The 111,286-nt window shown below is 66.1% G+C and carries 106 protein-coding genes, 1 tRNA gene and 1 pseudogene (1 of these 108 running past the window's edge); 57 read left to right on the plus strand and 51 right to left on the minus strand.

Annotated elements, in window-relative coordinates; all coding sequences use genetic code 11:
• The first annotated feature begins 102 nt into the window (after positions 1 to 102).
• From thrC to GVL61_RS03015, 8 genes are all read left to right on the plus strand, one after another.
• Entirely contained in the window at positions 103 to 1,506 is a 1,404-nt protein-coding gene (gene thrC / locus GVL61_RS02980) for a threonine synthase (RefSeq protein WP_159976854.1), read from the plus strand.
• Positions 1,506 to 2,399, plus strand: coding sequence for a class I SAM-dependent methyltransferase (locus tag GVL61_RS02985; protein WP_159976856.1), 894 nt, complete (start codon positions 1,506 to 1,508; stop codon positions 2,397 to 2,399). Before thrC ends, GVL61_RS02985 begins: the two co-directional genes overlap by 1 nt.
• Before the next feature lie 7 nt (positions 2,400 to 2,406).
• On the plus strand, positions 2,407 to 2,778 hold the full coding sequence (locus GVL61_RS02990) for a dihydroneopterin aldolase (protein ID WP_159976858.1): 372 nt from the start codon (positions 2,407 to 2,409) through the stop codon (positions 2,776 to 2,778).
• Between the two features lie 10 nt (positions 2,779 to 2,788).
• Positions 2,789 to 3,136, plus strand: coding sequence for a Rossmann fold domain-containing protein (locus GVL61_RS02995; RefSeq protein ID WP_159976860.1), 348 nt, complete (start codon positions 2,789 to 2,791; stop codon positions 3,134 to 3,136).
• Positions 3,133 to 4,152 carry a GTP 3',8-cyclase MoaA gene (moaA, locus tag GVL61_RS03000; protein WP_159976862.1) on the plus strand — a complete coding sequence of 340 codons (1,020 nt, stop codon included), beginning with the start codon at positions 3,133 to 3,135 and terminating at the stop codon, positions 4,150 to 4,152. Before GVL61_RS02995 ends, moaA begins: the two co-directional genes overlap by 4 nt.
• 1 nt (position 4,153) lies before the next feature.
• A complete protein-coding gene (locus GVL61_RS03005; protein ID WP_159976864.1) occupies positions 4,154 to 4,402 on the plus strand; it encodes a MoaD/ThiS family protein in 249 nt (82 codons plus the stop codon).
• A gap of 1 nt (position 4,403) precedes the next feature.
• Complete coding sequence (locus GVL61_RS03010) at positions 4,404 to 4,847, plus strand: molybdenum cofactor biosynthesis protein MoaE (RefSeq protein ID WP_159976866.1); 444 nt, start codon at positions 4,404 to 4,406, stop codon at positions 4,845 to 4,847.
• 101 nt (positions 4,848 to 4,948) lie between these two features.
• Complete coding sequence (locus tag GVL61_RS03015; protein ID WP_159976868.1) at positions 4,949 to 5,368, plus strand: hypothetical protein; 420 nt, start codon at positions 4,949 to 4,951, stop codon at positions 5,366 to 5,368.
• Positions 5,369 to 5,462: 94 nt separating this feature from the next.
• On the opposite strand, the gene GVL61_RS03020 is transcribed toward GVL61_RS03015, so the two are convergent.
• Positions 5,463 to 5,990, minus strand: a complete 528-nt coding sequence (locus GVL61_RS03020) for a hypothetical protein (protein WP_159976870.1) — start codon at positions 5,988 to 5,990, stop codon at positions 5,463 to 5,465.
• A 264-nt stretch (positions 5,991 to 6,254) separates the two neighbouring features.
• Between GVL61_RS03020 and rplU the strand changes: the two genes are divergently transcribed.
• The 4 genes from rplU to GVL61_RS03040 all read left to right on the plus strand — a co-directional run bounded on the left by rplU (position 6,255) and on the right by GVL61_RS03040 (position 8,399).
• Positions 6,255 to 6,551, plus strand: a complete 297-nt coding sequence (rplU, locus tag GVL61_RS03025; protein ID WP_007685436.1) for a 50S ribosomal protein L21 — start codon at positions 6,255 to 6,257, stop codon at positions 6,549 to 6,551.
• A gap of 24 nt (positions 6,552 to 6,575) precedes the next feature.
• A complete protein-coding gene (rpmA, locus tag GVL61_RS03030; RefSeq protein WP_159976872.1) occupies positions 6,576 to 6,848 on the plus strand; it encodes a 50S ribosomal protein L27 in 273 nt (90 codons plus the stop codon).
• Between the two features lie 236 nt (positions 6,849 to 7,084).
• On the plus strand, positions 7,085 to 7,648 hold the full coding sequence (locus GVL61_RS03035; RefSeq protein WP_159976874.1) for a GNAT family N-acetyltransferase: 564 nt from the start codon (positions 7,085 to 7,087) through the stop codon (positions 7,646 to 7,648).
• A gap of 181 nt (positions 7,649 to 7,829) precedes the next feature.
• On the plus strand, positions 7,830 to 8,399 hold the full coding sequence (locus GVL61_RS03040) for a GNAT family N-acetyltransferase (protein WP_159976876.1): 570 nt from the start codon (positions 7,830 to 7,832) through the stop codon (positions 8,397 to 8,399).
• A gap of 22 nt (positions 8,400 to 8,421) precedes the next feature.
• On the opposite strand, the gene GVL61_RS03045 is transcribed toward GVL61_RS03040, so the two are convergent.
• Both GVL61_RS03045 and GVL61_RS03050 read right to left on the minus strand, forming a co-directional pair.
• Positions 8,422 to 9,171, minus strand: coding sequence for a folate-binding protein YgfZ (locus GVL61_RS03045; RefSeq protein ID WP_159976878.1), 750 nt, complete (start codon positions 9,169 to 9,171; stop codon positions 8,422 to 8,424).
• A gap of 31 nt (positions 9,172 to 9,202) precedes the next feature.
• The gene (locus GVL61_RS03050; protein WP_159976880.1) at positions 9,203 to 10,117 is read right to left on the minus strand and encodes a LysR family transcriptional regulator; all 915 of its coding nucleotides are present in this window, start codon (positions 10,115 to 10,117) and stop codon (positions 9,203 to 9,205) included.
• A gap of 121 nt (positions 10,118 to 10,238) precedes the next feature.
• Between GVL61_RS03050 and GVL61_RS03055 the strand changes: the two genes are divergently transcribed.
• The 5 genes and pseudogenes from GVL61_RS03055 to GVL61_RS03070 all read left to right on the plus strand — a co-directional run.
• Positions 10,239 to 10,937 (plus strand): pirin family protein, encoded by a 699-nt coding sequence (locus GVL61_RS03055; protein ID WP_159976882.1) that lies wholly within the window; start codon positions 10,239 to 10,241, stop codon positions 10,935 to 10,937.
• Positions 10,938 to 11,033: 96 nt separating this feature from the next.
• Positions 11,034 to 11,612: a nitroreductase family protein gene (locus tag GVL61_RS03060; RefSeq protein WP_159976884.1), complete on the plus strand. Its 579-nt coding sequence runs from the start codon at positions 11,034 to 11,036 to the stop codon at positions 11,610 to 11,612.
• Between the two features lie 267 nt (positions 11,613 to 11,879).
• Positions 11,880 to 12,221 carry a hypothetical protein gene (locus GVL61_RS03065; RefSeq protein WP_159976886.1) on the plus strand — a complete coding sequence of 114 codons (342 nt, stop codon included), beginning with the start codon at positions 11,880 to 11,882 and terminating at the stop codon, positions 12,219 to 12,221.
• Positions 12,222 to 12,312: 91 nt separating this feature from the next.
• Complete coding sequence (locus GVL61_RS24905; protein WP_235037511.1) at positions 12,313 to 13,008, plus strand: HPP family protein; 696 nt, start codon at positions 12,313 to 12,315, stop codon at positions 13,006 to 13,008.
• Between the two features lie 53 nt (positions 13,009 to 13,061).
• Positions 13,062 to 13,831 (plus strand): annotated as a pseudogene (locus tag GVL61_RS03070) (amidohydrolase family protein); the annotation flags it as partial.
• 48 nt (positions 13,832 to 13,879) lie between these two features.
• On the opposite strand, the gene rarD reads toward GVL61_RS03070, so the two are convergent.
• Complete coding sequence (gene rarD / locus GVL61_RS03075) at positions 13,880 to 14,776, minus strand: EamA family transporter RarD (RefSeq protein WP_159976888.1); 897 nt, start codon at positions 14,774 to 14,776, stop codon at positions 13,880 to 13,882.
• 232 nt (positions 14,777 to 15,008) lie between these two features.
• On the opposite strand from rarD, the gene GVL61_RS03080 reads away from it, so the two are divergent.
• On the plus strand, positions 15,009 to 15,434 hold the full coding sequence (locus GVL61_RS03080; protein WP_159976890.1) for a glycine zipper 2TM domain-containing protein: 426 nt from the start codon (positions 15,009 to 15,011) through the stop codon (positions 15,432 to 15,434).
• A gap of 250 nt (positions 15,435 to 15,684) precedes the next feature.
• Positions 15,685 to 16,398, plus strand: a complete 714-nt coding sequence (locus tag GVL61_RS03085; protein ID WP_159976892.1) for a hypothetical protein — start codon at positions 15,685 to 15,687, stop codon at positions 16,396 to 16,398.
• Positions 16,399 to 16,463: 65 nt separating this feature from the next.
• Here GVL61_RS03085 and GVL61_RS03090 read toward each other — a convergent pair whose 3' ends face one another.
• Both GVL61_RS03090 and GVL61_RS03095 read right to left on the minus strand, forming a co-directional pair.
• Positions 16,464 to 17,873 carry a succinylglutamate-semialdehyde dehydrogenase gene (locus tag GVL61_RS03090; protein WP_200844709.1) on the minus strand — a complete coding sequence of 470 codons (1,410 nt, stop codon included), beginning with the start codon at positions 17,871 to 17,873 and terminating at the stop codon, positions 16,464 to 16,466.
• A 150-nt stretch (positions 17,874 to 18,023) separates the two neighbouring features.
• On the minus strand, positions 18,024 to 19,454 hold the full coding sequence (locus GVL61_RS03095; protein ID WP_159976896.1) for a protein adenylyltransferase SelO family protein: 1,431 nt from the start codon (positions 19,452 to 19,454) through the stop codon (positions 18,024 to 18,026).
• A gap of 85 nt (positions 19,455 to 19,539) precedes the next feature.
• On the opposite strand from GVL61_RS03095, the gene GVL61_RS03100 reads away from it, so the two are divergent.
• The 5 genes from GVL61_RS03100 to GVL61_RS03120 all read left to right on the plus strand — a co-directional run bounded on the left by GVL61_RS03100 (position 19,540) and on the right by GVL61_RS03120 (position 25,297).
• A complete protein-coding gene (locus GVL61_RS03100; protein ID WP_159976898.1) occupies positions 19,540 to 20,406 on the plus strand; it encodes an alpha/beta fold hydrolase in 867 nt (288 codons plus the stop codon).
• A gap of 2 nt (positions 20,407 to 20,408) precedes the next feature.
• Entirely contained in the window at positions 20,409 to 21,560 is a 1,152-nt protein-coding gene (locus GVL61_RS03105; protein WP_159976900.1) for a glycosyltransferase, read from the plus strand.
• Positions 21,561 to 21,682: 122 nt separating this feature from the next.
• Positions 21,683 to 22,474, plus strand: coding sequence for a tetratricopeptide repeat protein (locus GVL61_RS03110; protein ID WP_159976902.1), 792 nt, complete (start codon positions 21,683 to 21,685; stop codon positions 22,472 to 22,474).
• A gap of 23 nt (positions 22,475 to 22,497) precedes the next feature.
• Positions 22,498 to 23,871 carry a PQQ-binding-like beta-propeller repeat protein gene (locus tag GVL61_RS03115; protein ID WP_159976904.1) on the plus strand — a complete coding sequence of 458 codons (1,374 nt, stop codon included), beginning with the start codon at positions 22,498 to 22,500 and terminating at the stop codon, positions 23,869 to 23,871.
• A gap of 91 nt (positions 23,872 to 23,962) precedes the next feature.
• Positions 23,963 to 25,297, plus strand: a complete 1,335-nt coding sequence (locus GVL61_RS03120) for an isoprenylcysteine carboxylmethyltransferase family protein (RefSeq protein WP_159976906.1) — start codon at positions 23,963 to 23,965, stop codon at positions 25,295 to 25,297.
• A 186-nt stretch (positions 25,298 to 25,483) separates the two neighbouring features.
• Here GVL61_RS03120 and GVL61_RS03125 read toward each other — a convergent pair whose 3' ends face one another.
• Together GVL61_RS03125 and GVL61_RS03130 are read right to left on the minus strand one after the other, a co-directional pair.
• Positions 25,484 to 26,857 (minus strand): glutamate--cysteine ligase, encoded by a 1,374-nt coding sequence (locus GVL61_RS03125; protein WP_159976908.1) that lies wholly within the window; start codon positions 26,855 to 26,857, stop codon positions 25,484 to 25,486.
• A gap of 57 nt (positions 26,858 to 26,914) precedes the next feature.
• Positions 26,915 to 27,673: a 16S rRNA (uracil(1498)-N(3))-methyltransferase gene (locus GVL61_RS03130; protein WP_159976910.1), complete on the minus strand. Its 759-nt coding sequence runs from the start codon at positions 27,671 to 27,673 to the stop codon at positions 26,915 to 26,917.
• Between the two features lie 132 nt (positions 27,674 to 27,805).
• Here GVL61_RS03130 and ubiA point away from each other — a divergent pair, with 132 nt between their 5' ends.
• Positions 27,806 to 28,720 (plus strand): 4-hydroxybenzoate octaprenyltransferase, encoded by a 915-nt coding sequence (ubiA, locus tag GVL61_RS03135; protein ID WP_159976912.1) that lies wholly within the window; start codon positions 27,806 to 27,808, stop codon positions 28,718 to 28,720.
• A gap of 33 nt (positions 28,721 to 28,753) precedes the next feature.
• Here ubiA and GVL61_RS03140 read toward each other — a convergent pair whose 3' ends face one another.
• Positions 28,754 to 29,125, minus strand: a complete 372-nt coding sequence (locus GVL61_RS03140) for a VOC family protein (protein ID WP_159976914.1) — start codon at positions 29,123 to 29,125, stop codon at positions 28,754 to 28,756.
• A gap of 98 nt (positions 29,126 to 29,223) precedes the next feature.
• On the opposite strand from GVL61_RS03140, the gene soxR reads away from it, so the two are divergent.
• A complete protein-coding gene (gene soxR, locus GVL61_RS03145) occupies positions 29,224 to 29,664 on the plus strand; it encodes a redox-sensitive transcriptional activator SoxR (RefSeq protein ID WP_159976916.1) in 441 nt (146 codons plus the stop codon).
• 4 nt (positions 29,665 to 29,668) lie between these two features.
• Here soxR and GVL61_RS03150 read toward each other — a convergent pair whose 3' ends face one another.
• The 4 genes from GVL61_RS03150 to GVL61_RS03165 all read right to left on the minus strand — a co-directional run bounded on the left by GVL61_RS03150 (position 29,669) and on the right by GVL61_RS03165 (position 35,325).
• Positions 29,669 to 33,106 (minus strand): chromosome segregation SMC family protein, encoded by a 3,438-nt coding sequence (locus GVL61_RS03150; RefSeq protein WP_159976918.1) that lies wholly within the window; start codon positions 33,104 to 33,106, stop codon positions 29,669 to 29,671.
• A gap of 26 nt (positions 33,107 to 33,132) precedes the next feature.
• On the minus strand, positions 33,133 to 33,891 hold the full coding sequence (locus tag GVL61_RS03155; protein WP_159976920.1) for a thioredoxin domain-containing protein: 759 nt from the start codon (positions 33,889 to 33,891) through the stop codon (positions 33,133 to 33,135).
• A 115-nt stretch (positions 33,892 to 34,006) separates the two neighbouring features.
• A complete protein-coding gene (locus tag GVL61_RS03160; RefSeq protein ID WP_159976922.1) occupies positions 34,007 to 34,747 on the minus strand; it encodes a thioredoxin domain-containing protein in 741 nt (246 codons plus the stop codon).
• A 23-nt stretch (positions 34,748 to 34,770) separates the two neighbouring features.
• Positions 34,771 to 35,325: a DUF721 domain-containing protein gene (locus GVL61_RS03165; RefSeq protein ID WP_159976924.1), complete on the minus strand. Its 555-nt coding sequence runs from the start codon at positions 35,323 to 35,325 to the stop codon at positions 34,771 to 34,773.
• A 29-nt stretch (positions 35,326 to 35,354) separates the two neighbouring features.
• Here GVL61_RS03165 and GVL61_RS03170 point away from each other — a divergent pair, with 29 nt between their 5' ends.
• Genes GVL61_RS03170 through nudC form a run of 3 tightly spaced genes read left to right on the plus strand, consistent with a single transcriptional unit; the run spans position 35,355 to position 38,636 of the window.
• Positions 35,355 to 36,431, plus strand: coding sequence for an A/G-specific adenine glycosylase (locus GVL61_RS03170; RefSeq protein ID WP_159976926.1), 1,077 nt, complete (start codon positions 35,355 to 35,357; stop codon positions 36,429 to 36,431).
• Positions 36,428 to 37,729 (plus strand): serine hydrolase, encoded by a 1,302-nt coding sequence (locus GVL61_RS03175; RefSeq protein WP_235037512.1) that lies wholly within the window; start codon positions 36,428 to 36,430, stop codon positions 37,727 to 37,729. The genes GVL61_RS03170 and GVL61_RS03175 overlap by 4 nt, the downstream gene beginning before the upstream one ends.
• A gap of 1 nt (position 37,730) precedes the next feature.
• The gene (nudC, locus tag GVL61_RS03180) at positions 37,731 to 38,636 is read left to right on the plus strand and encodes an NAD(+) diphosphatase (RefSeq protein WP_159976928.1); all 906 of its coding nucleotides are present in this window, start codon (positions 37,731 to 37,733) and stop codon (positions 38,634 to 38,636) included.
• Positions 38,637 to 38,774: 138 nt separating this feature from the next.
• Here nudC and GVL61_RS03185 read toward each other — a convergent pair whose 3' ends face one another.
• Together GVL61_RS03185 and GVL61_RS03190 are read right to left on the minus strand one after the other, a co-directional pair.
• Entirely contained in the window at positions 38,775 to 39,176 is a 402-nt protein-coding gene (locus GVL61_RS03185) for a DUF1489 family protein (protein WP_159977307.1), read from the minus strand.
• A gap of 172 nt (positions 39,177 to 39,348) precedes the next feature.
• Positions 39,349 to 39,657: a hypothetical protein gene (locus tag GVL61_RS03190; protein WP_159976930.1), complete on the minus strand. Its 309-nt coding sequence runs from the start codon at positions 39,655 to 39,657 to the stop codon at positions 39,349 to 39,351.
• Between the two features lie 387 nt (positions 39,658 to 40,044).
• Here GVL61_RS03190 and GVL61_RS03195 point away from each other — a divergent pair, with 387 nt between their 5' ends.
• Positions 40,045 to 40,377, plus strand: coding sequence for a hypothetical protein (locus tag GVL61_RS03195; protein WP_159976932.1), 333 nt, complete (start codon positions 40,045 to 40,047; stop codon positions 40,375 to 40,377).
• A gap of 89 nt (positions 40,378 to 40,466) precedes the next feature.
• Here the strand turns inward: GVL61_RS03195 and mgtE are convergent, their stop codons facing one another.
• On the minus strand, positions 40,467 to 41,900 hold the full coding sequence (mgtE, locus tag GVL61_RS03200) for a magnesium transporter (RefSeq protein ID WP_159976934.1): 1,434 nt from the start codon (positions 41,898 to 41,900) through the stop codon (positions 40,467 to 40,469).
• Positions 41,901 to 42,138: 238 nt separating this feature from the next.
• Here mgtE and GVL61_RS03205 point away from each other — a divergent pair, with 238 nt between their 5' ends.
• From GVL61_RS03205 to GVL61_RS03215, 3 genes are all read left to right on the plus strand, one after another.
• On the plus strand, positions 42,139 to 42,609 hold the full coding sequence (locus GVL61_RS03205; RefSeq protein ID WP_159976936.1) for a peptidylprolyl isomerase: 471 nt from the start codon (positions 42,139 to 42,141) through the stop codon (positions 42,607 to 42,609).
• 189 nt (positions 42,610 to 42,798) lie between these two features.
• Positions 42,799 to 43,863 carry a L,D-transpeptidase family protein gene (locus tag GVL61_RS03210; RefSeq protein WP_235037513.1) on the plus strand — a complete coding sequence of 355 codons (1,065 nt, stop codon included), beginning with the start codon at positions 42,799 to 42,801 and terminating at the stop codon, positions 43,861 to 43,863.
• 138 nt (positions 43,864 to 44,001) lie between these two features.
• Positions 44,002 to 44,496, plus strand: a complete 495-nt coding sequence (locus GVL61_RS03215) for a hypothetical protein (protein WP_235037514.1) — start codon at positions 44,002 to 44,004, stop codon at positions 44,494 to 44,496.
• A 145-nt stretch (positions 44,497 to 44,641) separates the two neighbouring features.
• Here the strand turns inward: GVL61_RS03215 and GVL61_RS03220 are convergent, their stop codons facing one another.
• The 4 genes from GVL61_RS03220 to GVL61_RS03235 form a co-directional block, all read right to left on the minus strand.
• On the minus strand, positions 44,642 to 44,845 hold the full coding sequence (locus GVL61_RS03220; protein ID WP_159976938.1) for a hypothetical protein: 204 nt from the start codon (positions 44,843 to 44,845) through the stop codon (positions 44,642 to 44,644).
• Entirely contained in the window at positions 44,845 to 45,045 is a 201-nt protein-coding gene (locus GVL61_RS03225; protein ID WP_159976940.1) for a DUF4169 family protein, read from the minus strand. The genes GVL61_RS03220 and GVL61_RS03225 overlap by 1 nt, the downstream gene beginning before the upstream one ends.
• Before the next feature lie 80 nt (positions 45,046 to 45,125).
• The gene (locus tag GVL61_RS03230; protein ID WP_159976942.1) at positions 45,126 to 46,229 is read right to left on the minus strand and encodes an acyltransferase family protein; all 1,104 of its coding nucleotides are present in this window, start codon (positions 46,227 to 46,229) and stop codon (positions 45,126 to 45,128) included.
• A 130-nt stretch (positions 46,230 to 46,359) separates the two neighbouring features.
• Positions 46,360 to 47,847 carry an ATP-binding protein gene (locus GVL61_RS03235; RefSeq protein WP_159976944.1) on the minus strand — a complete coding sequence of 496 codons (1,488 nt, stop codon included), beginning with the start codon at positions 47,845 to 47,847 and terminating at the stop codon, positions 46,360 to 46,362.
• Between the two features lie 175 nt (positions 47,848 to 48,022).
• Between GVL61_RS03235 and adh the strand changes: the two genes are divergently transcribed.
• The 4 genes from adh to GVL61_RS03255 all read left to right on the plus strand — a co-directional run bounded on the left by adh (position 48,023) and on the right by GVL61_RS03255 (position 53,646).
• Entirely contained in the window at positions 48,023 to 49,543 is a 1,521-nt protein-coding gene (adh, locus tag GVL61_RS03240) for an aldehyde dehydrogenase (RefSeq protein WP_159976946.1), read from the plus strand.
• Positions 49,544 to 49,661: 118 nt separating this feature from the next.
• On the plus strand, positions 49,662 to 50,132 hold the full coding sequence (locus GVL61_RS03245; RefSeq protein ID WP_159976948.1) for a DUF779 domain-containing protein: 471 nt from the start codon (positions 49,662 to 49,664) through the stop codon (positions 50,130 to 50,132).
• Positions 50,133 to 50,195: 63 nt separating this feature from the next.
• Positions 50,196 to 51,386 carry an FIST N-terminal domain-containing protein gene (locus GVL61_RS03250; protein WP_159976950.1) on the plus strand — a complete coding sequence of 397 codons (1,191 nt, stop codon included), beginning with the start codon at positions 50,196 to 50,198 and terminating at the stop codon, positions 51,384 to 51,386.
• 10 nt (positions 51,387 to 51,396) lie between these two features.
• A complete protein-coding gene (locus GVL61_RS03255; RefSeq protein WP_159976952.1) occupies positions 51,397 to 53,646 on the plus strand; it encodes a PAS-domain containing protein in 2,250 nt (749 codons plus the stop codon).
• A gap of 23 nt (positions 53,647 to 53,669) precedes the next feature.
• On the opposite strand, the gene GVL61_RS03260 is transcribed toward GVL61_RS03255, so the two are convergent.
• Positions 53,670 to 54,101: a thioesterase family protein gene (locus GVL61_RS03260; protein WP_159976954.1), complete on the minus strand. Its 432-nt coding sequence runs from the start codon at positions 54,099 to 54,101 to the stop codon at positions 53,670 to 53,672.
• Positions 54,102 to 54,141: 40 nt separating this feature from the next.
• Entirely contained in the window at positions 54,142 to 54,792 is a 651-nt protein-coding gene (locus GVL61_RS03265) for a response regulator transcription factor (protein ID WP_159976956.1), read from the minus strand.
• A 233-nt stretch (positions 54,793 to 55,025) separates the two neighbouring features.
• Here GVL61_RS03265 and GVL61_RS03270 point away from each other — a divergent pair, with 233 nt between their 5' ends.
• From GVL61_RS03270 to GVL61_RS03280, 3 genes are all read left to right on the plus strand, one after another.
• Positions 55,026 to 55,544 carry a cytochrome b gene (locus GVL61_RS03270; protein WP_159976958.1) on the plus strand — a complete coding sequence of 173 codons (519 nt, stop codon included), beginning with the start codon at positions 55,026 to 55,028 and terminating at the stop codon, positions 55,542 to 55,544.
• Between the two features lie 256 nt (positions 55,545 to 55,800).
• Positions 55,801 to 55,887 (plus strand) — tRNA-Leu (locus GVL61_RS03275).
• Positions 55,888 to 56,214: 327 nt separating this feature from the next.
• A complete protein-coding gene (locus tag GVL61_RS03280; RefSeq protein WP_200844710.1) occupies positions 56,215 to 57,519 on the plus strand; it encodes an MFS transporter in 1,305 nt (434 codons plus the stop codon).
• Positions 57,520 to 57,599: 80 nt separating this feature from the next.
• On the opposite strand, the gene GVL61_RS03285 is transcribed toward GVL61_RS03280, so the two are convergent.
• The 3 genes from GVL61_RS03285 to GVL61_RS03295 all read right to left on the minus strand — a co-directional run bounded on the left by GVL61_RS03285 (position 57,600) and on the right by GVL61_RS03295 (position 61,945).
• The gene (locus GVL61_RS03285; protein WP_159976960.1) at positions 57,600 to 59,738 is read right to left on the minus strand and encodes a TonB-dependent siderophore receptor; all 2,139 of its coding nucleotides are present in this window, start codon (positions 59,736 to 59,738) and stop codon (positions 57,600 to 57,602) included.
• Between the two features lie 174 nt (positions 59,739 to 59,912).
• Positions 59,913 to 61,271, minus strand: coding sequence for a HAMP domain-containing sensor histidine kinase (locus GVL61_RS03290; protein ID WP_159976961.1), 1,359 nt, complete (start codon positions 61,269 to 61,271; stop codon positions 59,913 to 59,915).
• Positions 61,268 to 61,945: a response regulator transcription factor gene (locus GVL61_RS03295; RefSeq protein WP_159976962.1), complete on the minus strand. Its 678-nt coding sequence runs from the start codon at positions 61,943 to 61,945 to the stop codon at positions 61,268 to 61,270. The genes GVL61_RS03290 and GVL61_RS03295 overlap by 4 nt, the downstream gene beginning before the upstream one ends.
• A 122-nt stretch (positions 61,946 to 62,067) precedes the next feature.
• Here GVL61_RS03295 and GVL61_RS03300 point away from each other — a divergent pair, with 122 nt between their 5' ends.
• The 4 genes from GVL61_RS03300 to GVL61_RS03315 all read left to right on the plus strand — a co-directional run bounded on the left by GVL61_RS03300 (position 62,068) and on the right by GVL61_RS03315 (position 68,818).
• Positions 62,068 to 63,276 carry a glycosyl transferase gene (locus GVL61_RS03300; protein WP_159976963.1) on the plus strand — a complete coding sequence of 403 codons (1,209 nt, stop codon included), beginning with the start codon at positions 62,068 to 62,070 and terminating at the stop codon, positions 63,274 to 63,276.
• A 121-nt stretch (positions 63,277 to 63,397) separates the two neighbouring features.
• Positions 63,398 to 64,168 (plus strand): ImuA family protein, encoded by a 771-nt coding sequence (locus GVL61_RS24910; RefSeq protein ID WP_159976964.1) that lies wholly within the window; start codon positions 63,398 to 63,400, stop codon positions 64,166 to 64,168.
• Positions 64,083 to 65,606: a DNA polymerase Y family protein gene (locus GVL61_RS03310; RefSeq protein ID WP_255456489.1), complete on the plus strand. Its 1,524-nt coding sequence runs from the start codon at positions 64,083 to 64,085 to the stop codon at positions 65,604 to 65,606. Before GVL61_RS24910 ends, GVL61_RS03310 begins: the two co-directional genes overlap by 86 nt.
• Entirely contained in the window at positions 65,603 to 68,818 is a 3,216-nt protein-coding gene (locus tag GVL61_RS03315; RefSeq protein ID WP_159976965.1) for an error-prone DNA polymerase, read from the plus strand. Before GVL61_RS03310 ends, GVL61_RS03315 begins: the two co-directional genes overlap by 4 nt.
• 22 nt (positions 68,819 to 68,840) lie before the next feature.
• On the opposite strand, the gene GVL61_RS03320 is transcribed toward GVL61_RS03315, so the two are convergent.
• From GVL61_RS03320 to GVL61_RS03360, 9 genes are all read right to left on the minus strand, one after another.
• Positions 68,841 to 69,290 (minus strand): hypothetical protein, encoded by a 450-nt coding sequence (locus tag GVL61_RS03320; RefSeq protein WP_159976966.1) that lies wholly within the window; start codon positions 69,288 to 69,290, stop codon positions 68,841 to 68,843.
• A 78-nt stretch (positions 69,291 to 69,368) separates the two neighbouring features.
• A complete protein-coding gene (locus GVL61_RS03325; protein ID WP_159976967.1) occupies positions 69,369 to 70,550 on the minus strand; it encodes a nucleotidyltransferase family protein in 1,182 nt (393 codons plus the stop codon).
• Positions 70,547 to 71,041, minus strand: a complete 495-nt coding sequence (locus GVL61_RS03330) for a lasso peptide biosynthesis B2 protein (RefSeq protein ID WP_159976969.1) — start codon at positions 71,039 to 71,041, stop codon at positions 70,547 to 70,549. The genes GVL61_RS03325 and GVL61_RS03330 overlap by 4 nt, the downstream gene beginning before the upstream one ends.
• On the minus strand, positions 71,038 to 72,105 hold the full coding sequence (locus GVL61_RS03335) for a 50S ribosomal protein L11 methyltransferase (protein WP_159976971.1): 1,068 nt from the start codon (positions 72,103 to 72,105) through the stop codon (positions 71,038 to 71,040). Before GVL61_RS03335 ends, GVL61_RS03330 begins: the two co-directional genes overlap by 4 nt.
• A complete protein-coding gene (locus tag GVL61_RS03340) occupies positions 72,102 to 74,057 on the minus strand; it encodes an asparagine synthase-related protein (RefSeq protein WP_159976973.1) in 1,956 nt (651 codons plus the stop codon). Before GVL61_RS03340 ends, GVL61_RS03335 begins: the two co-directional genes overlap by 4 nt.
• Before the next feature lie 56 nt (positions 74,058 to 74,113).
• Positions 74,114 to 74,398 carry a PqqD family protein gene (locus GVL61_RS03345; RefSeq protein WP_159976975.1) on the minus strand — a complete coding sequence of 95 codons (285 nt, stop codon included), beginning with the start codon at positions 74,396 to 74,398 and terminating at the stop codon, positions 74,114 to 74,116.
• A gap of 191 nt (positions 74,399 to 74,589) precedes the next feature.
• The gene (locus tag GVL61_RS03350) at positions 74,590 to 74,742 is read right to left on the minus strand and encodes a hypothetical protein (RefSeq protein WP_159976977.1); all 153 of its coding nucleotides are present in this window, start codon (positions 74,740 to 74,742) and stop codon (positions 74,590 to 74,592) included.
• A gap of 153 nt (positions 74,743 to 74,895) precedes the next feature.
• Positions 74,896 to 75,831 (minus strand): hypothetical protein, encoded by a 936-nt coding sequence (locus tag GVL61_RS03355; RefSeq protein WP_159976979.1) that lies wholly within the window; start codon positions 75,829 to 75,831, stop codon positions 74,896 to 74,898.
• Positions 75,831 to 76,688 (minus strand): hypothetical protein, encoded by an 858-nt coding sequence (locus GVL61_RS03360; RefSeq protein WP_159976981.1) that lies wholly within the window; start codon positions 76,686 to 76,688, stop codon positions 75,831 to 75,833. Before GVL61_RS03360 ends, GVL61_RS03355 begins: the two co-directional genes overlap by 1 nt.
• Before the next feature lie 109 nt (positions 76,689 to 76,797).
• Here GVL61_RS03360 and GVL61_RS03365 point away from each other — a divergent pair, with 109 nt between their 5' ends.
• Complete coding sequence (locus tag GVL61_RS03365; protein ID WP_159976983.1) at positions 76,798 to 77,049, plus strand: hypothetical protein; 252 nt, start codon at positions 76,798 to 76,800, stop codon at positions 77,047 to 77,049.
• A 9-nt stretch (positions 77,050 to 77,058) separates the two neighbouring features.
• On the opposite strand, the gene GVL61_RS03370 is transcribed toward GVL61_RS03365, so the two are convergent.
• The 3 genes from GVL61_RS03370 to GVL61_RS03380 all read right to left on the minus strand — a co-directional run bounded on the left by GVL61_RS03370 (position 77,059) and on the right by GVL61_RS03380 (position 80,638).
• Positions 77,059 to 77,682: a sugar transferase gene (locus GVL61_RS03370; protein WP_200844712.1), complete on the minus strand. Its 624-nt coding sequence runs from the start codon at positions 77,680 to 77,682 to the stop codon at positions 77,059 to 77,061.
• A 431-nt stretch (positions 77,683 to 78,113) separates the two neighbouring features.
• Positions 78,114 to 79,382: a glycosyltransferase family 4 protein gene (locus tag GVL61_RS03375; RefSeq protein WP_159976987.1), complete on the minus strand. Its 1,269-nt coding sequence runs from the start codon at positions 79,380 to 79,382 to the stop codon at positions 78,114 to 78,116.
• Positions 79,379 to 80,638, minus strand: a complete 1,260-nt coding sequence (locus tag GVL61_RS03380) for a polysaccharide pyruvyl transferase family protein (RefSeq protein WP_159976989.1) — start codon at positions 80,636 to 80,638, stop codon at positions 79,379 to 79,381. The genes GVL61_RS03375 and GVL61_RS03380 overlap by 4 nt, the downstream gene beginning before the upstream one ends.
• A 221-nt stretch (positions 80,639 to 80,859) precedes the next feature.
• Between GVL61_RS03380 and GVL61_RS03385 the strand changes: the two genes are divergently transcribed.
• From GVL61_RS03385 to GVL61_RS03400, 4 genes are all read left to right on the plus strand, one after another.
• Positions 80,860 to 81,726, plus strand: a complete 867-nt coding sequence (locus GVL61_RS03385; RefSeq protein WP_200844713.1) for a glycosyltransferase family 2 protein — start codon at positions 80,860 to 80,862, stop codon at positions 81,724 to 81,726.
• A gap of 80 nt (positions 81,727 to 81,806) precedes the next feature.
• Positions 81,807 to 82,862 (plus strand): polysaccharide pyruvyl transferase family protein, encoded by a 1,056-nt coding sequence (locus GVL61_RS03390; protein WP_159976993.1) that lies wholly within the window; start codon positions 81,807 to 81,809, stop codon positions 82,860 to 82,862.
• Positions 82,863 to 82,984: 122 nt separating this feature from the next.
• The gene (locus GVL61_RS03395) at positions 82,985 to 83,251 is read left to right on the plus strand and encodes a hypothetical protein (protein ID WP_159976995.1); all 267 of its coding nucleotides are present in this window, start codon (positions 82,985 to 82,987) and stop codon (positions 83,249 to 83,251) included.
• 2 nt (positions 83,252 to 83,253) lie between these two features.
• A complete protein-coding gene (locus GVL61_RS03400) occupies positions 83,254 to 85,899 on the plus strand; it encodes a putative Ig domain-containing protein (protein WP_159976997.1) in 2,646 nt (881 codons plus the stop codon).
• Between the two features lie 73 nt (positions 85,900 to 85,972).
• On the opposite strand, the gene GVL61_RS03405 is transcribed toward GVL61_RS03400, so the two are convergent.
• Together GVL61_RS03405 and GVL61_RS03410 are read right to left on the minus strand one after the other, a co-directional pair.
• Complete coding sequence (locus tag GVL61_RS03405) at positions 85,973 to 86,899, minus strand: glycosyltransferase (RefSeq protein ID WP_159976999.1); 927 nt, start codon at positions 86,897 to 86,899, stop codon at positions 85,973 to 85,975.
• A complete protein-coding gene (locus GVL61_RS03410) occupies positions 86,896 to 88,011 on the minus strand; it encodes a glycosyltransferase family 1 protein (RefSeq protein ID WP_159977001.1) in 1,116 nt (371 codons plus the stop codon). Before GVL61_RS03410 ends, GVL61_RS03405 begins: the two co-directional genes overlap by 4 nt.
• A 229-nt stretch (positions 88,012 to 88,240) precedes the next feature.
• On the opposite strand from GVL61_RS03410, the gene GVL61_RS03415 reads away from it, so the two are divergent.
• On the plus strand, positions 88,241 to 89,305 hold the full coding sequence (locus tag GVL61_RS03415; protein WP_159977003.1) for a glycosyltransferase family 1 protein: 1,065 nt from the start codon (positions 88,241 to 88,243) through the stop codon (positions 89,303 to 89,305).
• 38 nt (positions 89,306 to 89,343) lie between these two features.
• Positions 89,344 to 90,489 (plus strand): acyltransferase, encoded by a 1,146-nt coding sequence (locus tag GVL61_RS03420; RefSeq protein ID WP_159977005.1) that lies wholly within the window; start codon positions 89,344 to 89,346, stop codon positions 90,487 to 90,489.
• A gap of 19 nt (positions 90,490 to 90,508) precedes the next feature.
• On the opposite strand, the gene GVL61_RS03425 is transcribed toward GVL61_RS03420, so the two are convergent.
• Entirely contained in the window at positions 90,509 to 91,384 is an 876-nt protein-coding gene (locus tag GVL61_RS03425; RefSeq protein ID WP_235037515.1) for a polysaccharide pyruvyl transferase family protein, read from the minus strand.
• A gap of 212 nt (positions 91,385 to 91,596) precedes the next feature.
• On the opposite strand from GVL61_RS03425, the gene GVL61_RS03430 reads away from it, so the two are divergent.
• The gene (locus GVL61_RS03430; protein WP_159977009.1) at positions 91,597 to 93,087 is read left to right on the plus strand and encodes a lipopolysaccharide biosynthesis protein; all 1,491 of its coding nucleotides are present in this window, start codon (positions 91,597 to 91,599) and stop codon (positions 93,085 to 93,087) included.
• A gap of 18 nt (positions 93,088 to 93,105) precedes the next feature.
• Here GVL61_RS03430 and GVL61_RS03435 read toward each other — a convergent pair whose 3' ends face one another.
• From GVL61_RS03435 to GVL61_RS03450, 4 genes are read right to left on the minus strand one after another with little or no spacing between them, the layout of a single operon-like run.
• Entirely contained in the window at positions 93,106 to 94,629 is a 1,524-nt protein-coding gene (locus GVL61_RS03435; RefSeq protein WP_159977011.1) for a hypothetical protein, read from the minus strand.
• 9 nt (positions 94,630 to 94,638) lie between these two features.
• Positions 94,639 to 96,327 carry a hypothetical protein gene (locus tag GVL61_RS03440; RefSeq protein ID WP_159977013.1) on the minus strand — a complete coding sequence of 563 codons (1,689 nt, stop codon included), beginning with the start codon at positions 96,325 to 96,327 and terminating at the stop codon, positions 94,639 to 94,641.
• Positions 96,328 to 96,371: 44 nt separating this feature from the next.
• Positions 96,372 to 97,517 carry a glycosyltransferase gene (locus GVL61_RS03445; RefSeq protein ID WP_159977015.1) on the minus strand — a complete coding sequence of 382 codons (1,146 nt, stop codon included), beginning with the start codon at positions 97,515 to 97,517 and terminating at the stop codon, positions 96,372 to 96,374.
• Positions 97,510 to 99,681 (minus strand): polysaccharide biosynthesis tyrosine autokinase, encoded by a 2,172-nt coding sequence (locus GVL61_RS03450; protein WP_159977017.1) that lies wholly within the window; start codon positions 99,679 to 99,681, stop codon positions 97,510 to 97,512. The genes GVL61_RS03445 and GVL61_RS03450 overlap by 8 nt, the downstream gene beginning before the upstream one ends.
• Before the next feature lie 275 nt (positions 99,682 to 99,956).
• Between GVL61_RS03450 and GVL61_RS03455 the strand changes: the two genes are divergently transcribed.
• Positions 99,957 to 100,553, plus strand: a complete 597-nt coding sequence (locus GVL61_RS03455; RefSeq protein ID WP_235037516.1) for a polysaccharide biosynthesis/export family protein — start codon at positions 99,957 to 99,959, stop codon at positions 100,551 to 100,553.
• 237 nt (positions 100,554 to 100,790) lie between these two features.
• Here the strand turns inward: GVL61_RS03455 and GVL61_RS03460 are convergent, their stop codons facing one another.
• From GVL61_RS03460 to GVL61_RS03475, 4 genes are all read right to left on the minus strand, one after another.
• Positions 100,791 to 102,467 carry an ABC transporter ATP-binding protein gene (locus tag GVL61_RS03460; protein ID WP_159977021.1) on the minus strand — a complete coding sequence of 559 codons (1,677 nt, stop codon included), beginning with the start codon at positions 102,465 to 102,467 and terminating at the stop codon, positions 100,791 to 100,793.
• A 14-nt stretch (positions 102,468 to 102,481) separates the two neighbouring features.
• Entirely contained in the window at positions 102,482 to 103,645 is a 1,164-nt protein-coding gene (locus GVL61_RS03465) for a cell wall hydrolase (RefSeq protein ID WP_235037517.1), read from the minus strand.
• Positions 103,642 to 104,859, minus strand: coding sequence for an outer membrane beta-barrel protein (locus GVL61_RS03470; RefSeq protein ID WP_159977023.1), 1,218 nt, complete (start codon positions 104,857 to 104,859; stop codon positions 103,642 to 103,644). Before GVL61_RS03470 ends, GVL61_RS03465 begins: the two co-directional genes overlap by 4 nt.
• A 224-nt stretch (positions 104,860 to 105,083) precedes the next feature.
• Positions 105,084 to 105,968, minus strand: a complete 885-nt coding sequence (locus GVL61_RS03475; RefSeq protein WP_159977025.1) for an MJ0042-type zinc finger domain-containing protein — start codon at positions 105,966 to 105,968, stop codon at positions 105,084 to 105,086.
• Positions 105,969 to 106,116: 148 nt separating this feature from the next.
• On the opposite strand from GVL61_RS03475, the gene ftsE reads away from it, so the two are divergent.
• From ftsE to GVL61_RS03495, 4 genes are read left to right on the plus strand one after another with little or no spacing between them, the layout of a single operon-like run.
• The gene (ftsE, locus tag GVL61_RS03480) at positions 106,117 to 106,830 is read left to right on the plus strand and encodes a cell division ATP-binding protein FtsE (protein ID WP_159977027.1); all 714 of its coding nucleotides are present in this window, start codon (positions 106,117 to 106,119) and stop codon (positions 106,828 to 106,830) included.
• Positions 106,831 to 106,889: 59 nt separating this feature from the next.
• A complete protein-coding gene (locus GVL61_RS03485) occupies positions 106,890 to 107,780 on the plus strand; it encodes an ABC transporter permease (protein ID WP_159977317.1) in 891 nt (296 codons plus the stop codon).
• A gap of 41 nt (positions 107,781 to 107,821) precedes the next feature.
• Positions 107,822 to 108,358: a YdcF family protein gene (locus GVL61_RS03490; RefSeq protein WP_159977029.1), complete on the plus strand. Its 537-nt coding sequence runs from the start codon at positions 107,822 to 107,824 to the stop codon at positions 108,356 to 108,358.
• Positions 108,355 to 109,065 (plus strand): 1-acyl-sn-glycerol-3-phosphate acyltransferase, encoded by a 711-nt coding sequence (locus tag GVL61_RS03495; protein ID WP_235037518.1) that lies wholly within the window; start codon positions 108,355 to 108,357, stop codon positions 109,063 to 109,065. Before GVL61_RS03490 ends, GVL61_RS03495 begins: the two co-directional genes overlap by 4 nt.
• Before the next feature lie 10 nt (positions 109,066 to 109,075).
• Here GVL61_RS03495 and GVL61_RS03500 read toward each other — a convergent pair whose 3' ends face one another.
• The 3 genes from GVL61_RS03500 to GVL61_RS03510 form a co-directional block, all read right to left on the minus strand.
• Positions 109,076 to 109,861 (minus strand): transglutaminase family protein, encoded by a 786-nt coding sequence (locus GVL61_RS03500; RefSeq protein WP_159977031.1) that lies wholly within the window; start codon positions 109,859 to 109,861, stop codon positions 109,076 to 109,078.
• 104 nt (positions 109,862 to 109,965) lie between these two features.
• Complete coding sequence (locus GVL61_RS03505; protein ID WP_159977033.1) at positions 109,966 to 110,895, minus strand: prephenate/arogenate dehydrogenase family protein; 930 nt, start codon at positions 110,893 to 110,895, stop codon at positions 109,966 to 109,968.
• On the minus strand, positions 110,892 to 111,286 hold the final stretch of the coding sequence (locus GVL61_RS03510; protein ID WP_159977035.1) for a histidinol-phosphate transaminase. It continues 730 nt past the right edge of the window; 395 of the gene's 1,125 nt are visible here — the last part of the coding sequence; its start codon lies off the right edge, out of view — the gene reads right to left on this strand; it ends in the stop codon at positions 110,892 to 110,894. The genes GVL61_RS03505 and GVL61_RS03510 overlap by 4 nt, the downstream gene beginning before the upstream one ends.

Genomic DNA, 111,286 nt, shown 5'->3' on the forward strand with positions numbered 1-111,286 from the left:
ACGATACTAAAGGGGTCTGGGGCAATGGCCCCAAGTCTACTTCTTCACTTTCACTACGCCTTGATTGCATTCTTCCCCGGCCATCGCTAACCGCGCTTTCCCATGGACTACATCAGCACCCGCGGCAGCGCACCGGCGCTCGACTTCGAAGGCGCGACGCTCGCCGGCCTCGCATCGGACGGCGGCCTTTACGTGCCGCGCGAATGGCCTCGCTTCTCGGCGGACGAGATCGCGGCCATGGCGGGCCTGCCTTATGCCGAGTTGGCCGCAAAGGTCATGGCGCCTTTCGTCGCCGGCAGCCTCAGCGAGGAGCGCCTGCTGGAGCTGACCACGCAGGCTTACGGTCGCTTTGCGCACAAGGCCGTCACCCCGCTCCGGCAGCTGGACGAGCAGCAGTGGGTGCTGGAGCTGTTCCACGGCCCGACGCTGGCGTTCAAGGACGTGGCGCTGCAGCTGCTTGGCCTGCTGTTCGAGGAATTCCTTGGCCGTTCAGAGCGCAACCTGACGATCGTCGGTGCGACTTCGGGCGACACCGGTTCTGCGGCGATCGATGCCGTGGCGGGCCGCGCTAAGGTCGACATCTTCATGCTGCATCCCAAGGGCCGCGTGTCCGACGTGCAGCGCCGCCAGATGACCACGGTGCTGGCGCCCAACGTTCACAACATCGCACTTGAGAATGCGAACTTCGACGATGCGCAGGCGATCGTGAAGCGCGTGTTCAACGACAAGGCCATGACCGACCGCTTCGCCATCGGCGCGGTGAACTCGATCAACTGGGCGCGTCTGATGGCGCAGGTGGTTTACTACTTTGCCGCCGGCCTTCAGCTGGGTGCGCCGCATCGCAAGGTCGCGTTCTCGGTGCCGACCGGCAACTTCGGCGACGTTTTCGCCGGCTATGTCGCCGCGCAGATGGGCTTGCCGATCGAGAAGCTGATCGTTGCGACCAACGTCAATGACATTCTCCACCGCGCACTCTCGGACGGCGATTACTCGCAGGGGACGGTCACGCCCACGGCTGCGCCTTCGATGGACATCCAGGTTTCGTCCAACTTCGAGCGCCTGCTGTTCGATCTCGGCGGCCGTGACGGTCTCGCCCTGGCAGAGCAGATGGCGGGTTTCGAATCGACCAGGTCGATGCAGCTCACCAACGCGCAGCGCGAGGGAGCATCGGCGCTGTTCCAGTCCGCCCGCGCCGATGCCGACGAAATGGCATCGACCATCGCCTGGGCCTGGGAAAGCTGCGGTGAACTGATTGATCCGCACACTGCCTGCGGCCTGTTCGCCGCACGCACGGCAGGGATCGACGCCAGCATCCCGGTCGTTACTCTGGCGACCGCGCATCCGGCCAAGTTCCCCGAGGCGGTCGAGCGCGCCACCGGCCATCGTCCGAGCCTGCCCGCCCGCGTCGGCGACCTGTTCGAGCGCGAAGAAAAGTGCAGCACCCTTCCCGGGACGTTCGAGGCGGTGGCGGAGTTCGTTGCCGAACTTGCCAGCCCGAAGGTCTGATGGCGGAGCTTATTTCCCAGCCGCAGATCCTCCTGGGCGAGGGTTGGGCGGACTATGGCCTCGTCGATTCGGGCCACGGCCGCAAACTTGAGCGCTACGGCCCTTATCGCTTCGTGCGGCCCGAGCCGCAGGCGATGTGGACCCCGCGTCTTGCCGAGACGGAGTGGGACGCGCACGGCGAGTTCGTGCCCGGTTCCGACGAGGACGGCGGCGGTCGCTGGCAGTTCGACAAGGCCGTGCCGCGCGATGGCTGGCCGCTGGCGTGGAACGAGGTTTCCTTCACCGCGCAGTGCACGCCGTTCCGCCACCTCGGCTTCTTCCCGGACATGGCTCCGGTGTGGGACTGGATGCGGTCCATGCTGGCCGGCAAGGACGATGCCAGTACGCTGAACCTGTTCGGCTACACCGGCGTTGGCAGCCTTGCGCTTTCGGCGCACGGCCCGGTGACGCATGTGGACGCCTCGAAGAAGTCGGTGGCGCAGGCGCGTGAGAACGCCATGCTGGCGGGGCTGGACGATCGCCCGGTGCGCTGGCTGATCGACGATGCCGCCAAGTTCACCGCGCGCGAGGTTCGCCGCGAGAAGCGCTACGACGGCATTATCCTCGATCCCCCGAAGTTCGGGCGCGGCCCCACCGGCGAGACGTGGCGTCTGGAGGAAAACCTCCCGGACCTGCTGGCCGACTGCCGCCGCCTGCTCGACGGTGACAGCCGCTTCCTGTTCCTCACCGTCTATGCGGTGCGCATGTCGTCGCTGGCGCTGGCCGGGCTGATGGCCGAGCTTTTCGCAGACCTGCCCGGCACCATCGAACATGGCGACCTTGCCGTGCGCGAGGACGAGAGCGGCAGACTGCTTCCCACCGCGATCTTCGCGCGCTGGTCGAACCCCGAGTAACCGCGCCATGGCCGATTCGCTGATCCTTGAAATTGCCGACTTCGAGCAGGATGTCCTCACCGGCATCTATTCGGAGGAAACCGGCAAGCCGCAGCCGCTGCGCTTCACCATTTCGGTGCGGCTCAAGCCTGCGGACCACTACGCCCCCGACACGCCGCTGACGGCCAGCAAGAATTACATGGACCTCAAGTTCGCGGCTTCGGAAGGGCTGCCGGCCGGGGTTCATTTCAAGCTGATCGAGGCCGTGGCCGATCACGTCTGCGAAACCCTGTTCGTGCAGGACGAGCGGATCGAGTCCATCACCGTGAAGATCGTCAAGCTGGCGCTTAGCGAAAACGGCGAGCTGATCGGCATGACCCTGACGCGGGATCGCAAGTGAGGCACTGGCGGTGAGCGAACTGCTGCATCTCGGGCCGCTTGCCGAGGATGCGCTGGAGGCTGCCGCCGATTTCCACGCGCGGCTGCTGCCCTCTATCGAGATGACGCTGCTGGGCGGGGCCGATCCGCTGACGCTGGTGTTCCTGCCCGCCGGCAGCGATCACCGGGCCTGGCGCCTTGCCGCAGTCCAGGGATTGGCGCGGCGCTTCGCTCCCTCGCGTCTCAACGCGGTGGAAAGCGACGAGGCCGAGGCCATTGCCGCCACACAGCGCTGGCTTGCCGGTGCAGGCGGCGTCACCGGACAGATACTTTCCCTTGATGGCAACGGCGCGGGCGGAGTGCTATATCCGGCGCAATGAGCACGCTGGCGCCTCTCGTCGATCAATTCCAGCGCAGGATCACTTACCTGCGCCTGTCGGTTACCGACCGCTGCGATTTGCGCTGTGCCTATTGCATGCCCGAGCGCATGACCTTCCTGCCCCGGAAGGACGTGCTGACCCTTGACGAGATGCACGACCTTGCACTCGGCTTCATCGCGCGCGGGATCACGAAGATCCGGCTGACCGGCGGCGAACCGCTGGTGCGGCGCGACATGATCGATCTGGTCCGGGCTATCGGCCGCAGGATCGGCGCGGATGGCGGGCAGGGCTATCTTGAGGAACTGACCCTCACCACCAACGGTACCCGCCTCTCCGAATTCGCCGACGATCTCTACGGCGCAGGTGTACGGCGGATCAACGTCTCGCTCGATACGCTGGACCGGGACTCCTTCGCCCGCCTTACCCGGCGCGATTCGCTGCCGCAGGTGCTCGAAGGTCTGGCGGCGGCCAAGGCAGCGGGCATCAAAGTGAAGCTTAACACCGTCGCGCTGAAGGGCGTGAACGAATACGAGATCGGCGATATCGTTGCCTGGGCGCATGGCCAGGGTTTCGAGGCGACACTGATCGAGGTCATGCCGCTCGGCGAAGTCGAGGAAGACCGCTTCGACCACTATCTGCCGCTCGTGGCGGTGCAGGATGATCTCGCCCGGCGCTGGACGCTCACCCCCAGCGGCCACCGTACCGGCGGCCCGGCGCGCTATTGGGACGTGGCGGAAACCGGCGGGCGCCTCGGCCTGATCACGCCGCTCACCAACAACTTCTGCGACGGCTGCAACCGCATCCGGGTGACCGCTACCGGGCGGCTCTACGTCTGCCTCGGCGGTGACGAGCAGGTCGACTTGCGGGCGGCGCTGCGTTCGGCTGAGCCCGGGCCTGCCCTTACCGACGCGCTGGACCTTGCCATGAAGATCAAGCCCGCGCGCCACAGCTTCGCCATCGATGCGCCGGGCAGCGCTCCGGCATTGGCGCGCCACATGTCGATGACCGGGGGCTGACATGAAGGCAAAGCTGGTGTTTCTGGGCCGGCTCGAGGAGCAGGCAGGGCGCAGTTTCGAGGATATTGCCGCCAGCGCGCCGCTGGATTGGTCGGCGCTGTTGGAGCGTCTCGGCACTGAACTCGCCGAAGCTGTAGGCGCCGAGAAGGTCAAGGTCGCGCTGAACGGCGCGCTGGTGGCCGACAAGCACGGCATCATCCTGAATGACGGCGACGAGATCGCCTTCCTCCCCCCGGTTTCGGGCGGCTGAGATGTCCGATGTTCGCCTGCTGACTTCCGCCTTCGATCCGGCGGAGGAACTGTGCGCATTCACCGCCGCGCTGCCTATGGCGGGCGGGGTCGTCAGCTTCCTCGGCCAGGTGCGGGAAGGCGGCGGTGTCGAGGCGCTGGAACTCAGGCACTACGATCCGCTGACCCTGCCGGCGATGCGGGACCTTGCCGGGCGGGTGCGCCTGCGCTGGGAACTGGACGGGCTGCTGGTGATCCACCGCAGCGGCGTGCTGGTTCCGGGCGAGCCGATCGTCCTCGTCGCTGCTGCTGCGAGGCACCGCCGCGATGCCTTTGCCGCTGCCGATTTCGCTATGGACCACCTCAAGAGCGAATCGTGGTTCTGGAAGCGCGAACAAGTGGGCGGCGAATGGCGCTGGATCGAGCCGCGCGCGCAGGATATCGAGGATATCGGCCGCTGGGGCTGAATTAGGCCCACTCCCCTTGGAAATTGCGCCTCGGTTGACCCGAATCAACGAATTGCGCGGCACACGGGCGCAAAAGCTGATCACCCAAGGAGATCAGCACCATGTCTCAGCGTCTTACCCAGCAGGAACTTCTAGGCCTTGCCGTCGTCACCGCCCATCCGGTGCGCACCAGGGTCGATCGAGGCTTCGGGCTGCCGACCGGGCTCTACGTGGCCACGGTCGCGCTATATCTCGCATTCATCGGCGTGATGGCCACGGTGTTCATGAATCCGGAGCTGGCCATTCCGGTCGTCATCTTCGTCGGCTTTGTGCTGATGGCCTTTGGGCTGGCTGGTCTGTGGACGAAGATGAAGCCCCACAACGATACCGTCCCGCCGAGCTGGAGCGAATTCGCCGCGCGCGGTATCGATACTCTGAGCGGAAGGCTGACGGCCAACGGAGCGGCCGTTCAGGTGCTCATGCTGCCCGTGCTGATCCTGGGCTGGGGTCTGGCGGTCGCGGTCATCGTTGCCTTTACCTGACCTGCGGCGTCTGGGCCGGGGGGCTTTCAGGCGGTGCATTCAAAACGTTCGGAGAGTCCCACCCTCGCAAGGGGGTGGGACTTTTCGTATCCGCTCAGCCCTTCAGGCGGGCCGAAAGGTCGGCGATGACCTTGTCCTGCGCATCGAGCAAGGCAGCCGTTTCGGAGCGGGCCGAGCCGATCGCCAGAGTGCTGGGCGATTCGTCGAGCGGGGCGGCATCGCGCGCATCCGCATAGAGCGTATCGAGATCGGCCAGCGCGCCCATGCCGCTGGAACGACTCGATTCGAGTTTGGCGAGCGCAACGCTTGCCGCGCTCCACGAATCGGTGCCGATGCCGCCGGACGCTGCGACCGCGCGTGTCGCCGCAGGGCGGTTCGACTGAAATTGCCGGTCCGCCGCCTGCGCAACCTTCACCAGGCCTGCGAGCCTCGTGACGAGGTCGGCGCTGGCCGGCGGCAGGGCCGGGACAGGCGCGGCGTCTTCAGTCGCGGCCGGCGAGCCGGAGCCGCTGACCCGCTCGACATCGCGCTGGGCGAGCGAGGGATAGGTAGCGGAGGTGGAACAGGCTGCCATGCCGAAAGGAAGCAGGATGGCGAGGAAGCGGGCTTTCGCGCGGGTCATGATGCTGTCATAGCATGGCCGCGCCATAGCGGGAGTGTCTTTCGTGGAGACCTTGTTCGGCTGCGGGTCTGTCCCGTCAGTTGCTGCAATCAGGTTGACACGAATCGGTGCATCCCCTAACGGCAGCGCTCTTTCCGGCACCCTGCATCATGTGGGAGGGCCGGCACGTCGCCCGAAAGGCTGGAAGTTCCCTCGGGAACCAGAGCGCCGGGGCAAGTTCTGTTTCGGCTCGTTTCGGGCACATTGATATTAGGTAAGGGCACCATGTTCGCAGTTGTGCGCACGGGCGGCAAGCAATACCGGGTTGCCGCCGGAGACAAGATCGCGGTTGAGAAGCTGGCTGGAGAAGCTGGCGACAAGATCACCCTGGGTGACATTCTTCTTGCCGGCAAGGACGGCGAGGTCGCGGACATTGCGAACCTTACGGTCGCTGCCGAGATCATCGCGCAGGCCAAGAGCGAGAAGGTCGTGGTGTTCAAGAAGCGCCGCCGTCACAACTACCGTCGCAAGAACGGCCACCGCCAGCAGCTCACGCTGCTGCGCATCGTGTCCGTCGGCTGACCCAGATTTTCGGAGTAACCAGAAATGGCACATAAGAAAGCAGGCGGTTCGTCGCGTAACGGTCGCGACTCTGCTGGCCGCCGTCTCGGCGTAAAGAAGTTCGGCGGTCAGGAAGTGATCGGCGGCAACATCATCATTCGCCAGCGCGGTACTCGCGTATATCCGGGCGTGAACGTCGGCATCGGCAAGGATCACACCTTGTTCGCGACTGCCGAGGGTCGTGTACGCTTCCATGGCGGCAAACAGGGACGTAAGTACGTCTCTGTCGACGTCGTGATGGCGGAAGCCGCCGAATAATCGGATGGTCGATATACGGGCCATCCTGACGGGATGGCCCCGCCACGCTTCCTGAGCGTGGCATTAGAGGGAGAGGGCCATAAAGCCCGTCTCCCTTTTTTCGTTTCTCCCTCCCGCAACTTGTGTTTCGCCCGGTTTCAGCTGGTGCGGAGCGCATCCCCTGTTACGCGATATTCGCGTAATCGCATTGTCACGCCCGGTTGCTAGGCGGCCGGCGGGGCGGATGGAGAGACGATATGTTCATTCGCAGCGAACGGCTGTTCCTGCGTCCCGGCTGGGCTGAGGACTGGGAAGAGTTGCTGGGCTTGCTCGCCGACGAAGCCGTCGTGCGCAACCTCGCCAACGTGCCCTGGCCCTATACGGCAGAGGATGCGCGCAGTTTCATCGCCATGCCGCAGGACCACCTGCTGCCACGCTTCCTCATCACCGTACCGTCGACAGATGGCGCACGCCTGGTCGGCGGCTGCGGACTCTCGCTCCTCGATGGCGAGGTAAACCTCGGCTACTGGATCGCGCGCGGCGAATGGGGACAGGGCTATGCCAGCGAGGCTGCACGCAGCGTCCTGGGTTTGGCACACACGCTGGGTCACCGCCGGGTGGTTGCCAGCCACTACGTCGACAATGCGGCATCGGGCCGGGTGCTCGAAAAGGTGGGCTTTCGGCGCACTGGCCGTGTGATCGAGCGATTCGGCAAGGGTCGAGGCTTCGCCAGCCCCACGCGCGAATACGAGGTGCGCTTCGATTCGCCGGGCTATTGCGACGACGATGACGATGCCATGGCAGGCCTGCAGGCCGCCTGACGAGAAGATTTGCCCATGATAACGGCGTTCAGGGATTTCCCGGAATGCCGTTATCATGCGGCGTTAATGCGTCACTGGCAAAAATTTGGTCGCTTCCCCAATTCGACCTGCAGAAAACGTAGTGCATTCGCTGAAACATGCATGCATTATCGATCTACGCAAAATGACGGAGAACCACCGAATGTTCGTCCGCACGGAGAGACTGTTTCTGAGGCCTGCCTGGCCCGAAGACCTGGAAGATCTCGTTGAGGCTTTTCAGGAGGAGGATATCCAGCGCAACGTGGGGGTGGCACCGCTGCCCTCGACGATAGAGGAACTGCGCGCCTTCATCGAAAGGCCGCGCGACCCGCGCTTGCCGCACTTTTTCATGTACTTGCGCGCGCCTGGTGGGCCGCAACTGGTCGGCGGGATCGGACTCGGCCGCCACGAAGGCGAAGTAGAGGTGGGCTACTGGATCGTCCCAGCCCAGCGAGGGCGCGGCTTTGCCGGTGAGGCTCTGCGTGCGGTGATCGCGCAGGCTCGCGCCTTGGGCTACGACCGAGTCGTCGCCAGCCACTTTGCCGACAGCCAGGGGACGCGCAGCGTGCTCGAAAGCGCGGGCTTCCGCGATACCGGGCAAGTGCGTTCGCGCTACAGCGCGGGGCGGGCGATGGAGTACGCCGTACACATCTACGCGGCGGATCTGCAGCAGCGAGCCAGCCCTGGCATGGACATGTCCGACCCGGCAATGAGCGCGCGGACTGCGGCCTAGCGCTGTACGACGGCGGCGCGGGTTACGCCTGCGCCGTCATCCAGTTCGGGGTCACGTCCGCCGCGAGGTCTTCGACTCGCAGGTGATCGACCGCCAGCCCAAGGTCGGGATAGGCGGCGCGCCGGCGCTTTTCGTCCGAGCGGTCCAGCGGCACCACCACGAGGCGGCGGTTCACTTTCGCGCGCCAGTTCATGCGGGCAGTGTTCTCCTGCCCGACGTAGCACCCCTTGGTGAAGCTGACGCCGTTCAGCTCGCCCGCGTTGCATTCCAGCCAGAGCGTCTCGCCGTCGCCCAGTTCGGCGCGGCCCTCCATCACTCCCAGTGACAGTCGATGCGCGCGCCATGCCGCGTCGGCGCCGGTTTCCACGTCCTCGGGATCGGCCGGATCGATGGGGGCAATCCAGCGTTCGCCCAGCGCGTGTAGGCGCGGATCGGGTGCGGCGCCGTCGCCCGTGTGGGGGCGCCAGTGGACGGCGAGGTGGGCATCGCGCGCGATGTCGATGGCCTTGCGCAGGCGGTACATCGACAGGCGTTTCACCAGCGCATCGGCGACTTGCGCCTCGCAGTCGAGCAGCAGGCCGTGCCCGGCGGGCCAGACGATGAAGTCGAACAGCGCCTTGCCTTGCGGGCTCAACAGGCCGGCCCAGACCGGCAGCGTCTTGGCGACGTCGGAGGTCACCAGACCCTGAAGGAAATCGACGACGCTCTCGTCAGATTCGGGGCGGGGGGAGAGCCGGATCAGGGCGCGATCGAACAAGCGGGTTGCGGTCATGGCCTCTAAGTGGGACGAATCGGCAGCAGGCTCAAGAGCTGGACGGACACTTCATCAGGCGTTCGCGCAATTCGTCGAGCACCCAGAGCGCTGCGGGGCCGGGCGGGCTGTCCTTGCGCCAGAGGGCGACGAGGGCATAATCGATCACCGGGCGCTCTGGCAGGTGCAGTTCGACCAGTGCGCCCGATGCGAGATCTCCCTTTACGACATGGCGCGGCATCGAGCCCCAGCCGATCCCTTCCTTGAGCAGCGCATGCTTGGCGCCAAGGTCCGCCAGCCGCCAAGAACGCGCGCTGAACACGGAGAAATCCCTGCCCTCGGTCAGCGGCGAGCGATCGGTGAGGACGAGCTGGAGGTGCTTGCGCGCCTCGCCCGATGCGATCCGCCCGGCCCTGGCGAGGGGGTGGTCGGGTGCGGCAACCGCAACCAGTTCCACCGAACCGATGGTTTCACGCTCGATTTCCGGCAGGTCGAGGATGTCCGGCCCGGCAATGGCCAGCGTGGCGCGGCCTTCCAGCGCCAGCGCCGCCACCGCGCCGAGCGCCTCGACGTGGAGGCGCAGGGGCACCGAGGGGAAACGGTCCTGAAAGTCGCGCAGCAGGCGGGCCAGCACGTTGCCCGGCAGCATCACGTCGACCGCCAGCGACAGTTCCGCCTCCAGCCCCTGACGCAGGCTGCGGACCTTGGCGAGCAGGGCATCGACATCGTCCGAGATCGCATGGGCCTCGGACAGCAGGGCGCGGCCTTCCTCGGTCAGAGTGGGGCGGCGCGAGCCTTCGCGGTCGAAAAGGCGGACGTCGAGCTGCGCCTCAAGCTGGGCGATGGCGTAGCTGACCACCGAAATCGCCCGGCCCAGTTTGCGCGCAGCGGCATTGAAGCTGCCTTCCTCCACCACGGCGAGGAAGCAGCGCAAGTGATCGAGGCTGGGAGGGACGAGATCGACCATTCAACTTTTCCGAATAATTCAGTCGATTTTATCGCAATTATGCGATTGCCTGACAAGGCCTAGATAGGGGGCAACCCAGGCCCTCAGCGGCCATAACCCCTTCGTATGAAAGGCGTACCCCATGATCGAACTGCGCCCCTTTGACACTCTCGGCGCCGCCAACCACGGCTGGCTCGACGCGCATCACCACTTCTCCTTCGCCGACTACCATGACCCCGCCCGCACCAACTGGGGCCGCCTGCGCGTTTGGAACGACGACACCATCGCCGCGAAGTCCGGCTTTCCGCCGCACCCGCACCGCGACATGGAGATCATCACTTACGTGCGCACCGGAGCCATCACCCACCGCGATTCCATGGGAAACACCGGCCGTACCGAGGCCGGCGACGTTCAGGTGATGAGCGCGGGCACCGGCGTCCAGCACTCGGAATTCAATCTGGAGGACGAGGACACCACGCTGTTCCAGATCTGGATCATGCCCGACCGCCGCGGTGAAAAGCCCGGCTGGGGCGCGCGTCCCTTTCCCAAGGGCGACCGCACCGGCCGCTTCGTGACCCTCGCCAGCGGCATTGCCGGTGATGAGGATGCGCTGCCGATCAATGCCGACGCCCGCGTTCTGGCTGCCACGGTCAAGGCCGGCGAAACGGTGACGTACGAAACCGAGGCTGGCCGCCATTCCTACCTCGTTCCAGCCACCGGGCGGATAAAGGTGGGCGACGTGGAAGCCAACGCCCGCGACGGTGTGGCAATCACGGGCCTCGATGCCATTTCGGTGACCGCACTTGAGGATGCCGAACTGGTACTCGTGGACGCAGCCTGACATAGCGCGGGAAGGTGATTCGAAGCCCGGTCGGGCAGGGTCACCTTCCTGCTTGCGCAAGCCTACTCTCCCATTTGCAAACAAGGACAGTTTTCGATGACCGGACGCATTGCCAACCCCAAGATCGAGAAACTCATCGTCGATCGCTGGAGCCCCCGCGCCTTCGACGGCAGCGAGATGCCCCAGGAAGACCTCGACGCGATCTTCGAAGCGGCCGGCTGGGCGCCCTCGGCGTACAATGTGCAGCCCTGGACTTTCCTCTACGCGCGCAAGGGCGATGCGAACTGGGAGCTGCTGCTCGACCAGCTGATCGACTTCAACAAGGGCTGGGCCAAGGAAGCCTCGGCGATCGTGTACGTCGTCTCGGACAAGTACATGCGCTCGGAGAAGGGCAACTCGGAGAACCACAGCCACAGCTTCGATGCCGGCGCGGCCTGGGTTCTGGCAGCACTTCAGGCGCAGGCGCTCGGCTATCACACCCATGGCATGACCGGCCTGAAGTTCGGCGAGGCGGAAGCCGCGCTGGGCATCCCCGCCGACCACCGCCTGGAAGCGGCTTTCGTGATCGGCAAGCAGGGCGACAAGTCCTCGCTGCCCGAGTTCCTGCAGGAGCGCGAAGTCGTCAGCAGCCGCAAGCCGATCGCCGAGATCGCCAAGGCCGGCAAGTTCGCCTGATGCGCTAAGGTTTGGGCGCCCGACGCATCCCCCCTCAAGCTGCGGGCGCTCTCGGCCCGGTCTGCTCGGACGAGCGGGCCGGGCCGTTTTATTTTGTGGTGCGGCGGCCCTACCGCGCGGCGACCGGCTTCGCCTCACGGTTCGGCAAGTTCGCCCCCCTTTCCGCGGAGGGGAAGAACTGGCACCGGCCTACCTTCTTCAAAAAGGTCACGAAATCGCCTCGATTGCATGGCCTGATGCGGCTCCGATGCCACTCGTGGAGGCCGCATGCCTTTCGCCGACCTGCCGCCCGTCCCGCCGCCTGCCGTGGAGCAGGTGCAGCTTTTCGACTTGGGGCAGCTTCCGACCGATGATGGCAATGTCGACCTGAGGGCGGTCAAACCTCGCTGTCCGGAAGGCCGCCCGGGTGAGATCGTCGTCTGCGCCCCGGACCCTGAGAAAGATCGCATACGTCCGCTGCCAGATACTTATGTGGTGGAGGAAGGATTGCCGCGTGCCGCACTCGACCTTGGCGGCGGCGTAAGCGTCGATGTCCATGCCGAGGCGGTCGCGATGCCGGGCGGCGCGGTGAGCAATCGCCTCATGATTGGCGGCAAGGTGAAGTTCTGAAAGCCGGGCTTTCGGCGAGCAAGGCAAGCCTTGGGTCGCCACGGCGCGCACTATCGGCCATAGGGCGGCTCCCAGGAAGGAGGCTCCGGCCATGTCGCAAATCTTCGTATCGTCGTTTCGGCGGAACTGGCGCGTGCATGCCCTTGGCCACCTCGGCTGGGCGCGCGGCGCGGTGGGCGCGGGCGCCGGGATCGCCCTGGCCGGGATCGTTACGTGGCTGGTCCTGGGCCTCATGCCGGGCGGGCGCAGCGATGCGCTGCCCTTCCTCATCGCGCCGCTGGGAGCATCGGCGGTGCTGGTGTTCTGCGTACCGGCGAGCCCGCTGGCGCAGCCGTGGTCGGTGATCGGGGGCGACCTGCTCTCCGCCGCTATCGGGCTGATCGCAGGCCATCTGCTGGGCGACCCGTGGATCGCGGGCAGCATCGCTGTCGCCGCTGCGATCGCGGTGATGTCGCTGACGCGCTGCCTTCATCCGCCGGGCGGGGCCTGCGCCCTGCTCTGCGCGCTGGGGGCGAGCGGCAAAATGCCATGGGACTCGACGTGGATGGCGCCTATAGCGGCGAATGTGCTGCTGCTCTGCGCGTTCGGCTGGCTCTATAACAACCTCACCGGACACCCCTGGCCGCACCGCCCGCCGCGCGTGCCCCATGTACCGCCGCCCGCGCCGCACTATACCCGGGAAGACATCGTGGCCGTGCTGGAGGACTGGAACGAGGTACTCGACGTCGATGTCGACGATCTCGATGCTTTCGTTCAGGCGTTGCTGCGGCGGGGCAGGGTTTCCTGACGCCTCCGGTATTCGTGAAAACCTGCCTCGAAATCCCTGCCGGACGGGCTTAGGTCGGCGGCATCACCGCCGTGTTCGAGATGCCTGACACCAACCCGAACACCGACACTTACGACCGCGTCAACGACAAGCTGACCCGCGCCCGTCACCGCATGTTCTGCGACCACGCCTTCTACGTTGGCGCGACTGCCGACAACGCCGTGGAACTGGCCGAGCTGGAGCTGATTGCCAGTACCGCGACATCGCGACGTGCGAAGTTGCCCCGAAGCACCTGACGCTCGCCGCTGAGGAAGCCTATCCCCGGATCGGTACATTCGCGCAGATGAACCCGCCGATCCGTTCCGGCGCGCACCGCGACGGGCTGTTCCACTGGGTGCGTCAGGGCGTGCCCGACGTACTCGGGTCTGACCACGCGCCGCACACGCTGGAGGAGAAGGCCAAGACCTATCCCGCCAGCCCCTCGGGCATGCCGGGGGTGCAGACGCTGCTGCCGCTGATGCTCGACCATGTTGCCAAGGGACGCCTGACGCTGGAGCGCCTGATCGACATGACCTCTGCAGGCGTGCAGCGCGTGTTCGGCCTTGTCGGCAAGGGGCGCATCGCCACCGGTTACGACGCCGACTTCACCGTTATCGACCGCAAGGGCCGCTTCACCGTTACCGAGGACTGGCTGGAAAGCCGCTGCGGCTGGTCGCCGTTTACCGGCATGGAGCTGGAAGGGCGGGTCATCGGCACCATCGTGCGCGGTCGTACCGCGATGTGGGAAGCCCAGCTTGCGAACGAGGCCGTGGGCGAACCGTTGCGCTTTGCTGGATCACTCTGAGGAATACGTCGTCCCGGAACTGATCCAGAACGACGACTATTTTCGGCTTTAGCCCCGCTTCCTGCGAGACACGATGTCCCAGCAGAACACGGCGATTGCGGTCCAGATGAACGCGAAGCAGACCAGCTGGATAGGCCGCAGCGGCTCGCCGAAATAAAAGATGCCGAGCAGGAACAGCCCGGTCGGCGTCACGAACTGGATGAAGCCGAGCACCGAAAAGTCCAGTTGCCGCGCCGCGCTGGCAAAGAGCATCAAGGGAATCGCAGTTAGCGGCCCCGCGCAGGCGAGCAGCAGGTCCAGGCGCAGCGAGGTGCCCATCATCAGGCCCTGCGGCGTGGAAAGCTGCCATGCCAGCAGGCCGAGGCCGGGCAACAGCAGCAGCATCGTCTCCACCGTCAGGCCGGTCAGCGCATCGACCGGGACCAACTTGCGGATAAGGCCGTAGGCGGAGAAGCTGAACGCCATCAGCAAGCTGATCCCGAGCGTCTCCAGTGCTCCCTGCGCCAGCAGCGCCACGCCGATGGCGGCGAGGGACACCGCGATCCACTGCCGCCGGGTCAGCTTCTCGTGCAGGAAGATGGTGCCGGCCAGCACGTTGACCAGCGGGTTGATGTAATAGCCCAGGCTGGCGGCCAGCACGTGGCCGTCCACTACCGCGATCACGTACGTCAGCCAGTTGGTGCCGATGAAGAGTCCGCTCAGCGCCAGCGCGCCCACGATTCGGGGGGTGGTCAACGCCGTGCGCAACAGCGCGCCCTGACGCATCACGATAATCACGGCAAGGCAGAACGGCAGCGTGAACAGCAGTCGCCAGACGACCACCTCGAACGGCGCGACATCGTGCAGCAGCGCAAAATAGAGCGGGAACAGGCACCATACCGCATAGGCGCCCAGCGCCTGTGGCAGGCCGGCGTAACTCTGGGGAAGGGCAGGGTTCTGAGGCATCGGCTCTTTCTATGCAGGCCGGTAGAAGTCTCTGCCTGCTTGGAATGGGGCCTTAGGAGCGCGCGGGGCCGGGGGCAACTGCTCGGCCTATCGCTGCTGGGCTTTCGGTTCGTCGCAAATTTGAATCCTGACAGCGGCGTTGCGGCTCGTTCAGAATAAATCCCTTAAAGATGAATGCATACAGCGGATCGGGTCTGATGGCCGGTTCGGCTCACCAGCAAGGAGAGTTGAGATGAACGCATTTTTCAAGGCTTCGGCCATCATCGCCGCCACTGCCAGCCTGGCGTCCGCGCTGCCGGCAACCGCTGCGGTGGCCACCCACAGCACCTCGGGCTTCATTGCCCCGGGCGAGCAGGTTTCGGACTACGGCCGCCAGCGCTACTCGCGCGAGGACTATCGCCGTGGCTACGGCAACCACGACCGTTACGGGCGCAACGATCGGTATGATCGCCGCGACTATCGCAACAACGACCGCCGCGATTATTGCCGCAAGTCGGGCGGGACCACCGGTCTCCTGGTTGGCGGTGCAGCCGGTGCCCTGTTGGGCCGGGGGATCGATACCCGCGGCGACCGTGCCACCGGTACGGTCCTTGGCGCCGCAGCCGGTGCCCTGCTGGGCCGTGAAGTCGAACGCGGCGGTTCGTCGCGCTGCCGCTGACACCATACCTCTGAATAGGGTTTCCCCGCGCGAACGGCGACGTGCGGGGGAGCCGCCCGGCTTCTCTAAGTGTCCGGGTGGGAAGGCGTCCGCGTTCGCGCGGGCGCCTTCATCCTTGCGTAATGCGGGCCGTCCCGACCTTCCCGAAATGGGACGAGGGATTCAGGAGACTGGCACTGCTTTCGTTTTCGCGTTTTCCTAAGACATTCAGAATAAAGCCATGTGCATGGCCGGACGAAGGAACGCGACGATGAACACCCAGGCCCGCCTCGCCGTGCTCGGTATTGCCGGAACCCTGCTGCTGGCCGGCTGCGGTTCGGGTAGCAAGAAGCCCACGGCAGGCGAGACCGATCCCGCGCTGAGCGCCGCGCTTGGCGATCAGATCATGGTCGATCCTGAAATGGCGGGCGAACAGGGTGCGGCGGTGGCGCCCCGCAGCGGCCAGATCACCATCCCGCCGCAGGACCGCTCGGCAGACGCGATCACTGCGGCGAAGAAGCAGGCGGTGCAGATGGCGGGCGGCGCGCTCCAGCCCGCGCCTGCTCCTGCAAAGGGCGGCGCCAATGCGCTGGCTCAAAGCGCGGCGACGGCAGCACAGGTCGCCGCCGAATCGGATACTGCCAGCGCCGATTGCTCGGCCAAGGTACAGTATTCCAACACCTGGGCGGCCAAGCTGCCGGCCGAATTCCCGGTCTATCCGCGCGGCGCGGTACAGGAAGCGGCGGGCATCGACGGTAATGGCTGCGCCCTGCGCGTCGTCAATTTCGCCACTCCGGTGAGCGTGGCCGATGTCATCAGCTTCTATTACACCACGGCCGCGAAGGCGGGCTACGGTGCGGAATACAAGTTGGACGGCAGCGACCATGTGCTGGGCGGCCGTAAAGGCGGCAAGGCTTACGTGGTCTATGCGCGCAAGCAGGACAACGGGCTGACCGAAGTCGATCTGGTCGCAAGCGGGAAGTAAGGCGCAAGGTCCAACCCAATCCCCTCCCGCCGGCGGGAGGGGGCAGGCCAAGGTGCCCGCGCCGGCTACTTCAGCCCCACCCCGATCACCGCACGCGGCTGTTCCATCTCGCCCGAAGCGACCGGATAGGCGCAGTAATCTGCCGCATAATACCCCGTTGGACGGTGGTTCCCCGAAAGCCCGATGCCGCCCATCGGCGCGGCATGACTCGGTCCGATCGTCGGGCGGTTCCAGTTCACGATCCCGGCCCGCACATTGGCCCAGAAACGGTTGTACTCCTGCGGCGTACCGCCGATCAGGGATGCGGCCAGGCCGAAGCGGGTGGCGTTGGCCTGCGCGATCGCCTCGTCGAAATCGGAGACGCGGATCACCTGCAGGATCGGCCCGAACAGTTCCACGTCGGGCCGATCCTTCATGGCCGTAACATCGATGATCGCCGGGCTGAGGAACGGCAGCGTCTCGTGCGGGCGGACGAGGTGCTTGATCGCCCTGCCTCCGTGGCTGAGCAGGTAGAGGAAGCTTTCGGTCAGCCCGTCGGCGGCGGCGTTGTCGATCACCGGGCCCATGAAAGGCGCGGGTTCGTCGAAGGGTGCGCCGAAGATCACGCGGTCGGCCAGGGCCTTCACTTCGGACATCACCGCATCGTACATCGTATCGCGCACGATCAGGCGGCGCGCGGCGGTGCAGCGCTGGCCGGTGGTGGCGAACGCGGACTGGACGATCAGCGCGGCGGCGTCGGTCAGCTTGGGGGTGTCCCAGACGACCATAGGGTTGTTGCCGCCCATCTCCAGCGCCACCAGCTTGTCGGGGCGCGCGGCGAGGCGGCGGTTGATCGAGATGCCGGTATTGGCGGAGCCGGTGAACAGCACCCCGTCGACCCCTTCATGCGCGACGAAGGCGGCGCCCTGCGCCGGGCCTCCGGGGGCGAACTGCATGACCGCCGCTGAGATCCCGGCCCGGTGGAAGCACCGTGCAAGGATTTCTCCCGATGCGGGCGCGCGCTCGCTCGGCTTGAAGATCACCGCGTTGCCGGCGATCAGCGCGGGCACGATATGCGCGTTGGCGAGGTGGGCGGGGTAGTTGAACGGCCCCAGCACTACCAGCACGCCATGCGGCTTGTGGCGTACCGCCATTGTCCCCTGCAGCGCCGAATCGAGCTTTCGCTGCGCCGTACGTTCGGCATAGGCGCGGATCGATACTTCGACCTTGCCGATTACACTGTCGACTTCGGAGCGCGCTTCCCACAGCGGCTTGCCGACTTCGCGGGCGATCATCGCGGCGAGTTTCTCGGCGTCCTTGCGCACTTCGTTGGCGAAGCGGCGCATCAGTTCCATGCGGGTCGAAAGCGGCTGCGCGGCCCACGCGGGCCAGGCGCGGCGCGCGCGCGCGACCGTTTCGTCGATGTCGGCCACCGGCCCACGCCATACTTCCGCGCCGGTCGCCGGTTCGTAGGAGACGAGTTCTGTTCTGGTCACGGTTGCGTTCAGTTCTCGGATACTGGTTGCCGGCGGCGGGCTGGTGGTTGCACCGTTCATCGTGGCTGATGATCCGTTAACTGTGAAACGTCGAGATTTTTCCTGTATCGCACAGGTATTCCTATCGTGACGCTAACGACGGGCGCTCGGTCATGCAACGGCAACGGCTTGCCCCGCCGGTTCGGGGGCGGGGCCCAACTGGCGGCCGAGTTCTCGAATCGCCTCGACCTTGGCGGCGAGTTCGCTCCAGTCGTCGTTCGTGTCGATTGCCGCCCAGATGCGCTCCACCTCGTCGATCAGCACGCCGGGAGGGGCGTCCTGCTGCCAGAATGCATCGCCGACGGCGGCGGCAGGCTCGTAGCCGCGCAGAAGGGCGCCAAAGTCATTATCGCCGGGATTGCGGCCGGCGCGGTGGTTGAAGAAGAATTGTTCGGGCGCCTCGCCGCTTTCGACCATGGCCTTTTCGGATGCCTGGATCAGTGCGGTGTCGGCTTCGATTCCGCGTGACCGGACGCCAAGGCGCCAGACGAAGCGGCGGCACATCGCAGCCTGGTAGAGCGGCCCGAATCGGTCGAGCGCGGCGACCAGCGGCGCGGTTTCGGCCAGAACCCGGAGCGACGCCGCCAGCTGGCTGCAATTCCACAGCACTGCCTCGGGCTGGCGGCCGAAGGCGTAAAGGCCGGAATGGTCGAAGTAAGCGGCGGTGAAACGCGGGTCCCAATTGGGCAGCCAGCGCCATGGACCATAGTCGAAGCTCTCGCCCGAAATATTCATGTTGTCGGTGTTGAGCACGCCGTGGACAAAGCCCGCGACCATCCACGAGGCGGCAAGGTCGGCCATCCGTTCCACCACCTGATGGAGGAGGATCACCGCCGGTTCGTCCCGGCCGGGTGCATCCTCGAACGGCATCGCGCCCGGGTAGTTTTCCAGGCAATAGGCGACGAGCGCCGCCATATGCCCGGTCTCCTCCAGTGCGTAGAGGCGCTGGAAAGTACCGATGCGGATGTGCCCGTGTGACAGGCGCACCATCACGGCAGACCTTGTGGGCGAGGGTTCGTCGCCGCGCTGCAGGTCCTCGCCGGTCTCGATCACCGAGAAGGTCTTGCTGGTGTAAACGCCCAGCGCCTCGAGCATTTCGGTAGCGAGGATTTCGCGCACCGCCCCCTTCAGCGTCAGCCGCCCGTCGCCGGCCCGGCTCCAAGGGGTCTGGCCCGATCCTTTGGTGCCCAAGTCCAGCAGACGGCCGCCTTCGATGCCGGGCGCCGAATCGCGCAGCTGCGCGAAAAGGAAGCCGCGCCCGTCGCCCAGGTCCGGGTTATAGTGGCGGAACTGGTGGCCGTGATACCGCAGCGCCAGCGGCTGGGGCAGATTGCCGGGCAGCGGTTCGAAGCGGCCGAAGTGGGCGATCCATTCAGCGTCGTCCAGCGCGGCCAGCCCGACCGGCGCCGCCCAGCGGTCGTTTCGCCAGCGCAGTTCGTGGCGGGGGAACCGGGCGGCGTGGACCGGGTCGCCTATCCACTCGGCAATAGTCTCGATGCGCGGGTCGGGATGATAGGCATCGGCTTGCGGTTCGCTGTTCATCAGGCGATAGTGGGGCCCACGCGTCCGCCGATCAAGGCGGGGGTTTCCTTTGTTTTTTCGACTTTTGAGAGGTCGCCGCCCCGGCATGAAGGTTTTTGAAGATCGCTTCTGGTCGAGCCGCGACGGTCTCAAGCTGCATTTCCGAGATTATCCGGCCCCGGAAGGCGCAGAGGGCCTGCTGCCGGTACTCTGCCTGCATGGACTGACCCGCAATGCGCGCGATTTCGACGTGCTGGCGCCGCGTCTCGCGGCAAGCCGCCGGGTGATCTGCCCTGACCTGCGCGGCCGGGGAGACAGTGAATATGCACGCGATTCGGCCACCTATACGCCGATGCAGTACTGCGAGGACGTCCTTGCCCTGCTCGATCAGGAGGGTATCGACCGCTTCGTGGCGATCGGCACGTCGCTGGGCGGCTTGATGACGATGGGCCTTGCCACCGTGATCCCGGAGCGCATCGCGGGCGCCGTGCTCAACGATGTGGGGCCTTGGCTGGAACCGGTCGGCCTTGCGCGGATCAAGGAGTACGTGGGGCAGGGGCGTTCGTTCGCCACCTGGGTTCACGCTGCGCGCGGGCTGGAGGACGCGCAGGGCGGCGCCTATCCGGGGCACAGCCTCGATTTCTGGATCGGCCGGGCCAAGCGGCTGATGACGATCACCGGCAACGGGCGCGTGGCTTTCGACTACGACATGAAAATCGCCGAGCCTTTCCTCGAACTCGACGTGGATGAGCAGCCTGACCTGTGGCCGGCATGGGAGGCCTTGTCCGGCACTCCGGTGCTGATCCTGCGCGGCGCGCTGTCCGACCTGCTGTCCGACGCGACCCTGACCGAGATGCTGAGGCGCATACCCAAGACCGAGGCGGTGACGCTGCCCGATGTCGGCCATGCCCCCACGCTCGACGAACCCGAATCAATCGCCGCGATCGACCGGCTGCTGGCACGCGTGTCCTGACCTTGCGTCTGCTGCATCTCCATTCGAGCTTTTCCGCAGGAGGCAAGGAACTGCGGGCGGCGCGGCTGATGAATGTCTTTGGCGCGCGGGCCAGGGCGGACGGCGAAGTGGCCATAGAGCATACTGTCGTCTCCGCGCAGCCCGGCGCATACGGCGCTAAAGTGGCGCTGGACCCGGCGCTCGACGTGCGATTTCCGGACGATTTTCCCAACCTTCAGGGACGGCCAACCCCCGCCCGGCTGCTACGCATCGCAATGGCCATGAGAGGTTTCGACCTCGTCCTCACCTACAACTGGGGCGCGATGGACGCGGTTCTCGCGCATAGGCTGTATGGCCGTGTGCTGAGGCTGCCGCCGCTGGTCCACCACGAAGACGGCTTCAACGAAGACGAAGCGGCCGGGCTGAAACCGGCGCGCAACCTGTTTCGCCGCGTGGCTCTGGCCGGAGCTTCGGCGCTGGTGGTGCCGTCGCGTAGGCTTGAAGGCATCGCGCTGGATGCGTGGAAGCAGCCGCGCCGCAGGGTGCGGCTTATCATCAACGGCATCCCGGTCGCCGCCTACCGCGATTCGCCGCCGCCGGGTGCGATTCCGGGATTGTCGAAGGCGCCTGGCGACAAGTGGCTGGGTACGCTGGCGGGCCTGCGCGCGGTGAAGAACCTGCCCCGGCTGGTGCGCGCCTTTGCCGGCCTGCCGACCGAATGGCATCTGGTGATCCTGGGCGAAGGCCCCGAACGCACCGTCATCGAAGCGCAGGCCAAGGCCAGCGGCGTGGCCAATCGCCTGCACCTGCCCGGCTTCGTGCCCGATCCTTCGCGTGCGGTGGGATTGTTCGATCTTTTCGCGCTTTCTTCCGACAGCGAGCAGTTTCCGATCTCGGTGGTCGAGGCCATGGCGGCGGGCCTCGCCGTCGCTTCTCCCGCGGTTGGTGACGTGGCCGAGATGGTATCGGTGGAAAATCGCAGCTACGTCACGCCGCCCGGCGATGAGGCGGCTCTGGCCTGGGCAATGGCCGAACTGGCCGCTAACCCGGCGCTGCGCGAAACCGTCGGTACTGCCAATCGCGCCCGCGCCGAAGCGCACTATGATGAAAACACGATGATTCGCGCCTATGCCGAAGTCTACGGCAAGGCTATGGGAACAGCCCGTTTCCCCTGAGCGAATCCCCGTTCAGCGGCGCTTCACGCCGGGACATGCAGCGACATCCCCGTTGAAAAGCCCCGTCCATTCGCTAAACACCGCCGCAACCATCCCGATTTTCCGCAGAAAGCGCCCGAATCTTGGCTCTGCCTCCCGACAATACCACCCCTTCGACCGTGCGTGACGCCGCCCAGCGGGACGTTTTCCTGCGCGAAGTCGACGAAGCCGTGCGCCAGGACCAACTCGAAGGCTTCATGGCCCGCTACGGCAAACTGCTGTTCGCGGTCATCGTGATTGCCCTGCTGGCCTTCGCCGGCTGGATCTATTGGGACCACCGCCAGACCAAGGAGCGTGAAGAGCGCGCCGAGGCCTATGTGCAGGCGCTCGACAGCCTCCAGTCGGAGAATCTCGACGCCGCAAAGGCGAAGCTGGCGCCGATCGCGGCTGCCGGCGCTTCGGACGCGACGGTCACGTCTGCACGTCTGACGCTGGCCGGCATTGCGCTGCGCCAGGACAAGAAGGCCGACGCGCTCAAGCTCTATGCCCAGGTCGCGGCCGACGCGAAGGCCCCGCAGGCCCTGCGCGATCTTGCCAACGTGCGCGAAATCGGGGCGAACTTCGACGCGATGAAGCCGCAGGACGTTGTCGATCGCCTCAAGCCGCTGGCCGCACCGGGCAATGCCTGGTTCGGCGTCGCAGGCGAGCTGGTGGGCATGGCCTACCTCAAGCAGGGCAAGCAGGACCAGGCCGGTCCGCTGTTCGCGGCCATCGCCAAGGACGAGAACGTCGAGGCGGGCCTGCGCAGCCGCGCGCGCCAGCTGGCAGCCGTACTGGGTGTCGATGCGGTCGACGATGTGGTCGACGACAAGGGCGAGTCCCTGAGCAAGCCGGCCGGCAAGACGGCCGCCGATGCAACGGACGCCGGAGAATGAGCATGCCTTCTGAGGATATTCGCATGAACGCAGCCGTCCGCAACAACCGGTCGACCGGCACCCTGCGCGCGCGCAAGGTCGTGCCGCTGATCGCCCTGGCTCTTGTCATGGGTCTGTCGGGTTGCAAGGTCTTTGGCGGCGGAAAGGGCCCGGCCAAGACCCCGACCGTGGGCAACCGCGTTCCCATCCTCTCGCGCATCGAAAGCGGCGCCAAGGTAGACACCACGCTTGGCGCGGTCTCGGTGATCCTGCCGCCTGCCGAAGTGAACGCCGACTGGGCGCAGGGCGGCGGCACCGCAAACAAGGCTTACGGCCACCTGGCGCTGGCCGAGACTCCGACCCGTGTGTGGACCGCGCAGATTGCCGGTTCTTCGCCGCGTCGCCGTCTTGCGGCTGCTCCGGTGATCGCCGGCGGCAAGCTGTTCGTCATGGACACCGGCGGCGTCGTCCATGCCTTCGACGCACAGAGCGGCGCGAGCCTGTGGACCAAGAGCTTCTCGGTCAGCGGCAGCAACGGAAATTCCGTATTCGGCGGCGGCGTCAGCGTCGATGCTGGGCGTCTCTACGTGACCACGGGCCTTGGCGAAGTCGCCGCGCTCAACGTCGCGGACGGCAGCCAGGTCTGGACCAAGAAGCCCGCCGGCCCGCTGCGCGGTTCGCCGACGATCGGCTTCAACTCCGTGTTCGTGATGACCCAGGACAACCAGATCGTCGCGCTCAACGCCTCGGACGGTACTTCGGTCTGGAGCGAATCGGCTTCGGTGACGCAGTCGGGCGTGTTCGGCGTCGGCGCTCCCGCCGCTGGGCAGGGCACCGTGATCGCCGGCTTCTCGTCGGGTGAACTGGTTGCCTACCGTTATGAGAATGGCCGCCAGCTGTGGTCGGACGCGCTTGCGCGCACCTCGATCTCGACCGAAGTGGGCAGCCTCACCGATGTCGACGCCGACCCGATCATCGATCGCGGCCGCGTCTACGCGCTGGGTCAGGGTGGCCGTATGGCTGCTTACGAACTGATCACCGGCCAGCGTATCTGGGAACTGAACCTTGCAGGCATTTCCACTCCTGCGGTGGCGGGTGACTGGGTCTTCACTCTCGACGACCACGCCGAAATCCTGGCAATCGCCCGTTCGACCGGCAAGGTTCGCTGGCTGACCGAACTGGCCCGCTACAAGAACGCCAAGAAGCGCAAGAACCCGATCTTCTGGGTCGGTCCTGTGCTCGCCGGTAACAAGCTTTGGATCGGCAACTCGCGCGGCGAGCTTTCGACTGTCGATCCGACGAGCGGCACGATGACGCCGTTCACCGAACTGGGCAGCGCGATTTCGCTCGCCCCGGTCGTGGCGAACCAGACGCTTTACATCCTCGACGATTCGGGCCGTATCAGCGCGTTTCGTTGATGCCTTTGCGTCGCCCCGGACCCTGGGTTCGGGGCGACGAATGCTTTCAAGGTTTGCCGCCCCTTAACCAATTGCGGCTAGGCGATAACGCATGAGCAATGCCGCGTTTCCCGCCTCCAGCAGACCCGCCAGTGACGTTTCCGCCGGCGTGGGCCTGTCGGGCCTCGTCGCCCTTATTGTCTGGCTGCTGGTCTGTCGCAATTGGGCGGGCCTCGCCGATGCCTTCGCGCTTCCCGGACCCCGCGCGCCGCTGAGCGGGCCTTATGCCGCCGTTGCCACGGTGCTCGTCACCGGCACTGCGATGACGCTCTGGTCGCTCCTCGTCGATAAGGTCCACCGCCGCCCCTCCACCGGCATAGACTGGTCGCTGCGGCGTCCCTGGTCCGAATCGCTCGACATCTCGATTACCAAGCTCACCGGCCTGTGGTGCACGTGGGGCGCGATCACGGTGTTCTACTGCATCGGCCGCTGGTATTGGGACGGCCAGTACCTCTTCGCGATGGAAGTACTTGGCGCGGCGGTAGTGCCGCTGTTCCTGCTTTCGATCCCTTACGTCCTGTGGATCGACCGCCGGATGCTGAACCCGCGCGACCACTCCTGGCACTTCGGCGCAATGCTCGTCGCGCGCGAAAGCTGGGATGCGAACGAGGTGAAGAAGCACTGGCGCGCCTGGGCGATCAAGGGCTTCTTCGGCGCTTTCATGATCTCGATCCTCCCGAGCGGCTTTGCCCGCGTGGTAGAGGCGGACTTCGGCGCCATCGCTGATAATCCTGTTGCTCTCGGCTCTCTGGTGATCGAGGCGCTGTTCCTCATCGACGTGCAGATCGGCACCGTCGGCTACCTGTTCACCTTCCGCCCGCTCGACGCGCACATCCGTAGCGGCAACCCGCTGCTCGCCGGCTGGGTCGCGGCGCTGATGTGCTACCCGCCCTTCGTATGGGGCACTATGGGCCGCGCCGACGTGCTGGGCTACGAGGTAAACACCGGCGGCTGGGCCTACTGGCTGGCGGGCCACGATACGCTGTTGTGGATATGGGCGGCCGTTATGGTGATCCTAACCGCGATCTACGCGTGGGCGACCTTTGCCTTCGGCCTGCGCTTTTCCAACCTCACCTATCGCGGCGTGCTGACGAACGGCCCCTACCGCTTCACCCGCCACCCGGCCTACCTGTCGAAGAACCTGTTCTGGTGGATTTCGACGCTGCCGTTCCTCGTCACCAACGGCTCGTTGACCGATGCCGTGCGCAATACGGTGCTGCTGGGGGTGGTGAGCGGCATCTACTACTGGCGCGCTCGGACCGAGGAAGCGCACCTGCTGGGCGAGGATGCGAAGTACCGTGAGTATCACGCGTGGATGGCGCAGAACGCGTTGATTACGCGGACATTCGAGCGTTTGCTGGCCATGCTGCCCAAAGGGGCGAAGTAAGGGGAAGACCTGGGGCCATTGCCCCAGACCCCGTTACTGTCGTCGCTGCGCGCGCAGCAGCCCCGCGCACTCCTTGCCGCCGCAGGCTGTCATGTCTCCCGGCTCACCATGGGCGCACTGGTAAAGCTGCACGCGTGACCTTGACGATAAAGGGGTCTGGGGCAATGGCCCCAGGTCTCCCCCTATTTAAAAGCTCTTCACCGCGTAGATCTTAGAAAGATCCCCGCCCCACTCACCGTTATACAGGTCGAGCAGCTTCTGCGCCGGCACCTTGCCCGAAGACACGATCTCGGCCAGCGGTTCTAGATAGCCCGTCTCGTTGTCTCCGCTGGAATTGAGACGCCCACGTGCAGCAAGTCCGGAGCGCGAAATCTCGACCACCTGCGCCGCGATATCGCGAAGGGTCCCTCCGCCGGGGATCGGCGAATCGAGGCCCATCTTCGGCGCGGCGGAGCGCAGGGCTTCGCGGCCTTCCATGTCCCAGTCCTTGACCAGATCCCATGCCGCGTCGAGCGCGCCCTGATCGTAGAGCAGGCCCACCCACAGCGCGGGCAGCGCGCAGATGCGGCCCCAGGGTCCTCCGTCGGCGCCGCGCATTTCGAGGAACGACTTGAGCCGCACTTCGGGAAAGGCGGTGGAGAGGTGGTCCTGCCAGTCGGAGAGGCGCGGCAGTTCGCCGGGGAGGACGGACAGTTCGCCCTTGAGGAAGTCGCGGAATGAGAGGCCGGCGGCGTCGATATATTTGCCGTCGCGGAAGACGAAATACATCGGCACGTCGAGCATGTACTCGACATAGCGTTCGTAGCCGAAGCCGTCTTCGAACACGAAGGGCAGCATGCCGGTGCGGGCGGGATCGGTGTCCGACCAGATGTGGCTGCGATAGGAAAGGTAGCCGTTGGGCTTGCCCTCGGTGAAGGGCGAGTTGGCGAACAGCGCGGTCGCCAGCGGCTGCAGGGCGAGGCTGGTGCGGAACTTCTTCACCATGTCGGCCTCGCTCGCATAGTCGAGGTTGACCTGGATGGTGCAGGTTCGCAGCATCATGTCGAGGCCCATGGTGCCCACGCGGGGCATGTGCTTCAGCATGATGCCGTAGCGGCCCTTGGGCATGATCGGCAGTTCTTCGCGGGTCTTGTCCGGCCACATGCCGAGGCCGAGGTAGGCCTTGCCGGTGCGGTCGCCGATGGTCTTGACCTGGGTGAGGTGGCGCCCGGTTTCGGCGCAGGTTTCGTGCAGGGTTTCGAGCGGGGCGCCGGAAAGTTCCAGCTGGCCGGCGGGTTCAAGGCTGACGTTGCCGTCCGCGCCCTTGAGCGCGATGACGTTCCCGCCTTCAACGATCGGCTCCCACCCGAACTCGGTCAGGTCCATGAGCAGGTCGCGGATGCCGCCTTTCTCGTCGTAGGACGGGGCATGGTGGTCCGCGGTGTCGTAGACGAACTTTTCGTGTTCGGTTCCGATCCGCCACGCCTCGCGCGGCTTTTCGCCCGCTGCCATCGGCGCGGCCAGTTGATCCATGCTTTCGACCACCGGATCTTCGCGATCCGAAACCTCACGGGTGCTCATGGGCGCGGAATTAGTGATCCCTGAGCGCGGACGCTAGAACTTTTTGTACCGCTCGGTCTAAGAATTCACCGGCGACCAGTCGCCAGCTATCGCCATCCACAGCGCAATGGCGGAAATGCTGGCGGTTTCGGCCCTGAGGATGCGCGGGCCAAGGGTGATCGCGCGGGCCTTGGGGTGGGCGCGGACCATTGCCCGCTCCTCCTCGTCGAAGCCGCCTTCGGGGCCGACCAGCAGCGCCGCCGGACCGGGATTCTCCGCAAAGGTCCGTGCGGCCGGTTCGCCGCCCTGTTCGTCGGCGAAGAACAGGGTGCGGTCGGCAGGCCAGTCCCGCAGCAGGGCTTCGAGTTTCAGCGCCTGCTCGATTCGCGGCAGGGCGGTGCGGGCGCATTGCTCGGCCGCCTCGGTGACGATGGAGATCGCGCGCTCGGGGTTGAGCTTGTCGGCAACGCAGCGGCGGGTGACCAGCGGCTGCACCGCGCCGACGCCCAGTTCGGTCGCCTTTTCCAGCACGAGGTCGAAATTGGGTTTCTTGAGCAGCGCCGCGCATAGCACGAAGTCCGGCACGTCTTCGCGCGCCCGCAGCAGGTGCCGCGCACGCAGCACGACATCCCGCTTGCCGGCAGCGACGACGTCGCAGGCCCATTCGCCGGTTTCGTCGTCGCAGGCGATCACCGCGTCGCCCACCGCCACCCGCATGACTTTGCCGAGATAGTGGGCCTGCGAGCCTTCCAAAGCGATCTCGCTATCCTGGGCAAGCGGGTCGGAAACGAACAGGCGCGGGGCCGAGCGCGGCGGCCAGGCGGGGGTTGCGGGCATCTGGGGAGGTCTTTCCTGCGGTCTGGCGGCCCTTGTCGCCCGATCCCGGCGGCGATGCAACGCTTCGGCTTCCTGTGTTCACCAGTCACGTTCGGGATGACACAATCGGCTTAATCGACTAGTCGGTTGCGTGTGACTCAACCTTCGCTCGTCCCCGACAGCCAGCATCGCGGTCTGGTATCCCTGCTACCGCCACGCTTGCGCGACTTTGCTATGCTGGCCCGTCTCGACCGGCCGATCGGTTGGTGGCTGCTGTTCTGGCCCTGTGTCTGGGGGGTGATGCTGGCGGGCGGAGAAAAGCGCTGGGACCTTGTGCTATGGATGCTGGCCGGCTCGATCGCGATGCGCGGCGCGGGCTGCGTCTACAACGACATCGTCGACGCGGACCTTGACCGCCGTGTCGCCCGTACCGCGCTGCGCCCCGTCGCCAGCGGCCGGGTGAGCAAGGGCGCGGCCTGGGCCTGGCTGCTTATCCTGTGCGCCATCGGCCTTGTCGTCCTGCTGCAACTGCGCTGGGAGGCGCAGCTCGTGGCGCTGGGCAGCGTCGCTCTGGTGGCGGGCTATCCCTTCATGAAGCGCATCACGTGGTGGCCGCAGGCATGGCTGGGCATGGTCTTCACATGGGGCGCACTGGTCGGCTGGGTTGAGATCCGCAGCGACCATCTGGAGGCGATCGCAGCGCTTTATTTCGGCGCGATCTTCTGGTGCATCGGCTACGACACCATCTACGCCGTGCAGGACCGCGAGGATGACGCGCTGGTGGGTATCCGCTCGTCCGCGCTGCGGTTGGGATCGCATGTGCGCGCCGGTGTCGGCGGGTTCTACGCGCTGGCACTGACGCTCTGGGCGCTGGCGTTCTGGGCTATGCGCCCGGACTGGGTGGCGCTTGTCGCGCTGGTGCCGATGGCGCTGCATCTGGGCTTTCAGGTCGTGACGCTGGATCCCGAGGACGGTGAAAACCCGCTGGCCCGCTTCCGCTCGAACCGCGACGCCGGGCTGGTCATGGCGCTGGCCTGCTGGGTGGTGGGCAACGCCGGTATCGTCTGAGCGGGAGGCGGCGCCCGGGCGCCGCCGGAACTCTCAGTCGTAATTGACCAGTTCGAACTCGATCCCGTCCCAATCGAAGAAATAAAATCTCCGCCCTGGATCGTAGTCGGCATGGGCGAAAGGCTCGAGTCCCGCTGCCACCACGGTCCGTTCGGCGGCGTCGAGATCTTCCACCACTAGCCCGACGTGGTTGAGCGGAGCGCCCTTGGCGAAGCGTTCGCGCTCCTTGCGGTCGGTGTAGACGGCGATGTAGCTGAAATCCCCGCCGACGTGGATCGTCTCGCCCCCGCCTAGCGCCGGGCCCCTCCAGCGCTCGTGCCAGCCCAGCAGGTCCTGCAGCAGGGCGGCGGAACGCTCGATGTCGCTGACGGTAATATTGGCATGTTCGAGGCGGCCCTGGGCCATGTGTCTGTCTCCTTGGTGTAGCCGGCGAATCGGCCGGCTTGGCAAAGATGCAATCTCAAGCTAACTTGAGATCAAGCGCTTTCGGAGTAGGCTGCGTAATGGTCCAGGACCGCTTCATCAGCATCGGCGACCTTTCCCGGCGTACCGGCGTCGCGGTTTCGGCGATCCGGTTTTACGAAGAGAAGGGCCTGCTCACGAGCCTGCGATCCAGCGGCAACCAGCGGCGGTTCCTGCGCTCCGACATCCGGCGCGTCAGTTTCATCCTGATCGCCCAGAAGTTGGGGCTCGCGCTCGCCCAGATCGAGCGAGAGCTTGCGGAGTTGCCACAGGGCCGGACCCCGACATTGGCGGATTGGGAGCGGATCAGCCGGTCGATGCGCGAATCGATCGATGCCCGGATCGCGCTGCTCGAACTGACCCGCCGCAAGCTCGACGAATGCATCGGCTGCGGCTGCCTCAGTCTGACGAAATGCCGCCTCTACAACGCCGAGGACACGGCGGGCGCACAAGGCCCGGGGCCGCGCTTCGTGCTGGGCTGACGGCCTACTGCGCCGCCAGCAGTTCCTCGGCGGCGCCAAGGTCCACGCTGACGAGGCGGGAGATACCTTTTTCCACCATGGTCACGCCGAACAGGCGGTGCATGCGGCTCATCGTCACGGCATTGTGGGTGACGACGAGGTAGCGCGTTTCGGTTTCGCGGGTCATCGCTTCGAGGAGGTCGCAGAAGCGTTCGATGTTGGCGTCGTCGAGCGGGGCGTCGACTTCGTCCAGCACGCAGATCGGCGCGGGGTTGGTGAGGAACAGGCCGAAGATCAGCGCCACCGCCGTCAGGGCCTGTTCGCCGCCCGAAAGAAGGGTGAGTGATTGCAGCCGCTTGCCGGGAGGCTGCGCGTAGATTTCCAGTCCGGCCTCCAGCGGATCGTCCGAATCGACGAGCGCGAGGTGCGCTTGGCCGCCCTGGAACAGCTGCTGGAACAGGCGGCGGAAATGGCCGTCCACCGCCTCGAACGCAGCCCGCAGGCGCTCGCGGCCCTCGCGGTTGAGGTTGCCGATCGAGCCGCGCAGGCGGTTGACTGCCTCGGTCAGCTCGGCCTTTTCGGTGGCGCTGGTGCCTAGCTGGCCTTCCGCTTCGGCGAGTTCGTCGGCGGCGACGAGGTTGACCGGACCGATCCGCTCGCGCTCGGCGACGAGGCGGTCCATCGTCATGTTTTCACCGTCGGCGCTGCCCACTTCCCCATACGCGAAGCCGAAGCGTTCGGGCAAAACCGGGGGCGGGCACTGGAAACGCTCGCCCGAGACGCGGGTCATTTCGACGCGGCGCGAATCCTCGTGCTCGGCGCGGGCGACCGCGCCGGCGCGGCCTTCGCGCGCAGCGGCGAGGGTTTCCTGCGCGGCTGAAAGCGCGGTGTCGGCCTTGCGCGCGGCATCAGTGGCAGCGGCGACGGCGGCTTCCGCCTTCGCCAGTTCTTCTGCAACGCGAGTGCGCACGGCCTCGCCCTGCTCGATCTGCTGCATCAGCGAGGCGGGCTTGGCGGCGATAACGGCGCGTTCTGTCTCGATTTCCTCCAGCCGTCCCGCCATCTGCGCGAGGCGATTGGCGGCATCGCCGGAACGCGCCTGCCAACCGCGGATATCGCTGCGCTGGGCAGTGGTCCGTTCCTGCGCGACGGCAAGTGCCTGATCGTGCGCTGCCAGTGCGGCCATGGCGGCCTGCAGGGCGCTGCGGGCCTGAACGTTGCAGGTGCGCGCGGTTTCCAGTTCGGCGCGGCCAACTGCCGGGTCGGGCAGGGTAGCTAGTCTGGAACTGGCGGAGGCGAGTTCGGCGGCGGCGGCCTGCTGCTGCTGAGCAAGGTCTGCAACAGCAGCGTCGAGTTCGGCGCGGCGCGCGCGCTGGCGATTACGGGCATCCTCGGCCTGATCGACGGCGCGCAGGGCGCTGCGTTCGGCGTCGGCAGCGGTGGCGATAGCCCGTTCTGCGGCGATCAGTTGGGATGACAGCGCCGCCAGTTCCTGCCCCGCTGCGGTTTGCCGCGTCTCAGCGGCGGCGACGGCTTCGCGCAAGGGCGGAAGCTGGGTGTCGAGCTGGGCAAAGCGGTTTTCCGCCTCAAGCCGCGCGGCTTCGGCAGCGCCTTCGCCGCGCGCGACAAAGCCGTCCCAGCGCCGTAGCACGCCTGCTCGGGTGACCAGCCATTCGCCCGGCTTCAGGGCGCGCCCGTCATCCTCATCGGCGACGTGGACCAGTGCGAGGCGCGCGGCGAGTTCGTCCGGGCACTTGCCGACGTGGACGGCGAGGCTGTCCGCAACGGGGGCGGGCGGCGCGGCGCCGGTCCAGAAACGGCCGTCGGCACCTTTTACCAGACCCAGCGGTGCCTTGGCATCGCGGCCCAGCACGGCGGCAAGGGCGCGTTCGTAGCCCGGTGCGGCGCGCAGGGCGTCGATGGCCATGGGCAATCCATGCGCCGCCTTGGCGCCCTTGGCGCGGGCCTCGCGGTCGCGCAGCAGGGCGGTGTGTTCGCGCTCAATGCCGGTGAGGTCGGCGCGCGCTCCCGCCAGAGCCGAAGCGGCGGTGTCGCGCTCTGCCTGGAGGGCGGTTTTGCGCGCCTGCATGTCGTCCAGCCCTTCGCGGGCCTTGCCGAGGGCGGCGTTCGCTTCGTCTGCCCGGGCCTTAGCGGCGGCGATCGCGGCGTCGAGATCAGCGGCGTCGGCTTGTGCGGCGATCTGCCCTTCGATGCGGGCGACATCCTGCTGGGCGCGGGCGCTGCGGCTGCGGGCCTGCGCGACTTCGGCCTCGGCGATGCGCCATTCGGCGTCGACGCCGGCCTGCCGGGCGGTGGCCTGCGCAAGGTCGAGTTCGGCGGCGCGCGAAGCCTGCTCGGCGCCGTCGAGGGTGTTGGCGAAGCGCGGGCGCATGGCATCGTCCGCCGCCAGTTGCTTTTCGCCCTCGGCCAGTTCGCGTTCGAGCCGGGCGAGGGCCTCGGCGGCGTCGCGGGTCAGGCGGTCGGCGTCGTGCCTGTCTTCTTCGAGCCGGGTGCGCTGGCGGTCGAGATCGGCGAGGCGCTGCTCGGCGGCTTCCAGTTGGCTGGTCAGCGTGGCCATGCGGTGGCCCTGTGCGCTGGCATCGTCGCGGCGGTCGGCAAGCTCGTCTCGGGTTTCCGCGAGGGTCAGGGCGGCCTTGGCCTGTTGGTTCTGTGCTTTCACGGCGAGGGCCTGTGCCATGCCGACGCGCGCTTCGGCGGCCTGCGCTTCCTTGCGGGCGGCTTCGGCGGCTTCGGCTGCATCGCGCCAGCGGGAGAAGACGAGGCGCGCTTCGGAGAGGCGGATCTGGTCGGTCAGCGCCTTGTAGCGTTCGGCGGCCTTGGCCTGCCGCCGCAAAGTCCCGACCTGCTTGTCGAGGCTGGCCATGATGTCGTCGAGCCGGGCAAGGTTCGTCTCGGTGGCGCGCAGGCGCTGTTCGGCGTCCTTGCGGCGCACATGCAGGCCGGCGATCCCCGCAGCCTCTTCCAGCATCGCGCGGCGTTCTGCTGGCTTGGCGGCGATGACGGCGGCGATACGGCCCTGGCTGACGAGCGCGGGGCTGTGTGCGCCGGTGGCGGCATCGGCGAAGGTCAGCGCCACGTCCTTGGCGCGCACATCGCGGCCATTGATGCGATAGGCGCTGCCGGCGCCGCGTTCGATCCGGCGTACGACTTCCAGTTCCTCACGCGTGCCGTCGGCGCGCGCGGCGGTCTCGGCGCGCAGGACCACTTCGGCGAATGAGCGCGGCGGGCGCTTGTCGGTGCCGGCGAAGATCACGTCTTCCATGCCGCCGCCGCGCATCGACTTGGGCGAGCTTTCGCCCATGACCCAGCGGATCGCTTCGAGGAGGTTGGACTTGCCGCAGCCGTTGGGGCCGACGACGCCCGTCAGCCCCGGCTCGATGCGTAGTTCGGCCGGCTCGACGAAGCTCTTGAATCCGCTGAGCTTGAGCCGGTGGATGCGCATCGAGTTATTACCGTTGGGACATCAGATCAGCGAGCGCCGGCCTGCTGCAGCTTGGGTTCGATTTCAGCCCAGGACCCCGAGCCGACCGAATTGCCGTTGATGATGAAGCTGGGCGTGCCGGTGATGTTGAACTGCTCCGAGGCCTTCTGCGTCTGGTCGGCGAGTGCCTTTGCCTTGGCGGTATCGCTGACGCAGGCATTGCCCTGATCGCGGGCGATACCGCGTGAGGCGAAGAACTCGTTCATACCCGAGATTTCGGCGACGGCGGCGATCTGCTGTTCCTTGGGCAGGGCATCGAGCGCGGCCAGCTTGGCCTTGTCGGCGTTCTGCATGTTCTCGAACATCTTGGGCTGCCAGGCCCAGAACTGCTCGCTCAGCGGGATCACCGCTTCGGTCGTGCCGCAGGTCGCCAGCAACGATGCGGGAATGTCGAAGACGTTGAGCATGAAGTAACGCATCTCGTAGCTCACGCGGCCGCTGGCGACGTAGTCGTCGCGCAGCTTGTCGAAGCTTTCCTTCGCGAATTCGGCGCAGTGCGAGCAGCTGAGCGCGCCATATTCGATCAGCTTGATCGGAGCCTCGGGGTTGCCCATGCGGTAGCCGCCCTCGGGGGTCTTTTCGATCATGTCGGCCCAGGCCTTGCCGGCGGGCGGGGCGACCCTGGCGATCGGTTCGCCCGAGGGGCCGGCTGCGGGATCTTCCTTCTTGCCGCAGGCCGCAAGGCCGAGCGCGAGCGGAGCGACAAGCAGACCGAGGGCGATCTGGCGGAAACGGTTGCGGATCATCGGGGCGAATCCTTAAGTATGCACTTGGGACGGAGCTAGCCCATGGAGAGGGCGAAAACAAAGCTCGGGGCGCGGCTGCGGCGGAATGTCTCCACAGCTGCGGCGCCCGAAGGGATCAGATGTTGCCGGCGCGCTGCTCGGCCAGCTTCGCGGTGAGCGCCTTGGAGACGCCAGCCCAGTCGTGGGCTTCCAGCATCTCGCCGTTGATCGAGAAGCTGGGCGTTCCCTGAAGACCGAGCGCCTCGACTTCGGATTGCTGCTTGCGCAGCTTGTCGAGCATGGGCTTGTCGGCCAGGCAGGCGTCGGTCTGGGCGCGGCCGATGCCCCAACTTTCCATCTTGGCGTAGAAGCCCAGGTCGCTGGCGATGGCGCGCATCCGGGGCGTCAGCTCGCCCTGATACCAGCGGGCCTGCTGCTCGCGGTTCATGGACTCAACCTTGGCGAGCCAGGTTTCCTGAGTGGCGAAAAAGGCGTTGTTGCGCACGAAAAAACGCTTGGGATCGCCGCAGTTGGTGAGCATCGCCACTGTCAGGTCGATCGGGTTGCGCAGGAAGTTGGTGACGGTCACCGAGACCTGGCCCTTGGGCACCAGCGTCAGGCGCAGGACCGGGTCCGATTCCTTGTGATAGTGCGCGCAGTGCGGGCAAGTGTAGCTGACATATTCGATCAGCCTCACCGGCGCGTCGGGGTTGCCGAAACGGTGGCTGCCGTCGTCCGTCGCAACGACCTGACCGGCCCAGTTGGCGCCGGAGGAACCTGTGGCCGCGGGCTTCCTGGGAGCGGCGGCGACGCTCAGCGCGGCGCAGGCCGCAAGAGCGGTGAAACGAAGGGCGGTCTTCATTCTGGGGGAGCGCATCACTGGTCTTCCTGCCGTCACTGTTAGTTCTGGTCGCTCTTGGCTTCGATGCTGCGTGCCAGCGATTCGAGTACCGCGCGAAGTTCGGGATCGCCGATGTCTCGCAGCGATTCGCCCAGTTCGAACGGCACCGGTTTCAGCGAAGGCGCGGCGGCGATGCGTGGCTGGGTGGAGACCGGCGGCTTAACCTCGCCTTGCCGGATTTTCACGCGGGCTACGGCGTTGTAGCCGAAGAAGCGGTTCACCCGCTCGACGATCTCGGGAATGACGTGCTGGATCATCGGCGCATGGGCGGCCACGACGACCAGCTGGAGGATGCCGTCGCTCTTCTCGCCGGGGGGGAAACGGATCGATTCCGGCGAGCAGACGCGGGCATGGCGGGCGCCGACGATCTCGGGCCAGCGCGATACCACGCTGGATTGCACGAAGCCGAAGCGGCGAAAGGCGGTGCGCCCCACTTCCGGCATCAGGTCGGAGATCGCGCGGGCCTGGCCGCCGCGCGGGCGCTCATAAAGCTTCAGGCCCGGCTTCGATGCCTTGCCCTTTTTGTCTGATTGTTTGCCGGGATTGCTTTCCATTACCGCCGCTCCAATGCCATAGCGGGCGCATGGACGCCAGTTCGGATACCACAGGTACGACGAGGATCGCGCAGGACCTGCTGGGTTGGTACGACACCCATGGCCGCGACCTGCCCTGGCGCGCGCGTCCGGGGAGCCCGGCGCCCGATCCTTATCGCGTATGGCTTTCCGAGGTGATGCTCCAGCAGACCACGGTGGGCGCGGTGAAGGCCTACTTTGCCGCTTTCACGGCGCGTTGGCCGACCGTCATGGCGCTGGCCGCAGCGCCGGACGAGGATGTCATGGCGGCATGGGCGGGCCTTGGCTACTACGCCCGCGCCCGCAACCTGCTGGCCTGCGCCCGCGAAGTGGCGGCGCGGGGCGGGCAGTTTCCCGATACCGAGGATGGCCTTCGCGCGCTGCCGGGGCTGGGCGCCTATACTGCCGCTGCCGTCGCCGCGATCGCTTTCGAGCGGCGCGCGGTGGTGGTGGACGCCAATGTCGAGCGGGTCGTCTCGCGGCTGTTCGCGATCGACACGCCGCTGCCCGGATCACGGCCGCTGATCCGTGAATATGCCGATGTCATCACGCCCGACCTGCGTTCCGGCGACTTTGCGCAGGCGATGATGGACCTTGGCAGCGGCGTCTGCACATCGCGCAGCCCGCGTTGCCTGCTCTGCCCGTTGTCGGCCGGATGTGCCGGCCGGGCGAGCGGCGAGCCGGAACGTCTGCCGGTCAAGGCGGCGAAGAAGGCCAAGCCGACGCGCAAGGGCCGCGCCTTCTGGATCGAGCGTGATGCCGGGGGCGAGGCGCAGGTCTGGCTGGTGCGCCGCGCCGACACGGGAATGCTCGGCGGAATGCGTGCGCTCCCCGACGATGGCTGGGCCGCCCGCGCTGATGGCTGCGGCGAGGGGCCGGCGCCCGGACCGTGGGAAAACGCGGGTAAGGTCGATCACGTTTTTACGCATTTCTCCCTGGAATTGAGCCTCGCGGTCTATCTCGGCAACCGCTTCGAGGGCACCGATGGCGAGTGGTGGCCGCTGGATCGGCTGGCCGAGGCGGGGTTGCCGACGCTTTTTGCCAAGGCGGCGCGTCTCGCCCTTGCTGCCGAAAGGCAGGACGCTTGATTCGCGCTCTCGACGCGGCGATGGACCGGCGCGCGCTGCTGGGCATGGCGGCCGCCGCCGGGCTGGGCGCGGCGCTGATGCCGAAGCTGGCCTGGGCCGCCGCGCAGCCGGAACTGCTCCCGAAAGTCCGCGCCTTGGTCGAACGCTGGACGGGGCCGGGCAAGTTTCCCGGGATGGTGGCCTCGCTGGGCCTGCCGGGACGGGAGCCGGAATTCGTGGCTCGCGGGTCGGAGGGGTTTAACGACCCCGACCCGGTGACGCCCGACAGCCTGTTCCGCATCTATTCGATGACCAAGCCGGTCACCGCGATGGCGGCGATGCAGCTGATCGTGCAGGGCCGCCTCGGCCTGGACCAGCCGCTGCATGAAATTCTGCCGAAGTTCCGCACGATGCAGGTGCAAGACACGTATGACGGTTCGCTCACCGCGCTTCACCCTGCGGCCCGGCCCATCACGATGCGGCACCTGATGACTCACACTTCGGGGCTGGGCTATACCATCGTCCAGCAAGGGCCGATCCGGGCGCTGATGACGGCCAAGGGCCTCGTGCCCGGCCAGATCAGCCGGCTGACTGCGCCGGGGCTGGACTGGGGTACGCCGGTCAAGGGGCTGGAGCACTTTGCCGACCGTCTTGCCGAAGTGCCGCTGGTAGCCGATCCCGGCACGCGGTGGAGCTACTCGGTGGGCCTCGACCTGATGGGCCGGGTGATCGAGGTGGTGACCGGTCGCCCCTTCGACGCCTATCTCCACGAAACGATCTTCGCGCCCGCCGGAATGACCAGCACCTGGTTTCAGGTGCCCGCCAGCGAGGCGCACCGGCTGACCACCAATTACGTCGCGATCGGCGAAGTGCTGGCCCCGATCGATGAGGGTGCCACTTCGATCTTCCTCGACAAGCCGGCGTTTCCCTTCGGCGGCGCCGGACTAGTCAGCAGCCCGCGCGATTACGATCGCTTCCTGCGCCTGCTCGCCCAGTTCGGTACGATCGAGGGGGAGCGCGTGCTGGGCGAAAGCGCGATACGTATCGGCACCTCGGACCTGCTGCCGCCCGGCCTCAGCGTACCCGCAGCCTTTGGTGGTCCTTCCGGCTTCGGCGCAGGCGGCCGCGTCGGCAAGGGCGCGGAGGCCGGGATATATGGCTGGTCGGGCGCAGCGGGGACTGTCGGCATGGTCGATATGGTGCACGGCCTGCGCTCACAGATTTTTGTCCAGTTCATGCCCCCCGACGCGCTCGACCTGCTGCCGGAGTTTCAGGCCGCGCTGAAGGCCGACGTTCTTGCGATCCTGGAGACCCGCTGACGTGCTTCGCACCGCTTCTGACCCGATAGCCTTCGCCGGCTCGAACATCGACCGCGCCGATCACATCCGCGGCGATCCCGATGCCATAGCCGGTCTGATGAACGCCCGTGGCCGCCTCCTGAAGCTGGACGGGCTTGACCCGGTGCTGACCCCGGAAGGCAGCCTCGTCTGGGGCAGTCTCGCCGACGCGGGGCCAGAGAGTGAACTGGTTTTCCTCGGCCTGGACGATGCCCAGCGCGGCTGCTTCGCCGAGGTCGTGCCCGTCGATCCGGGTGCCAGCCCTCACGCCGGTCCTGCCAGCTGGAACGCGATGAACGTGCTCGAAGCCGCCGAACTGGCGGCTTACGGCGGCGCCCGCGCTCTGGTCGGCTGGCATGTACGGCACCGGTTCTGCGCGGTCTGCGGCCAGCCCACGGTCATCGCCAAGGGCGGCTGGCAGCGCAACTGCACCAGTTGCACGGCAGAGCATTTTCCCCGCGTCGATCCGGTGACGATCATGTCGGTGGAGCATGACGGCAAGCTGTTGCTGGGCCGTCAGCCGCGCTTCCCGGCGGGGCGCTACTCCGCACTGGCCGGTTTCGTCGAACCCGGCGAGACGATCGAGGAAGCCGTAGCGCGGGAAACGTTCGAGGAAGCCGGGGTGCGGGTCCGCGATGTCACCTATGTCGCCAGCCAGCCCTGGCCGTTCCCGTCTTCGCTGATGATCGGCTGCCATGCCTTTGCGGACGATCCGGCGATCACCATCGACGTCACCGAACTGGAGGACGCCCGCTGGTTCACCCGCGCCGAAGTGGTCGACGCGCTGGAGGCCACCGCAGTCGGTGAAAGCGGCCGGGCATTCTGGGCGCCGCCGAAATATGCGGTCGCCCATGTGCTGCTGCAATGGTGGGTAGACCGGGCGGTTTAGGTGACGATGCCGGTTTGTTGATGAAGTACATGCGCGCGGGGCCTTTCATGCTGTGGAGGTATCAACGATGGAAAGAGCCGGCGGGAGGATGACAGGCGGCGGCGATGTAGGAAAGCCTTCGGGCCCGCGGGCCGCCTTTTACATCAGTCCCAGCTTCATCAGTTCGCGCGCCAGTTTGGGCGGCATCGTGTCGCCCGCGCTTTCGCCCTCGGCGAGGTCGCGCGGGGCGTCCTCGTCCTTGAGGTAGCGCCAGCCCTGATGGGCGCGCTTGGGCTTGGTCACTACCGGGATGAGCCTGGGTTCGAGCCGGATGTGCCAGCGCCCGTCGCTTTCCCGCTGTTCGAAGCCCAAGATTGGCGAACGGCCGATCAGCGCATGCTCGAAGATCCAGTAGAGCGAGCCGCCGATCATCTCCGCATGGCGCGTGGGCAGGTAGCGCGTGGTCATCAGCGCCTCGCCCCCGGCATGGCTTTCCAGCCAGGCGCGGAGGGAGGCGGGGCTCTCTGCGGAATAGGCGATCTTGGTCATGTGCAGCGGCATACCCGCCAAGATAGGGAGGCGCTGCATGGGGCGAAAGGAGAATTGCCCAAACGACCTGACAAATTCAAGCTGATGATTGTCCGCTATCAGGCAGCGTTTCTGCGAGGCGAAGTGACCGAAAGGGGTGGAAGGGGACAGGCAGCTTTTGCTCCGCGATCGAGGGAAGCCGACCTTAGCTCATATCAAACTGGAGACCACTAATCCTCGAAAAGGCCCAACCCATTGCGAGGTAATCGAGCAGGAAGAGCGGCGTAATCGCGGACGTCGGTTTAGGTATCCATGCTTCGTTTGAGAACGACAACACGCCAAGGTGCAACAGGCAGTAGAGCATTAGCGCGGACCAGTATCGAGGCTCCTGCTTTGCCGCGCCAAAGGCTTGTGCAGTTATCACTATGACCGCAAATGACATCGCCACCAGCCAGCCGGTTGCTGCTCGATCAATATATATCGCTGAACCAAAAACCAAGAACAACACGGTCATTGGCAGCCATAGGGTGCTTGGATGTAAAGTCCGAAACTCGTAAATTTTCTGCACAAGTGCGTTTTAGCGGCGTCTCGCTCAGTCGCAAGGGCGCTTTCAGATAGCTGTTTCGAGGCGCTTGACGTCCGCAATGGGGCGCGTGCCGACTAGCAGCTTGCGTCTAAAAATGGTGGAAAGCGGACGCTAAGTTCACACGAGCACGGCCTAGCGCCCGGCAGCTTTCTGCGCCCTTCGTCCGACGGCCTGCCTCATGGCTTTATAGCGCATGGCCCAATGAAAACCTGAGAACGGGCTCACTGCATAGGTCGGATCACGCCAGAAGAGCAGCCTACGGCCAAGTCGCTCCCACACTGTATCCGGTGTGACCTCATTAAGCAGAATGCGAACATGCTGACCTGCATCGAATTGATCATCACAGATGCTCGCCATCACGACCCGGTACTCAGGCTGCTTGTGACCGAACCAAATGTGCGTAGGTCGTATGATCGCTATCGTGCCAACATAAGGCGGAGCATGGCCTTCGACTACATAACCGTCGATGGCTACAGTAGCTTGATCGGCCGCCGCCAGAGCAGCCGTCAGCTTCTCGCGGTCATCCTTATACGCCGTTGGACTGCACGCCAAGACGCTGGGACAAACAAGCGCGGTGGCCAAAAGCAGGGCGCCAACGGCTATTGCGCGAGCCCGTGGTTCAATTGGTTGAGGCAGGAACATATCTAACGGTGGACCGACGCAGGAATGTCCGCAAGGGGGCGATAGCCGCCATATGCGTGGCATCGGATTTGTCCGCGCCGGGGCGGCTGCCTGGCTTAAGCCAGTCCCGTCAGCACCGCGAGTCCGAGGAAGGTGAAGAAGCCCATCGTATCGGTCGCGGTGGTCACGAAAACCGCTGAGGAAACCGCCGGGTCGACGTTGAAGCGGTCCAAGGTTACCGGGACGAGGATACCGGCAAGGCCCGCGACAAGGTTGTTTATCAACATGGCGGAGGCGATCACCACGCCCAGAAGCGGGTTGCCGAAGACCAGTGCCGTGCCGGTGCCGATCAGGACGCCCAGCGCCAGCCCGTTGGTCAGGGCGATGCGGAATTCGCGCCAGATCATGCGCACGGTGTTCGAATCGGTCAGCTGGTTGGTGGCGATGGCGCGCACCACCACGGCCAGCGTCTGGGTGCCGGCATTGCCGCCCATGCCCGAGACGATCGGCATCAGCACTGCCAGCAGTGCGAACCGGGTGATCGCGCCCTGGAACAGGCCGACCACCGAGGAGGCCAGCATTGCCGTCGCCAGGTTCACGACCAGCCAGGTCAGGCGGGCGCGCACGGTCAGCAGGATCGGCTCGTTGATGTCGCCGTCGCCCGCACCCGAGAGCAACAGGGCATCCTCGCCCGCTTCCTCGGAGATGATGTGGACGATGTCATCGACGGTGATCTGGCCGATCAGCCGCCCCGAGGTGTCGACCACCGCAGCCGAAATCAGCGCGTATTTCTGGAAGCGCAGCGCGACTTCTTCCTGGTCCATGTCGGCCGGGATCAGGGTCTGGTCTCGCGCCATCACGTCGTAGAGCGGGATATTGCGCGGGCAGCGCAGGATCCATGACAGCGAGCAGGTCCCTACCGGACGGTGCATCGGATCGACGCAGAACACTTCCCAGAACTCGGTCGGCAACTCGCGGTGTTCGCGCAGGTAATCGATGAGATCGCCCACGGTCATCGTCTCTGGCACCGCGACATGGTCGCGGCTCATCATGCGGCCGGCGGATTCTTCGGGGTAGGACAGCGCCGATTCGATCGCGGCGCGGTCTTCCGGCTCCATCTCGGCGAGGACGGCCTGCTGGTCCGCCTCGTCGAGATCTTCCAGCATCGCGACGGCGTCGTCGGTATCGAGTTCGCCGGCGATCTCGGCGACGACGTCGGCCGGAAGCGCTTCCATCAGCGCTTCGCGAACCCAGTCGTTCATCTCGGCGATGACTTCCACGCCCATCAGGTCGCGGATCGAGCGGGCGAGGGTCAGGCGTTCACGTTCGTCGACCAGCTCGAACAAGTCGGCGATGTCGGCGGGGTGGAGCGGTTCGACGAGGTCGTAGACGCGGTCGGAGTCCTCGTCGTCGAGGGCCTCCTTAACGTTGCGGACGAATTCGGGTTTGAGGCGGTTGTCTTCGTCGAGGGTCTCGGATTCGGGCATGCCTTCGGGCGCGGTATCTTCCGCGTTTCCGGGCAGTTCTTCCTTGAGGTCCACTTCGCTCATAAGGGCCGGTCTACGCAGCTATTTCGCAATTGCAACAGCCGGAAGGAGGCGCGCCGGAGGTTTCCCTCAGGTCCTGCGGGCAGGTGAACGGGGCGACGGTTCGGGGCCGAATGGTTCGGGCCGAAGGTTCGGGCCGAAAGTCAGGGGAGGCGTGACATTGGCGCGCCGCGCCTTATATCGGGCGCCAAGCCGACCGGCGCGCGTCAAGAATTTGCGCGCCGACAATAGGAGACATGCGATGGCTGACGAATTTCTGACCCTCACGCTCGACACCGGCAATGGCGAAGGCGGCGACGTCAAGATCAAGCTGCGTTCGGACCTGGCCCCCGGCCACGTCGCTCGCATCAAGGAACTGACCGGCGAGGGTTTCTACGACGGCGTGAAGTTCCACCGCGTCATCCCCGGCTTCATGGCGCAGGGCGGCTGCCCCAACGGCACCGGCATGGGCGGTTCGGACAAGCCTGACCTCCAGGCCGAATTCAACGCTGAAAAGCACGTGCGCGGCGTGTGCTCGATGGCGCGCACCAGCTACCCGCACTCGGCCAACAGCCAGTTCTTCATCGTGTTCGACGACGCGACCTTCCTCGACAAGCAGTACACTGTCTGGGGCCAGGTGGTCGAAGGCATGGAACTCGTCGACGCGCTGCCCAAGGGCGAGCCGCCGCGCGAGCCGGGCAAGATCGTCAAGGCGACCATCAGCGAAGGCTGATCGGTCCTGCCGATGATTCGAGAAGGGCGGCCTGCAAGGGCCGCCCTTTTTCGTGGGCCTTGCGCAGGCCAGGGAGCAGCCGGAAGCCGCATGCCATTTTCAGGCAGATCCGGTCCGTCGAGGATGGACGGAGCCAAAATCGCGGCCGGGCGTTGATACAGGCACCAGAACACGAAAAACGGGTGCCACTTGAAACGCTTACTTCCCTTGTGCCTTCCCGCCCTCGTAATGGTCTCCGCGTGCGGGTCGCGCAGCGAGCCCGCTGTCGCTCCTTCAAAGGCGGCGACGAGCGCCACGCTTGCCTTCGCCAATGCCCCCGGCGGGGGAGAGACGGAAGCGGCAGACAGCCTGATCATGCGCGCGCAAGTGGCGCTTGACCGGCTGGCCTTCTCGCCCGGAGTGATCGACGGCAGGGAAGGGCAGTCCTATAAGCTGGCGCTGGCCGCCTTCCAGGAAGCGCGGGGCCTGCCATCGACCGGACAACTCGATCCGGCGACGCAGGCGGCCCTGTTCCACGGGCAGGGCACGGCGGCGACGTTGCTCGTGGTGATCCCGGAAGCTTTCGCGCGCGGACCCTTTGTGCGGGACCTGCCGCACAAGACCGCTGATCTGGCCGGCTATGACCACCTCGGCTACCGTTCGATGACCGAGGCTCTGGCGGAACGTTTCCACACCACCCCGGACACGCTTGTCGCGCTAAACGGCCCCAATACCGCGCTGGGGACGGGGCGCACGATCCGCGTACCTGCGATCGCCAACGTCGCGCCGGCGAAGATCGAGGGGGATGAACGCGGCTGGGCGGACACCCTGCAGCGCCTTGGCGTGGCGGGCGATCAGCCTGAGGCCGAGCGTATCGTCGTCGACAAGTCGCAAGGCACGCTGCGCGTCTACGACAAGGCGGACAAGCTGATCGCCCAGTTCCCGGTGACCACAGGGAGCGCCCACGATCCGCTGCCGATCGGCACCTGGAAGATCAGGGGGACGTCGCGAAACCCCGACTATCAGTACGACCCCGACCTGTTCTGGGACGCGAACAAGAACGACAAGGCCAAGCGCCTTGCGCCCGGCCCCAACGGCCCGGTCGGCGTGGTGTGGATCGACCTGTCGAAAGATCACTATGGCATTCACGGCACGCCCGAGCCGCAGACCATCGGTCGCAGCGAAAGCCACGGCTGCGTGCGTCTGACCAATTGGGATGCCGCCCGTCTGGCGCAGATGGTCCACACCGGGACGAACGTGGTGTTCCAGCCCTGACAGCGGCGTAGCGGTCTGATCTCGCTTAAAAGGGATAGGCCGAGTCCTTGCCGCGATGGACGGAACTCCCGCTCCTTGCCCGCTTCCCCTGCCGGACCTAGCCCGAGGCTAACCAACCGGTTTCAAGGAGCAGGGACCATGATGAAATTCCGTATTGCCGCCCCGCTGGGCATTTGTGCCGGCCTGTGCGCGCTCGCCGCTGCATCGCCCGCGGCTGCGAAAGTCACAGCCGAAGCCAACGTGGCACGCTCGGAAGGATCATGGGGCGGCGAGCTTGCGGTCGGCGTGCCGGTGATCGAGGACGGCGGCTTTGCGATCACCCCGGCAGTCGGCGCGTTCTTCCACAAGCGCGACCATGACGGTTTCTACAAGGACGATTCGCAGTGCTTCCGCAGCAGCAATGACGAGCAGGTCTCTGACGGCAAGTGCGACAATTCCGGCACCAAGATCTTCGGCAAGGTGGAGGCCACCTATCGCCTGCCGATGTCCTTCTCGGTGGGCGTGGGCGCGCGCCTGATCGGTAATGACCTGCGCGCCTATGGCACCGTGGCGATGCCGCTGCTGCCGATGGTCGACCTGAAGGGCAACATCGGCGATCACTATCTCGCGGCAGGCGTCCAGGCGCGCTTCTGACGGCTTTCGGCAGGTTGGGCGGGGTGAAGGACTATTCCCTCGCCCCGCGCACGCTCGCCAGCAGGGCCGAACAAGCCTCCCGACCCCGCTCAGGCCGAGCCGGCTCAGGCCGAGCCGGTCGACGTCCCGTCAGCCCGGCGGGCGACTACCCCTCCAGCAGATCCACGTAAGCCACTACGTCGTTATCGGTGGCCAGGAACAGGCCGTCCTGTACGTCCTCGCTCTGCTGCGCAGCGATCGCCATGGCTTCGGACAGGGGGCCATAGAACAGGGTGTTCGCAGCCCCGCCCTCCGCCCCGCCGTCGAGGTGATAGAGGCGCACCGTGGCTGCTTCGTAAGTCGTGCGCATCAGTCGTCTTCCTGCTTGTCCCGGATACCTTCGATCCGCGCGCCGTCCACGATCCGGTCGATCCGGGCGATTTCGGCCTTGGCGGCGATCCGCTCACCCTTGGTCCGGCCGTGTTTTGCACGGTTGGCCTGGGCCTGCGTCTTGTCTTCGGCCCGGTCGCGCGCCTTGCGGGCCATCCGAAGATTGATAATCTCTGCCATGTCCGGCGCTTTACCGCGAGACTCGGCGAGGGGAAAGATGTTCCTCCTCACGCCCCGAAGCAGACAGGCCAAGCTCTGCTTCAGGCGAAGGAAGGCTTGGCCTGTCTGCTTCGGGGCAGCTTGCCGTTGAAGAGAAGCCGGAGCATCGGCACCATGGATATGATCTGATGCGTTGCGAGCGAACATGCGGTTGCCAGCATCACGGTGCCGATAAACAGCAGGTAATGATCGTGAAGGATCGTCGACAGCACCTGGAACGCGACGGCGACATAGAAGATATGGACCAGATATACCGTGTAGGCCGCTTTCGATAAATACGCGGTGTTTTTCGATATTCTGGCGATCGAGCGGGCATGGATGAACACGGCCAGCGAAAAGAACGTCCCAATCACCGAATACAGAAAGTAAGTGGCGATCTTTGTTACCGGGTTCGGAATGCCGGTGATCTGCCGCACCGTGTAGGTCTCCGAGTTGTAGAGCATCAGGTAGAGCGCCATGGCGATGGCGGCGACGGCAAAAAGCGGAGCGGCACGGACCCGGTCCAGCAGGTCGGCTTTGTAAAGGACGTGGCCGACGACATAGAACACGATCATCACGCAGGCCCGCGAAAGCAGATAGAGGCTTTCGTAGTTCCCTTCCTTCATCCCGATCGCTGGGAAAGCGGCGTAGATGTACTGGTTCAGCAGCGTGCCCGCAAATACGGTGGCCACCATGCCGGCGATGACGGATGCGAGCGGCACCCCGCGCAGTTCCCGCGCTGCCCGTGAAAGGAGTTTGCCGGCGGCGGTGCCTTTGCCGGCGACCGTCAGCAGGCTGAACGACATCAGCACGAGGAGGAACCACAGGTGATCGATGTTGAAGGGGGTAGCGAAAAAGTCCCCCTTTCTGATCAGGTCGGTGAACCGCTGGAAGGTGAGCCAGACGACGACAAAGGGAATCAACAATTGCGCCGTTCTGGAGCGTAGCCAGTCCATCGGCTGCTTCTTGCTGATCGAGGCGGCGGCAAGATAGCCGGCGATCAGGAAGAAGGCCTGCATCCGCGTAGCGCGCGACAGCGACTGGATCACCCCGAATATCCAGGGATCGTCGGGCATGGTGCGAATTCGTCCGGCGGTATGCAGCAGCACACCGTAAAGGAGCAGGATGGCCCGCCAGAAGTCGAGGCCGACAAGTCTGTTTTGCACGTTGATCCCTAATCCGTCGCTGTCGGCACGGTAGCAGCGGCGGCGGAAGCGGGGTGGCCTTAATGATCCGAAATGCACGTTTCTGCGCGGTTGCAGCGCAGATTGTGCGCTTGCAGCAAGAAGTCGCCCGTCAGGCTTCGACGGGCGAAGTCGTTACCCCGAGGTCCGGCAGACCGACCGAGCGCTTGCCCGAGAAATCGGTGCGGACCACGATCAGCCCGTCCTTTTCCAGATAGTCCAGCAGGCGCTGCACGCGGCGCGGGCTGCTGGTGCCGTAGATGCGGGCAAGGTCCATGTCGTCGGGGCAGGGCTTGCCGGCGATCGCGGCGCGGGCGATCACATAGAAGGTGGCCAGCGCATCGTCGGGGACATGCTTCGACAGGTTGATGAGGTCCATCCAGCGCTCGTCGTCGGGGTCTTCGATCCCGGCAAGCGCGGCGGCGAAGCCGCGGCGGAACATCGTGGCGTCCAGACCGCGCACCGAAATGCCCTTCATCCGGCAGCGGATGGTGAAATCCTGGAACAGCGTGGTCGACGACTGGAAGGTGCAGTCGTCCTCCTGCGCCATCGCGTTCATGATCTCGACCATTGCGGCGCGGCTTTCCTCCGCGTCGGGTTCGGGGCGCTGGCGCTCGCGTTCGCTCTCGCGGGACTGCGAACTGGTCGGTTCGAGCAGGTCGGATTCGGCGATTCGCCGCGCCAGCGTGTCGGCATCCTCGGTTTTCGGCGCCGGGCGGTGGAATTCCGGGCGGTCCGGTTCGACGTGGAGGTTTTCGTGGAGCAGCTCGCGCAGTTCCTCCGTCGAGGCGGTGGGCAGCGGAGCAAGGCCCGGCGTCACCGACTTGGCGCCGGTGCGCACGGTGCCGACGTCCACCGAAACCGGGCGGCGCGAGATGGCCGGGCCAAGGCCCAGGAACTGCCCGCGCGCAAGGTCGCGGATGGCTTCGGCCTGACGCCGCTCCATGCCGAGCAGGTCGGCGGCGCGGATCATGTCGATGTCGAGGAAAGTGCGCCCCATCAGGAAGTTGCTGGCCTCGGCCGCGACGTTCTTGGCCAGCTTGGCAAGGCGCTGGGTGGCGATCACGCCGGCAAGGCCGCGCTTGCGCCCGCGGCACATCAGGTTGGTCATCGCCGCCAGGCTGACGCGGCGGGCTTCTTCGGACACTTCGCCGGCGGCGGCGGGGGCGAACATCTGCGCTTCGTCGACCACCACCAGCGCGGGATACCACTGGTCGCGCGGGGCATCGAACAGGGCGTTCAGGAACTGCGCGGCGCACTTCATCTGCTGGTCGATTTCCAGCTCGTCCAGCGCCAGCACGACGGAGGCGCGGTGCTGGCGGATGCGGGCGCCGAGGCGGGCGATCTCGGCCTCGCCATAAGCGGAGCCGTCGATCACGACATGGCCGAATTCCTCGGCGAGGCTGACGAAATCGCCTTCTGGGTCGATGACCACCTGCTGGACGATAGTGGCGCTCTCTTCCAGGATCCGGCGCAGCAGATGCGACTTTCCGGACCCGGAATTGCCCTGCACCAGCAGGCGGGTCGCCAGAAGTTCCTTGATGTCGATCTCAATCGGCTGGCCTTGCGGCGTCCGGCCGATAACGATGTTCGCGCTCACGATGGTGCTCCTGCCAAAGGGGGCAGGGCGCGCGCAAGGTGGGGAGGCGGCTTTATCCAGAGGTCTGGCGGGGGAATTCGTCAAAGTGCGGCCCCACCCCATCGTCCCAAGGTACAATTGGCTGCGGCTCGATCCAGGCTCACACTGGCCCGCGATAAGTTCGGGAGACATGGCCATGCTGGAACAGGCAATGAGCAAATTCGCGGGTGACGCACTCATCCGTGAGAAGTTCGACAATTTCATCGGCGGCAAGTGGGTCGCCCCGGTCAAGGGGCAGTACTTCGACAACGTTTCGCCCGTCACCGGGCAGGTGGTGTGCAGGGTGGCGCGCGGCACGGCGGAGGATATCGAGCTGGCGCTGGATGCCGCGCACGGCGCGAAGGACGCCTGGGGCAAGGCATCGCCCACCGAGCGGGCCAATACCCTGCTCAAGGTCGCCGACCGGCTGGAGGCCAACCTCGACAGGCTGGCGCTGGTGGAAACCATCGACAACGGCAAGCCGATCCGCGAGACGACCGCCGCCGACGTGCCGCTGGCGATCGACCACTTCCGCTACTTCGCTTCCTGCCTGCGGGCGCAGGAAGGCTCCATCGCCGAGATCGACCACGACACCGTTGCCTATCACTTTCACGAACCGCTGGGCGTGGTCGGCCAGATCATTCCGTGGAACTTCCCGATCCTGATGGCGGCGTGGAAGCTGGCCCCGGCGCTGGCCGCAGGCAACTGCGTGGTGCTCAAGCCTGCCGAGCAAACGCCGATGTCGATCCTGGTGCTGGCCGAACTGGTGTCCGACATCCTGCCGCCGGGCGTGCTCAACATCGTCAACGGCTTCGGCATCGAGGCCGGCAAGCCGCTCGCCACCAACAAGCGGATCGCCAAGATCGCCTTCACCGGCGAGACCACCACCGGCCGGCTCATCATGCAATACGCGTCGGAAAACCTGATCCCCTGCACGCTGGAACTGGGAGGCAAGAGCCCGAATATCTTCTTCGCCGATGTGATGGATGCCGACGACGACTATCTCGACAAGGCGCTTGAGGGCTTCACCATGTTCGCGCTCAACCAGGGCGAGGTCTGCACCTGCCCAAGCCGCGCGCTGGTGCACGAATCGATCTATGACGCCTTCATGGAAAAAGCGATCGCTCGGGTCGAGGCGATCAGGATGGGCAGTCCGCTGGACGCATCGACGATGATCGGCGCGCAGGCCTCCAACGACCAGCTGGAGAAGATACTCAGCTACATCCAGATCGGCCGGGACGAGGGCGCCAAGGTCCTTACCGGCGGCGAGCGCGTTGCCTATGAAGGTGAGCTTTCGCAGGGTTACTACGTCCAGCCCACGGTCCTGGAAGGCCACAACAAGATGCGCGTCTTCCAGGAGGAAATCTTCGGTCCGGTGCTGGCGGTGACGAAGTTCTCGACCGACGAGGAGGCCCTCGCGATTGCCAACGACACGCTTTACGGCCTCGGTGCCGGTGTCTGGACCCGCGACGGAACCCGCGCCTATCGCATCGGTCGGGGTATCCAGGCCGGGCGCGTGTGGACCAACTGCTACCATGCATACCCCGCCCACGCGGCGTTCGGCGGCTACAAACAGTCGGGCATCGGGCGCGAGAACCACAAGATGATGCTGGACCACTACCAGCAGACCAAGAACCTGCTCGTCAGTTACAGCCCGAAAGCGCTCGGTTTCTTCTGATGCTTTCAGGGCCATCAAAAGCTCCCTCCCCGGCGCCGTCCCCACTCCGCCAGATGGCCGGCGCCGGTTACCTTGAAACGGCGGATGGCGCCTGCGCCGTCCGCCGTCTTTTCGCGTCATGAACCTTGCAGCCACCTCACTTCCGGCCCGCATCCTCGCCACCCCGGCGGCGGAGGAGTGGATCGAGCGCCTGCGCGCCGTCCACGGCGACCTGATGTTCCACCAGTCGGGCGGGTGCTGCGACGGGTCGGCGCCGATGTGCTTCGTGGCGGGGGAGTTTCGCGTCGGCGGGCAGGACGTGCTGCTGGGCAAGGTGAGCGGCGATACCCCGGTGTGGATCGGGGCGGCGCAGTTCGAATACTGGCGCCACACGCAAATTACTATCGACGTGGTGCCGGGGCGCGGTTCGGGCATGAGCCTGGAGGCGCCCGAAGGCGTGCGCTTCATCGTGCGCTCGCGCATCTTCACCGACGCGGAGAACGTTTCGCTCGAAGCGGCAGGTGAACCACTTCGCGGCGACAGCCCCGATGCACCTGGCCGAAATGCGCTTGGCCGAAATGCGCTTGGCGAGGGGACGGGCACGGCTTAGACTTCCTGCACAGGCATGGACCGCCCGATCAAAGAGGCGGCCGGCACGGAGCGGGACATGCGAATGAACGCCACTCTTCAAGGCAGTGATCGACCTCTGGTCGCCTGCGCCTCGCGCGCGGCCGATCCGCAAGTCGCGGTAGCGGAGCTGGTGGCCGCGATCGGCGATGTCGAATTGGCAGGCGCGCTGCTGTTCTGTTCGCACACCTACCCGCGTGATGAACTGGCCCACGCGCTGAAGGCCGCATTGCCCGGCGCGCCGCTGATCGGCTGCACGAGCGCGGGCGAACTGACCGACCGGGGCTATGATAGCGACAGCCTGCAACTGATCGGCTTCCCGGCCGAGAGCTTTTCGATGGCCTCGCTGCGCTTCGACGATCTCGACAGCTTCGATCCCGAGGCAGCGCAGGGCGCGATCCGCCAGCTTGTTGCCGGCGCCCGGCTGGACCATGCCGCTGCGGGGGATCTGCACCAGGTGGCGCTATTCTTTGTCGACGGGCTTTCCCACCGCGAGGAACTGCTGACGATGACCGCGCAGCACGCGCTGGGCGATGTCCAGCTGATCGGCGGATCGAGCGGCGACGGCCTCTCATTCCGCGAAACCGCCGTGCTGCACGAAGGGGGCTTCCATTCCGATGCGGCGGTGATCGCGGTGCTCACCAGTCGGCGGCCGATGCATGTCTTTTGCGCCAACCACTACCGCCCCGGCCCCGCCAAGATGGTCATCACCGAGGCGGACCCGGAAAGCCGCACCGTCTACGAGATCAACGCCGTCCCTGCCGCCGAGGAATATCTGCGGCTTTCGGGCAGCCCTGCCGAGACGCTGGACGCGCACTTCTTCGCCGCCCATCCGCCGATGGTGCGCACTGGCGGGCAGTTCCATGTCCGCTCGGTCCAGTCGGCCAACCCGGACGGATCGCTGACCTTCTACTGCGCCATCGACACCGGCGTCGTCCTCACCATCGGCGAGCCGGTCGACCGGCTGAGCTGGATGCGCGAGCTGTTCGGTTCTGTCTCCAGCAAAATCGGCGCGATCGACCGCATCATCGGGTTCGACTGCGTGCTCAACCGCCTCGATGCCGAGGACAGGCAGATCCTGCGCGAGGTTTCGCAGATCTACATGGACAACAAGGTGCTGGGCTTCAGCACGTATGGCGAACAATTTCTGGCCGCGCACATGAACCAGACCTTCAGCGGGCTGGCGATCGGTCGTTCTGGAGACCAGGTGGCGCCCGTGCCTTCTGGCGGGCGCTGAAAGGGCGGCGATGGCGCAAGTCGGGGAGCATCCGCGCGCCGGGCCCGTCCACGATGAACGGGAAGATGAACTGGCCGGGCTGCGCCGCCGCGTAGCCCGGCTGGAGAAGATAAACGCCGCCCTGATGGACCGGGTCGAACGCTCGACCGACATGCAGGGCGGCGCCTTCTCGATGTTCGAGACGGCGATCTCGCTCGATTCCATGGTGCGGACCCGAACCGGGGCGCTGGAAGTGGCGCTGGAACGGCTCAACACCGTGAACGCCGAACTGGCCGCCGCCAATGCCGATGCCACCGCCGCCAGGGTCATGCTGCGCGATGCCATCGAATCGCTGGCCGACGGTTTCGCCCTGTTCGACACCGAGGACCGGCTGGTTCTGTGCAACCGCGCCTACCTTAAGATATTCCCTTACGTCGAGGCGATCAGCGAGGATGGGCCGGAATTCGCCGAACTGGCGAGCCGGCTGGCCCAGTCGGGCGGGATGATGGGTTCCAGCCTGGCGCCCGAACGCTGGCTGAAGGACCGCGTGGCCCAGCACCGCCGCGCGAAAGGCGCGCATGTGCAGGCGCTGGCGGACGGGCGCTGGATCCAGATCAACGAACTGCGCACCAGCGAAGGCGGCACCGTCGGCATCTATACCGACATCACCACCGTCAAGGCAGAGGACGCCCGCCAGCGCGCCCGCGAACTGGCCGAACGCAACCTCGCGCTTCAGGCGACGCTCGACACCCTGTCGGAAGGGGTGTGCCTGTTCGATGCCCAGCGCCAGTTGCAGGCCTGGAACGAGGGCGTGCTGACGGTCCTTGGCCTGAACATCGATGAGCGGGGCGAACCGCGCATCGACACGCCCATCGATTCGCACGAGGGACTGGCGCGCTGGTGCGTTGACCAGCGCGGTCTGGACCGAACCGAGGCGCTCGACTGGCGCGAAAGCGGCGGGGCGCGGGTGGCCACCAACTGCGTCATGGGAGAACGCCATTTCACGGTGCGCTCGGTGCCGCTGAAGAACGGCGGCATGGTCTTCACGTTCGACGACGTGACCGATCACGTCCAGTTCGAACGCTCGCTGACCGAAACCGCCGAAACCCTCGAACGCCGCGTCGACGAGCGCACCGCCGAACTGGTCGACCTAAACCGCCAGCTGGTGGAGGCGAAGAACGAGGCGGAGACGGCAAACCGCTCCAAGACCAGCTTCATCGCCGCCGCCAGCCACGATCTGCTGCAACCGCTGAACGCGGCGCGGCTGTTCGTGTCGGCGATGGACGGCCATGCGATGCCCGAGCGTCCCCGCGCGCTGGTGCAGCAGGCGTCGACCGCGCTCGATTCGGTGGAAGACCTGCTGGAAGCCCTGTTCGAGATTTCGCGCCTCGATGCCGGGGCCATCCAGCCCGAGTTCGCCGACCTGTCGCTGGCCTCGATCCTTTCCGCCCTGCGCGTGGAGTTCGCGCCGCTGGCGGCGGCGGGGGGGCTGGCTTTCGTGGTGCCCGATACCCTGATGTGGGTGCGCTCCGACGCGCGGCTGCTGCGCCGGGTGCTGCAGAACTTCGTCTCCAATGCGATCCGCTATACCGAGCAGGGCAGCGTCACCGTCGAGGTCGAGCTGGAGGGGGACGATGTCGTGGTGACGGTGCGCGACACCGGCCCCGGCATTGCGCCGCGCGACCGCGACGAGATTTTCGAGGAGTTCCGCCGGGTAGGCAAGACGCAGAAGATACCGGGCAAGGGCCTGGGCCTGGCCATCGTGCGGCGGGTGACGACAATGCTAGGGCACCGCATGGACCTGACCACCGCGCCGGGGCAGGGCGCAGCCTTCTCTATCCGCCTGCCGCGCGCGGCCTCGGCAGCGGCGCTGCCCGAGGCAGGGCTGGCCGCCATCACCGCGCGGGCGGGACCCGGCGGGCTGGTGCTGGTGATCGACAACGATCCGGGTATTCTCTCAGGCATGGAGGCATTGCTGGAGAACTGGGGGCTGGACGTGGTGACCGCCAACGATCCGTCCGACGCCGCCGCGCTTGCCGCGCTGGAGCAGGGACCGGCGATGCTGATCGTCGACTACCACCTCGACGATGACCTCACCGGGGACAATGCCATCGCGGCGCTGCGGGCGAAGGCCGGGCGCGATGTGCCCGCGATAGTCATCACCGCCGACCGGGGGGCGGAAACCAAGGCCCAGCTGGCAGGCCTGTCGCTGCCGCTGCTGAACAAGCCGGTGAAACCGGCGCAGCTGCGCGCGTTGCTGCGGCAGATGGACGTGCTTTAGGAGCCGACTGTTCCGGCGCCCCCTCAAACCAGCTGCGAAAGAACCCCGCGCCAGTTTTCGGGCAGGGGAACGGGCCTGCGGCTTTCGCGCCCGACATAGACGTGGGTGAAGTGTCCTTCGGCGGCAGGCTGGTCCTCGCCTTCGACGAAGAGGCCGAGGTGGTAGGTCACGCTGCTGGAGCCCAGCCGGGCGACGGTGAGGCCCACTTCCAGCTTCTGCGGAAAATGCACCGATGCGGCGTAGCGGCACCCGGTTTCCGCCACGACGCCGATCGGGTCGCCGTTCTCGATGTCGAGCAGGCCGACCTCGATCAGCCAGGCGTTCACCGCCGTATCGAAGAAAGCGTAATAGATCACGTTGTTGACGTGGCCGTAGACGTCGTTGTCATGCCAGCGGGTGGGGGTGGACACGAAGGCGCGGTAGGCGCCGCGCGGGCGTAGCGGTTCTCGGCTCATGGCTGATCGCCCTACAGGGGGGCGCCGCGAAAAGCACGCCTCAGCCGCGAAAGCCGATCTTGGCCGCCATGATGACCGCCTGGGTACGCGAAAACACGTTCATCTTCTGAAGGATGGCAGAGACGTGCGCCTTCACCGTGGTCATCGAGACGTCCAGTTCATAGGCGATCTGCTTGTTCAGCCGCCCCGCCACCAGATGTCCCAGCACCACGCGCTGCTGCGGGGTGAGGGTGTCGATGAGGGCGCGGATGAGATCTTCCTCGGCGACCTGGCGTTCGTCACCGGGAAGGTCGGGCATGTAGATCTCGCCCGAGAGTACCTGCTGCAACGCGTCGACGATGGCGCCGCGTTTCAGCGACTTGGGTACGAAGCCCGCCGCGCCCGCGGCCAAAGCCTCGCGCACCACGTTGCGGTCGGTCACGCCCGAGACCATCACCACCGGCGTCGCCGGGAAGCGGCCCCGCAGCGCCTGCAGGCCGGAGAGGTGCGAAACGTCGGGGATGTTGAGGTCCAGCAGCACGAGGTCGACGTCGCCTTCCTCGTCCAGCGCCCGCAGCGCGGCTTCCAGGCTCTCGGCCTCCAGGATGGTGCAGGCGGGGAAGGTGTCGTCGAAGATCGAGCGCAGGCCGTCGCGCACCAGCGAGTGGTCGTCGACGATCAGGACGCGCTCGGGGCCGATGAATTCTCCCATGCCGGTTTCCGTTAAGGCGATTGCGTTGATGTCTGACTAGCCCGGGGAGGGGCGGTGCGCCAGCGGGATGCCGCCGCGCCGCTCTCCAGGTCATCGCCAGGCACCCTGAGGACGCGGAACTTCCGCAATCGCGATTCTGCAAAGTCGCAGGAAAGTCGCAGCCATGTTCCGTCTGCAGGTTTACCTTTTGAGACCGCCCCCGCGAAGGAGGGAGTGCATCACAGGAGCACATGATGGGAAATAACAGGTACAACGCGGGCGCTCGCATGTTGCATTGGGCGATCGCGGTGCTGATCCTCGCCAACCTTGCCACGGGGCTGCTGCACGATGCACTGGAAGGCGTGGTGGCTGTGATGCCGGTCCACAAGGCGGTCGGGCTGACGGTACTGGTGCTCTCGCTGGCACGGCTGGGCTGGCGGATGTGCTGGAAAGCGCCCGCCTATCCCGGATCGATGAGCGGGACGGAAATCGCCGCCGCCCATATCCTGCACGCCCTGCTTTATGTGCTGATGATCGCGATGCCTCTGTCGGGCTGGATCATGTCTTCGGCCGGCAAGTATCCGCTGAGCTGGTTCGGCCTGTTCGACTGGCCGAAGCTGGCCGTCACCAAGGGCAGCACTCTCTACGAGATCGGGCACAGCTTCCACGGCATCGGCGGCTGGACTCTGCTGGCGCTGGTCCTCGGCCATGTGGCGGCGGCGCTGCGTCATCAATTCCTGCTCAGGGACGCTGTCCTGCGCCGGATGCTGTAACATCCGACAAACAGACATGGACGCGGGCGCCGCAAGTCCGCCGGAGCAGATGTGAACGCTGTTCCGGCGCGGGGCCGGGGCGACATGGCTGGCCATCCACCGCACAAAGCGCGGAATTCCGGGGCTTGAGGAGGCACTTGAGCAAGAAAATCGCAGGAAATGAAAATAATCTGCTCTGGCCGCTTGCCAGCCGGGAAGGCCCTTGCTAATGGCCCGCTCCTGCCGGGGGCGGATGTTCATCCAGCCCCAAAAAAATGCGGTCGTGGCGGAATTGGTAGACGCGCAACGTTGAGGTCGTTGTGGGCGAAAGCCCGTGGAAGTTCGAGTCTTCTCGACCGCACCAGGCAGAATTTGAAACAGCACTGATTTTTGCCTTCGGGCACCCCGCCTTGCTAGCGGGTTTTTTGCGTTTTGGCCTGAGAAATCTTCAGGTCTGGCTGCTTTCTCTCCCATCATCGAGGCTTAAACGCTCGCTCTGGCGCCGGAATTTCTCCGCAAGGAGGGGATGAAAGTCATGCGCGAGGCGGCGGTTCGTTAAAGGATGCGCGCGGCTTTTGATGGCGGCGTGAATCAGCGGGCGCGTCCATAGCGGCACCGGGCGATGCAGGAAAAGCCTGCGATCGAAAATATTGCAAACGCCTCGCAAAAGCGCTTCACTTGGCCTGCAACCGTGGGCATTGAAGGAGGCGTCGTCATCGCGATCATAGCAGCGGCCACGCCCGGAGAGATCGGCGAACCTTCCCGCGCCGCCTGGACCATACCGGCGCTGTTCACCGTCGCCTTCCTAGGTGTGACGGCGGGCGTGCAGATGAGCGACCGGGGCCTCCAGTCGATCCTGTTATCGCCGATCCAGAGCAGCTTCGATGTGGGCGATGCGACGATCGGGGCCCTGCAGGGACTGGCGGGCGTGCTGGTCGCCAGCGCAATTGCGGTGCCGATTGCGCGGCTGGCGGACCGCATGTCGCGCAAGCGCGTTCTGATCGGCCTGATCGCAGGGTGGAGCGCCCTGATGGTCGTGAGCGCGCTGGCGCCGAATTTCCCGCTGTTCTTCATCGGCCGCGCGGCGTCCGGCGTGACCGAGTTCGCAATGATTCCCATCGTCTACTCGATGATCCCGGACCTTGCGCCGGAACGCTACCGGGTGGCGGCGAACCTGTCCTTTGCGGCGCTGATGGCCGCCGGGGCAGGCGCGGGCTACTATTTCGGGGACGATATCGTCCGGGCCGGGGACGCGGTCTTCGCCTTTTCGGCCGAGCCATGGCGCAAGGCAATCCTGCTACTGTCGCTGGCCGGTGCGCCGCTGATCGTGGCGGCATTGTTCACCGTGGACCCGCGGCGTCTGGTCATATCATCAGACAGTCCGGTTTCCGCCTCGCTGATCGCGTTCCTGCGCGAGCGCTGGCGGGCCGTGGGGCTGTTCGTGGGCGTGGCGGGCAGTCTGATGATCGCGGTGCAGGCGCTCAACCCGCTGATCGCGCTGGCGCTGGAGCGGCGTTTCGGTGCGGACATGCGGGTGATCGGCCATGCGCTGGGCATCGTCACGCTGCTCACCAGCATCGGCTGCCTGCCGGTGGCAGGTTACCTCGACCAGGCGCTGCGCAGGCGTTTCGGACTGGCCGCGCGGCCGATCATCATGGGCGCGGGCGCCTTCGGGGCAATCCCGTGCGCAGCTCTGCTGCTGACAGTGGGAGACATCGACGTGGCACTGGTGTTGGTGGGGCTGTTCCTGTTCCTCACCTGCATCGCCAATGCGCTGGTGCCGACGATGCTGCAGGATCTGACGCCGGTGGCACTGCGGGCGCGCAGCTTTGCCGTCTGGAGCTTCGTGGTTTCGATCTTCTGTGCTGTGGGGCCGATGGTGGTGGGCGCGGTCTCGGATTTCTATCTGGGCGGGCAGCTTCTGACGGCCATCGCGGTGACGGCGATCCCGGCGCTGCTGCTCTCGGCCGGGTGCGCGGTGCGCTCAGTGCGCTGAACGAAGCGGCTGAACGAAGGGGGGCGCCGGGCGATTGTCTCGCACGGCGCCCCACTGCTTTTACGGAGGTGTTGCCGCGATCAGAAGCGGTAGTTCGCGCTGACCGTGAAGTTGCGCGGCAGACCATAGCGGTACTGGCTGTAGAAGCCGATCTGGCTGTAGTACTTCTTGTCGAGCAGGTTCTCGATATTGCCCTGAATCTGCAGGTCGTCCGACACGTTGTAGCGCGCCATCAGGCTGACCAGCGTGTAGCCGTCCTGCTGGAAGCGGAAGGGCGCGGAGGTGACGGGGTTGAGGCCGTCCGTATAGGCCTTGCTGCGGTAGTTCACGCCGCCGCCCACGGTCAGGCCGCCCAGCGTGTAGGTGGTGAACAGCTTGAGCAGCTTGCGCGGCTGGTCGCGGTTCACGTCCAGCTTGAACTGGCTGTAGCCGAAGTTGACGTTCCAGCCTTCCAGCGGCTCGCCGGTGATCTCGACCTCGAAGCCCTTGCTGACGTCGCCGCTGGACGCGATGTAGGTCTGGACCGGCAGCTGGCCCGGGCCCGGCGATACGGGTATGCCGTTCAGCACGCCGATGTTGTCCTGCTCGATGCGGAACAGCGAGAGCGACGTTTGCAGCGCCTCGTCGAAGAACGAGCTTTTCAGGCCGATTTCATAGGCCTTGCCGTCCAGCGGATCGAGCTGCCGGAAGTCGGCACCCAGCAGGTTCTGCGGCTGGAAGATCTTGGTGTAGCTGGCGTAGATACGGTGGTTGGGCGTCACGTCGTAAAGGGCGCCGATATAGGGGATGAAGACGTTGTCGTCCCCGTAGTTGCTGTCCACGCCATAGGCGAAGCCGCGCTGCTGCCAGCTGGCGATACGGCCTCCGCCGATCACCTTGAGCTGGTCGGACAGGTTTGCACGCACCACACCGTAGTAGCCGGTCTGGGTGATCTTTTCCTGCGAAGCGCGGAACGGAACGTCCGAGAAGCCCGGGAAGGCGTAGGAATCTTCGGTCCAGTTGTTGAAGTCGCCTGCCGCCGGCCACGAATAGGGATTGGCCGGGTCGAGCAGGTTGAGCGCAGCGAACGTATCGGCATGGCGGTTGATGATGCTGCGCAGCGCGCCGACGACGACTTCGTGGTCGCGGCCGAACAGGCTGACCTTGCCCTTGATCTGGGCGTCGTAGCTGTTCTGGATGCTCTCGCCGTCAGCCGCATAAGGATTGCTGGCCAGGCCGAGGCCGGTGGTCTTGTCGACCAGGCCGTAGAGGTACAGGATATTGGTGTTCTGGGTGTTGCGCAGGCGGTTGTAGTTGGCCTGTGCGCTCCAGCCGTTGCCGAAGTCGTGGCGCAGCGAGACGTAGAGGTTCTGGTTGGTCGTGTCCCAGTGTGTCCACTTGGCGCCGGTCGACTTGGAGCGTCCCCACGACGCGAAGCTGCCGTCGCTGTAGAACGAGGGAAGCGCACCCCATGCAGCGCCGTCCGGGCGGCCCTGCTGGTGGCTGAAACCGACGCGCAGCAACGTATCGTCGGTGATGTCGGCGTCGATCGTGCCGTAGAGGACCAGCTTCTTGTTATGGTAGCCGTCGATCTGGCTGCCGCCTTCCTCATAGCGGCCCACCGCCCGGAAGCGCAGGCGGCCATCGGAAGTTACCTGGCCGCCGATATCGCCCGAAACCCGCCAGGTGTCCCAGCTGCCGTAGCTGCCATTGATATAGCCGCCCAGTTCGGTCTTGTCGGCGTGCTTGCGCACCAGGTTGACCGAGGCGGAAGGATCGCCTGCGCCGCTGAGCAGGCCGGTGGCGCCGCGCACGATCTCGACGCGCTCATAAAGCGATACGTCGGCAAGGGTCTCGCCCGAATCGCCGCCGAGCGCCCAAGCGGTCGGTACGCCGTCGAGCTGGGTGTTGGTGATCTGGAAACCGCGTGCGTAGAACGAGTTGCGCACGTCATCCGTCTCGTTGATCGCGACGCCGACGGCGTTCTGGATCACGTCCTTCACGCTGATCAGGTTCTGGTCGAGGATGCGCTGCGCGGTGACGATGCTGACGGACTGCGGCGTTTCCTGAACGGACAGGCCGAGGCCGGTAGCGGTGTCGATCTTGTCTTCCAGGGTGTACTTGCCGGTGACGATGATATCGCCTTCGCTGCCCGCATTGTCTTCGGCTACCTGCGCCATGGCGGGCATGGCATAGACGGCGAATGCGCCGCCGAGCATGAGCAAAATCCTGGACTTCATATAATTGCCCCCTGGCAGTTGTCCCGGCTTCGCGGACGTGGTCCCGGCGAGGCCTAATTGCGAGGGCAGCTAATGGCAATGCGGATCATTCGCAATAGCAATTTCGAGTATATATGTTTTGGATATAGGGTAATTGGGGGACAATGGCCGGGGCCACCTCTCCGCCAGCGACGCTTACGGAAATACCAGTGAGACGCGCAGGCCCGGCTTCGCCGCCTCGAATTCCAGCGTCGCGCCGTGGGCATGGGCGATGGCGGCGACCATGCTGAGGCCAAGGCCGTCGCCGGGGAGGCGGGCCGAAGATCGCCCGCGATAGAACTGCTGCGTAACCCGCTCTGCATCGCCTGCGTCGAGGCCGGGGCCATCGTCGAGCACGCTCAGGTGCAGGCCGTCCCTTGTCTTTGCGGCGGCCAGTTCGATCCTGCGGCCCAAGCCGGCCCCATGCTTCAAGGCGTTATCGAGCAGGTTCGACAAGGCCTGGAACACGAGGTCGAGATCGAGGTCGGCGACGAGCGGACGGCGCGCGGAGACGGTCAGTTCCATGCCCAGTCGCTCGGCCTCCGGCTGGTAGAATTCGACGATGTCCTCAAGCAGCTGGATCACGTCGGTGCGTTGCAGTTCGAGCGGATGGCGCCCGTTTTCCAGCCGGGAAATGCGCATCAGCGCGGAAAGGATCTGCTGGAGCCGGTTGGCTTCGACGATCGCGCCGCTTGCAGCCATGCGCATCGCGGGATCGTCTCCGGCGATCTGTTCCAGTGACTCCAGCCGGCCGATCAGCCGGGCGAGGGGGGTGCGCAGCTCGTGCGCGGCGTTGTCGGACACGCTCTGCACCGCGCTGAAAAGGCTCTGGATGCGCGAGAGCATGAGGTTGAGCGTTTCACCCAGCCGGTCGAAATCGTCGTTGGTGCCCCGGACCTGGACGCGGCCCGCCAGGTCTCCGTCCATCACCTGCCGTGCCGCCAGGGTGACCGCCTCGATGCGCCGGCCGATCGCCCGGCTCATCAGCCAGCCGCCGGACAGGCCCAGCATCACGGTGACACCGAAGATCCAGATCGCGGCGGTGCGCAGGGAATCGGCGTCGTCGGTTATGTCCCCGACATCGCGTCCGATCATCAGGCGGGCGCCGCCCGGCAGCAGATGGTCGCTGACAAGGGCGTTATGGTCGATTTCCGTCCCGTCGACGAAAGTGTCGGCCTCGATGATGGTAAGACGGCCCAGCGGCTTTGCCGGCCAGCTCGGCAGGTTGGCAGTGGCGACATGGCCGTCCGGTGCGAGCAGCGCATGGAAGGCCTTGCGATCACCCGCATGAGAGGCCCTCCGATCCAGCGCGAGCCGCGTCGCGGCGAAGCCGTGAGCAAGGTAGGCGGCGCGGAATTCGTGGTATTCGGTGTTCACCAACTTGCGCGTGCGGTCCATCGGCAGGGTCACGCGCAGCCAGTACCCCGCGCTCATCAGCAGCGCCACGGAGAGGCAGAACAGCCCCGCATAAGTCAGCGCCAGCCGGAACGAGAAGCTGCGCAGCAGCCGCTTCATTGTTCGCGCATCATGTAGCCGACGCCGCGCACGGTGTGGATCAGGTTGGTCTCGTGCTCCGCCGCGATCTTGTGGCGCAGCTTGGAGATGTGCTGGTCGATGATGTTGGTCTGCGGGTCGAAATTGTAGTCCCACACGTTTTCCAGCAGCATCGTGCGGGTCACCACGCGCCCGGCATTACGCGCGAGGTAGGCGACGATGCGCAGTTCGCGCAGGGTAAGGGCGATGCGCCGCCCCGCCCGGGTGACGGTGTGCGAGGCAAGGTCGATCTCCAGATCGGCGATCCGCAGCAGGCTGGCCGCTTCCGCCACCGGAGCATTGCGCCGGGCCAGACTTTCCAGCCGGGCAAGCAGTTCCGACATCGCGAAGGGCTTGGCCATGTAGTCGTCCCCGCCGGCGCGCAGGCCCTTAACCCGTTCGTCAACGTCGCCCAGTGCGCTGAGGATCAGCACCGGGGTCGCATCGTCGGTGGCGCGCAGGGCTGCCAGCAGCTTCAGGCCGTCCAGCGTGGGCAGCATCCGGTCGAGCACGATCGCATCGTACGTCTCGCAGGTCGCCCGGACCAGCGCGTCACGCCCGTCGCAGCAGTGTTCCACGACGTGTCCGGCCTCGCGCACGCCGGCCATGATGTGTGCCGCCAGGGCTGCATCGTCTTCTATCAGGAGGATCTGCATGGGGTCTCGCGCATTATTCCCGCACTGGCCCTGCGTCGACGGCGGAGTACCGGGCCATGGACATGGGCAAATTCACATGAAGGCTCCATCGGCCCCCCATCTCGATCAGGCAAGAGCGGTTCATGCCCGCATTGCTCCCTTCAGGCCGCCCAGACGCTTTGCTGAGGCGGATACATGTCCTTGCCATTGGCGGAGCGCACCAGTTTGCGCATATCCTGCCGGTGGCCAGCGAACTGGAACGTCGCCAGCCCGGCTCGGTGACTTTCTTCGTCTGCAGTGACGAGGAAGCGGCCATCGCGCGGGACCAGGTTCGCGAACTCGGCGGGCCGTGTCCTGCCCTGGAGGTGATGCGGCTACCCGCTATCGCGGCTCTCTTGCCGAGCCAGCTGCACAAGGCGGCGCGCCTGATCGTCTGGGCGGCCCGCCTGTGCGATGCTGCCGCTATCCTCTGCGCCGAGCGCACGTCCACGATGCTGGGCCGGCTGAGGGGCGATTGCCCGCCTATTCTGCACATTCCCCACGGCGCGGGCGACCGTGCAGTGGGTTTCGAAAAGCGCTTCACCCTGTTCGACCATGTGATGGTGGCCGGCCGCAAGGACCGCGACCGCCTGCTGGCGAGCGGCTTCGTCGAGCCGGAAGCCTGCACGGTGACCGGACCGATCAAGCTCGCCACGATCCTCTCCTCTCCCCGTCCGCGCCCGCCTCTGTTCGACAACGCGCGGCCGACGATCTTCTACAATCCGCACTTCTCGAAGAAGCATTCGTCGATAGCGGTTTTCGGCCGAAAGCTGATCGAGGCGGTGCTGCAGGACGGGCGCTACAATCTGGTGGTCGCGCCGCATGTCCGGCTCGCCCGGCGCTGGTCCGCGCGTGAGCGGCGCGAATGGGAAGCCCTGGCGGTTCCGGGCCGGGTCGTGGTCGATCTCGGCTCTTCGCGCTGCAACGACATGAGCTATACCCTGGGGGCCGATCTCTACGTCGGCGATGTGAGCAGCCAGGTCTACGAGTTCCTTGCCCATCCGCGTCCCTGTCTTTTCGTCGATGCCCGCGGCGTCGACTGGCAGGAGAGCGAGGACTACGCGATGTGGCACTTCGGCGAAGTGATCGGGCCCGATGCCGATCCGGTTGCGGCTCTGGACCGCGCCTTTGCCAATCACGGCGCCTACCTCGCCTGGCAGCGTGAGCGCATGGCCTATACCATCGACGGCATATCCTGGGCGCCCGATGGAACCCCCACTTTCAAGGGCCGCAACGCGGTGCGCGAGGCCGCCGATCAGGTAGAGCGCTATGCCGGACTGGCCGGTTCGGACAGGCTGGCCGCACCCGCCTGACGGGCAAGGGGGGCGCCCCCTTTGGCTGGTTGTGTGGGATAAGCCCGCGCAAACCAGTGGACTCATACCCCTGAATAGGAACATAATAGGAACATATCTCTGATTCGAGGCACGGTCCCCAATGTTCCAGAACCGCGCGCCATCCCGCGCTGATCCTCCACCTGAAGCGCCGCCCAAGCCTCTGTGGCTGGCGAAGGCGCAGTTGCACGAAGTCCATGCCGCCGCCGGCGACTGGGCCTCGGCCATGGCCTTTTGCCTCGCCGCGATCGAGGCCGATGCCCGGCGGCCGATCCTGTTGCTGCGGGTACGCAAGGACCGCCGCGCCCAAGTGCGCATGAACCCTTGCGGCGAAGGCTGGGCGCCGCTCGGGCTGGACCCGGCGCGGCTGCTGATAGTCGATGCGCGTGACGATGCCGGGCTGCTGCGGGCCGGGCTCGACGCTGCGCGCCAGTCCGGCCCGGCGGCGGTGATCCTGGAAACCTGGGGGAACTTGCGCGAATATGACCTTGTCGCCAGCCGCCGCCTGATCCTCGCCGCCGAACAGTCGCGCATCCCGATTGTGGTGCTGCGCGGCGATGTCCCGCCGCGTGCCAGCGCCGCGCACACCCGTTGGACGGTTTCCAGCGCCCCTTCCACCCCGCTGGAGACGCGGGCGCCCGGGCCTCCCGCTCTCCTCGTCGAACTCCAGCGCCGGCGAGGCGGACCTGCGGGAATGCAGTGGCGGCTGGAATGGAATGAAGACAATGCCTGTTTCCGCGAAGAACCCATCGTCCCCGCAAGTATCGGCCCCGCCAGCGCCGGGCCCGGTGCAGACGAAGCCGCGCCGCTATCTGGCGCTGTGGTTTCCCTGGCTGCCGTGCGAGCGGGCGAGCCGCTGCGGCGTACTGCCTGAAGCGGCGGCGGCCAGCGCACTGGTGGCGCGTGACGGGCAGGCGCTGCGCCTCGCGGCAGTCGGCGTTGCAGCGCATCGGCAGGGCTTGAGCGCGGGCATGACGCTGGCCGATGCCCGCGCGCGCTGCCCCGATCTGGCGACGGCGCCGCACGATCCGGTGGCCGACAGCCGCGAACTGGACCGGCTGGCCGGCGCGATGATCGCCTTCACCCCGCTCGTCGCGCTCGATCCCACCGATGGACTGGTGCTCGACGTGACCGGCTGCGCGCACCTGCTGGGCGGCGAGGACGAACTCGTGTCCCGCGTGCTGGCGGCAGCGGGGTATACCGCGAGCAGCGCACTGGCTGCCCATGCTGCGGCCGCACGGGCGCTGGCCCGGCACGGCGGGGGAGGCCGCGGGGAGGACGTGCGCACCCTCCCGGTCGCCGCACTGGAACTGGACGAGCGCGCGCTTTCCGGCCTGCGCCGCGCCGGGCTCAAGACACTGGGCGATCTTGCGGCGCGGCCCATGGCCGGGCTGGCGGCGCGCTTCGGGGAAGCGGCGGTCATGCGCCTGCGCGCGATTATGGGCGAGGCGAGCAGCCCGATCACCCCGCTCCGCCTCGTCGAGCCGATCCGGCTGGAAACCCGCTTTCCCGAACCGCTCGCCCGCACCGATGATGCGCTCGACGTGATCGAGGACCTGCTGACCCGGGCGGCCCGGATCATGGAGGAGCGCCAGCTCGGCGGGCGGCGCTTCCTCGTGGTGCTCCACCGCAGCGACAACGTCCGCCCGCGTCTCGCCGTGGAAACCGGACAGCCGGTGCGCGACCCCGCCGCCGTCATGCGCCTTCTGCGCGAACGGATCGACACGCTCTCCGACCCGCTGGACCCCGGTTACGGCTTCGATGCGATCACCTTGGCGGTGCAGGGCGCAGAGCATCTGCCCTCGCGCCAGATCGGGCTGGAAAGCGGCAAGGAAGATGCCGAAGACAGCATCGCCGCGCTGGTCGATACGCTAGGCGTGCGGCTGGGTGAGGAACGGGTGAGCCGCCTTGTCCCTTGCGACCGGCATTTGCCGGAAAAGGCGCAGGGTCTCGTCCCGGCCACGCAGGCGCGCCCCGGCCCCTGGCCGGCAGGAGGTGACACTCCGCCGCGCCCGCTGCTGCTGCTCGACCCGCCCCAGCCGGTGGACGTGATCGCGGGAGTTCCCGACAGCCCGCCGCAGCGCTTTCGCTGGAAGGGCCGCCTTCACGACGTCCGGCTGGCCGAAGGCCCTGAGCGGATCGGCGCGGAATGGTGGCGAAAGCGCGGCGGCCACACCCCCGGCAATGCCGGCGATACGCGGGACTACTACCGCATCGAGGACGGCGAAGGCCGCCGCTACTGGATCTTCCGCAGCGGCCTGTTCGGTGAAACGCCCGGTCCGCGCTGGTATCTGCACGGCCTATTTCCATGAACGTACCCGCCTTCGCCGAACTGGTCGCCGCCACCAACTTCAGCTTCCTGCGCGGTGCCTCACCCGGCGCGCAGATCGTCGCGCGGGCGCAGATGCTGGGCATGAACGGCATCGGCATCGCGGATCGCAACACCGTGGCCGGCGTGGTGCGTGCGCTTGCCGGGTGGCGGGATATCGGCGGCAAGGACAGCGGCGTGAAACTGATCGTCGGCGCGCGGCTGGTCTTCGCCGACGGTACTCCCGATGTGGTCGCCTACCCGATGACGCGGCATGGCTGGGGGCGGCTCACGCGCCTGCTCACTCTGGGCAACCGCCGTGCGCGCAAGGGGGAATGCGAACTGCACCTGCCCGATCTTCTGGACCACGCGCAGGACATGGCGCTCATCGCCATGGACGGTGATGCGGCCCTGCTCGAAACCCTGCGCGCGGCAACGCCCCGGCTATGGCTGGCCGCCACCATGCCGCGCGCCGGGCGGGACGCGCGCACTCTGGCGCGGCGCATGGCGCTGGGGACACGCACCGGCGTCCCCCTGATCGCCACCAACGACACGCTTTATGCCGAGCCCGACGACCGCCCTATGCAGGACGTGCTCACCTGCATCCGCGAAGGCCTGACGGTGCAGACCGCCGGCCGCAGCCTTGCCGCCAATGCCGAGCGTCACCTCAAGACCCCGGCGGAAATGGCCCGCCTGTTCCACGCCTGCCCGCAGGCTCTGGCAGCCACGCAGGACTTGCTGGCCTGCATCGAATTTGCCCTGACCGACCTACGCTACGAATACCCCCACGAACCCGTGCCCGAAGGCTGGCAGCCGCAGGACTGGCTGGAAAACCTCGTCCTGCAAGGCGCTTATGAGCGGTTCCCGGACGGTCTGGACCCCGAATATCACAAGGTGCTGGCCGAAGAATTCGACCTGATCCGCCAGAAGAACTACGCCTGCTACTTCCTTACCGTGCACGACATCGTGCGCCATGCCCGCAGCCTTGAACCGCCGATCCTGTGCCAGGGGCGCGGCAGCGCGGCCAATTCGCTGGTCTGCTATTTCCTCGGCGTCACCCCGATCGACCCGGTGAAGCAGAAGCTGCTGTTCTCGCGCTTCCTCTCGCCCGAGCGTAACGAGCCGCCCGATATCGACGTCGATTTCGAGCATCAGCGGCGCGAGGAGGTGATGCAGTACGTCTTCAACCGCTACGGCCGTGAGCGTGCGGGCATCGCCGCCACCGTCATCCGCTACCGCCAGCGCAGCGCGATCCGCGAAGTCGGCAAGGTGCTGGGGCTGAGCGAAGACGTGACCGCGCGCCTTTCCGGCACCGTCTGGGGCAGCTGGGGCGGCGACGAACTGCCCGAGGAGCGTCTCGCCGAAGCCGGCTTCGACCCCGCCAACCCGCAGGTGGAGCGCCTGCGCGACATGGTGGGCCAACTGCTGGAATACCCGCGCCACCTGTCGCAGCACGTCGGCGGCTTCGTGCTGAGCGAAACCCGGCTCGACGAACTGGTGCCGATCCACAACGCGGCAATGCCCGACCGTACCTTCATCGAATGGGACAAGGACGATCTGGAGGCGCTGGGCCTGATGAAGGTCGATGTGCTGGCGCTGGGCATGCTCACCGCGATCCGCAAGAGCTTCGATCTGCTGCGCGATCATCATCTGGAAGACCTGGTGCTGGAAACCGTTCCGGTTGAGGACGAGGCGACCTATGACATGCTGTGCAAGGGCGACAGCATCGGCACGTTTCAGGTCGAAAGCCGCGCCCAGATCGCGATGCTGCCGCGCATGAAACCGCGCGAACTCTACGATCTCGTCATTCAGGTTGCCATCGTGCGGCCCGGCCCGATCCAGGGCGGCATGGTCCACCCCTACCTGCGCCGTCGCTGCGGGGAGGAGGCGGTGGTATTTCCCGGCCCGCCGGGGCAACTCCTCGATGTTCTGGGCAAGACGCTGGGCGTCCCGCTGTTTCAGGAACAGGCGATGAAACTGGCGATCGTCGCCGCCGGCTTCACCTCGGCAGAGGCCGACGGCCTGCGCCGCGCCATGGCGACCTTCAAGAGCCGGGGCAACGTGGGCGATCATCAGCACCGGCTGATCGAGGGCATGGTGACGCGCGGCTATCCCCGTGAATTCGCCGAGCGCTGCTTCGAACAGATCAAGGGCTTCGGCGAATACGGCTTCCCCGAAAGCCATGCGCAGGCCTTCGGATGGCTGGCCTACGTTTCGTCCTGGCTGAAGTGCCATTACCCGGCGGTGTTCACCTGCGCGCTGCTCAACAGCCAGCCTATGGGCTTCTACGCTCCCGCACAGTTGGTAAGCGACGCGCGCGAGCATGGGGTCGACGTGCGCCCGATCGACGTCAATGCCAGCGTGTGGGACAATACGCTGGAGGGCGAACGCGTGCTGCGCCTCGGCCTGCGTCAGATCGGCGGATTCAAGAAGGAATGGGCGGAAGGGCTGGAAAAGGCCCGCAAGGTCAGCCCCATCACCGGCCTTGAAGACGCTGCCCGCCGCGCCGATCTGCCTTCGCGCGCATTGCATCTGCTGGCCGATGCCGATGCGCTTGGCTCGCTCGGGCAAAGTCGGCGCTCGGCGGGGTGGGAAGCGCGGCGCGTGCCCCCGGCGCAGCTACCGCTTTTTGCCGCACTGGAAGCCCCCGAATTGGCGCAGGAGGCCGATGCCGCGCTGCCGGCCATGGCGCCTGCGGAGGAAGTCGTGGCCGATTACCAGACCCAGCGATTGTCGCTGAAGGGTCACCCGATGCAGTTCCTGCGCGCCCATTTCGAAGGACAGGGCGCGCGGACCTGCTCCGCTGTCGACGCTGCTCGCGACGGCACGAAAGTACGCGTCGCCGGTGTCGTTCTGGTTCGCCAGCGGCCGGGCAAGGGCAATGCGATCTTCATCACGATCGAGGACGAGACAGGCGTAGTCAACGGACTGCTCTGGGCGCGCGACTTCGAAAAGCAGCGCCGCGCGGTGATGGCGGCCCGCCTCATGGTGCTTGAAGGGACGGTCCAGCGCAGCAAGGAGGACGTCGTCCACCTCATCGTCGATCACGTCACCGATGCCAGCTCGGCGCTGTCGGCCCTGTCGTCGCCGGAACTGAAGCCCGAACCGCTGCGTGCAGATGCAGTGCGCAAGCCGGAATACGATCGCACCCGCCCCACTTCACGCGGGCATCCGCGCAATGTGCGCATCCTGCCCCGGTCGCGGGATTTTCATTGAGCGGGCTGGCTTCCCGCCGTGCTCAGGCGGCGCGGCGGGTGGGCGGTGCCGGGGTTTCATCCTTGCGCGGTCGGGGGCGGCTAAGCAGCGCGCTGCGCCGTTCGAGATGCCGCAGCGGGACATAAGGGTCTTCCCGTGCGAGCGAGCGCAAATGCTGTATCTTGAGCAGCAGCGCCATCGCACCGGCCACTGCGATCACCGCCTGCCAACGCGTAGCGTCGATGCTGCCGGTCATCCCTGCATGGACCCACTCCAGCATCGTGACCAGAAGCGCGAGGATGCCAAGCATGTCGGCAGCCCGCACTTTCGGCGCGGCCTGAAGCATGACGATGGCGGCAAGGAACGTGGTCGCAGCGGCGGAGGCCGGCGACGCGTCGAAACCCAGGATGACGGCGGCAAGCCCGCCCAGGCAGGGCAGCAGCGCCAGCCTGGCGGCGTTGACGAGGAACCGGGGCGTGAGCAGGGAAGACATCATGCCTCCCTTGTCGCCCGAAATTCTGAAAATCACGTTTAAAACTGGCGTTTCTAAGTGAAATTACAGTCATCCTGATCAGGATGCAGTGCGGGCCGATGGCAGGCGCATGACGTTGACGATCCGCTGGATCACACGCCCGCCAAGGCTGCGTGAATGTGCGGCGCCGGCATCGTGGAACAGATCGTACGTCAGTTCGCGCCACCAGTAGCGCGGATCGCTGGAAAACAGGTAGTGGCCAAGGTTCTTGCGCGTGGTCGCCATCGCACGGTCCTCCAACTCGGTCCCGTCCTGTTCGCCGATCAGGCTGGCGCGCGCGATGTCCAGCAGCTTGCGGGTTCGCCATTCCTGCGCAAGCGCCGTGCAGTCCTTTTCAGGCAGGGGGGTGGCGTAGAGTTCGTGGGAAAGCAGCAGCGCGGCCATCGTCATGTGTTCGATGCCGTTGGCCGCAGCGTCCGTGACCAGACGGTCGGCGGCGCCGGGTTCCTGTCGCAACACGGCGGCAAGGTCTGCCAGCCACTTCAGCCGCGACCAGGCATGTTCCGCCCCATGCGCGGTGAGGTAGAGAGTGCCCAATTCCCGCGGCAGGACAGGCAGGGTGATGCCGGGGGAGATTACGGTGTCGACTGCACCGTCTACTCCGACATGGCCGAGCAGGCGCGGGTTCTGGAACAGGCGCCAGTGCAGTTCTATGCCGGTGTCGCTATGGTCGTGGTCGTACGCCCAGTCCTTGCCGTATCGTGACACCGCGCCGAGTTGCCGCGCAGTTGCGTCACAAGGTGGCTCGCTGCGTTCGTAGCCTACCTGGGACAGCACCTCGTGCGCGCGTTCCAGGTCCTCGCGGGCGATCAGCAGGTCGATGTCGATGCTGGTTCGAACCCCCACCTCACCGTAGATGGTGAGCGCGGCAGGGGCACCTTTGAGCACGGCTACGGGAATATTTTGCGCACGTAGCGCTGCCACGGCCTGCCGGGTTTGCAGAAGCTGGCGGAACTGCTCCTCCGCCAGATCCAGTGCGTCCTGCCGCAGTTCGCGGCGCAGGGGGGTGTCTGCCAAACCCTCGCAATGGCCGACCGCGCGGGCCACCAGCCCCGTCACATGGTGACGCCGGGCCAGGGCGATCAGCCGGGCAGGATCGCGAATGGCCGCTGCGGCATGCTGGATGGCCCCGATCGCCTCGGCGTCGTGCGGCCAGCGCGTGGCATGAAGCAGGAATGCGAATTCGGGGCACAGGACAAGCGTGCCGGGAGGTGTCATCATGACCGGCATTCGGCCCAGACGGCGCTGCGTCCTTGTGGCCATGTGGCGAGAAGCGCGAAGCCGCCCGGTTCGGGATCGCCGATGACGGGAAACCGCTCGGTCTCGATCCAGACATGGGCACGGATCGGCCGCGATGTATCGGACGCTGCGGCGACGCCGTAGAACAGCGTGGAATCGATCCCGCGCCTGCGCAGCATGATTTGCGCGGCGAGGCCCTGCTCGAAGCACAGGGCGCGTAAAGGGCTGCGCTTGGCGGCGCGGTCAACCGCCCAGGCGACCATCCAGGTAAGCACCTCGGTCCGATCGGTCGTGGCAGGTGCCTTGCCGAAAGGCCCGGCGGCGGCGATCCGCCCGATCAGCGGGAGCGGCAGGAACCGTACCAGCGGGGCGGCAATCACCAGCAGCACCATCGCTTCCACCAGCGCGCGCCGTTCTTCCCAGTCGAAACGACCGAACTTCGTGCGCAGGGAAGTAAGGTCGTCCTGGTTCACGGCTCGATCCAGAACCAGGTGTCGATCGTGTCATGGGCGCCGTGGAGACGCACTTCCTGGTTTTCGGTCGCCTCGATCGGATCGACGACGTGAAACTGCGCGCCGAACGCGCGTACTTCCTCGCCCAGCGTTTCATAAGCGATGTCGTCCGCAAGGTGGAAGCGCAGCCACTGGGCTACGCCGTCCACCTGTCCGGCGGTCAGCGATACTGGGGCACTGGATCGATCGGGGCGGATCGGTTCGGGGCCGGTAACGTCGAAATCGAACAGCGTGACGGGCTCGCTGCGCAGCTCGAACTTATCGCGGCCGAGTGTGAAGTCGGTGCCGCGCAGCGCATTGAACGGCGTCATGTCCAGTCCATCGACGATGCCCATGCAGTGCTGCGAGGCTTCGAGGTCAGTGACGGGGGCGACGAGCAGTTCCGCCCGGCCCGGCAGTACAGGTGCACCGGGCTTGAGCAGCCGGGCCTTGGCATCCGCCAGCGTCGCAGCGCAGCCCGCCCCCAGGAAGTTGTTGGCGAGGTTGTCCCACAAAAGCACGTCGGCAGGTTCGGGCAAATCGCGGCCCAGGTTCAGTTCGCGCGAATCGATGGGCAGCAGTGTGATCCTGTCGGCAAAGCCATTGCGTGCGATGATCTCGCTTGCTGCGCGCGCCACTTCGGGATCGCGTTCGCAGGCGACGACATGGCTGGCGCCGGCCTGCACAGCCAACATGGCGAAGACCCCGGTTCCGGCGCCGATATCCAGCACTACGCCCCCGTTCGCCAGCACCCGGCGCAGGGCCCGCGCGTAAAGTTCGTGCCGATACGTGTCGAGAACCATGGTGAAATACCAGCTGCCGATACCCTCGGACAGGATTGGCCGCGCCAGTGCGTGCGCTTCGGCATCGTTCGGCGCGAGGGCCAGCGCCTCGCGGCAGACGGCGCGGGCGCGTTCCTGCTGGTCGTTTTCCCGGAGCAGAGTGCGGGCGCAGTTGATCATCGCGATTGCATTGCCGTGGACGGAGGCGAGCAGTGTGTCGACCGCCGCTTCGGCCAGGCGCGGGAACCGGGTATTCGGCGTCACAGATTGCTCCTTGCGATGTTTCGCATGTGGCTGGCCGCCGAGATCGTGAGCAGACAGGCCAGGCGGTAGCTGTTTTCGGCCTCGTCGCTGTCCCAATCGGCCGAACCGGCTTCGGGCAGGTCGGCGATCAGGCGGCGAACCTTGGCGGTGTCCAGGAAGGCGGCGGTGGGTTCGTACAGTTCCAGCCGTTCCATCTCGGCGATGAAGGCCTGCCGGTCCTGGCAGATCGCCTGGGCCCAGTCGGCGCCCTGATAGCCACGCTGGCGGTTGTCGAGCACTTCGGGCGGAGCGCGGTCGGCCAGGACGCGGCGCAGGATCGCGCGGGGCTCACCGTCCCACACAAGCCGTTCGACCGGAATGCGCAGGGCCAGTTCGAACAGCCTGCGGTCGGCGGTGGGGTCGCGCAGGTCCAGCCCCCATTCGGCCAGCATCGCCTTGTACTGGTCGCCGGCGCCATTGGTGCGCGTGCTGATCAGGCGGCATTCGACGCTGGAGATACCCCGTTCGCGCCCGAATGGTCCGGCGTCGGGGACTGGCTCCCCGGCTTCTGCCGCTGCCTGGCAATGCGCCTGCGCTGCTTCGTCATAGGCGCTGTCGGTGAGCAGCGACATGTCGCGGTCGTTCTCGATCGTGCGGCCTGAAAGCGCCATGCCCCAGCGCCAGAGCCGGTCGGGCAGGAGGTCTTCGACCGTGTTGAACAGTACGCCGCGCCAGCGCATCCAGCCGCCGCGTACCAACCCGCGGGCGGTGCGCAGCCACAGCTTGAAACGGCGCTGCTGCGCCAGTTCGCGCAGGGCCCAGATGCCGGATTCACTGATCGAACTGTTGCCCATGAGGCCATGCAGCAGGACGCTGACCCCGTGGTCGCGCGCAATGTCGTTGATTTCCTCGAACCAGGGCAGGTTGCACAAGTTGATTATGGGCGAGGGATAGAGAGCGCGGGTGCGGTCGAGCCCGGCCAGCGGACCTTGGCCGGGTACGACCCGGACGAGGTCCATGTTGCCGTGCATGGCGGCGGTGCGGGCAGCGACATGAGATTCGTCGGCAAGGTGGCGCGTCGCCATCGTGCGCACCGGGCCTTCGCGCGGCGCCGCGACGAAGGCGGTTATGCGCTGGCCGTCCCGCGCCAGCGCGAGTGCGGCGGTAGTGGCGACGGCGGTGCTGTCGAAGCCTGCGCTAAGGTGCGCGCCGACTTTGCCGGATGCCCGGCGCAGGCAGGTTCCCACCGCGCTCTCGATTGCCCGCGACAGCGTGTCTTCGTATTCGGCCTGCGTGTCGAGAAGCAGAGGCGTGAGGTCGGGTTTCCACCACGCGATTTCCTGCTGGCCGGTGCCGGAAACCACCAGCATATGCCCCGGGCGTACGGTGTCTATGCCGGTGTAGGCCGAGCGCCCCGGTGCGAAGGAGTTCATGCGCAGGAACTGGCGGTACTGCTCGACGTCCGGTGTGCGAGGTGTCGCGGGATCGGCGAGGAGGATGTCCGGCATTGAGGCGGCGGCAAAGCGCCCTGCCTCGGCATGGTAGTAGAGGGGGCGGTCTCCCATGGCGTCGCGGGCAAGAACGAGGCGGCGTTCCTGCCTGTCCCAGGCGATCACCGCGAAGACGCCGTAGATACGCTCGAACGCTGCCTCGCCCCAGCGTTCGAGCGCTGCGGCCACGATCGCGCCGTCCGACATCGCACCCGGATCGAGGCCGAGTTGGGCGGCAAGGTCGCCGCGCTCGGTCAGTCGCACGTCGGCGGCGACGATCCAGCGCTGCAACTCATTGTCGAGAGGTTCGTCCAGCCGGTCTTCGGGCAGGAGCGGAAACAGGCACCTGCCCAGCAGCACCGATCCGCCGGACCAGGAACGCCAGGGCTCGCGGCCATAACGCCGGGATGCCATCGCGAAAGGCCGGGCCATGTCCGTGGCGTCGGCTCCGTCGCGGTTCCAGAGCGTGCAAATGGCGGTCACTTAAGCGGATCCTGCGCTTTTGCGGATGACTTGTACCGCGCCCATATGGCTAAGTTTCAGGTCCTGCCGACCAAACCGGCATCGACGAGTTCGCGCAGCAGCGCGAGCGTTTCTTCCTCGCAGATGACTCGGTCGACATCGTAGATATCGAGAAGTGCATCACAAAGCCGGGGCACGTCATGATGCTCGTCGAGCAGCTTCCAGATCCGGGTCGCGACCTCGTTGAGGCCGAAGCAGACGCCTGCCTGGATGTCGAGCGCGACCAACTGTCCATCGACTTCCGCCGTCGCGGTTGTCGGGTTCTTGGTGAAAGTTTCGACACTCGTAGTCAGAGCGGTCATGGATAGTCCTTTGCCGGGCACATACGCACTGCCGAAAAAAGCAGGGCCGGACGAAATGGTAGAAGGTCAGGCAGGGCATATGCCTGGAGCGTCTGGCGATCGGGCCGGGCCGACCTTCGTCAATCAGAAAAGCCCGAAGAAGCCGGCCCCGATAGTTCGTTAGAGCTGCCGAGGCCGACTTCCTCAAGGCTTTAGGAGCCCATCATGCGGCGCGGGTGGGTCGAGTCGGTGATCATCGACATCATCGTCGTCCCTTCCGCGTCGGCTGCGCCCATGCGGACTACAGCCGGGCGCTGCCAGGTCATACGACCCGAGGTGCCCACGGTATTGTCAGAGTTGGCCATTTTGAACCAGCCTTTCTTGAAAAAGCAACACTAAGTAAATGAAGAAAAAATTATAGTTTCATCAAATTACTTGTGTTGCGGAATTGAAGACTAACATTGCTGTGGTCGACTTCAAGTTTATATTGGAGCGGCGTTGGGGGTGTTAAAGAATTTTCATGCTGTAATTCGGCTGCAGATGGCAGTTGCATGGTCTTCGATAAGTGCCGCTTCCCTGTTGAAGTGTTCCATTCCCCAAGTTCGTTCGACCCGGAATACCGGAGTTCCGGTCGCCAGACGCGCTGTATCCTGCAAATAGCCGGACGCGTGCCCGACGAGATCGCCGATGCGCCGCCGATAGATGCTGGAGGTGATCGCATCGATGGCCGGCAGGCCGCGCAGCGAGGTGATCGCAAAACCGCTGTCCGGTTCCGCTTCGCGCAAGTGGTAGATCGCGGCGATGGGCAGCGGTTGCCGGACGCGGTCGGACGCCATTTCGAGTTCGAACTTGCCCTCGGCCCATGGCACCGAACAGGCGGTCTGGCCGATCCGCTTCATGGCCTCAAGCGCATCGTCCCACAGGCGAAGGCGCGGCATTCCGGGATGGCCGATAGCCTGGCCATCGCGCTCAAACGTAACGGCGCAGACATCGTCCGTCAGGAGAGGACGGCCGCGTCCTTCGAACCAGGCGGCGAGCGTCGATTTGCCTGCGCCTGAATCGCCGCAAAGCAGAACGGCTGCATCACCGCAGGCAAAGGCGTTGCAGTGCAGCGGCATGATCGCGCGCTGGTGCAGGATGGCGCCCATGATCGAGCCGGCGAGGTACAGGTCGATCTCGGCCTGACTGACGCCGGGATAGGGATCGACGATGATGGTGTGGCCGCCGCGGATCAGGAACCGGCCCACTTCTTCGACCGCGATCGTCAACCCTTCGGCGTTCCACGAGGTGTCGAGGTCGTCGTTGACGGTTTCCATCACCGGCAGCAAGGCGACCGGGGCGAACGCGACGTGGACATCGGCAGCGGTGTCGTCATCGATGCGGGCGCCGCGCAAGGTCGGAACCTCGCGGGGGAAGCGGACATCGAGGCCGAAGACGCGGTAAGTTGCCGTCATCACTGCACCGCCGGCCGCATGGCGTCGAATACGGCGTCAAGCACCGCAAGTTCGGGCAAGTCGAAACGGGCGGCCCAGCGGGCGGGGTCGATGAGATCGGCGCAGCCCGCCGGGTGATAATGCAGGAAGGCGAGGTGGCAGAAGCCGCCATCGGGGATCTCATCACGGTAATGCCACTGCGAGGATCCTGAGAACAGCAACGCTTCGTTGGGGTGCAGGATATGATCCTCGAAGACGATGCCGAGCAAGGCGGGATCGGTCTCGTCGGATAGGGTCGCAGCCTCTCCGGCGGTGGGCCATGGGACTATGTCGCTGAACCGGATCGGCCATTCGCAGCTTTGCGCAAGGCACAGGTCGAGCGTCCATTTGGCGGACGGGGCATCCATGTGCGGCGGGCATCGACCGCTGCCGTGATAGAGGCTGAGGAAGTTGTAGCAGGGTTCGACCTCTTCTCCGGCAAGCTCCGACACCAGCGGCGTGAGTTCGCGTTGGAGAACACCCAGCGCGGGCAGGTCGTGAAAGATGTCGCGGCCGAACTGGGCGTTTTCACGCGATTTCAGCGCCGTGGCAGGTAGCGCGCGGACTTCGGTCAGCAGGTCCTCGAAGCGCACATCGCCGAGAAGCGGGCGCACGTGGCGGACCTTGAAGTCCGGCGCGGTGCGCAGGACATCGAAAGCGGCCGTGAAGGTCGCGACGCTCCTTGGGTTTACTATTTCCAGCATCTGCCGTGCGGCTTCGAACTTGGCGAGGAACTGGCTGTCATACCAGTCGAAGCCCGGCAACTCGTGCAGGACCCGCATCGCCACCATGTACCGGTGGGCGATCAGGGGGTCGGTCAGGTCAAGCGATTGGAACATCGTGCCATCCTGTGCGGCTCGACCAATTGGCGGCATGGTGCTATTAAAGGAGGGGATTTACTGCCGTCCGCGTTGGTTTTTCGGCGTCGCATTACGAAGGCTGCGAATTATGACTGCGAGTGAGCCTGGAAACGATGTTTCCGGCAGGCCGGAATCCGATACCGGCGCGTACCGCGATGCCGGACCGTGGAGGGCGGGCAGCGAAGCCGCAGGCGCCGATCATCGTGTCCGCTCGCACACCGCAGCGGCCGCTGAAACGGCGCAGCCGATCGGCGGCAGGCCGATCCTGTGGCGATGGTGGCTGCTGGCGGCGCTGATCAGCCTGGGGCTGTGGGGCGGGATCGCCGCTCTCATCAGGTAGGACACCATTTCAGTAGCACCCGCGTGAGGCGAGCACGGCTGGAACCGTCCGCAGGCAGATCGCGAAATCATAGGCCAGCGATTTGCGCAGGGCGTAGAAGGCGTCGAGCCGCACCCTGATGTCGTAGCTGACTTCGTTACGTCCGCTGACCTGCCATAAGCCGGTCAGGCCGGGCCGGACGGAGCAGTAGGCGCCGAAGCGGTTGCCATAGCGGGCGACTTCACCTTCGACGATCGGGCGCGGTCCGACCACGCTCATATGGCCGAACAGGACGTTCAGGAGTTGGGGTAGTTCGTCGAGGCTGGTCTTGCGCAGGATGCGGCCGATCGGGGTGATCCGGGGGTCGCTGCGCAGTTTCTGGTCGCGTGCCCATTCCTGCCGTGCCTCTTCCGAGCTGGAAAGCAGTGCTTCGAGCCGTTCGCGGGCATCGACCACCATCGAGCGAAATTTGAGGCAGGGGAACTGCTTGCCATCCCGGCCGATGCGCTGCTGAACGAAGAGAACGGGACCATTGCTGGTCAGTCGGACTGCCAGGGCGACGAGCAGCAGCAGGGGCAGGAACAGCAGCAGCGCGAGCGCGGAAACCGCAAGATCGAAGGCCCTCATCACGATCTGATGTCCCCAGTCAGCCATACCCTGGTCATCAGTTTTGCGGGCGGAACGGTCAGGGGACCGATGCAGCGTCGCTTCCATTCGGATGACCTGCGCTTTCGCGGTCTGCATCAACATGCTCCTGATCGAACCCGCCGCGATCACACTGATTTTGACCGACGAATCAATTAATATAGGTATACCATATTTCTCTTTATCGGTTCGGAATAGCTACATTTTGCAGTGCAATATGGGTCATATCGGAGCGGAATTAATTTAATTTAATTTGTCGGATAATTTTATTGAATTCCATGTAGATAAAATTCGGATGTTTAGTTTGGTAGTGCACGGCTTTTGTGTGGAACTGATCTTACGATTAAGGCGCGCGCAGCTTGGCTTGCGAAGTTTTAATCGCTCTACAGCAATGTCGCTTCTTGCTCACAGCTCCATCGCAGGGTCGGTCTCGATGGCAGTCATCGACGAGCTTGCAGGCGTTGTTCAAGCGCTATCGGGATATCGCCTGTCGGCATTGTGACCCGTTCACCGAAGATGGTTTCCAAACGGTCGATCCATGCCGACGGGGTGAGCGCCAGGGATGTGGTGCGGATAAAGGCTGCCTCGCTCATTGCGCGCGTGGCGGTATCATCGTGCAGGATCGTGCGGATGGCGTCGGCAAATGCATCGACGTTGCGGGGATCGATGGCCATGCCTGCGCCGCATGCGACAAGGTCGTCACTCAACAGTGCGGTCCGGGGCAGAATCACCGGCAGTCCGCTCCATGCCGCTTCGATTGCGACCAGGCCGAATGGCTCCGGATAACGACTGGGCATGACCAGCATGCGCGCACTGGCGGCAAGATCGCGAATCTCGGCAGGGCTGCGTCGACCCATGAGACGGGCCCCGGGATGGATCTGGCGGATGCGATCGGCGAGCGGACCTTCGCCGACCACCGTAAGGGCGGCGCCGGCGCGTGCGGCGGCGTGCGCCGCCAGATCGGCGCCCTTGGTTTCTTCCAAGCGGCCGACGAACAGGACTTCACGGTTGTGCTCGGCCGCAATGCGCCGGGACGAGAAGGGCTCGACGGGATTGGGCAAGGCGATGATCGATCCGGTAGGGATACCCGCCCGGGTCAGGAAATCGCGCATGCCCTCGTGAATGGCGAGTACCGGCGGTGAAGAGCGCGGCCGATAGGCCCGGCGCTGGACTGCCTGGCGTGCGCTGCGCCACAGCTTCCGCGCGGCACCATCCCGGTCGCATGGGGTGGAAAGGCAGGCGCGGGAAAGCGGGGTATGCGGACATACCTCGCCCGATTTGAGCCAGGCGAATGCGCCGTTGGGGCAGGCCAGGAAAAAGTCGTGCGCGGAGATGACGAGCCGGTCGCGTACCGGATCGAGTGCGCCGAACACCGAGGGCGAAAGAATCTGCGACCAGCCATGCAGGTGGTAGACGGTTGCGGGGGTATCGTGCCGGGCGATCCAGTCCCGCAGCATCGCGTGGGCCGCGCGGTTCCACAGGCCAGTCACCATCGCCTTGGCGCGGCTTCCCGCAAGCAGGCGCTGCTGGCCGAGGGCGACGATCTCCACTCCGGCGTCGGCAAGGGCCGGACTATCTCCCGCATCGCCGGTAATGAAAGTGACCTGGTGTCCGCGTGCGGCGAGGTCGCATGCGGCCTGGACCGCGAGTTTGCTGGCGCCGCCCTTCGGGTCGCTGAGGTCGTTGATCTGGACGATGCGCCCGATCATGTTCTGGCCTCCCGCAGGCGCGCTGCGAATTCGGCCACTTCCCGGCATGCGCGGGCGATCAGAGGGGCGGGGTCGAGGTGATCGGCGATGGCGGCGGCGGTGCGGGCGCCTACGTCGGCCGCCGCCACGGCGGCAGGGTCGAGCATATGGCTTCCGCGTTCGGCCAGTTCGAAAAAGCTGTCGAGCTTGACGTCCCAGCGCAGCCCGACGGCGGGAACGCCGAAGGAGTATGCGGCGATACATGCATGCATGCGGTGACCGACGATGGCGTCGCATCCCGAAACGAGGGTGGCGAGATCGGCCGGAGTTTCGAAGGATGGGCTGAGCGTGACCGGCCCTCTGGCATGGCGTATCCAGTCATAGAAGCGGCCGTGCAGGTATTCGCGGTCTTCCGGGCTGCCGTTGGTGAAGAGGGCGACTTCAAAGCCGGCCTCCACGAGCGAGCGCAAGGCCGCCGGATACCAGTCCTCAAGTGTGGCGGCGGAGGATTTGTCGCTATGGTAACGCACCGCCAGCGGATCGGTCACGCAAAAGCCGACCTTGCGGCCGCCCGGGCTGCGCAGCGCGGACGGATAGTGCAGGCTGGCGAGCACGCCCGGATCGACCACCACTTCCGCAGGGGCCGCGTGGGGGCCGAAATGCGCGGCCCAGCCTTCCTGCGAGCGGATGTCGCGCACGGAAGCCCAGGTCAGGCGTGCCCGCGAGAAGGCGCGGTTGAACAGCCTTTTGCCTGCCTCGGACCAGCTGGGCGCGACGCCTACCGCATAGACCGAGACGGGCAGCGAGAGCCTTGCCGCCTCGGCGAGAGCGCCCGAGATCTTCATCGGGAAGTTGAGGTCCGAATCGGTGAGCAGATTGCCGCCGCCTATCACCACTGCATCTGCGCCGGAAAGCCCGCGGCGAAAGCGCCTCCGTAGCCTGCCGCGGAGCAGCATTTCGAGCATGGCACGAGCGGCCATCTGGCGAAGCGGGGTAGGGCAGCGATCAAGCAGGGCGAGGGCCAATCCGCGCGCACGGCCGTGGGACGCGGGGTATTCGGTGCGCCCGGCAAGGTCCACGGACACGACCTCGCAATCGGGCAGCGAGCGCCTCAATTCGCGTTCCAGGCATTCACTCAGCAGGCCGTCGCCCAGGTTCGGGCTGTATTTCACATTGAACAGGATCACGCGGCTGATCGCGCCGATGCGCGTGCCGGGCATGTCTGCAATGTCGCCGTGCGCGAGCGCCGGTCGAATGGCCATCGACGGGGCGGTCATGTCGTGGACTGTCTCCGTGGATTGACTTGCACATACGGTTTCGCGGTGCCTGGCCCTGCATGGGGACTACCAGAGTTGCCTCGATATTCGCAGGATGTTCGCGCGCAGTGACTATTTTTTAACACTGTAGTTGGCCGCGTTCTCTTTATCCTGCGACGCGTTCCATGTGTTCATCGGCTGCGAATATCGTGCCGATAGTGACTGTCGAGGAAATTGGCCGCTTGCCCAGCATCCATGTCGTGATCGCCACGGTCGGCCGTGCCCAATTGGTGCGCCGGACCGTCGACCTGCTTGCCTTGCAGACCCGGGCTGCGGACGGTGTGATGGTTGTGTCCGTCGCGCCCGCAGATGTCGCGGGGGTCGAGCAGGCGCGCGGTGCACCGCGTATCCTGTTTTCCGAAAGGGGCCTGTGCCGCCAACGCAACCGTGCGCTTGATGCGCTGGAGGGGCAGGCGGACATCATCGTGTTCTTCGACGACGATTTCATCCCGGCGGACGATTATCTCGCACAGGTAGAGGCCTTGTTCGTGGCGCATCCCGATATCGTCGGGATCACCGGCGAACTGCGCGGGGACGGGGTGCGGCAGGGCGGCTTCACGATCGAGCAGGCGCTCGAACTGCTGGCAAAGCCGGACCCTGCGGCGGCGGAACTGCGCCACCGGCACGAGCTTTACGGCTGCAACATGGCCATCCGCACCAGCGCTGTGCAAGGCATGCGTTTTGACGAGAACCTGCCGCTTTATGGCTGGCAGGAAGATATCGACTTCACCAATCGGCTGGGCCGCAAAGGGCGGCAGGTGTCGACCCGCGCGGTGACCGGGGTGCATCTGGGCACCAGCGGCGGGCGCACTTCGGGCAAGCGACTGGGATATTCGCAAGTGGCGAACATCGTCTACCTCAAGCGCAAGGGCACGATGCGGCCGGACTTCGGCAACCGTCTGATGTGGAACAACGTTGCGGCCAACGCGCTGCGCAGCCTGCGGCCCGAACCGCTGGTCGATCGGCGGGGGCGGTTACTGGGCAACATGCTCGCCATTTTCGACTGCCTGCGCGGCCGCGTCGATCCGCGCCGGATACTTGAGATGTGACGGGACTGGCGACAATCCCGGGCCCGAGGGCGGCCGCGACCAAGGCTCGGAAACAGGCCCGGAAACAGGCACGTGCAAAAATGCGGCGTCAGGTCTTCGTCTGCGGCGATCTGCATAACCTCGGCGATCTCAAGCTGCTGCTGCAGAACCTTGCCCTGACCGGCGGGCGCGGGGGCATTGTGCGCCGGTGGGCACCGCTGCCGGCGGCGGTGGAGAGGCAGGTCGAGGCAGCGGGCGGCGTGCTGGTGTCCGGCAAGGCCATACCGGCGTTCGCGCGGCAGGCGTTCGGGGCGCAGCTCGTTTTCGGCGGCGGGCAGCTGGTGCGCGATAACGTCTCGATCCCCTCTCTGCTTGGCCTGCTGGTGGGCGTGCTGAGCGCCCGGCTGGGCGGCGGCAGTCTCGTCACGCGGGGGCTGGGGGTCAGCGCGATCCGTTCGCCGGTGCGCCGGGTCTTGTGGCGGGCTGTGCTGTCGCTGTGCAAGGTCGTGAATTTGCGCGACGAGGCTTCGGCCCGCAATCTTGCGCGGCTGGCTCCCGGCAAGGCGCATGCGGTCAATGCCGATATGGTTTTTCTGCCCACGGCCGGCGCGCATACGATTTCGCCGGGCCAGGGAGAGCGGCGGTGGATCGTCATCGCCCCTTGCGTCGACGGCAGCGAGGGGCGCACGATCGAGGGGGATGCGCTGGACGTAGCGCTGGAGGCGGCTTTGAGCGCGCTGCCCGGCGCGCGCGTGGTGATCGCCTGCCATGATCCGCGTGACGGGATGGACAAGGCCGCTGCCGCGCGTCTGACCGCGCGCTGGCCCGAACGTGAGATCACGGTGCTTGGCGGTTACGAACTGGACCCGCTGATCACCCTTTACCGCGAAGCTGCGCTGGTGCTGACCAACCGCCTCCACGCGCTGATCTTCGCGATCCTTGCCGAGGCGCCGGCACTGGCGATTGAGGACGGGACCGCCAAGGTGCGCGTCGTCGCCGACCGGTTCGTTATCCCTGTCCTGCCGCGGGACCAGCCCGAAGTCGCCTGCCAATGCGTGTCCGATGCGCTGGGTTTCGACCGGGAAGGGCGTGCGGCGGTGCGGCAGGATCTGGCGCGCAAGGCTGCCGGCAATCTCGACCACGGCCCGTCGGCCTGAATCTGCCTTCGCGAGATTAATCACTTTCCTACAACGATTCGGATGGAACATAAAGCGAACGAAAGTCGGGTGGCGAGTCGCCCGGCCATCAGTCCCTTTGCCTTCCAGCCGGAGTTGCCAAGATGCAGGACCCCTTCCAGACACATGCCGATGCCGCCTTTGCGCCATCGCGCTCGCCTTTCGCGATTCTGCCCAGTGACACCGAGGCGCTGGCGCTGGTGCCCAAGGGTATCTACGTCGGCACTGGCGGCGACGTGGTGCTGCGCGGCGTCGACGGCGCCGCCGACGTGACCTATCGCAACCTGCCCGATGCCAGCTACATCGCCGTTCGCGCGCTCTACGTGCGCGCCGCCGGGACGACCGCCGCCGATCTCGTTGGGGAGGGCTGAGCATGACGCGCCTCGTATCGGGGGGCCGCTCTGGCGGCGTCGGCAACCGGACGCGCACCGTTTCAGGCAGCGGCGCGCTGTTCGTCTTGCCGCGTGCGCTGGGTTCGGGTTCCAGTTTTTCACTGCGTTCTGGCAGCAATGCCAATCTGGCGCTGGCAGGCAGCAGCATCAGTGCGGCCTCGGCGCTGGCTGCGGGGGCGAGCCAGGTGGCACTCGTTCGCGAAAGTGTGGGGACGGGCACCACTGCCCGCGCGGTAGAATACGCCGTGACGCTGACCGGGGCGACGGCAGCGCCCACCCCAACTCCCACTCCTACTCCCACGCCGGGCACGTATCTGCCCGCCAGCGCGGCCTTGGCCGGTGCTTACGGCCTTGGCCTGCTGGTTTCCGCCTACGCCGGGCCGGCGCTGCGCCTGCGCCGCGTCTCGGACGGGGCCGAACTCGACGTCGGCTTTTCCGGCCAGGCCCTGGACATCGCCGCTGCCTCGACCTTCAAGGGCATTTCGACGCTGACGGTCGCGGCGGTCTACGACCAGACCGGCAATGGCCGCCATCTGACGCAGCCCGCCACCTCTGCGCAGCCCACCCTATGGCTGGGTGAGGGTGGCCCGATCATCACCAACTACGACACCGACAGCCCGATGCTGATCCCCGCGGCCCTTGCGATCCCGCGCGCCGACTGCGCGGTGTTCATGGCGGCGCGCACCCCGGGGCAGGCGGCGACCTGCGGCTACTGGGCGTTCGGCGGGGCGACGACCGACTACGGCCTGACCAGCCCGCGCAGTGCCGGCAATCTGGCAATGCAGCCGATGGTGGCGGGCGCTTCCATTCCGGCGACGGCAACGAATGCGCGGGCGCTTGGCGTGAACAACCTGGCGGTGCTGGGCCTTGTTTCCAGCGCGGCGAAGCAGGTCGTTCACCGCGACGGGCAAACGGCGGACTATCCCGCCGCCGCTGCCGCCACGCTCAACGCCGGGGGCGAGGTTGGCGAAGCGATCGAATACGGCGGGCGTACCGACTGGCGCGGTTTCGTGGTCTATTCCGCCGCGCCGACGGATAGCGAAGTCACCGCGATCAAGGCGGCGCTGAAGGCGGTTTTCTCTACTGCGGAGCCGGCCACGCTTTCGTTTCTTGCGGGCGGCGACAGCATCATCTTCGGCACCGGCGGCGCCAACAACCGCACGATCACGGCCGCGCTCCACCACCGCTCCGCCGCCAGCGTGCTCTATCGCAACATCGGCATCGCGGGGCACCGGCTCGAACTCGGCTATACCGGCTTTGACACGCCATCCGTCGCCTATCTCACGCCGGGCGTGCCCAACGTCTATGTCAGCGACTACGGCCACAACGATATCAAGACCAACGTCACCGACGCCGCGAGCGCGCTCACGGCTGTCGAGGCGATGAAAGGGCAGGCCCGGCGCATGGCTGCAAAGCTGCGCGCTTACGGCTTCGACATGGTGATCTGGCAGGAAGCCTACGGTGACACCACGTTCACGGCCAGTCAGGAGGCGGCGCGTGATGCCTGGAACGCATGGCTGCGCTCAGGCGCGCTGGCCGAGGATGGCCTGCCCTGCTTCGACGCGGTGGACAAGGTGGCGAGCGACACGGCCTTCATCCTCTCCGACGCCGAGACCGACGCCGGGCGCGGCATGGCGCTGGGGAGCAATTCCTCGGACGGGGTTCACCCGAACGAGGTTCACGCAGGGACGCGGGCCGACCACCTTCTGGCGACATATGCGGCGATCCCCTTTGCGCTCAAGTATGTGCCGGTGGCAGGGCAACAGGGTCTGCCCTACACCGGCTATACCCCGCGCGTGGTGAAGGGCACGGCGCCCTATGCCTTTGCTCTCGCGCCGGGGTCGGCAGCCTTGCCCGCCGGGCTTGTCCTCGATGCGGGAACGGGCGTCATCTCGGGCATGCCGACCTCTGCGGGCACGCATTCCGGCATCGTCCTGCGCGTATCGGACAGTCTGGGGGCAACCGCCGATGCGGTGTTCGCGATTTCGGTTGCGGCGGCGGCCACCATCGCCGTTGCCGACCAGACAGAGAGCTGGAACGCCGCCGATGCGACCAGCATCACGGTGGCCATGCCCGCTATCGTCAACGCCGGCGACGTGCTGGTGGCGGTGATGTCGATCGACGCGGTTCCTACCGTCACCTGGGACCATGCGACCGCTGGGGCTTGGACACAGCGGGCGCAGTACGTCTCGAACTCGAACGCCCATGCGCTGGCGGTGTTCACGCGAACGGCGGACGGCACGGAGGGCGGCAAGGTGCTGAACGTAACCCTGTCCGGCTCGCAGCAGGCGGTAACACGGGTGTTGCGCGTTACCGGGGCGACCGGAGCGGTGGAGATGGGAAGCTACTTGCGCAGTGCCTCCACGTCCGCCGATCCGCCGGCGATCACCCCAAGCTGGACGGGTGCCAGCCTGTGCATCGCTGTCCTTGCGCTCGACGGCACCGCCACGATCACCTCCGGTCCCGCCGGTTATTCGGGGCTCATGACGCGGGCATCGAGCACGAGCGGCCAGTCGACCAATGCGAGCGCGTGGAAGATCGCCTCGGGCACGGAAGACCCCGGTGCCTTCACGATTTCCGCCTCGGGACAGTGGGTCGCTGCTGCCATTGCGGTGCAGGCCAGTTAACCGCAGGCACCGCGACAAGATGATAACCGGCCCGGCCCCCGGCGATGCACAATCGCCGGGGGCCGGGTACGTTTCAGGCCGTTCGCATCGAGCGTACCAGCGCAACTCCGATCAGCAGCGGCAGGCGGCGGAAGCGGCTGGACAGAAGCGAGCGCGGGGTGATCGCGATAAGGCTCGCCAGTACGGGCAGGCGCATCGTCCGCACCCGCTCTGCCGAGATAGCGCGGTAGCGGCGGAAAATTCGCAGCCGGGTGTAAGCCTCGATGATCGGGGGTGGAGGCAGGCCGGCGCCGGCGCGCGCAATGGCGTCTAGCTCTGCCCGCACGGCGGAGCGTTCCTGCTCCTCGACATTGCCGATCGAGATCGCGCCTTCGTGGCGGCGGTAGAACAGGACGTCGACGGGTGGGTTTTCGATCCGGCCATGGGCGCTGGCGCGAATGAAGAGGTCATAGTCCTCGGCATGCCGATAGTCGCTGCGGTAGCCGCGCATGGCCCTGAGCGCCGCCGCCCGCATCATGATCAGCGGGTGCATCGAAACGGCGATTCGCGGGGGAAACACGGAAAGATCGGTGCTGGCATGCCGTCCGCCGGTGGTCCGGGTGCTGGTGGGGGTCGGGTTGCGGTCCCCCACGGCATAGCCGCCGACCAGAACGACGTCCGGGTGGCGATCGAGGTAGGAGGCCTGGAAGGCCAGCCGTTCGGGAAAGGACACATCGTCGGCATCCATCCGCGCGATATATTGCCCCTGCGCATACTCGATTGCGGTGTTGAGTGCGGCGACAATCCCGCCGTTCGGCTGAGTGACCACACGAATCCGCGCGTCCTTGCCAGCCATGTCCTGCAGGATCGCCGGCGAGCCATCGGTGCTTCCATCGTCGACGACGATCAGTTCGAAATCGGCAAGCGTCTGGTCGAGGATCGACTGCACCGCTTCGCGCAAATAGATTTCGCCGTTGTAGCACGGCAAGATCACCGAGACGCGCGGTGGACGCCCGTTCATGCCGCCTGCCTCAATGGCTGTTTGCTCACCGCCATGATCCTGCCGAGCAGTTCTCCGCCCGCCCGCGCCCAGGTGAACTGCATGGCCCGCGCGCGACCTTCTTCCACTTTGCGCGCGAACAGCGGCGAGGCGGGATCGAGCGCGATGATGGCCTGTGCCCACGACGCCGGATCGTCAACATCGGCATAAAGCACGGCGTCGCGGCACACTTCTGGCAGGGCGCCGGCAGGCGCGACCACGGCAGGCGTGCTGCAGAGCATAGCCTCCAGCGGGGGCAGCCCGAAGCCTTCGGTGCGCGATGGGCAGAGCAGGCAGCGTGCCTGGGCATAAAGCGCGCGCAGCCGTGCATCGTCGCACTTGCCGGCGAATATCGTGCCTTCGGGAGCGGTCAGACCCTGCGCGGGTAGTGCCTCGCGCGTGGTGCCCACGACCACCAGCGGCACTGCGGCAAGCGCGCCCTGCGCATAGGCGGCGAAGACTACCGCGTTGTTCTTGTAGGCCTTTGGGCTGCCGAACATCAGCGTATATCCGCGCGGGGAAAGCCCGAGTTCGGCCAGGGCACGCTCGTCCGGCTCTGCCTCCAGTACATGGTCGACGCCGTTGTACAGCACCCCGGTGCGCGCCGCCGAGGATACGCCCATCACGTCGAGCATGCGCCGCGAATAGTCCGACACGGTCAGCACCGCCGTGCTCGTCCGGGCCATGCGCGGGGTCAGCAGCCGGTAGCCCAGGCGCTGGCGCAGCGGGTATGAACTATCGGGAAACAGAAATTGCGCATCATGGATCAGCGTGATCTTGCGGCGGTGGCGCAAGGGCGCAAGATTGGCGAGGTTAACCAGCACGCCGTCTGCGGCAAGCGTGGGCAGGCGCCGCTGTTCCCAGCCTTGGGAGGGGGCTTCGTCCAGTTCGCGCACCTCGATATTGCGCAGGTGAGGGCGCCATTCGCCGTCGTGGCGCGTGGGCAGCAGCAGCGTGACCGAAGGCATGCTCCCGCCAGATTCCACGCCAAGGCATGCGTCGATCTCGCGCACAAGGCGGTCGGCCACCCGGTGGACACCGTTGAGCCCGCCCGAATAGAATTTTCCGTTAATGTAGACCGGCAGCATCGACATGAAGAAGTGGCGCCGCCTTTCCGAACACGCTATTGAAAAAGATACCGTTATCGTAATATTGCGGTGCGGCGATTGCGACGCGCAATTATCGGTATTGCCAAGATTTAATCTCGATTTCGGGCGCGAGGAATCTTCCCTAGCGGCGCCGGGCGGGCCATGCAGGAGCGGCAACGTGGGGGCTCGGATGTCGCAGGGCGACGACTCGATTCTGGTCAATGCTCGCTTTCTGATGCAGCCTGTTACGGGTGTGCAGCGGGTTGCCCGCGAACTGGTTTCCGAAATGGACCGGATGGTGGGGGCCGGCGAAACGGCGCTCCGTATTGCACTGGCCTGTGAACCGGATGCGGAAGTATCCGCGCTGGGTCTTCGCCATATCGAAGTGGAGCGCAGGGGCGGAGCAAGCGGGCACTTGTGGGAGCAACTGGTGCTGCCGCGCATGGTCGCGGGAAGGCGTCTGTTATGTCTGGGCAACACTGCCCCGCTGATCTCGGCGCTGGCCGGGCAACGCGTCGCGGTGATGATCCATGACGTGTCGTATCTGTCGCTGCCGCAGGCCTATTCACTGCGCTACCGCTTGGCGCACCGCGCATTGCTGCCCGTTCTGCTGCGTCGCGCCGACCCCATCCTTACCGTATCAGTGACAGAGCGTGAGCGGCTAAAGCACCTGAACGGGCGTGCGGGCAAGCGCATCGTCGCTGTCCAGAACGGTGCCTGGAGCCATGACCGGGTGGAGCGCGGCGCTCCCGGCGGGCAGGACGGCGAGCGTGAGCCAATGGTGCTTTACGTTGGCTCGCTTTCACGGCGCAAGAACGTCGAGCGGGTGATCGCCGTCGCCCAGCGCCTTGCGCGCGAAGACGGGGTGCGCACCGTGCTGGTCGGTGCCAGCAACGAGATTCTCGCCCCGATCCGGGCCAGCGTTGCGCCGGATGTGGCGCATATGCTGGAATTCGTGGGGCAAGTGCCCTGCCTCGAAGCGCTGGCGGGCTATTATCGCCGGGCCTCGTGCCTGTTGTTTCCCTCGCTTTACGAGGCATCGCCGCTGCCGCCGGTCGAGGCGATGAGCCTGGGCTGCCCGGTCGTGGCCTCGGCAATCCCCTCGATGACCGAGCGGTGCGGGACGGCGGCGCTCTACTGCGACCCGCTCGACAGCGAGGACATATTGGCGGCGGTGCGGCGGGTTCTCGGCGATCCTGCCCTGGCAGAATCCCTGCGTATTCAAGGCTTTGCGCGCGCTGAGAGCTTCTCCTGGCGTGAACAGGCCCGCCGCATTCTCGAGGTCATGACTGCGAGTTAATTTGGCCCCGCGGCCAATTCCAAGAATGATTGCGGGCGATGACGCCCCCCCATGTCTCCTCTCGTCCGCGCAAGGCGCCCGTCTATGGACTCGACGCCGTGCGTCTGCTCGCTGCCGTGCTGGTGGTTGTGTATCACCTGGGCTTCAAGGTCTGGGCGATCGAAGGCAGCATGCTCAATACGGCGCTGGGCGCTTCGATCGCCTATCCGCCGGGCTGGCAGTTGAGCTGGTGCGGCTGGGTTGGCGTGCAAGTGTTCTTCGTCGTATCGGGAGCGGTGATCGCCTATTCGGCGCAAGGAGTCAGCGCGCGCAGCTTTGCAAAGCGGCGCGTGGCACGGTTGCTGCCGGCGCTGCTTATTGCCTGCGCCATCGCCTTCCCGGTCGCGGTGCTGGTCTTTGCCGTCCCGCCCGGACAGGCGGCGTGGCTGGCGCTCAAGACGCTCACGTTCATGCCTTGGGGGCCGTGGATCATCGGCCAGTTCTGGACCATCCCGGTCGAGCTGTGCTTCTACGCGGTGATATGGGCGATGCTGGCATCGGGCCGGGCGGCGCTCGGGGCGCAGGCGCTTGCCTGGTGGCTGGGACTTGCGAGCGCCGGGTACTGGACGGCGGTAGCGGGTGGGCTGCTGGCAGGTGGTGGGCGCTTCACCGAACTGCTGCTGCTCCAGCATGGCGGATATTTCGCGATCGGTATGCTCTGCGCGCGGCTTGGTAGCGGGACCCTTCGCCGGCGGCATCTGGCGCTGGCATTGGCCTGCGTTGCAGCGGCGGCCATGCAGGTTCGCGAAGCGGCGAGCTGGGAAATGGTCGGGCGAGCGGACCTCGCCGCGCGCTGGCCGTTGGCCTATACAATCTGGCTCGCAATCACGGCGATGGTCGCACTGTCCTTCCTGTACCGCGATGCAATCGCGGCGCGGGCGGAGCGCTTTGCGGGCGTGCTGCGCCTCGCGGGGCTGTCGACCTACCCGCTCTATCTCATCCATATCCACGTCGGCGGCGCGATTCTGCTGGTCGCTATGCCGCTTGGGCCGGTGGCGGCGTTTCTGGGCGCGATGGCGGGATCGCTATTGGCGTCGTTTGTCATCGCTGCCTGGCTGGAGCCGCCGCTTCATATCGTGGTACGTGCGGTCATCGGCCAGGTCGGTCGCCGGGCCATGGCGCTGCCTCGCCTAAGGGCGGGCTGAGGCAGCGCACTGTTCCGGTCTACGCGGCTTCCCGGTTCCTGGCGGCTTCGCGGGCCCAGGCGATCGCATCGTCCAGATCTGCGGCGCGGTAGACCAGCGGCGATGCCCCGGTGAAGGCATCGAGGAAGCGCCCGATCTTGCCATAGTAGTTGTCGAGCACGGCATGGGGCCGGCCCAGCAGCAGCGACAGGATGTGGACATGCAGCCGGTCGGTGACGATCGCGCGCCCTTGTGAAAGCTGGCGGAAGCCTCGCTCGACCCGGTGCCGTGCCGCCGCCTCGTAGGATCTCGCGCGGGCGGCCGAAGGCGAAAGCGCGGTCCAGGCGCGGATGGCGCCAGTGGCCTTTGCCCGGCGCACTGCGTTGATATCCTCGTCCAGCCAGTCGTCGACGGGAATGCCGGGGGGCACCTGCGCCACGCCTGCGCCTTCCTTGTCGGTCCTCAGCATCGCCAGCACGTCCATCGATGCGGGCGCAGCGCGGGTGGCGCCGATGGCCAGCGCACTGTCCGGGCACAAGTGGACCGCGCAGTCGAAATGCTTTTGCGCCAGTTCCAGCGAAGGGACGTCGCGCACTAGCAGAGTAAAGTTGGGATGGGCGGCGATGATGCGGGCGGTCTGCGCGATTCGGGCCGGGTCGTTGTAGTGGATCGATTGGGGCAGCTGGATCACCGGCCGGTCGGTGAAACGTGCGATCACGCCTTCGCGGAAGTTCTGGTGATGGTTCCAGATGTCGCCGAAGCTGCCGCCGCCAATCAGGAAGATGGGACCTTCGGGCACCGCCGAACGCAGCGCCGCATCGTCGAGATTGTGAAAGGCGCTGACATAAGCGGGATCGGCACCCACCAAGGACCGGAACAAGGTGAGCGCACCAAGCCAGATCGCAGAATCTCCCACGTTAGAATAATTGGGGAAATCAAGGAGGGCAAATTTCCCCTGTACATGCTCATAAAAGCATTCATTCAATCTAGAAATGGCGCTGTCGAATGAGCCATTAAATAAATTTAATTCGGAGTTCATTCGATCAAGCTCCTGAAGATCACTTTGACTTGCTATTTCGCAGTTGCGACATGACTATGCAAGCGAAACGAAAACGTTAAGGACGCAGCATGGCTGTCGAAGGTACTTTGCGGCATCGGGCAGCCGGCGCCATCGGCTGGAGCGTCGTGCGCTTCGGCGGCGACCAGATATTCGGTTTTATCGTCTTCGCAGCTCTCGCGCATCGGCTGGGTCCGGCCACGTTCGGCGTGTTCATCGTCGGACTGGCGGTGGCGGAAATCGGCAAGATCATTGCGCAGGGCGGGTTGGTCAGCAGCCTGTACCGAGCGAAGGAAGTCACCCCGCGCCTTGCTGATACCGTGTTCTGGGCGAACCTTGCGATGGGCATTCTCGTCGCGCTGTTTTGTTTCGTGCTGCGCCGCCCGCTGGCGAATGCGCTGGGCAGCGCAGAGGCCGCGCCGGTGATCGCCGCGCTTGGTCTCGTGGTGCCCATTTCGGCCGCCGGGGCGACGCATATGAGCCGCAACCTGCGGGAGTTCGGCCACCGTGCACTGGCAATCCGCTCGCTCGGCGCGGGGCTCGTCGGCGGTACGCTGGCGCTGGTGGCGGCGGAGGCGGGATGGGGCGTCTGGGCGCTGGTGGTGCAGCGCTTCGCCAGCGAGGCAATCGGTACGCTGGTTGCCTGGCATGCTTTTCGCTGGCGCCCCGGCTTCGACGTTTCGTGGAGCACTTTGCGCGCCCAGTGGAAACTGGGGGCTAGCGTCGCCGGTTCGCAGCTTCTCCTCGTCGCGCTCAACCGCGCGCAGGATGTGATCCTCAGCCGCATGATCGGCATTGGCGCTGTGGGCGTTTATCGCACCGCCTGGAAGTCGATCGAGGTGGTGGCGCAGGGTCTGATTACCCCGTTCTCGACCGTCGCCGTGCCGACGCTTGCCAAGCTGAAGCACGACATGCCTGCGTTCCGGCGCGGATACGTGAAGATGGTATCGACAAGCGCCATGATCGCCTTCCCCGCCATCGCCGGGATCGGCGTGCTGGCGGATCAGATCATTCCGCTGCTGTTTGGCCCGCAATGGGGTGAGAGCATACCGCTGGCGCGGGTGCTGTGCCTGCTGGGGCCGCCCTTCGCGCTCAACTTCTTCGCTGATCCGGCGCTCACCGTGCTTGGCCGTGCCGGCGTGATCGCGAAGCTGGCAGCGATCCAGCTGACGCTTACCCTGGTGTTCTGCATCGCCGCTGCGCCCCATGGCCTGCTGTGGTTCGCTGTTGCCTATGTCGGGCGCGCTTATGTGACGCTGGCCTTGCAGATGGTGCTGCTTCAGCGGGCGAGCGGGATTCGCGCGGCCGACGTGCTGGCCGGCATCGCGCCTGCGCTGGGGGCCTCGGCGGTGATGGCTGTGGTGGTGTGGGCTACGGGCGATACCATGCATGTGCAGGGATCGGCGAGCGGGCTCGCCGCGCTCACCCGCCTTGGCTTCCTCATCCTTCAGGGCGTGCTGGTCTATACGGCGGTATTGCTGCTGATGCTGGGAAGCGCGCGCCGGGCCGAACTGGGCGGGTTGCTGCGTTCCGTGCTCACCCGCTCGCGCAGCCTTTCCTGAATGCTCCACCGGCTTGGATCAGGCCGGTACGGGGATGCGCAGCGGGCCTGAGGCCGCTGCGGGGGATACGTCGAACGCGGCCTCTCCAGCATCCTCGAACGCTTGTTCGACGGTGCGCCGGCCCGAGCGCAGGGCGATGGCCGAACCGGAGAGGATGGCGAAGGTCAGGCCGGGGTCGCAGCTGGGCGCCGAGACCGAGGCCACGCCTACGCCTACCACCATGGCCCAGGCTGCGGCTGCGGCGGTATCGCGTTCCGCCTCGCCGCTACGCATCCAGGTCGACAGCGCCAGCGGCTTGAACGCGCGCAGGAAGTGCCCGGCAAAGGCGACAGCGCCAATCACGCCAACCGAACCCAGGATCGCCGCCATCAGGCTCGACGAGCGGAACGAGCCGGGGCCGATGCCCAAGCCATGCGAGACGACGAAGGCCTCCAGCCCCTGCCCCGCCCAGAACAGGCGCTGGCGACCGGAGAAGGAGCCGGCCTTGTCGAGCGTCATGTGTTCCAGCAGGTTACTCAGCGCAGTAGCGAGCACCGGGTTCAGCACCAGCATCGCGCTTACCAGGGCCATGGCGCCAAGTCCGGCAAGTATCATCCAGGCCAGTCGGTCGAGCGTGAACAGGCGCGGCGTCACAGCTGCCCGCACGGCCAGGATCGTGCCGAACAGCGCCAGCCCGACATAGGCGCTGGAGGATGTACTGGCGACCAGCGCCGAGCCCAGAAGCAGTGCGGCTAGCCCCGTTCGCCGCGGCTCGACTCCGCGTAGCCAGCATTCGAAGTTGAACACGAACCAGACTATGGCGAAGGCCGCATAAGACGAAGCTTCGGGCAAAACGCCGTTCATGCGCACGAAGCCGTTCCATTCGTGGTCGAGCTGGGCGTAGTTGCCGTTGCGGAAGAATTCGAAGACGACGTTGGCCGGAGTCTTGCGCAGCGCCACGCTGGCGAAGCCGAGCAGGGCGTGAACGATCCCGATCGTGGCGGCAGTGCGTGCCAGTACCCGGCTTGCGGGCGTGGGCGCGTTGCCGGGGGCTCCCGCTACGGCAGGACGCGAGCGCAGCACCGTATGCGCTGCCAGTGCCATCATCAGCGTGCCGATCATATAGACCGCCGTGGTCACATTCTGTGGGCTGAAGTGGAGCGGTGCAGCGGCGAGAATACGTGCTAGCTCGCTGCCGTAACGTGCGCGGATCTGACCGCGCAGGGGGGTTACGTCCATCTCGCCCGCGAAGATGCGCGGCAGGATCAGTGCGGCAAGGACGCCGTAGACGACAAAGACCACAAGCCATGCATTGCCGCGCAGAGCCTGGACGAGGTTGCCGGGCGGCACGCTGCCCGGCACGACGCAGCGCAGGAGCAGGAACGCCAGCGCGAAGTGGGCCGGGGTGATCGACGATCCGCCCAGTGCCGTGAGGTTGACCGCAGCCGAGCCTCCGAACAGGGTAGATATCATCACGAACGCGAAAAGCCCGCGCAGCGACCCGAAAACGAAAAGGCTCAGGCCGAGCAGGAGCTGGACTGCGCCGATGATTGTGAGTTCCATGCGCGTCTCTCAGATCTTGGCCGGGTAAACGGGAACCGCGCGGGCCGGGCAGTCCGCAGCGGGGACATGTGGCTCGGCGTATATGCGGATGCGGTAGCGGAAGCCGTCTCGGCCGGATTTTGCGTTCGGTCCCACGACAAGGTCGACAGTGTCGCCCGTCCCGAGCGCGACATCGCGCAGGTCGAAGCGCTGGGATGTCGTAACAAGTGCGGCGGCGAGGTCTGTCTTGCCGTGTCGCAGTGCCACGTCGATGCCGTCGCCGCCGGGTTGTTTGTCGATGCACACGGCAATGGAAACCTTGCGGGCGGCCGGGGCAGTGTAGCGGATGATGGCGTGTATGGCCCCCGTCCCCTCGCCAGCGGGCGCACCGGCTACATCGCCGATCCAAAGCGGGCGCAGGAAGCGGTCGCCGTGGTAGGTAGTCCATTGGCCGTCGAGCCAGGGGAGGCTTCGCTCGGTCCCGTCCGCCTTGCGCGCGAGATAGCGCCAGTCTGCGCTGCCATAGCCGAGCAGGCTGTCGGCCAGTACCGGCCCCGGCGTGAAGGTCGGGCGGGCGGATCGCAGGGCGACCACCGGATCGTCGTTCAGGTCTGCCTCGGTGCCGGAGAGCGGCTGTCCGCGTGCGTCGAGCAGGCGGGCGGAAGCATCGAACGCGATCCGCCCCGAAGCGCCCCAGGCTACCCAGGCATCCGTACCGAAGCGATAGAGCCGCACGTTCGGATCGCCCGGATCGACGCGCTCGGGGCGGCCGTGTGCCAGCAGTTCGCGCTCGATGAGGCTGAAGGCCTGCGCGGCGGGCTTGGTGCGGCCATCGGCATCGTAAAGACCCATGTTGCGGAACCACTTCTGGTCGACGAGCGCGTACCAGTGGGCCGCCTCCACCCCGCCGGCGGCAAGCAGGGTCGCCGCCTTGACCAGCTGCGGCGCGGCCATTTCGGGCATCGGGTAGTTGTCGCTGAACTCGCTGGCCCAGACAGGCAGGGGTTTGCCGCGGCGGCGCATGACATCGGCGAGATGCGCCAGTTCGACATCGAGGTTTTCTGCCTGAGAGCGATAGGGATGGACCGCGACGGCGTCGGCAGCATCGAGCAGGCCGCGCGCGAAAAGCGAATCGAGAAAGCCGGTTGCGATCATGTTGCTCGATCCGCCGAGGATCTTTGCGGTTCCGCCGCGTGCGCGCAGTGTCTCCCGCGCGGTACGCACCAGATCGACGTATTCGCGCAGGGGGTCGCCGCCGGTTTCCCCGGGGCGGAACAGCTGACGCGAGTCCATGCTGTTGATCTCGTTGCCGATCTCGATAGCGGCGAGGCACGAGGCGAAGTGCTTCTGTAGCGCGGCGATGTATCCGGCGAACGCAGCTTTTGCACCCGGCGAGCGCAAGGCGCCGCCCTCGTCGTAGAGCGGGTTGAGCGGCACGGCGACCAGCAGCAGTGACCCGCCCTTTCGGCAGAAACTGTCCAGCGCCGCGACGCCGGCGCCTTCGAACGTGTAGCGGCCGGGCACGGTCTCGACGCGGGCCCATGGGACCGAGTCGCGCAAGGAAGGCGCACCGGCTTTGCGGGCAAGGTCGAGGCGCGTGGCCGGCCAGCCCTGTGCGAAGTGGGTTTGTACACCAAGCGTCATGGTCTGCGGGGAGGTCTGCGCAGGCGCACCGCGGCTGCAACTGGTGGTAAGGGCGGCGCAGGCGGCAAGGCCCATCGCAAACCGCGTGCCAGCTTGCCGGAGCGGTCTTGGCGGCCTGTTCACATCAGCGACCGCAGTATCCCGGAGTCGAAGGCGGCAGGAGAGAAGCGGCTCGCCTGGAGCACGGCGACAGCAGGGTCGAACGAGGGCAGCCAGTCCTCGAAGCGCGAGACTGCGTCGATCAGCGAATCGACGGTTTGCTCAGCGAAGAACAGCCCGGTCTGCCGGTCGACTATCGAATCAAGCGCGCCGCCCTTGCCGAACGCGATGACCGGGCGACCCGAGGCCATCACCTCCACCGGCACGATGCCGAAGTCTTCTTCGGCAGTGAAGACGAAGCCGCGGCAGCGGGCATAGTGGGCGCGCAGGGATGCGAAATCGAGGCGCGGGATGATCGTTACCGTAGGCCCGGCCATTCGGCGCAAGGCGGCCGCCATCGGCCCTTCGCCCACCACGAGCAGTGGCAGTCCCAGCCGGTTGAACGCTTCCACTGCCAGGTCGGGCCGCTTGTAAGGCACCAACTGGCCCACCCACAGGTAGTTCTGATCGATCTGGGCCGAAGGCGAGAACAGGCTGACGTCCACCGGAGGATGGACCACGGTGGACGGCTTGTCCCAGGCCCGTCCGATGCGCCGCTGGATGAAGCGTGAATTGGCGACATAGCGATCGACGCGCGAGGCGGATGCCACGTCCCAGGTGCGCAGGCGGTGGAACAGGAAGGGCATGATTGCGCGGTTGAATGCGCCGGTCGCCTCGCGGTACTGGTGGTAGTGATCCCACAAGTACCGCATCGGCGAGTGCACGTAGCAAAGGTGCATGGCGTCGGGGTCGGTGATGACGCCCTTGGCCGGACCGCTCTCGCTGCTGATAACGAGGTCGTAGCCGCGCAGGTCCAGCTGTTCGAGCGCCATGGGCATGAGCGGCAGGTATTTCTGGTAGTGCCGAGTGGCGCCGGGCAGCCGCTGAATGAAGCTGGTCGTCACCTTGGCCTGCGCAATCGTGCGCGAAACACGCGATTCGTCGTATACGTGGGTGAAGATGTCGGCCCCGGGAAAGAGGTGCAGCAACCTTTCGATCACCCGCTCGCCGCCGCGCATCGTCACAAGCCAGTAGTGAACGATGGCGACCTTGCGATAGCGTTGCCGCACGCTGGCCAGCAGTGCATCGTCATCCTCGCCGGGGGGCGTCGGCAGCAGGTTAAGCATAGTAGTCCTTGTACGCCTTGTAGAAGGCGTTCTCATCGACCCCGAACCCGGACTGCTTGCGAACGTCGACCCGGGTGAGGATCATGCCGGCCAACCCGACGTAGCCGGCAGGCAGCATTCGCAGCAGCGAGCGAACTGCGGCCTCCGGCGTGCGGCGCCAGCGGGCGGCGATGATCGAGGCATCGGCTTTGCACAGCAGGAGCCGCGCGTCCGCCATCGGCAGCACGGGTGCGGTGTCCATGATGACGGCGTCGAACGACTGCGCGGCGAGTGCGAGCAGCGTGTCCATGCCTGTACCGGTGAGCAGGGCATGGTCTTCCTGGGCAGAACTGCTCAGCGGCAGGATCGAGAGCCCGGTGCGCGGATCGGTGACGAGCGCCTCTTCGAGCTGCACTTCTCCGCGCAGAACTTCGAGCAGGCCTACCTCACGCGTACCGCCAAGCCAGCGGCTCACCCCGCGCCGCCGCACGTCGCAGTCGATCAGCAGGATGCGGTCGGACCCACTGGCCATCGAACGGGCGAGGCACAGCGCGACGGTCGTCTTGCCTTCGGACGGCAGGGCCGAGGTGATCGCGATGATGCGCGGGTTTTCGACTGCGAAAGCGATCGACGCGCGCAAGTTGCGGAAGGCTTCGGCGAAGGCCGAGCGCGGATGGTCGATGACCGCCTCTACGGGATCGCCGGCGCCGCCGCCGCGCTCCTTGCGGGACAGGACCGAGGTGAGTTCTGGAACCGAGCAGAGATAGTGCACGCCCAGTCGCCGTTCGACATCCTCGCCGGACGTGAGGCCGCTGAACATCATTTCGGTGGCGATGGCGCAGATGATGCCGAGGGCCAGTCCCAGTGCGCCGGAGAGCACCATGTTGAGCAGGAAGTTGGGGCGCGCCGGCGTATCGCTCGGCAGGGCGGGGTGCAGCACGCCGGCTTCGGGCTGGCGGATGCCGATGCGCGCCGCCAGTTCCTTGTAGCGCGACAGGTAGTTTTCGTAGAGCGCCTTCGAAGCCTGCGCGCGCTGATCGATGTCCTGAAGGTCGACCATCGCCACGTTGTCGCGCCGCAGTGCGCCTTGCGAAGCATTAAGCGACCCCGTCAGCGAATCGAGCCGCTTCTGCGAAACAGCTGCTTTGGCCGAAAGGTTGGAGATGACGCGGCCGATTTCGTCGCGAATCTGGCCGGTCACTGCATCGAGCTGGCTGCGCGCGCGCAGGAGATCGGGGTGGCGTGGGCCGTACTTGCTTGAAAGCGAGGCGATTTCAGCGGCATAGCCCGCCTGTTGCTGGCGCAGCGAGGCCACTACGCCGGACCCCAGCGCTTCGCCGACGTCGTCGCCGGCTGAACCCATGCCAAGCTGCTGGCGGGCGGTGGCGAGACGTGCCGTGTCCTCCGCGGCCTGAGCGCGGGCCTCGGTTACCTGCTGGTTGTAGGCGGAGATTTCCTGCTCGGTCAGCGAGCGGTCGGTGGTGGTCGGCAGATTGTGCGCGAGGCGATAGCGCGACAGGGTGGCGGCATCGGCCGAGGCCTGGATACGCGCGGCTTCCATGCGTGCGCCGACTTCCTTGAGCGCCTTGCCGTCGCCGGTTTCCTTGTCGGCCAGGGTGCCGAGCGTGTACTGCTGGGCAAAGGCGTTGGCGATGCGCGCCGCCTCTGCCGGGTCCTCGCTCTCGAAGGCGACGCTGATCGTGTAAGTTGCGCCCGAGCGGAATGCGGTGACGCCGTCCTCGACATAGGCTATCGCCGCGTCGCGTGCGCCGGCGGCGTTAACGCCCTCCTCCATGAAGCGGCGGTCCCGGGCGAGGCCAAGACGATCGACGACAGCGGCAACGTTATGGCTGGAGGTCATGACCTCAACCTGCGTGTCGATGTAGGTTTCGCTCAGGCTTCCCTGTGCGGCCAGACGGTCGTCCTCGGAAAGCGGCGCAATCGGCTCGACCTTGGTGTCGAGCGTGACTTCCGCAGTGGAAAGATACGTCGGTGTCTGGCGTGCGGTGATCACGAGGCCTGCGGCCAGGCATAGCAGCAGCACGCCCAGGATCAGCGGCCAGCGCCGCCGCAGGAACGCCAACAGCAGGCCGGGATCGACCCGATCGGCCGGCGCAGACGCCGCAGGTCGTGTTACCGGGACGAGAGACCCCGGCTGGGGCGCAAGGACAACCGACTTGTTCAAGCTGTTACCATCCGTTCATACCGGAGTGTCACCACAGATCATCCGGATTCGGACATAGTTTCGTTCAACAATCACCGTATGGACAAGTCGGACTTCATATCATTTCAAAAATGTAACATCATGGCTTCGGCAGTAGAGCGTTCTGTGGTGGATTTTAGGAACTAATATTTGAGAAAGAACTGAAATTACATTTCTGCAATATCGTATTGATGCTTGTCTTGGCGGCCCTTGTGATGAATGCTTGGCAGCGAAATTTGCTTGACGGAGAATCGGGGGTGAAGATTATCTGCAGCCTGCGCGGACGATGGGCCGGCTTTGCCGCGGCCGGGGCGCTGGCGGTGCTGAGCCAGGGCTGCGCGACATCAAGCGCGCCGCCGCTTGGTGCGGCCGAAGCGCAGCAGGGCCTCGGCGCTTATCGGCTGGGTGCAGGGGACAAGCTGCGTGTGACCGTCTACAACGAACCTAATCTGTCCGGCGAATATGCCGTGTCCAGCGCGGGCGACATCGCTTTCCCGTTGATTGGCATGGTTTCGGCCGGGGGACGGACCGTGAGCGAGGTGACTCAGGCGCTGACGACCCGCATCGGCGAGGGTTATATGACTGACCCCAGGGTCAGCGTCGAGGTGCTCAACTATCGCCCTTACTACATCATGGGCGAAGTGCAGAAGCCCGGCGAATATCCTTATGTCGCGGGGCGGACGATCGAGCAGGCGGTGGCTGCAGCGGGTGGCTTCAGCTATCGCGCCAATGCCCGGCGGGTCAATCTGCGCCGTACCTCGGACCCGGCGGAAAAGTCGGTCGAACTCTATTCCGATCAGGCCGTGGCAGTGATGCCCGGCGATACGATCCGGGTGCTGGAGCGCTATTTCTGAGCCTTCGCAGGCCTTTAAATACGACAGGATAACCGGGGGAGAAGAGGGCAGGGGAGCATAGCTTCCCTGCCCTCTCATCGTGTACGCCCCGTAGTGGAAATGAGCCGCGAGACGGCGCAGAATGCACAGCGGTGACGACGGTAAAGGGGGGGCTGGGGCGATGGCGCCAGGTCTTTCCCCTTCCAGCTTTCCGAAGAAAATCAGTCTGCCCTTGGCATAACCGGCCGCGTCTAAGGCTCAGATTCGTACCACCCGATCTGCCAATGCCACGCTTGCCGGCCGGTGCGTGATGATCACTACCGTCTTGTCTTGCAGGATACGGGTGCAGGTTTCGACGAAGCGTTCCTCGCCATGGGGGTCGTACATCGAAGTTGCTTCGTCGAGCACGACGATCGGGGCATCTTTCAGCAGTGCGCGGGCGAGCGCTATGCGCTGACCCTGCCCGCCGGACAGCCGCACGCCGCGGTCGCCGATCTGGGTGTCGAAGCCCTGGGGCAGCGCGGTTACGAAGTCCCAGGCGTCGGCCCGGCGCGCGGCTTCTTCGATTTCAGCGCGGCTGGCGCCGTGGCGGCCGAAGGCGATGTTTTCGCGCACGGTGCCGCTCAATAGTTGGGCGCGCTGCGGGACTACCGAAATCTGCGCGCGCAGGTCCTGTACCGAGACTTCGGTGATGTCGTTGCCGTCGAGCGTGATGCGTCCGGACTGGCATTCGTAAAGGCGCAGCAGCAGGGCGACGATCGTGGTCTTGCCGGCGCCATTGTCGCCCAGGATCGCGATCTTCTCGCCCGCAGCGATATCGAGGTCGAAGCCGCGCAGGACTCGGCTGCGGCCGGGATAGGCGAAGTCTACCTTTTCGAAGCGGATCGCGCCACGCAGCGGTGGCAGCCGGCTCGGCAGGGCGTAGCCGGGCTCGGGGGCGGTCGCCAGGACGCTGGCCATGCGGGCCAGCGTGCCGCGTGTCACCTGAACCTGCCCCCAGGTCTCGGCAAGTTCGCTGACAGGGCGGGTGAGGAGAGCTGCGTAGAACAGGAATGAGAAGAGTTCCTGCCCGGAAAGGCGCCCCTGATGCAGGTGGTCGCCAATCATCATCAGCAGCCCGAGCGCGGCAAGCGAAGCAACCAGCGCGCTCACCGGCTCGACGATCGACTGGATGCGTGTCAGCCGGACCGCGTAGAGGCGCGCGGTTTCCACGCGGCGGCGGTAGCGGGCGCTTTCGAGGTCTTCGCGCGCGAAGCCCTTGATGGCCGAGATGGCGCCAAGATTGTCTTCGGCCAGCGCCAGAACCTGAGCCTCGGCATTCTGCTCGCGCTCGGCCAGTTCGCGCAGGCGGCGCCCGACGAGCTTGAGCAGTATCACATAAATGGGGATCAGCAGCGGCACTAGCAGCGCCAGCGAGGCGTCGATGCGCAGCATCAGCAGGGCAGCGCCGGCTGCGGTAAGCAGCAGGGGCGGTACACCGACCAGGGTGCCGGTAAGGAAATGGCCTAGATGCCCGACTTCGGTGGTCATCAGTGCGAGCACGTCGCCCTGCCGGTGCGCGACGTGCCAGCCGACGGGGAGGGACTGAAGATGGTCGTAGAGGCGCGCGCGCAGGTCCGCGAGGATGCGCGCTGCGGTATTGCCCGAGACGATCTGGACGACCGCGGCAAGCGCTGCCGAAGCGATGAAAGCCAGCACCAGCAGGACGACCAGCCGGGCGGTGCCGAGGGGCCCGGCTTCGATCAGTTTGCCCGCGAGATTGCCGGCAAGCCAGGGAATGGTGAGCGTCGTCGCCGAACTGGCCAGCGTAAGCCCTGCGACGAGAGCGAGGGAGCGGGCGTGGGGCCGGGCGAGGGACGCGACCATGCGCATCTGGTCGGGCGCGAGCGGCGGCGGCCCCGGCAGGTCATCGTGGACGGGATGGTCTGCGTACATGGGCGGCGGCGTGGTCAGCTGGCGGCGAGCAGGCGGTCGGTCGCCTGTCCGCCGGGAAGGCACTGGGCGCGGTCGTTGCGCAGGAACCGTGCGCAGTCCCAATAGGCACCTTCGCTGTGGGTGCGCGCCATGCGTACGTAGACGAAGGCGATGTTTCCGGTTTCGCCAAGGCGGCCGGCCACGCGGCACTCTGCCAGGCTGCCGCATAGCGCCAGCGCCTTGAGCGCGTAGCTGCCGGGCGGGGCCGCAGGGTCCAGCTGCATTTCGAGCGCGGAATGGCTGGAGGCGGCAAGCGGCGCGGGGATTACGATGGGAACGGGTTCGAACAGGATCTGAGGCACGGCGATGGCCGGTGTTGCTGCCGGATCATGCATGTCCGACAGTGCGGCGAGAGCGGGCTGGGGGGATTCCGTGCCGGAACCCGAACTGCGCGACATGGCGGCGGCCGAACCCCAATAGCCGGGCCAGCGGTAGAACAGGTGAGCGCCCTGCCGGGCTATCTTGACCAGACCGTCGCGCCACCGGGGGACCACGTAATCGGCATGATAATGCGTCGCTAGCCCGACCTGGGTATCGACCGCGCCTGACAGGGCCGCTTCGGCGATGGCACGTGCGCGGGTGAGGGCGGGCGGCGAGGGGATGCGGGCGAGCGAGCCATCGCAGGTGAAGGTGAACTGGCAGCCGGTCTCGCGCTGCGAACCCTGGAATACCACTGCGCAGACGCTGTCGGGAAAGGCCGGGTGGCGCACGCGGTTGAGGACGACCTGAACTACGGCTCGCTCTCCCGAAGGATCGTCGCCCGCTTCGTACCAGGCGGCGACAGCGAGGCAGTCGCGCGCGCGCAGGCGTGCATCGGGGGCGCCGACGAAGCGGAACGGTGCGGCGAGGGCCGGTTGCAGGTCGGCGATGGGCACTTGCGCGTTGGACAGGCGCGCCGCGTCTGCGGCAATGGGGATGCTCTGCGCCGGATCCGGCAGAGGCGGTGGCGGGACAAGGGAGAGGGGCGGCATTTCCGCTTCAGCTTCCACCGGAGAGGCAAAGGCCGCCACGAGGCGTGCAGTGCGATGCGGGATGTCGCTGGGAAGGCGCGCGAACATCAGGACTGCGACCGCGAGCGTTGCGGCGATGACGATGCGCCAGGCGAGCGGGGTCGACGCAAGGCGTATCAGGCGCGTCATAGCGCGTACTTGAGCGACACCGAGGCGCGCTTGCGGTCGAACTTGCGGCCGCCGGTCCCATCGCTGCGAGTGCGCTGGAAGCCGCCCTGCGCCGAGACGCGCAAGTTGCGGTTGAGCAGCCATTCCGCGCCGAGCGATCCGGCCAGATCCCTCTGTATCCGCTGGGTTCCGGCATAGTCGCTGACGGTCTGGTCGAGGCGGGTGGTGAGGATGACGTTGCGGCGCAGTTCGTAATCCAGTTTCCCGGAATAGCGGCTCTGGCGGATGCCGGCGACGCCGACGAGAGGCGAGCGCTGGATCGTGCGCTTCGCCTCGACCGTCCAGGTCATCAGCTTCGTCGGATTCCATTCCAGGCTGCCGGCGAAATCCAGGCCCTTGATACGCGGGAAGGCGGGATCGTCGTAGCGCTGGTTCTGGTAGCCGATGGCGGCGGTACCGCGGATCAGGCGCGTGACGCCGAACTGTACGCCGCCGCGCACCGAATACCCGTCCGAACTGCGGTCAAGCAAGGTGGTCTCGTCCGGGTAGCGGGCTTTGTTATAACTGCCTTCGACGAAGGTGGCGATGCCGGGCCCGATGGCGTAGCCGGCGCGCAGCGAAGTGGACCAGGTGCGATAATCGCGGTTTCCCTGGGCGATCTCTGCGCCGGCCACGCGGTAGGTGCCGTAGCGGAAAGTGTCGAAGGAGGCATCCGCGCCCAGCAGCAGGCGGCCGACGTTGTGTTCCAGCTGCACGCCCAGTTCGAGCGTGTTGTAGGCGATGCGGGGGCCGCGCAGCGTGGTGTCACCGACCGAACCGCGTGGTTCGTATGCGCGCGAGTAGCCTGCGCGCAGCGAGGCCTGGGTGCCCGCCCCGATGTCCAGCTGTCCGCTTGCCTGCAGATCGTAGGTATTGGTGTTTTCATCGTCCTGCGACAGGCCGCGTGTCAGCCCGGTAGTTGCATTGAACGAGAGGGCGTGGCGCCTCCAGGTCGACCGGGCGGCGATGCCGCCGGACAGGGTGACAAGAGCGTCGTCGACCTTGTTGGTGTTTGCGGCGTAGATATTGTCGTCATAGGCCGTGCGCAGTTCCGCCGAGGGCAGGACTTCGAATCCACCGAAACGGACCGGGACCGGGTCCAGTTCTGGCCGGGGGCGCTTCTGTACGGAAATGGCGCCGTCTCCGGCGGGAATTTCCTGCGCCCTGACACCGGATGCGGTGCAGGCGCCCAGCATGCCGACAATGCACGATACGAGCGCTGAATCGGCGCCGTACCGGCTCAGCCAAGCCTTGCGTCTGAGCCTCAATAGAGCCTGCACTTCAAGAATCGCCCCGCTATCCGTAAGTCCCCATCACGAATTGTGCGGATGCGAACTGCGCCGGGCAAATGAATGATTTGTCACCGGCACGGAATTTCGTCCCGGATCAGGACCTTCGGAAGGTCAGAACCGGGCGGGGATCAATCCGGTTTCCAGCCGATTTCGGCGGCGGCGGCAGACTTGGGGATGTCGGTGAGCGCTTCGTTCACCGTGATCGTCTCACCGGGCGCGAGCTGGCGCTTGGCCGGTACGACTTCCTTTTCGTAGACAATGGTCTCGCGCCGGTCGCGCAGAACCACCAGCAGCGAGGGAACACTGCGGCTTTGCGCGCCGATGTTGCTGATGGTGCCGCTGACGCTGAAGAACTCGGTGCCGTCGGGGAGCGGCTTGCGGTCCTGGCGGCCGCGCGGGAAGTCCAGCTTGAGGTCTGGCTGGGCACGCTGGAAGGTTGCGCGCGGAATCGGCAGCCAGTCCGGGATGCCGCCCCAGGCGACGGCGCCGGCAAGGCCGAGCGTCGCGATGGCGAAGGCGACCGCACCGTACGTACCGATCCGCGCCCAGTTACGGCGCGGGCGGAACGGGGGCGAAAAATCGAAGCTGGAGGTGCTCTCGTCGGCGTAGTGCTTGGTCGCGGTGTCGTCGTAAGTGACGGGCGCGGAGCGCTGCTCACGGCGCGGCGCGGCGGCCGGCGCTTCGCTCGCTGCCGATTCGTGGCCGGTGGCGACTGGTTCGCGCATCGCCGCGGGAGCGGCGGCGGGCTCGGGCGTGCGGGGGATGACGACTGCCGGGCGCGGCGCAGCGGCGGCGCGAAGCGGCGGCGGCGGGAGCGAGGCTTCCTGCGCGACCGGCGCGGGTTCGGCCTCAGGAATTGCCGGTGCGGCTTCCTGCGCGGCTTCCGCGGCTTCGGGACCTTCCTGGAACCAGCTGTGGCGGCACTTGGCACAGCGTACGGTACGGCCTTCCAGGCCGATCGCACTGTCCGGAACCGCATATCGCGTAGAGCAGGCAGGGCAGGCGATGATCATGATCGCTCTCATAAGCACGGTTGCATCGCGCGCCACAAGCGCCCGACCTGTGGGTTCGCGCCCTGATGCCCTTTTTTCCACATGCAAGGGAGGCTATAGGGCTTTACGTCGCCCGTTCGGCCCGACTTAGACAACATTTTAGACGAGCATGACCGCGGACGGCGAAATCACCCATTTCGACAATGTCGGACTTCGCTATGGCGCCGAACGCGAGGTGCTTAGCGATCTGACGTTCACGCTGTTCCCGGGGAGGTTCTATTTCCTCACCGGGGCGAGCGGCGCAGGCAAGACCTCGCTGCTCAGGCTGCTGTACCTTGCGCAGCGTCCATCGCGCGGCGCGATCCGCATGTTCGGGACCGATGCCATCACCCTGCCGCGCGCGCGGCTGCCTGCCTTGCGCCGGCGCATCGGCGTAGTCTTCCAGGACTTCCGGCTGGTGGACCACCTTTCCGCCTTCGATAACGTGGCGCTGCCGCTACGCGTCGCCGGGCACCAGGAACGCGACCTGGCCGGGCCGGTGCGCGACATTCTCGAATGGGTGGGCCTGGCCGACCGCATCGATGCGCGCCCCGCCACGCTTTCGGGCGGCGAGCAGCAGCGCGTCGCCATCGCCCGCGCGGTGATCGCGCGTCCGGCGATGCTGGTGGCGGACGAGCCGACCGGCAACGTCGACCCCGACATGGCGATGAAGCTGATGCGGCTGTTCGAAATGCTCAATCGGCAGGGGACGACCGTGGTCGTCGCCACCCACGATCTCGACCTGCTGCGCAAGGTGCCCGACAGTCTTATCATGCGGCTGGACCGGGGGCGACTTTCCGACCCGACCGGCGCGCTGCGCTATCCGCCCCGGAAGCTGACATGAGCGTGCGCGGCGTGCTCGACCGGCTGCTCTCCGGCCCTCGGCGGCTGTTCGCGCGGGGTATGCCCCTGGGGCGGGCGGTCGATATCATTCCGCAGGCGCGCATGTCCGGGCCGATGCCCTGGGTGATCGCGATCATGGTGGCGATGACTGCCATCGCGCTGGCCGCCGGGCTGGCGCTGGGCAACGCGGTATCCTCGGCGCGGGCGGAGATCGAGGGCGGCGTGACCGTCCAGATCATCGAGCCGCGCGCGGACATCCGCGCCGCGCAGGCCGCGCGCGCGGTCAAGGCGATGAAGAACATGCCTGGCATCGCCGGCCTCAGGCTGGTGCCGCAGGAGGAACTGGACGCACTGATCGAACCCTGGCTGGGCACCGGCATTGCTGCGGCCACGGGCGCGGCGATCCCCGTGCCGGCGCTGATCGACGTGCGGCTGAAGGGCCCGGCGACGCCGGCTCAGCTTGCCGCGATCGGCAAGCGGGTGACCCCGGTGGCGCCATCGGCCCGGATCGATGCGCAGTCCAACTGGCTGCGTCCGGTCTTCGAGGCGATGGTGTCGCTGCAATGGCTTTCGATCGCGCTGGTGGCGCTGCTGGCGCTGGCGCTGTCGGCGGCAGTGCTGCTGGCGGCGCGATCTGCGCTGGGGGCGAACCGCGATACCATCGAGATAGTCCACCTGCTGGGCGGCACCGATGCGCAGGTGGCCCGCGTGTTCCAGCGCTCCATCGGCTATGATGCGGCCGGCGGCGGCACCGTGGGACTGGCGCTGGCGCTGGTGGTGATCCTTTCGCTCGCCCGGCGGTTCTCGGGGCTGGGCGCGGGGCTGGTCGACAATGGCGCGCTGATCTGGAGCGACTGGCTGCTGCTGGCGGTGGTGCCGATCCTGGCGACACTGCTGGCGATGCTGACCGCGCGGCTGACCGTGCTGCACGCCTTGCGCCGGATGCTTTAATGCCTGCTTTAGTCCGTCCGAACTCCTATATAGCCTAGATCATGTTCCGTCGCTTCACCGCCTTCATCGTGCTGATATGGCTCTTCGGGTTCCTGTGGTTCGCCATAGCGCTGCCGGGGCCGCTGTCTGCCGATGTGCGCACCGATGCGATCATCGTGCTGACCGGAAGCCAGGGGCGGATCGAACATGCGCTCAAGGTGCTGGAGGCGGGCAAGGCGCCCGACCTGCTGGTTTCCGGCGTCGACCGCGAAGTGCGCCCGCGTGAGTTCGCGGTGCAATTCCGGGTTCCGCAGCGTCTGATGAAGTGCTGCGTAACGCTGGGCTACCGGGCTTACGATACCCGCTCCAACGCCATCGAGGCGGCGCAGTGGGTCAATGAGCGTGGGGCCAAGTCGGTGCGGCTGGTCACGGCGGACTGGCACATGCGCCGGGCCGCACTGGAAATCGGCCGCGAATTTCCGAACGACGTCAGGCTGGAACGTGACGGCGTGCCCTCGCACCCCAGCCTTGGCACCTTGTTCCTCGAATACCACAAGCTGCTGGCCCGTGCCGCGCTCAACCTCTGGGAAGCCCTGTGACCAAGATCGATTCGCCCGCCACGCCGCTGGACGTGGTGCGCAGCCTGCTGTTCTACGTCACCTTCTATCTGGGCACGATCTTCTTCGTGATCGCCACCGGCCTGGCCTCCTTCGTAAACGAGGAACTGATGCGGCGCGCAGCACGTGGCTGGAGCCTGTATCACCGCCTCTGCGCCCGCTGGCTGCTGGGCATTCGCGTTGTCGTGGAGGGCGAGATGCCGGGCGGCGGCGTGCTGGTCGCGATGAAGCACGAGAGCTTCTACGAGGCGATCGACCTGCCCGCGCAGATGCGCCACCCCGCGCCTTTCCCAAAAGCGGAACTGACCGAACTGCCCGGCTGGGGCTGGGCGGCACGGCGATACGGCGCGGTCGTGGTGGAGCGCGGCGAAGGTGCGCGGGCCCTGCGCAAGATGATCTCCAGCGCGCGCGGTTTCGCGGCGAAGGGGCGGACGCTGGCGATCTTCCCCGAAGGCACCCGCGTGCCCACCGGCCAGCGCCCTCCGCTGCAGTCAGGATTTGCGGGGGTCTACAAGCTGCTGGGTCTGCCGGTGGTACCGGTGGCGGTGAACAGCGGGCGGCTTTATCATCGCCGCTGGAAAAAGCCCGGCACGATCACGGTGCGCGTGGGCGAGCGCATCGAACCCGGCCTCCCGCGAGAGGAGATCGAGGCGCAGGTGATGGCGGCTATCAACGTGTTGAACGTCTAGGCACGGTTGTTCAGGCCGGCACCAGTTCGTTGACCTCGACGGTCTGCGACAGCATTTCGACATCGCCGAAGCTGGACAGGAACGAGACGTCGGCGGCATCGCGCCCGACGCCGATCTTGGCGATGCGGTCGGGCGAACTCATGCCGGTGGCATCGACGATGTGCCAGGCTCCGTCGAGGAACACTTCGGCCACCGCGTGGAAGTCCTGCGGCTCCACCCCCAGGCCGTAGACGCTGGCGAAGCGCGCGGGGATGGCGCTGGCACGAACCAGGGCGATCATCAGGTGCGCATAGTCGCGGCACACGCCCCGGCAGCTCTTGAAGGTGTCGGCGGCAGTGGTGAAGGCGTCGCTCGAACCCGGCTCGTAAGTGAGAGTGCCGGCGATCCGGTCGCGGATGGCAGCGACGCGGGCACCGCCCTGCAGGTGGCCGAACTCGTTTTCGACGAATTCGTGGAACGTGTCCGACGTGCAGTAGCGCGAGGGCATCAGGTAATCGACCGTTTCACCCGGCAACAGATAGGTGGGCAGCGCGGGCAGGGTATCCACTTGCGCAAGCATCCGCTCGACCGAGACGGTGGCCTCGTAGCGGATCTGAAGCGGCGCGGCGGTGCGTAGCCAGATGCGTTCGCCGATGTCGGCCTGCGCCGAGACGCGGGCGAAATGGTCCAGCTGCGGCAGGTCGATGCGGGCCTGCATCACGCGCTGCTCTGGTATCATGGCCGCCTCGATTTGGAGGAGGACATCGACCGGGCCACGCACGGCGTAGTCGAGGGTAGTGACGATGGAAAGCTGCATGGGCGGAGGGCGTCCTTGAGCGAGGCTTCACCGCTCAAAAGCCCGAAAATGCTTCGGGCTCCCGGGGAGCGGGTTAAATATGCGTCATGCCCTGCCGGTTTGCATCATGCCTTGCCGGTGGCGGCGCCTTCGTGATCCCCGCGGCCGAAATCGGCACGGGCATCGTCCTGGCCTTCTTCGATGATCGAGCGGCGGATCGCGCGGGTGCGGGCGAACTGGTCGAACAGCTTGTCGCCGTCGCCCACGCGGATCGCCCGTTGCAGCGCGGTGAGGTCCTCGGTGAAGCGCTGGAGCATGGTCAGCACCGCTTCCTTGTTCGAGAGGAACACGTCGCGCCACATCGTCGGGTCGGAAGCGGCGATGCGGGTGAAGTCGCGGAAACCGCCGGCGGAGTACTTGATGACCTCGCCCTGCGTCACGTCCTCAAGGTCGGACGCGGTGCCGACGATGGTATAGGCGATGAGGTGCGGCAGGTGGCTGGTCACGGCAAGCACGAGGTCGTGGTGACCCGGCGTCATGATCTCGACATTGGCGCCCAGCGCTTCCCAGAACGCGACGAGCTGCGAGAGCTTCACCATGTCAACCTTGGCCGGCGGGGTGACGATGCACCAGCGGTTGCGGAACAGGTGCGCGAAGCCCGCATCGGGTCCGGAATTCTCGGTGCCGGCTACGGGGTGGGCGGGGATCACCATGTGGGCGGGCAGCGCGTCGCCCAGGGCCTTGGCAATGGCTTCCTTGGATGAGCCGACATCGCTGACGAGCGCATCGGCGGGCAGTGCGTCGCGCACCTGTTCGGCGGCCATGCCCATGGCGCCGGGCGGCACGCAGAAGATTACGAGGTCAGCTTCGCGCACGGCATCGGCGGCGGTTTCGCAAACCGTGTCGACAAGGCCGCGCGCAGCGGCGCGGGCGCGGTGCTGGGGCGATAGGTCGTAGCCGGTGGTCCGCGCCTCGGGCAGGTATTCCCTCGCCGCGAGGCCGATGGAGCCGCCCTGCAGGCCCAGGCCGATGATGGCGATCCGGGCGAAAGTCACTTCGGGCTTTCCGCCATTTCGCGAAGGCAGTCTGCGATGGCGTCCATGTCTTCGCTTTTGCCGATGGTGATGCGCAGCGCCTGCGGCAGGCCCTGTCCGGGTAGCCAGCGCACGATGTATCCGCGCGTCGCAAGGCCGTCGAAGGCGGCTTCGGCGGTGAGCGCGCCTTCGAACAGGATCAGCACGAAGTTCGCCTGGCTCGGCAGCGGGCGCAGGCCGTGGTTGCCCAGCGCTTCCAGCTTTTCGACGAAGCGCGCGCGCTCGTCGCGGTTATGGACGCGGCTGGCTTCGACGAAGGCGTCGTCGCCCAGCGCGGCCAGCGCCATTGCCTGGCCGGTGGCCGGGACGTTGAACGGCCCGCGAATGCGGTTGAGCGTGGCGATCAGGCCCG

The organism is Novosphingobium sp. 18050, from assembly GCF_902706195.1.
In the GTDB taxonomy this organism is placed as follows: Bacteria; Pseudomonadota; Alphaproteobacteria; order Sphingomonadales; family Sphingomonadaceae; genus Novosphingobium.

What these genes read in the sequence shown, in the direction of transcription:
- thrC (WP_159976854.1), top strand. Translation starts at nt 103, where the DNA reads ATGGACTACATCAGCACCCGCGGCAGCGCACCGGCGCTCGACTTCGAA.
- GVL61_RS02985 (WP_159976856.1), top strand. Translation starts at nt 1,506, where the DNA reads ATGGCGGAGCTTATTTCCCAGCCGCAGATCCTCCTGGGCGAGGGTTGG.
- GVL61_RS02990 (WP_159976858.1), top strand. Translation starts at nt 2,407, where the DNA reads ATGGCCGATTCGCTGATCCTTGAAATTGCCGACTTCGAGCAGGATGTC.
- moaA (WP_159976862.1), top strand. Translation starts at nt 3,133, where the DNA reads ATGAGCACGCTGGCGCCTCTCGTCGATCAATTCCAGCGCAGGATCACT.
- GVL61_RS03005 (WP_159976864.1), top strand. Translation starts at nt 4,154, where the DNA reads ATGAAGGCAAAGCTGGTGTTTCTGGGCCGGCTCGAGGAGCAGGCAGGG.
- GVL61_RS03010 (WP_159976866.1), top strand. Translation starts at nt 4,404, where the DNA reads ATGTCCGATGTTCGCCTGCTGACTTCCGCCTTCGATCCGGCGGAGGAA.
- GVL61_RS03015 (WP_159976868.1), top strand. Translation starts at nt 4,949, where the DNA reads ATGTCTCAGCGTCTTACCCAGCAGGAACTTCTAGGCCTTGCCGTCGTC.
- GVL61_RS03020 (WP_159976870.1), bottom strand. Translation starts at nt 5,990, where the DNA reads ATGACCCGCGCGAAAGCCCGCTTCCTCGCCATCCTGCTTCCTTTCGGC.
- rplU (WP_007685436.1), top strand. Translation starts at nt 6,255, where the DNA reads ATGTTCGCAGTTGTGCGCACGGGCGGCAAGCAATACCGGGTTGCCGCC.
- rpmA (WP_159976872.1), top strand. Translation starts at nt 6,576, where the DNA reads ATGGCACATAAGAAAGCAGGCGGTTCGTCGCGTAACGGTCGCGACTCT.
- GVL61_RS03035 (WP_159976874.1), top strand. Translation starts at nt 7,085, where the DNA reads ATGTTCATTCGCAGCGAACGGCTGTTCCTGCGTCCCGGCTGGGCTGAG.
- GVL61_RS03040 (WP_159976876.1), top strand. Translation starts at nt 7,830, where the DNA reads ATGTTCGTCCGCACGGAGAGACTGTTTCTGAGGCCTGCCTGGCCCGAA.
- GVL61_RS03045 (WP_159976878.1), bottom strand. Translation starts at nt 9,171, where the DNA reads ATGACCGCAACCCGCTTGTTCGATCGCGCCCTGATCCGGCTCTCCCCC.
- GVL61_RS03050 (WP_159976880.1), bottom strand. Translation starts at nt 10,117, where the DNA reads ATGGTCGATCTCGTCCCTCCCAGCCTCGATCACTTGCGCTGCTTCCTC.
- GVL61_RS03055 (WP_159976882.1), top strand. Translation starts at nt 10,239, where the DNA reads ATGATCGAACTGCGCCCCTTTGACACTCTCGGCGCCGCCAACCACGGC.
- GVL61_RS03060 (WP_159976884.1), top strand. Translation starts at nt 11,034, where the DNA reads ATGACCGGACGCATTGCCAACCCCAAGATCGAGAAACTCATCGTCGAT.
- GVL61_RS03065 (WP_159976886.1), top strand. Translation starts at nt 11,880, where the DNA reads ATGCCTTTCGCCGACCTGCCGCCCGTCCCGCCGCCTGCCGTGGAGCAG.
- GVL61_RS24905 (WP_235037511.1), top strand. Translation starts at nt 12,313, where the DNA reads ATGTCGCAAATCTTCGTATCGTCGTTTCGGCGGAACTGGCGCGTGCAT.
- rarD (WP_159976888.1), bottom strand. Translation starts at nt 14,776, where the DNA reads ATGCCTCAGAACCCTGCCCTTCCCCAGAGTTACGCCGGCCTGCCACAG.
- GVL61_RS03080 (WP_159976890.1), top strand. Translation starts at nt 15,009, where the DNA reads ATGAACGCATTTTTCAAGGCTTCGGCCATCATCGCCGCCACTGCCAGC.
- GVL61_RS03085 (WP_159976892.1), top strand. Translation starts at nt 15,685, where the DNA reads ATGAACACCCAGGCCCGCCTCGCCGTGCTCGGTATTGCCGGAACCCTG.
- GVL61_RS03095 (WP_159976896.1), bottom strand. Translation starts at nt 19,454, where the DNA reads ATGAACAGCGAACCGCAAGCCGATGCCTATCATCCCGACCCGCGCATC.
- GVL61_RS03100 (WP_159976898.1), top strand. Translation starts at nt 19,540, where the DNA reads ATGAAGGTTTTTGAAGATCGCTTCTGGTCGAGCCGCGACGGTCTCAAG.
- GVL61_RS03115 (WP_159976904.1), top strand. Translation starts at nt 22,498, where the DNA reads ATGAACGCAGCCGTCCGCAACAACCGGTCGACCGGCACCCTGCGCGCG.
- GVL61_RS03120 (WP_159976906.1), top strand. Translation starts at nt 23,963, where the DNA reads ATGAGCAATGCCGCGTTTCCCGCCTCCAGCAGACCCGCCAGTGACGTT.
- GVL61_RS03125 (WP_159976908.1), bottom strand. Translation starts at nt 26,857, where the DNA reads ATGAGCACCCGTGAGGTTTCGGATCGCGAAGATCCGGTGGTCGAAAGC.
- GVL61_RS03130 (WP_159976910.1), bottom strand. Translation starts at nt 27,673, where the DNA reads ATGCCCGCAACCCCCGCCTGGCCGCCGCGCTCGGCCCCGCGCCTGTTC.
- GVL61_RS03140 (WP_159976914.1), bottom strand. Translation starts at nt 29,125, where the DNA reads ATGGCCCAGGGCCGCCTCGAACATGCCAATATTACCGTCAGCGACATC.
- soxR (WP_159976916.1), top strand. Translation starts at nt 29,224, where the DNA reads ATGGTCCAGGACCGCTTCATCAGCATCGGCGACCTTTCCCGGCGTACC.
- GVL61_RS03150 (WP_159976918.1), bottom strand. Translation starts at nt 33,106, where the DNA reads ATGCGCATCCACCGGCTCAAGCTCAGCGGATTCAAGAGCTTCGTCGAG.
- GVL61_RS03155 (WP_159976920.1), bottom strand. Translation starts at nt 33,891, where the DNA reads ATGATCCGCAACCGTTTCCGCCAGATCGCCCTCGGTCTGCTTGTCGCT.
- GVL61_RS03160 (WP_159976922.1), bottom strand. Translation starts at nt 34,747, where the DNA reads ATGCGCTCCCCCAGAATGAAGACCGCCCTTCGTTTCACCGCTCTTGCG.
- GVL61_RS03165 (WP_159976924.1), bottom strand. Translation starts at nt 35,325, where the DNA reads ATGGAAAGCAATCCCGGCAAACAATCAGACAAAAAGGGCAAGGCATCG.
- GVL61_RS03170 (WP_159976926.1), top strand. Translation starts at nt 35,355, where the DNA reads ATGGACGCCAGTTCGGATACCACAGGTACGACGAGGATCGCGCAGGAC.
- GVL61_RS03185 (WP_159977307.1), bottom strand. Translation starts at nt 39,176, where the DNA reads ATGCCGCTGCACATGACCAAGATCGCCTATTCCGCAGAGAGCCCCGCC.
- GVL61_RS03190 (WP_159976930.1), bottom strand. Translation starts at nt 39,657, where the DNA reads ATGACCGTGTTGTTCTTGGTTTTTGGTTCAGCGATATATATTGATCGA.
- GVL61_RS03195 (WP_159976932.1), top strand. Translation starts at nt 40,045, where the DNA reads ATGCTGACCTGCATCGAATTGATCATCACAGATGCTCGCCATCACGAC.
- mgtE (WP_159976934.1), bottom strand. Translation starts at nt 41,900, where the DNA reads ATGAGCGAAGTGGACCTCAAGGAAGAACTGCCCGGAAACGCGGAAGAT.
- GVL61_RS03205 (WP_159976936.1), top strand. Translation starts at nt 42,139, where the DNA reads ATGGCTGACGAATTTCTGACCCTCACGCTCGACACCGGCAATGGCGAA.
- GVL61_RS03215 (WP_235037514.1), top strand. Translation starts at nt 44,002, where the DNA reads ATGATGAAATTCCGTATTGCCGCCCCGCTGGGCATTTGTGCCGGCCTG.
- GVL61_RS03220 (WP_159976938.1), bottom strand. Translation starts at nt 44,845, where the DNA reads ATGCGCACGACTTACGAAGCAGCCACGGTGCGCCTCTATCACCTCGAC.
- GVL61_RS03225 (WP_159976940.1), bottom strand. Translation starts at nt 45,045, where the DNA reads ATGGCAGAGATTATCAATCTTCGGATGGCCCGCAAGGCGCGCGACCGG.
- adh (WP_159976946.1), top strand. Translation starts at nt 48,023, where the DNA reads ATGCTGGAACAGGCAATGAGCAAATTCGCGGGTGACGCACTCATCCGT.
- GVL61_RS03245 (WP_159976948.1), top strand. Translation starts at nt 49,662, where the DNA reads ATGAACCTTGCAGCCACCTCACTTCCGGCCCGCATCCTCGCCACCCCG.
- GVL61_RS03250 (WP_159976950.1), top strand. Translation starts at nt 50,196, where the DNA reads ATGAACGCCACTCTTCAAGGCAGTGATCGACCTCTGGTCGCCTGCGCC.
- GVL61_RS03255 (WP_159976952.1), top strand. Translation starts at nt 51,397, where the DNA reads ATGGCGCAAGTCGGGGAGCATCCGCGCGCCGGGCCCGTCCACGATGAA.
- GVL61_RS03260 (WP_159976954.1), bottom strand. Translation starts at nt 54,101, where the DNA reads ATGAGCCGAGAACCGCTACGCCCGCGCGGCGCCTACCGCGCCTTCGTG.
- GVL61_RS03265 (WP_159976956.1), bottom strand. Translation starts at nt 54,792, where the DNA reads ATGGGAGAATTCATCGGCCCCGAGCGCGTCCTGATCGTCGACGACCAC.
- GVL61_RS03270 (WP_159976958.1), top strand. Translation starts at nt 55,026, where the DNA reads ATGGGAAATAACAGGTACAACGCGGGCGCTCGCATGTTGCATTGGGCG.
- GVL61_RS03285 (WP_159976960.1), bottom strand. Translation starts at nt 59,738, where the DNA reads ATGAAGTCCAGGATTTTGCTCATGCTCGGCGGCGCATTCGCCGTCTAT.
- GVL61_RS03290 (WP_159976961.1), bottom strand. Translation starts at nt 61,271, where the DNA reads ATGAAGCGGCTGCTGCGCAGCTTCTCGTTCCGGCTGGCGCTGACTTAT.
- GVL61_RS03295 (WP_159976962.1), bottom strand. Translation starts at nt 61,945, where the DNA reads ATGCAGATCCTCCTGATAGAAGACGATGCAGCCCTGGCGGCACACATC.
- GVL61_RS03300 (WP_159976963.1), top strand. Translation starts at nt 62,068, where the DNA reads ATGCCCGCATTGCTCCCTTCAGGCCGCCCAGACGCTTTGCTGAGGCGG.
- GVL61_RS24910 (WP_159976964.1), top strand. Translation starts at nt 63,398, where the DNA reads ATGTTCCAGAACCGCGCGCCATCCCGCGCTGATCCTCCACCTGAAGCG.
- GVL61_RS03315 (WP_159976965.1), top strand. Translation starts at nt 65,603, where the DNA reads ATGAACGTACCCGCCTTCGCCGAACTGGTCGCCGCCACCAACTTCAGC.
- GVL61_RS03320 (WP_159976966.1), bottom strand. Translation starts at nt 69,290, where the DNA reads ATGTCTTCCCTGCTCACGCCCCGGTTCCTCGTCAACGCCGCCAGGCTG.
- GVL61_RS03325 (WP_159976967.1), bottom strand. Translation starts at nt 70,550, where the DNA reads ATGATGACACCTCCCGGCACGCTTGTCCTGTGCCCCGAATTCGCATTC.
- GVL61_RS03345 (WP_159976975.1), bottom strand. Translation starts at nt 74,398, where the DNA reads ATGACCGCTCTGACTACGAGTGTCGAAACTTTCACCAAGAACCCGACA.
- GVL61_RS03350 (WP_159976977.1), bottom strand. Translation starts at nt 74,742, where the DNA reads ATGGCCAACTCTGACAATACCGTGGGCACCTCGGGTCGTATGACCTGG.
- GVL61_RS03355 (WP_159976979.1), bottom strand. Translation starts at nt 75,831, where the DNA reads ATGACGGCAACTTACCGCGTCTTCGGCCTCGATGTCCGCTTCCCCCGC.
- GVL61_RS03360 (WP_159976981.1), bottom strand. Translation starts at nt 76,688, where the DNA reads ATGTTCCAATCGCTTGACCTGACCGACCCCCTGATCGCCCACCGGTAC.
- GVL61_RS03365 (WP_159976983.1), top strand. Translation starts at nt 76,798, where the DNA reads ATGACTGCGAGTGAGCCTGGAAACGATGTTTCCGGCAGGCCGGAATCC.
- GVL61_RS03370 (WP_200844712.1), bottom strand. Translation starts at nt 77,682, where the DNA reads ATGGCTGACTGGGGACATCAGATCGTGATGAGGGCCTTCGATCTTGCG.
- GVL61_RS03375 (WP_159976987.1), bottom strand. Translation starts at nt 79,382, where the DNA reads ATGATCGGGCGCATCGTCCAGATCAACGACCTCAGCGACCCGAAGGGC.
- GVL61_RS03380 (WP_159976989.1), bottom strand. Translation starts at nt 80,638, where the DNA reads ATGACCGCCCCGTCGATGGCCATTCGACCGGCGCTCGCGCACGGCGAC.
- GVL61_RS03390 (WP_159976993.1), top strand. Translation starts at nt 81,807, where the DNA reads ATGCGGCGTCAGGTCTTCGTCTGCGGCGATCTGCATAACCTCGGCGAT.
- GVL61_RS03395 (WP_159976995.1), top strand. Translation starts at nt 82,985, where the DNA reads ATGCAGGACCCCTTCCAGACACATGCCGATGCCGCCTTTGCGCCATCG.
- GVL61_RS03400 (WP_159976997.1), top strand. Translation starts at nt 83,254, where the DNA reads ATGACGCGCCTCGTATCGGGGGGCCGCTCTGGCGGCGTCGGCAACCGG.
- GVL61_RS03405 (WP_159976999.1), bottom strand. Translation starts at nt 86,899, where the DNA reads ATGAACGGGCGTCCACCGCGCGTCTCGGTGATCTTGCCGTGCTACAAC.
- GVL61_RS03410 (WP_159977001.1), bottom strand. Translation starts at nt 88,011, where the DNA reads ATGTCGATGCTGCCGGTCTACATTAACGGAAAATTCTATTCGGGCGGG.
- GVL61_RS03415 (WP_159977003.1), top strand. Translation starts at nt 88,241, where the DNA reads ATGCAGCCTGTTACGGGTGTGCAGCGGGTTGCCCGCGAACTGGTTTCC.
- GVL61_RS03420 (WP_159977005.1), top strand. Translation starts at nt 89,344, where the DNA reads ATGACGCCCCCCCATGTCTCCTCTCGTCCGCGCAAGGCGCCCGTCTAT.
- GVL61_RS03430 (WP_159977009.1), top strand. Translation starts at nt 91,597, where the DNA reads ATGGCTGTCGAAGGTACTTTGCGGCATCGGGCAGCCGGCGCCATCGGC.
- GVL61_RS03435 (WP_159977011.1), bottom strand. Translation starts at nt 94,629, where the DNA reads ATGGAACTCACAATCATCGGCGCAGTCCAGCTCCTGCTCGGCCTGAGC.
- GVL61_RS03440 (WP_159977013.1), bottom strand. Translation starts at nt 96,327, where the DNA reads ATGGGCCTTGCCGCCTGCGCCGCCCTTACCACCAGTTGCAGCCGCGGT.
- GVL61_RS03445 (WP_159977015.1), bottom strand. Translation starts at nt 97,517, where the DNA reads ATGCTTAACCTGCTGCCGACGCCCCCCGGCGAGGATGACGATGCACTG.
- GVL61_RS03460 (WP_159977021.1), bottom strand. Translation starts at nt 102,467, where the DNA reads ATGTACGCAGACCATCCCGTCCACGATGACCTGCCGGGGCCGCCGCCG.
- GVL61_RS03465 (WP_235037517.1), bottom strand. Translation starts at nt 103,645, where the DNA reads ATGACGCGCCTGATACGCCTTGCGTCGACCCCGCTCGCCTGGCGCATC.
- GVL61_RS03470 (WP_159977023.1), bottom strand. Translation starts at nt 104,859, where the DNA reads ATGCTGGGCGCCTGCACCGCATCCGGTGTCAGGGCGCAGGAAATTCCC.
- GVL61_RS03475 (WP_159977025.1), bottom strand. Translation starts at nt 105,968, where the DNA reads ATGATCATCGCCTGCCCTGCCTGCTCTACGCGATATGCGGTTCCGGAC.
- ftsE (WP_159977027.1), top strand. Translation starts at nt 106,117, where the DNA reads ATGACCGCGGACGGCGAAATCACCCATTTCGACAATGTCGGACTTCGC.
- GVL61_RS03485 (WP_159977317.1), top strand. Translation starts at nt 106,890, where the DNA reads ATGCCCCTGGGGCGGGCGGTCGATATCATTCCGCAGGCGCGCATGTCC.
- GVL61_RS03490 (WP_159977029.1), top strand. Translation starts at nt 107,822, where the DNA reads ATGTTCCGTCGCTTCACCGCCTTCATCGTGCTGATATGGCTCTTCGGG.
- GVL61_RS03500 (WP_159977031.1), bottom strand. Translation starts at nt 109,861, where the DNA reads ATGCAGCTTTCCATCGTCACTACCCTCGACTACGCCGTGCGTGGCCCG.